The following is a 96,480-nucleotide window of genomic DNA, read 5'->3' on the forward strand; positions in this document are numbered from 1 at the left end:
CCCGAAGCTGACGACCAGATCGAAGGCGGGGCCTGCGGTCGCCGTGGCGGCGAAGGGCAGGGCGCGCGCGTCGCCCCGCACGAGGGAGACACGCGGGCCGGTCTGTCCGTCTCCCCCTCCCGTCCGCTGCCGGGCGACCTCCAGCATGCCCGCGCTGAGGTCGATCCCGGTGACGCTCCCCCGGCAGACCCGCTCCAGGACGTCGAGCCCGGCGCCGGTGCCGCAGCACAGGTCGAGGCCGTCGTCGAAGGGCCCGAGCCCGTCGAGCGCCGACGCCACCGCGTCGAGGATCGTGTCCGGCGTACGGAACGGGGTGTGGTCGAACTTCGGTGCGAGCAGGTCGTAGCCGTGCTCGACGGACGACAGCGCCTGCACGGCGAGTTCACGGAGGGTGGGGCCTTCGGGGCTGAACATCGGCTCAGCCTAGTCACCCTCTAGGGTGAGCGGATGCGTGAATTTCGTGAGGCAGTGGAGGCCGGTGACCTCGACGCGGTCGAGGCGTTGCTGGCGGAGAACGTCGTGTTCACCAGTCCGGTCGCGTTCCGGCCGTATCCCGGGAAGGCGATCACCGCGGCGATCCTGCGCGGGGTGACCCGGGTGTTCGAGGACTTCCGGTACGAGCGGGAGATCGGCGCGGCCGAGGGCCGTGACCACGCGCTGGTGTTCACGGCCCGGGTCGACGGACGCGAGCTTCAGGGCTGCGACTTCCTGCACCTCGACGAGAACGGCCTGATCGACGAGCTGACGGTCATGGTCCGCCCGCTGTCGGCAGCCCAGGCACTGTCTGCGGCCATGGGCGCCCAGTTCGAGCAGATCGCCCAGGAGGCTCAGGCAGCGCAGGCTGCCCAGGCCGCCGGGTCCGCCTGAACGGACCCTTATCCTCCGCACCCGCGGCCTCCTCAGGTACGCCCCCGTCTCACGCCACGGTCAGCGTGATCGCTCCGGCGTAGGTCTGCCCGGCCGCGAGGGTCGTCGCGGTGCCGTCGACGGTCGCGGTCAGCTTCTTGCCACGGGGTGCCGTGACGACCGCGTCGGCGGCGAGGGTGAGCTTCGTCAGGTACGAGGTGCCGGTGACCGTCCAGGCGGAGCCGGCGCCCAGCTGGACGATCACCCCGTTGTTGACGGCCGCCTGCTTGGTGTTGGTGACCTCGCCCAGCTCGTAGAAGGTGGACGCGTCGATCGTGGAGACGCGGTGCTGGGTCCTGGAGGCCGAGATGACGCCCTTCACGGTGCTGTCGTCGAAGGTGAGGACGAGGTTCTTGCCCTTGCGCATGCCGTTGTAGAAGTCGCCCTTCAGCGCGATGGACGTGAAGGTGGCGGCCCCGTCGGTGGTGTGGACGGCGGTGACGTCGAAGGTGCTGTCCTTGGCCGGGTCACCCGTGGGTTCGGTGTAGACGCCGACGTTCATCATCTTGCCGTTGACGGGGACCGGGCCCGGGTCGTCCAGCTCCATCATCTGCAGAACGATCCCGTTGCGCGGGTTGAGCCGGGCGCCCTGGGAGCCGTCGACGTTGATCGTGGTCTGCTGCCCCTTGTTGAGGAAGGTGGCCTTCTCGGAGTTGATGACGGTCCCGCCGTCGAGGGTCAGCGTGCCGGCGCCGAAGAACATGTAGCCGAAGTGCCCCGAGTTCACGACCGTGTTCCGGGCCGGTACGGCCTTCAACTCGGCTTTGGTCAGCCCGAGTTCGAGTTCGGTGTTGAGCGCGGCGACGGCGGCGGGCGTGCTGTCGCCGTAGTGCACGACCGCCGCTGGGCCCGCGATGATCGTCGCGTAGCTGCCGACGTCGAAGCGTGAGCCGAGGACGCGGACGGTCGCGTCGCCGATGGCGTAGGTGCCGTAGCCGTACGAACCGGTGTTGCCGATCTGGCTGTTCACCACCGTCAGCTTCAGCGCCCGGCCGCCCTCCACGGACAGCGCGCCCCAAGTCTCCGAGAACACGGTGGAGTTGACGTAGGTGGCCCGACTGTTGGCTCCGATGAGGTTGGTGGCACGGACGTTCCCGTCGAGGCCGAGCATCCAGGGCACGGACTGCATGTACGGCGTCTCTACGGTGGCCTGGTAGTCGGCGGGCAGGACGCCGTTGCGGGTGTGGATACGGGAGTTCTTGACGACGACGTTGGCTCCGGCGTCGGCGATGACACCGGTGCGGACGACGCCCTTGGTGGCGATCCGGGCGCCGTCGAGCACGAGCTTGGTCGCCGTTCCGGCGCCGACCACGGCCGCACCGTAACCGGCGAAGTCGGAACGCCCGTTCCCCGTGAAGGAGATGACGGGCCGCTCCAGCGTGTAGTCGGCGTCCTTCACGTACACGCCGTCGAAGCACTCGCCGGTCGAGGTGATCGACACGTTCCTCGCGAGGGTGTCGGTGAGCCGGCCGCCGATGACGCTGGTGAGCACGGACTTGGCGCGCACCACACCGTCCGCGTCCACGTACAGGGCCTGTCGGAAGGGGAAGGTGAGCGTCTCGTAGGTGACCGGGTTCGCCTCGGCGACCGTGAGGACGACATCGCCCCGGTAGGTGCCGACCTGGATCAGCGTCTCGGTGCCGCCGGTCTCGGTCAGGAGCTGACCCGTCTCGACGCCGTCGACGGTCAGGGTGACGCTGTGGCCGGTGGGGGCGACGATCTTTCCGCCCGTGGCAATGGACAGTTGGGAGACGCGGGTGGTCGTCGCGAGTTCGTACGTCTGCCCGGCGGCGACCGTGATCCGCGTGCCCCTGGCGGTTGCGGGCGTGGCGGTCGCGGAGGCCACCGGGAGCAGTACGGCGCCGGCGGTCGCGGTACCGGCGACGAGGATCGAGCGTCGGGTCATCAGCGTCATGGCTTGCCTTCCCAAGGATCGGATGCGCGGTGGGATCCGGCTGGATGCGCGGTCGCGCAGAGTTAGCGTCCGGCCGCCTCAACACGGCGGCCACGGCTCGGACTTGAGTCCCTAAGACGCACTCCTCGGAGTGAATCAGCCCAGTACAGCGGGGAGAAGGGACCCGGCGCACACATCCCGGAAGCCGATGCCTCGGATCGCGCCGCCCGGTTCATGGCGTTCACACAGCGTGGCCACAAGGGCCTGCGAATCACCGTACGGGGGTTGGCTAGGCCGGGGCGATCATGCCCGCCGACAGGTCGATGTCCGCCCCGCACAGGCCCGGCATCGCGAGCATCGCCAGCAGGGCCCGGGCGACCTCGTCCGCCTCGACCAGACGGCCCAGTGCGGCCCGGGAGGCGAAGTTCCGTTCCGCCTCCTGCGGTGTGCAGCCGGTCAGTTCGGCCGTCAGCCGGAAGTTGCGGTCCATACGCGGGCCGCGAACCGGGCCCGGGGAAAGGGAGTTGACCGCGACGCCCTGTGGGCCGACCTCGCCCGCGAGGGTGCGGGTGAGACCGAGGAGCGCCATCTTCGAGGCCGTGTACGGGGTGCGGTGCAGCAGCGGGCGTTTGCCGCTCACCGAGGCGATGTTGACGATGTCGCCCCGGCCGGCCGCGAGCATGTGCGGCAGGAAGGCCCGGCACATCAGGTAGACGCCCCGGACGTTGGCGGCGAACACGTCGTCCCACTCGTCCGGTTCGATGTCGACGAGGGGTTTCACGGGGCCTGCGACGCCCGCGTTGTTGACCAGCAACGACACGTCTTCGTCGGTGAGTTGAGCTGCCAGTGCGGCTACCGACTCGGGGGCGGAGACGTCGCACACCGCTGTACGTGCCTCGCCGCCCTCCTTGGTGATCAGGTCGGCCGCGTCCGCGAGGGCGCCCTCGTCGCGGCCGACCAGGATCACCCGGGCGCCCGCGTCCGACAGCGACGACGCGAACGCCCGGCCGAGCGGTCCGCCGCCGCCCGTGACGAGTGCCGTACGCCCGTGCAGGCTCATGCGGCGCCGTTCCAGGGCAGGTCGTCGCCCTCGGCCTTCGCGGCGCGTACGTCGCCGGAGCGGGCGTGACCCTCGAACAGCTCGACGCGGGAGGCACGCCCGCAGAGGCGGCCGAGGAGTGCCTGCGAGGCGGTGTCGGTGACCTCCTGGTAGGTCACCGTCTTGAGGTACTTGCCCACCCAGAGGCCGCCGGTGTAGCGGGCGGCGCCGCGCGTGGGCAGGACGTGGTTGGTGCCGATGACCTTGTCGCCGAAGGACACACAGGTGCCCTCGCCGAGGAACAGGGCGCCGTACTGGGTCATCTTCTCCAGCGCGAGGCGCGGTTCTGCGGTCAGGACTTCCACATGCTCGAAGGCGAAGTCGTCGGCCAGTGCGTACAACTCGTCGAGGGTGTCGACGACGTGGACCTGGCCGTGGTCGCGCCAGGCGGGGCCCGCGAAGTCGCGGGTCGGCATGCTGGGCAGAAGCCGTTCCACCTCGGCGATGGTCTTCTCCGCGACCTCGCGGGAGGTGGTGATGAGGACTGCCGGGGAGTCCGGGCCGTGCTCGGCCTGGGAGAGCAGGTCGACCGCGCAGACGAACGGGTCGGCGTTCTCGTCGGCGAGGACGAGGATCTCGGTCGGCCCGGCGAACAGGTCGATGCCGATCCCGCCGAACAACTGCCGCTTGGCCTCGGCGACATAGGCGTTGCCGGGTCCCGCGATGAGGTTCACGGGCCGCATCGAGTCCGTGCCGACCGCCATCGCGGCGACCGCCTGCACTCCCCCGAGAAGCCAGATCTCGTCCGCGCCCGCCAGATGCATCGCGACGACGGTCGCAGCCGGGATCTCGCCGCGGATCGGCGGCGTGCAGGCGACGACACGCGGGACGCCCGCGACCTTCGCCGTGACGATGGTCATGTGGGCGGAGGCGGTGAGCGGGTAGCGTCCGCCCGGGATGTAGGCACCGGCGGCCTGCACGGGGATGTGCTTCTGCCCGAGCCGGACGCCCGGCAGTGTCTCCACCTCGAACTCCCGCATGGAGTCGAGCTGTCGGCGGGCGAAGGAGCGCACCTGGTCCTGGACGAAGCGGATGTCGGCGATGACCTGCTCGGGCACCGACGCGACGATCTTCTCGACCTCCTCGTCGGAGAGGCGGAAGGAGTCCGGGCTCCAGTTGTCGAACTTCTCGGAGTACTCGCGCACGGCCGCGTCCCCGCGTTCGCGGATGTCCGCGATGACGCCGGTCACGGTCTCGCGCACCTGGGCGAGGGAGGCGGCCACCTCGGCCACGGGCACAGGGGACTTCAGGATCTCTGCCACAACTGCGGCCTTTCCATAGGTGAGTTCGGGTTAGACGGGCGGCGCGGTGAACAGCACGTCGGGGTCGTTGAACTGCTCCTTGGCGACCGACTCGCTCATCGGGTCGGCGGTCCCCCACTGGTCCTGGGTGATCGGGTCGTCGACGTCATGACGCCCGGGGTGCCACAAGTCCTCTTCGAGGACGGCGAGTTCGGTCGTGTACTCGACGGTGTTGCCGTGCGGGTCGTGGAAGTAGGAGAAGGTGTTGTCACCGGCCAGATGCCGGCCCGGACCCCAGGTGAGCCGGGTACCGGCGCGCAGCGCACGCCCGGTGCCGCGCATGTACTCCTCGACGCCCCGCATCTCGAACGAGGCGTGGTGCAGGGAGACATGGGGGCCGCGCGCGATGGCGAAGGAGTGGTGGAGTGGGCTGCACCGCAGGAAGTACATGAGGTCGCCCATGTGCGTCGAGTAGAGGGTGTCGGTGAGCCGGAACCCGAGGTGGCGGACGTAGAAGTCCCGGAGCCCTTCCGGGTCCTGGGAGTTCACGACGCAGTGCGAGAGCCGTACGGGGATGGCCTCCCGCTCCTCGATCTTCCGGTGTGCGCGGGTGGCGACGTCGGCCGACACCTCGACGACCCGGCCGTCCGGATCGAAGAAGCGGAGGCCGTAGCCGCCGCCGGGGGTGTCCAACGCCCGTGGTTCATGGACCAGTTGGACACCGGCGCTACCGAGCCGCACTGCCAGCTCGTCAACGGCGGCCGGTGACACTGCGCCGAAGGCGACCAGGTCCATCCGCTTCCGCTCGTCCTGGCGAATGCGCACGACGTACTGCTCGGGGCTGCCCTCGGCGGCGAAGAACGCGATGCCGCTGTCGTCGGCGACCTCGGTCAGGCCCCAGGTGGAGCCGTAGAAGGCGCGCTGGGTCGCGAAGTCCGGTACGGCCAGATCGACATGGCGCAGGTGGGTAATGGGCTGGAAGGGGGTGTCCGGGGTGCTCATGCTTCCCTCCTGACGGTGTTGCGCTGATGGCCCAGGCCGGTGATCTCCGAGTCGAGAACGTCCCCGGGCTGGAGGAAGACGCCCCAGTGCGCGCCGTTGCCGGCCGGGGAGCCGGTGAGGAGCAGGTCGCCGGGGCGCAGGGTGGTGGTCGTGGAGACGTACGCGATGAGCCGCGGGATGTCGAAGATCATGTCCTTGGTGGACTCGTCCTGGCGGACGACTCCGTTGTGCCGCAGGGTGATCCGCAGGTCGTTCGGGTCTCCGACGAAGGCGGCCGGGACGAGGAAGGGGCCGGTCGGCAGGAAGGTGTCGGCGTTCTTGGCGGTGAACCAGTCGGTGCCGATGGCCTTCAGGTCGGGCCGGTAGAGGCGGTCACGGGTGGTGAGGTCGTTGCAGATCGTGTAGGCGGCGACGTACTCCATCGCGTCCTCGGTGCGGATGTTCCGGCCCGACTTCCCGATGACCAGGGCGAGTTCGAGTTCCCAGTCGTGCTGCTCGCCGAGCGCGGGGAGCACGATGTCGTCGTACGGGCCGCACATCGCGCGCAGCGAGCCGAGGAAGACGTACGGGACGCCGTTGCGGGCCCGGACGTCCATCATCTTCTCGGCGTCGGCGCGGGCCTCCTCGGGGGTCGCGCCGTGCACGCTCTCCTTCTCGGCGGCGACCAGATCGACCACGTGCTTGCGGTAGTTGGCGCCGCTCTGCAGGATCTGGCCGGGCTCGATGGGGGCCAGGACGCGGAGCGCCGCCAGGTCGTGCCACGGGCCGTCGGCGGTCGTGGCGAGGCCGTGCAGGCGGGGCAGCCAGGTGTCCCAGTCCTCGACGATCGCGCGCACGGAGGGCGCCTGGCCGGACAGGTCACGGACGCGGGCGCCGGTGACCAGGCCGGGGAAGGCGCCGGAATCGCTCCCGAACGTGCCGAGCGCGAACGGTCCGGAATGAGTGGGCAGGGGATCAGGCACGGGCGGCTCTCCTCGGACGACTGGGGGCTCGCCCTTGACGCTAGGCAGTCGCGCGGGACGGCGGAAATGGTGATTGGCGATGCCTGCCATCGGCGGCCCCGACGGGCCCGTACGGCCCGTGATCAGCGGCCCATCGCCGTACGCAATGGATGACGTGCCCCTTGCCGATGCCTCGATCCGTTGACCCTGCATCCACCGCCCACGCACGCTCGGACCACCCACCGAGGCCGAGGAGCGAACCGTGATCGTCGAGCATGCCGAGCTGACCGTCGAGGCCGGTCGTGAGGAGGCCTTCGAGGAGGCCTACGGCAAGGGCCGCCTCGTTCTCGCCGAGGCGGACGGGTTCCGCTGGACCGAGCTGCTGCGCTGCGAGGAGCGGCCGGACACCTATCTGCTGCTGGTCGGCTGGGACACGCTGGCCCACCACACGGTGGGGTTCCGCGAGTCCGAACGCTTCGCCCGCTGGCGCGCGCTGGTCGGGCCCTTCTTCACCGCGCCGCCGGTGGTCGAGCACTACGGCGAGCGCACCGCCCGCTTCACCGGCTGACCACCGCCGGCACCCATACCTCCCCCCTCTACGTTCGCAAGGATCCCCATGCCCGTTGAAAAGGTGCTCGTCGTCGGCGGCGGCATCACCGGAAGCGTGCTGTGTCTCGCGCTGGCCCAGCGCGGCGCCGAGGCCGAGCTGGTGGAACTGTCGCCCCAGTGGTTCGGGGTGGGGCACGGCATCACCCTCCAGGGCAACGCCCTCAAGGCGCTGCGGTCCGTGGGCGTCCTGGACCGGGTGCTGGCCCGGGCGGTGCCGTTCGACATCATGCGGCTGCGCCGCGCCGACGGCGAGCTGATCACCGAGCTGCCGACACCACACACCGGCGGACCCGAACTGCCGTCCACGGCAGGCGCGTTGCGCACCGATCTGCAGAACGCGCTGTGCGACGCCGTGCACGCGCACGGGGTGCGGGTCCGGCTCGGACTGAGCGTCGAACGGCTCGACCAGTCGACCGACCACGTCGACGTGACCTTCACGGACGGTTCGACCGGACGATACGACCTCGTGGTCGGCGCCGACGGCATCAACTCCCGGATGCGCACGCACCTCGGCATCGGGACGCGGCCCCACCCGGTCGGCATGTCGATATTCAGGGTCGTCGCCGACCGCCCCGCCGAGATGGACTGCGCGGAGGTGTACTACGGCGGCCCCCGCTACAAGGCCGGCTACAGCCCGATCTCCCCCGACCAGTGCTACGCCTACCTCCTCGACGAGAACCTCGACACCTCCCTCGTCGGCCCGCGCGCACCGCTCGGACTGCTGCGCGAGCGCGGTGCCGGGTACGGCGGCACCTGGGGCAAGATCCTCGCCTCACTGCCCGACGACACGGCGGTCGACTACCGGTGGATCGAGGCGATCCTCGTCGACGAACCCTGGCACCGCGGCCGTACGGTGGTGATCGGCGACGCGGCGCACGCGTGCCCGCCGCTCATCGCACAGGGCGCGGCGATGTGCGCGGAGGACGCGGTACTGCTGGCCGAACTGGTGACCGGGGACGAGCCGGTGGACCGGGCGCTGGAGCATTTCATGGCGCGACGGCTGCCGAGAGTGCGGATGGTGCTGGAGAACTCGCTCCAGCTGGCCGCCTGGGAGATCGCCCCGGGCACGCCCGGCGCCGACCCGGCGGGCATCATGTCGCGGACGCTGAACTCCCTGACGGCGGCGGCGTGAGCGCCCCCGTCGTCGACTTCCACGGCCATCTCGCGGTACCGGCCGCCGACGCGCTGTGTGCGGGTACGCCCGGTCTGGCGGCGGAGTTCGCGGCCGAGCAGCGCGCCCACTCCCCCGCCTCCCTCGCCGTGAACCGGGCCCAACTCCAGCGACTGGGTCCGCAGTTGACGGACGTCGGCGCACGCCTCGCCGACCTCGACGCGATGGGTGTGGACGCCCAGGTCGTCGGCCCGATGCCGATGCACCACTACTGGGCCGACCTCGAACTCGCCGCACGCCTGGCCCGTACCGTCAACGAGGCGGTGGCCGCGCACTGCGCCGAGGCGCCGGAGCGGCTGTACGGGCTCGGCACGGTTCCGCTCCAGCACCCGGATCTCGCGGTCGCCCTGCTGGGCGAGGCGGTCGTCGACCACGGCCTGTACGGGATCAGCGTGTCGACGACCGTCGAGGGGCGGGAGCTGGCCGATCCTGTCCACGACTTGGTGTGGCAGCGGGCGGAGGAGCTGGGCGCGATCGTGTTCGTGCATCCGTGGGGCTGCTCGCTCGGCGCCCGGCTGGCCACCAACTACCTCGGCAACACGGTCGGACAGCCGGTCGAGACGACGGTCGCGCTCTCGCACCTCGTCTTCACCGGCGTCCTCGACCGGTTCCCGCGCCTGAAGCTGGTGGTCGCGCACGGCGGCGGCTATCTGCCGACGTACATCGGGCGCTCCGACCACGCCTGGCGGGTCCGCGAGGACGCACGCGGCTGCGCCGAGCCGCCGAGCACGTATCTGCGGCGCATGTGGTTCGACTCGCTCGTCTACACCCCGCGCGCGCTGCGCCACCTGGTCGAGGAGGTGGGCGCGGACCGGGTCGTCCTGGGCACCGACCACCCCTTCGACATGGGCGTGACCGACCCGGTCGAGCGACTGCGCGCCGCCGGACTCAGCGCCGCCGACCGGACCGCCGTCGCGGGCGGCAACGCATACGACCTGCTGCTGAAAGGACGCGTCCGATGAACTCCGGCCCCACTCTCGGTCCCATCGAGGAAGAGCTTGCCAAGGCCCGTTCCGCGTACCGCAATTGGGGACGCTGGGGTCCTGACGACGTCCTCGGCACCCTCAACCACATCGACGACGCGATACGTGCGCACGCGGTGGGCCTGGTGCGGCGCGGGCGGCCGTTCTCGCTCTCGCAGGAGTTCAACGAGCAGGGCCCGCAGCGCGGTTTTCGGGGCCGGATCAACCCGGTCCACTACATGAAGGACACCGGTTCGGACGCGGCGGCGGGCACCCAGGGCTTCCCGCACGGCTTCGGCGGCGCCGACGACCACGTCGTCATGCCGCTCCAGGCATCCACGCAGTGGGACGGCCTCGGCCACATCTTCGACAACAAGCAAGCCTGGAACGGCCGTTCGTGCACGATCGTCAACGGTGACGGCGACTCCGTCACAGGCATCGAGCACATGAAGGACGCCTTCACCGGCCGTGGCGTCCTCCTCGACGTCGGCCGCGCCATCGGCGACGAACACGGCGAACTCCCGGACGGCTTCCCCATCCTGGAGGAACACCTGCGCGCCACGATCGAGGTCCAGGGCGCCACCTCGACGGTCCGCCGAGGCGACCTGGTCCTCATCCGCACGGGCCAACTCGGCCGCGTACGACGGCTCGGCGACTGGGGCGGCTACGCGGCCGGCGACGCCCCCGGCCTCTCCTTCACCACCCTCGGCTGGCTGCACCGCACGGAGATCGCCGCGATCGCCTCCGACACCTGGGGCCTTGAGGTACGCCCGTACGAGTTCGCGGAGCGGGCGATGTCCCCGCTGCACCAGATCGCGATCCCCAACATGGGACTGCCGCTGGGCGAGATGTGGGACCTGGAGGAGCTGTCGGAGGACTGCGCGGCGGACGGCGTGTACGAATTCCTGCTGGTGGCCGCGCCGTTGCCGGTGACCGGCGCGGTGGGCGCCCCCGTCAACCCGATCGCGATCAAGTGAGCCGTCAAGTGAGTACGGAGCCCATGAACACCAACCGCTTCTCCGGCACCCTCCACCTCCCCGGTGACAAGGACTTCGACGAGGCCTGCTTCGGCCGGGTCTTCAACGCCCGCCGCCCGTCCGACCGTTCACCGGCCGCCGTACTGCGGGCGGCCACCGAGCAGGACGTCGTCGAGGGCGTACGGCTGGCCCTGGAGCGGGGCTGGCAGGTCGCCGTCCGGTCCGGCGGGCACAGCTGGGCCGCCTGGTCGGTGCGCACGGACGCGCTGCTGATCGACCTCGGGGATCTGCGCGAGATGACGTACGACGACACGACCGGCATCGTGACGGCCACGCCCAGCGTGAAGGGCGGCGACGAACTCAACCCGTTCCTGGGCCAGTTCGGGCGCTTCTTCAACGGCGGGCACTGCCCTTCGGTCGGCATCGGCGGCTTCCTCCTCCAGGGCGGCCAGGGCTGGAACGCGCGCGGCTGGGGCTGGGCGGCGGAGAACATCGTGGCGATCGATGTCGTCACCGCCGAGGGCGAGCTGGTGCGCGCGGACGAGACCACGAACTCCGACCTGTTCTGGGCCGCGCGGGGAGCGGGCCCCGGCTTCTTCGGCGTCGTCACCCGCTTCCACCTCCGCACGCGCGCCCTGCCGAAGCATCTGGCGCACACGATCCACGCGTACCCGGTCGCCCTCTTCGACGAGGTGATGACCTGGCTGCACGGTATGCACCACACGGTGTCGGACCTGGTCGAGATCGTCGCCCTCACCCAGACCCCGCCCGGCAGCACCGAGCCGTTGCTGCTGGTCACGGGCGTGTCGATGACCGACACGCCCGAGCAGGCCGCCGAGGCGCTGGCGCCGCTGCACGCGAATCCGTACGCCGACCGGGCCGTCTTCCGTGTCGAGGCGGAGCCGACCACGCTCGCCGAGCAGCTCCAGAACCAGCGGACGGCGAACCCCGAGGGGCATCGCTACCTCGTCGACAACGCCTGGCTGACCGGGCCCGCCGAAGACGTCGTACCGGCCATCCGGAAGGCGTTCACCGAGCAGCCCACTCCTCAGACGTTCACGATCTGGTTCTCGATGGCGCCTCTTCGCGAACTCCCCGACATGGCCTTCTCGTTGCAGTCGGAGATCTACTGCGCCACGTACGTCGTGCACGACGAACCCGAGCGGGACGGGGAGTTGCGGGTGTGGCTGGACGACGCGATGGCGGAGATGCGGCCGGTGACCGCCGGCCAGTACCTCGGGGACTCCGACTTCACCGTCCGGCAGGTCAGGTTCATGGGCGACGCCCAGTGGCGGCGACTGCGGGAGATCCGGGCCGTACGCGACCCGAAGGGCCTCTTCGCCGGGTATCTGAGCACCGGGGCCGTCACCAACACCAACCACTGGGAGCAGTGAGGCATGCGGTTCGCGACATATGAGCACGAGGGCGTGGAGCACGCCGGAGTCGTCCAGGGGCAGACCATCCACCCGCTGCCGGACGGGGTCACCGTCCTCTCCCTCGTCGAGACGGAGTCATTGCACGCGGCCGGGGCCGAAGCACTTGACCGGGCAAGCGAGTTGACGGTGGATCAGGTGCGGCTGCTGCCGCCGCTCAAGCCACCCTCCATCCGGGACTTCGTCGGCTTCGAGGCGCACATCGAGGGGGTCTCCAAGTCGCTCGACGGGCTGGAGCACGTGCCCGAGGAGTGGTACCGGGCGCCCAACTTCTACTTCACCAACCCGCACGCGGCCTACGGGGCGCACGACGAGGTTCCGATACCGGCGGGCTGCTCGGTGCTCGACTTCGAGCTGGAAGTGGGCGTGGTCATCGGGCGGGCGGGGCGTGACCTCACGCCCGAGCAGGCCCGGGAGCACATCGTCGGCTATCTCGTCTTCAACGACTGGTCGGCCCGTGACCTGCAGAAACCGGAGAAGAATCTGGGTCTCGGCTTCTCCAAGGGCAAGGACTTCGCCAACACGCTCGGCCCGTACCTCGTCACCGCGGACGAGGTGGAGGACCGCAGGGACGCGGACGGCTTCCTCGACCTGGAGATGACCGCGACCCTGAACGGCGAGCTGATCGGCCGGGACACCCTCGCCAACGTCTCCTGGACCTTCGAGGAGATGATCGCCTACGCGGCCCGGGACACCTGGGTGCGCCCCGGTGACATCCTCGGCTCGGGCACCTGCGGCTGGGGCGCCCTCGCCGAGTTCTGGGGCCGCGTCGGCGAGCGCACTCCCCCGCCGCTCGCCCCCGGCGACGAGGTGACGCTCACCGTGGAACGCCTCGGCAGTCTCTCCAACCGCATCGTCACCGGGCGTACGGACGCGTACCTTCCCCGCGCCCGGAAGCGGGGCCGCACGCCACGGCCGTAGCACGGAAACCTGTGCCTCCGCCGAGCCTGGCCTGTGCCCTTGCCATGGGGGCACAGGCCCGCCCACCTGCGCGTATTCCCGGGCGCGATGGCTCGCATCCGCGTTTGTGAGAATGCGCGCACGCACCTTCCTCACGCCGTCCTCCCGAAGTTACGCTCCGGTTTCACGGCCGTACGACGATGTGGCCGGCGCCTGCCGCCAGGCGTGACGGAAGGGGACATCCGTGGGTCTGGGAGCGATCGATCTCAATCTTCTGGTGGCGCTGGAGGCCCTGCTGGAGGAGAAGAACGTCACGCACGCCGGCGTCCGCCTCTCCACCAGCCAGTCCGCGATGAGCGGCTCGCTGGCCCGGCTGCGCCGGCACTTCAACGACGAGCTGCTGGTCCGGGTGGGCCGCGAGTACGAGCTGACCCCGCTGGCCGAGCGGCTGCTGCCCGTCGTACAGGCGTCCCTGTACAAGGCCGAGGAGGCCCTGTCGCTGACCCGGCGGTTCGATCCGGAGCGCAGCCGTCAGCGGTTCTCCGTGGTGATGTCGGACTACGTGATGACGGTGCTCGTCGAGCCGCTGCTGCGGGCCATCGCCGACGAGGCGCCCGGCGTACGCATCGACTTCCACCCCCTGGTGCACGGCCAGCCGGAGAACGAGACCCATCTGCGCTGCCATGACCTGATGGTCGTACCGCTCGGCTACCGGCTGCCCGGGATCAGCGAGGCCGTCATGCACGACCGGTTCGTGTGCATCGTGGACCCCGACAACCCGCGTCTCGTCGACGGCCGGCTCACGCTCCGCGATCTGGCGGAGATGCCGCATGCCGCGTCGGCGTTCGGCAAGAGCCAGACGCCCGCCGACCGGCAGCTGGAGACCCTCGGGATCGTGCCGAAGGTGCAGGTCAGCGCGCCGGGGTTCAGTGTGCTGCCGTTCCTGGTGGGCGGCACCGACCTGGTCGCCCTGGTGCCCGAGCGGCTCGCCCTGCGCTACGAGGGATTCGCGCGCTGTGTCGCCGTACCGACTCCGTTCCCGGACGTACCGCTGGTGGAGGCCATGTACTGGCACCACAACCGGCACTCCGACCCGGCGCACCGCTGGCTGCGCGAGACCATGCGCCGCGTGGGCGCCTCCCTGGACGAGGAGCCGGAGGCCGAGGGTACCGAGGCGATCGTGGACACGGATGCCAGCCATGAGGAACGCGCGTTTCCGGAGCTGGCCCCGGCTTCCTAGCGTGGCAGGGGAGAACCCCTAGCCAGCTGGAGGAACCGTGAGCCGTACGCGTCTGACCGGCCGTACCGTCGTCGTCACCGGAGCCGCGCAGGGTCAGGGAGCCGCCGAGGTGACGGCGGCGGCCCGCGAGGGCGCGACGGTGATCGCGACCGACGTCCTCGACGAGCCCGGCGAGAAGCTCGCCGCCGCCCTCCGCGCCGACGGCCTCGACGTCACCTATCGGCACCTGGACGTGTCGTCGGAGGACGACTGGACGGCCCTCGCGGCCTCACTGGACGTCGTGCACGGGCTGGTCAACAACGCGGGCATCGCCGTACGGGCCCGGCTCGGGCACGTCGAACTCGCCGACTGGAACCGGGCGTTCGCCGTGAATACGACAGGTGCGCTGCTCGGTATCCAGGCGCTGGCCCCGCTGATGCCGGCCGGTTCGTCGATCGTCAACGTCGGCTCGGTGGCGGGCCTGACCGCCCATCACGCGGTCGCGTACACGGCGAGCAAGTGGGCGCTGCGGGGCCTGTCGAAGGTGGCCGCGCTGGAGTTGGCGCCCCGTGGCATCCGTACGAACGTGATCCACCCCGGATACATCGAGACGCCCTTGATGGAGACCGCCAACCCGGTGTTCGTCGGCGCGCATCTCGCGATGACCCCGCAGGGCCGGCCCGGCACGACGGAGGAGGTGGCACCGCTGGTCGTGTACCTCCTCTCGGACGAGGCCTCGTACGTCAACGGCGCGGAGATCACGGTGGACGGCGGCTACTCGGCACACGGCGGCGTGAAGGCGATCACGAACGCCCTCGACGCGTCCTGACAAACCCGCGGGGTATGCAAGAGGAGGAGGCCGGGGCTTGAGCCCCGGCCTCCTCCTCTTGTGCGTACGCCGAGGGCGTACGCCAGGTCCCGCGGGCGCGGGCGTGCACCGCCGTCTCTCCGCTCGTGTCGACCTCCGACCGGGTGGTGTTCTTGCGGACCAGCAGCAGGGTGACGACCGCGCCGAGCAGTGAGGCGCAGCCGCAGATCACCACGCCCAGTGCCATGCCGTGGCCGAGGGCGTCCTGCGCGGCGGCCCGGGCGCTCTCGCTGCCCGCGTTGACGACGGCGAGCGGTCCGGCCGCCGCCTCCATCCCCGCGTCGGCGCCGCTGAGCTTGCCGACCAGCGCGGAGGACGCGGCGCTCATGGCGATGGTGCTGATGACGGCGGGGCCGAGGCCCTGTCCGAACTCGCGGACGAGGCTGGTGGCGCCGCTGGCCATGCCGGTCATGTGGATCGGTACGGCGTTGACGGCGGCGGAGGTCAGCGAGGAGACCACGCAGATGAAGCCGACGCCGAGCAGCAGTACCGGGCCGATGAAGGCCGCGAGGGAGGTGGTGGTGATGGGCAGGGCGGCGATCCAGAACTGGCCGGCGGCCATGGGCAGCAGACCGCCCATCAGCAGCCAGCGGGCGTCCACCCTGGTCAGCATTCTGCTCAGCACGGGGGCGAGGAGCAGCGGGATCAGCTGGAGGATGACGAAGGGCATGCTGGCCTTGAGGGCGCTCAGGTGCATGACCGCGCCGAGCCGGATCGACACGCAGTACGCGGTGCCGATGAAGCCGAACATCCCGGCGAGGGCTACGACGGCCGCCGCCGCGAAGGAGGGGATCTTCAGCAGTTCGAGGTTGAACATCGGTGAGGCGGCGCGCAGTTCGGCGACGACGAAGCCGACGAGGGCCACGGCGGCCAGGGAGAGGGAGCCGACGATCGCCGTGCTGCTCCAGCCGCGTTCACCACCCTCGATGATGCCCCAGAGCAGGGCGGTGAGGCCGATGGCGATGGTGATCTGACCGGGCCAGTCGAGGGTGCGGCCCTCGGGCGCCTTGGAGTCGGTGACCAGCTTCCAGCAGGTGACGGCGACGATCAGACCGAGGACGACCGGCGGGACGAACGCCCAGCGGAAGTCGGCGACCGTGGCGAGGATTCCGGAGGACAGCGGTCCGAGCGCCGAGGCGAGCGAGATGCTCAGTGCCCAGGTGGAGACGGCTTTCGCGCGGTCCTTCTGGTCCGGGGTGGCGGCGGCGATGACGGCGAGGGAGCTGGGGAAGAGCGCGGCGGCGCCGATACCGGCGAGGGCCTGGCCGGTCCAGAGCATGCCGATGCTCTGCGCGGTGGCGTTGAGGAGTTCGCCGAGGGCCAGGATGAGTCCGCCGAGGACCAGCAGGCGCTTACGGCCGAAGAGATCTCCGACCACACCGAAATTCAGTTCCAGAATGGCGGTGGGGAGAATGAAGGCGGAGGTCACCCAGGCCACTTGGGAACCCGAGGCACCGAATGCGGCCTGGATTTCCCCGTTGATGGGCGAGGGGACGGTAATGCACAATTGCGCCGCCGCGACCGCGAGGCAGCAGGCTATGAGCGTGCCCTTGTCGAGTCTGTTCAGGAAGATCGATTTCGTTGGTTGCGTCATCGCGGCTTCTTCTCTATGAGTTCGATGAGATTTCCCTCGGGGTCACTGACCCAGGCCATACGCACGCCCGGTTCGGGGGACGGCCCCGGTTTCATGACCTCGCCCGCCCCATGGGCGACCAGTGCGTCATGAACGGGGTCGAGTTCGGGGGTGGTGACCGCGAAGTGCCCGTATCCCTCGGTGAGGGCGGCGGTCAGGGGGTCCGCTGCGCGCAGGCCCGGGGCGGAGCCGGGGCGGGCGAGCAGTTCGAGGCGCCAGCCGTCGGGGTGTTCGAGGACGACGCCCTTCAGTCCGGGTCCTTCGAGGTGGAACTCGAAGACGGTCTTGAGGCCGAACGCGCCCTGGTACCAGGCGGTTTGGGCGGGCAGGTCGCGTACGTTGACGCCCACGTGGTCGAGTCGGGTGGTCATGTCCGTTCAGCCCGCCATCGCGCTGTCGCCGCCGTCGACCATGAGGTTGGCGCCGTTGACGAAGGCCGCCTCGTCGGAGCAGAGGAAGGCCGCGGCCCGGGCGATGTCCTCCGGTTCACCGACCCGTCCGACGGGGATACGGGCCTCCAACTGGGCCCGGGGGCCGTCCGGATCGTCGAGGAAGGGTGCGGTGGCCGAGGTGCGGGTCATGCCGGGGGCGATGGTGTTGACGCGGATGTGGTGCGGGGCGCCGGCCGCGCACAGGTGCTTGCTCATCGCCAACACCCCGCCCTTGGCGGCCCCGTGGGGCACCATCGGCATGAAGGGCGCCCCGCGTACGGCGGCCACGGAGGCGACGTTGAGGACGACTCCGCCGCCGCGCGCGATCAGGTGCGGCCAGGCCGCCCGCGTACAGAAGTAGGGGATGTCCAGCTCGTTGCGGATGGTGAAGTACCAGTCCTCGACGGGCTGGGTGTCGAAGGGGCCGTTCCGCAGCGCGGAGGCGTTGTTGTAGAGGATGTCGATCCCGCCGAAGGCCGCGAGGCCGGCGTCGATCCACTCGCGGGCGCCGCTTTCGGTGGAGAGGTCGACGGGGGCCAGGGACCGCATGATTCCACCGGCCTTCTCGACGAGTTCGACGGTTTCGGCGGCGCCCGTCTCGTCGAGGTCGCAGCCGAATACCGTGGCGCCTTCCGCGGCGAATACGAGGGCCGCGGCGCGACCTATTCCGGCCCCCGTTCCACTGATGAAAGCGATTTTCCCGGCCAGTCGACCCATGGTTGCCATGTCCCTTGTCCAGTGCCGCCGGAGTGCGGTGGTGGAAGCGTAGGTACGGCCATTGGGCAGAACAAGAAATGCGTCGCTCCAGGTCCATCGGGGGTTCGTATGGCAGGTATGCGGGGCGAGGAGCCGGGGCGCGTCCGCACCCCGACGGCGCCGGGCCGACGAGTCACAACTCACAGCGGGGACCGGCCGTCGTGTGGTACGGTGCCGACAGCACTTGTGTACGCCCCGTCTTGGGCGCCGGTGCTGGATCATTCTCTCTTCCGCTGACCCGCCCGTCGGTTTCCGATCGGCGCATCAGCTCTCTCGCCGCCCGTAGCGCGTTCGGCGCGCTCAGTTCCAGCGGCCCTCACCCTCCCTCTCTGTCTCCGCGTGCCTCATGCGGCATGCGTTCCCGTCCTTGAAAGGACCTCCACCTCATGACCACCACACTCGAACACCCCCCTGTGGAACAACTGCCCCCGACCCGGATCGCGACCGGTGTCCTCGACATCGACGGCAACGGGAAGGGCTACCTGCGGGCCGCCGACAGTTGCCTGCCCTCCCCCACCGACCTCCAGGTCTCCGCGACCCTGATCCGCCGGTACGGCCTGCGCAAGGGCGACCTCGTCGCCGGCGCCCGGGGCGCCCAGCGGGCCCTCACCGAGGTCGGGCTCGTCAACGGCCGTACGCCCGAAGAGCTGCGCGGCCGTCGCCACTTCCGCGACCTGACCCCGCTGCACCCGCGCGAGCGGCTCCGTCTCGAACACCCGGCGGCCGGGCTCGCCGGGCGCGTCACCGACCTCATCACACCCGTCGGCAAGGGCCAGCGCGGGCTGATCGTGGCCCCGCCCAAGACCGGCAAGACCGTCCTGCTCCAGCAGATCGCGGCGGCCGTCGCCGGCAACCACCCCGAGTGCCGCCTGATGGTGGTGCTGCTCGACGAGCGGCCCGAGGAGGTCACCGACATGCGGCGCTCCGTGCGCGGCGAGGTCTACGCCTCGACGTTCGACAAGGCACCCAAGCAGCACATCGCGCTCGCCGAACTCGTCGTCGAGCGGGCCAAACGGCTCGTCGAGGCGGGCGAGGACGTCGTCATCCTGCTGGACTCCCTCACCCGGCTGTGCCGGGCCCACAACAACGCGGCGGCCTCCGGTGGCCGCACCCTCAGCGGTGGCGTCGACGCCGCCGCGCTGCTCGGCCCGAAGCGGCTGTTCGGCACCGCGCGCCTCGCCGAGGAGGGCGGTTCGCTGACCATCCTCGCCACCGCCCTGGTGGAGACCGGCTCACGCGCCGACGAGTACTTCTTCGAGGAGCTGAAGAGCACCGGCAACATGGAGCTGCGGCTGAACCGCGAACTGGCGTCCCGGCGCGTGTTCCCGGCCGTCGACATCAACCCGTCCGGCACCCGCCGCGAGGAACTCCTGCTGCCCCCGGCCGAGTTGACAACCGTCCACGGTCTACGCCGGGCCCTGCAGACCCGCGACGGCCAGGCCAGCATGGAGACCCTGCTGGAACGCCTCCGCGACACCCCGGACAACGCGACCTTCCTACGCCGAATCCAGCCGACGCTCCCGACGACCGGCTGAGGGCGCGCGGAGCGCCCCGAAAGGGGCGCGGGGAACTGCGCGACCAGCCCCCGCGAACCCGCACCCGAAACCCCGCCAAACCCAGCGGAGCGCTAGCGCATACGGGTGTTAGGCCCCGCCCCTCGGCCCCGGCACCACCACGTACGGCACGTCCGTTCCTACGTTTGCGGTATGACGATCGGATTCTCATCCCGTATTGCCGCTTCCTGCTGTGCCCTGTGCGTGACGGGCGTGCTGGCCCTGGCCCCCGTCCAGGCCTCCGCCCGCACCACACCCGACGCCACCACACCGACGGCAAGGACAGCGGACCCCAAGCTCCTGTACCGCTCCGGTACACACGCCCGCATCCGCCCAGGCGCCCCCCGCGTCCCCCGAAACGTCTCCGCCCTCTCCTGGCTGGTCGCCGACGCCCGCACCGGCGACGTGCTCGCCGCCCACAACGCGCACCGCAAGCTGCCCCCGGCCAGCACGCTCAAGACGCTGTTCGCCCTCACCGTGCTGCCGACGCTGCCCGCGGGCCTGCGGCACAAGGTCACCGAGGCCGAGTTGGCGGGCATCGGGGCCGGGAGCAGTCTGGTCGGGGTGGCGGCGGGGCGGACGTACCGGGTCTCCGATCTGTGGCGTGGTGTGTTCCTCAACTCGGGGAACGACGCCGTGCACGTCCTGGCCACGATGAGCGGCGGCTGGCGCGACACCGCCGTACGGATGCAGGCCAAGGCCCGTTCCCTCGGCGCCCGCGACACGCATGTGCGCTCGCCCGACGGGTACGACGCCTCGGGCCAGGTGTCCTCGGCGTACGACCTCGCGGTGTTCGGGCGGGCGGGGCTGCACAACGCGGACTTCGCCGACTACTGCGGCACGGCCCGCGCGAAGTTCCCCGGCGGGGGCGGCTGGTCGTACGAGATCCAGAACACCAACCGGCTGCTGACCGGCGCCAACGGCGTCGGACGCTACCCGGGCGTGCTCGGCGTCAAGAACGGCTACACCAGCAAGGCTGGCAACACGCTGGTCGCCGCCGCGCGCCGGGGTGAGCGCACGCTCGTCGTCACGGTGATGAACCCTCAGGAGGGCGGCGGATACGCCGTCTACGAGGAGGCGCGCTCGCTGCTCGACTGGGGTTTCGGGGCCGCCGGGCGCGTCGAACCCGTGGGCTCGCTGGCCGTCTCGCGGCCCGTACCGCTGGCGGGTCCGCAGGCGGCCGTCCCGCGCGCGGTGCCGGTGGCCGCGACCGTGGCGTCCGGCGGCGGACCGGGCTGGCCGGAGACCTGGACGATCGTGGGCGCGGCCGTGCTCGGCGCGGGCGCGGTGTCACTGGCGCTGCGCATGGCGGGCGTACGCCGCGCCTGATCCGTACGGAGTCCCTGAGCCGTATCGCCCAGCGGCAGCCCCAGCAGCAGGCCGAGCGTGACCCAGACGTACGCGCTGCCGCCGATGAAGCCGTCGACGCCGGACGCGTCGTCGAACCACAGCCACACCACGCTCGTGCACAGGATCGCGTACAGAACGCCCGCCACGCGCGCGTGCCCGGTGCGCAGGAGGACGGCGAACGACGGGAGCAGCCAGACGAGATGGTGCACCCAGGTGATCGGGCTGACCAGACAGGCGGTCAGCCCGGTGAGGGCGAACGCGGCCCACCAGTCCCCCACCGCGACGGCCCGCCGGGCCCGCCACGCCCAGACCGCGAGGACGACCAGGACCACCACCAGCCATACGGCGCGGCTCGATTCGCCCGGTGCGGCCAGTCGTGCCAGGACTCCCTGGAGCGACTGGTTCGAGACGTACGCAAGCCTGCCGATGCGCTGGGTGTCCCACAGCGCCTCGCTCCAGTAGAAGCGGGATGGGTCGGGCGCGATCCACACCGCGAGCGCGGTGGCCGCGGCGGCGACGGCCGTCGCGACCCCGGCTGCGCGTCGTCGGCCGGCGAGCAGCAGCAGTCCGATGAAGAGGGCGGGCGTCAGCTTGATGGCGGCGGCGAGCCCGATCCCGATGCCCGCCCAGCGGGCCCTACCGGTCGTCAGCAGCCAGGCGTCGAGGAGGACGAGGGCCAGGAGCACGAGGTTGACCTGGCCGAAGCTGAAGGTGTCGCGTACGGGTTCGAACAGGGCCAGCGCGCACGCGGTAAGGGCCCAGCCGTACCAGCCGTACCGGCGCAGCACCGGTCCGGCGGTCATCCGGACCACGGCGACGAGGGCCGCCAGGTTGAGCAGCAGCGCGGCGGTGATCGCGGCGTGCAGGCCGAGCAGGGCCATCGGGAGCATGCTGACGGCGGCGAACGGCGGGTAGGTGAAGCCGTAGGTCGTGCCGGGCACCTGGTAGTCGTAGATCCGGCCGCCGTGGTGGACCCAGGTGTCGATGGTTCCGTAGTAGACGCGGAGGTCGAACCAGCCGCGCAGGAGCGGCACGGTGGCCGTGAAGACGGTCACGGCGGCGGCGAGGGCGAGCACCAGGAGCAGGCGGCCGGTGTCCGTACGGGGCAGTCTCACGCCGCTCATGCCGTGCTCTCCCGGAGGGGTGCCTGGGCGGCCTGGTGGGCCTGCCAGAGGACCACGACGGCCAGTGCGCCGCCGGAGACAGCCAGGATCAGTTCCTCGGTGCCCGCGGGCGCCCCGCTGGGCAGGGCGAGGAGCGCGACGACTCCGGTGACGGCCGCGAGCCGGCGGCGTACCGCGGAGCTGGTGCTGGGCGCCGCCGCCGCGATGAGGAACAGCGCCCACAGGGCGTACCAGGGGCGGATCGCCGGGCCGAGGACTACCACGACGGCCAGGCTGAGGCCGAGTGCGTAGACCGGGCTGAGACGGGGGCGGCGCAGCCATATGTATGCGATGGCGAGGACGGTGAGCGTGATGCCGAGCAGGTGCCAGGCGGGGACGGCGAGCGGCGCGAGATCGCTGCCGATCTCCGTGAGGACGGCGGCGGTCGCGCGGCCGAGGAGGCTGGTGAGAGCCCAGTTCTGAGGGGACACCGGGGTTCGCAGGGCGCCTATCCAGCCGTATCCGGTGCCGGTGAGCGTGGTGACGGCGACGGTGGTGGCGGCTGCGGCGCCCGCCGTGGTCAGTACCGCGCGCAGTGGGCTGCGGCCCGCGCGGATCTGCAGGGCGACGACCGCCGCGAGACCCAGGATCGCCGGTGCCTTGACGAGGGCGGCGAGGGTGACGAGTACGGCGCCCAGGACCGGCCGGCGACCCAGCGCCGCCACCAGGCCGACGCCGAGCAGCCCGAGCATGATCGCGTCGTTGTGGGCACCGGCCACCAGGTGCAGCAGGACCAGCGGGTTGAGGGCGCCGAGCCAGAGGGCGGCGGCCGGGTCGGCGCCGCTGTGCCGGGCGAGGCGGGGCAGGGCCGCCGCCATCAGCGCCACGCCGAGCAGCGCGACCAGCCGCATGCCGAACAGGCCTGCGGGGATCTCTCCCCGGGTCAGCGCGGAGAGCCCGGACGCGACGGCGAGGAACACCGGCCCGTACGGGGCGCCGGTCTGCTGCCACACCGGGGCGACCTCGGCGGCGAGCGGGCCGCCCAGCAGGGCCGGGCCGTGTGTGTACACGTCCATGTGCGCCTCGACCATCGCGCCCTGGGCGAGGTAGCTGTAGACGTCGCGGCTGAAGAGGGGCGGGGCGAGGAGCAGCGGGGTCGCCCAGACGACGAGGACGCCCATCAGGGACCGTACGGTGGGCGGCTCCGAGCCCCGGATCAGTTTGCCGAGCATGGCCCACGCGGCTATCAGCAGGACGACGCCGAAGTAGACGGCGACCAGGCCGAGCGCTGCGCGGCCGGTCGAGGGGGCGATGAGTTCCCGTACGGGGAGGGCACCGGCGGTCTCGCCTCCGAGGGCGAGACATGCGGTGCCTATCAGGCCGGTGGCCTGGCAGCGGGAGAGGGTTGTCGGGGGAACCTGCACGTTCGCAGCGTGGCAAGGGTGGGTGGACGGGGGGCTACGGGGGGTCTTCCTGGTGGGGGCCTGGGAGTTACTTGCGGGTGAGCGTTTGTGGGCGAGCGATGGGGGGGTGGGCGATGGGGGTGCGTCGTCGGCTGCGGGCCGGTGGGGCTTCTCGCGCCCCGCGGCGGAGCCGCAAATCGACACAGCCTCGCGCCCTGAAGGCAGGCTCGTCTCTCCTGGGGCTAGAAGACCGATACTCCCGTCAGTGTCGTGAAGCGGTCCAACGCCGCCACTCCCGCCACCGAGTTGCCCCGCTCGTCCAGCCCAGGGCTCCATACGCACAGCGTGCAGCGGCCGGGGACGACAGCGATGATGCCGCCGCCCACTCCGCTCTTGCCGGGGAGGCCCACCCGGTAGGCGAAGTCGCCCGCCGCGTCGTAGGTGCCGCAGGTCAGCATGATGGCGTTGATCTGCTTGGACTGGCTGAGCGTCAGGAGACGGGTGCCGTCGGCCCGTACGCCGTGGCGGGCCAGGAAGCCGGTCGCGAGGGCCAGGTCGGCGCAGGACGCCTCGACGGAGCACTGGCGGAAGTACTGCTCCAGCAGGTCCGGCACCGGGTTGCCGATGTTTCCGTACGAGGCCATGAAGTGGGCGAGGGCCGCGTTGCGGTGCCCGCGCCCGGCCTCGGAGGCGGCGACCTCCTTGTCGAAGGTGAGACCGGGGTTGCCCGACTCCGCCCGCAGGAAGTCGAGCAGCGCTCCGGCCGCGTCGCCGGTACGGGTGTGCAGGCGGTCGGTGACGACGAGGGCGCCCGCGTTGATGAACGGGTTGCGCGGGATGCCGTTCTCGTACTCCAGCTGGATCAGGGAGTTGAAGGGGTTGCCGGAGGGTTCGCGGCCCACGTGCTCCCAGAGTTCGTCGCCCTCGCGGGCCAGGTCCAGGGCGAGGGTGAAGACCTTGGTGACGGACTGCGTGGAGAACGGCTGCCGCCAGTCCCCCACTCCGTACACCGTGCCGTCGAGTTCGGCTACGGCCATGCCGAAGCTGCGGGGGTCGCGTGCTGCGAGTGCCGGGATGTAGTCGGCGGGGCGGCCACGGCCGGGGGTGCGGGCGATTTCCTCGGCGATGCGGTCGAGGACTGGTTGGAAGGTGGGGGGTGAGGGTGGGGGTGCGGGGGCGGGTTCCATGATCGCCATTGTCTCTCCGGGCCGGTTCTCGGTGCGAGTGCGCTCCGCTGGGAGGGCGGTCGTGCGGCTGCGGGCCGGTGCGGGCTTGTCGCGCCCGCACGGCGGAACCTCAAATCGACACAGCCTCGCACCCCTAAAGGCGGGGCGTGCCTGTGCCCGCGACGTTTTCCGGGCGCAGGAGTTCCGCCAGGCGTTCCGCCGGCAGCAAGCCCTTCTCCAGGACCAGTTCCGCTACGCCCCTGCCGCTGGCCAGAGCCTCCTTGGCGATGTCTGTCGCCGCTGTGTAGCCGATGTGCGGGTTGAGGGCGGTGACCAGGCCGATGGAGTTCTCGACGCTCGCGCGCAGTGCCTCGGTGTTGGCGGTGATGCCGTCGACGCAGCGTTCGGCGAGGGTGAGGCAGGCGGTGCGCAGGTGGGTGATGGACTCCGACAGGGAGTGCAGGATGATCGGCTCGAAGGCGTTGAGCTGGAGCTGGCCCGCCTCGGCCGCCATCGTGATGGTGACGTCGTTGCCGATCACCTCGAAGGCGACCTGGTTGACGACCTCGGGGATCACCGGGTTCACCTTGCCGGGCATGATCGACGAACCCGCCTGCACCGGCGGCAGGTTGATCTCGCCGAGGCCCGCGCGCGGGCCGGAGGAGAGCAGGCGCAGGTCGTTGCAGCTCTTGCTCAGCTTGACCGCGATCCGCTTCAGTACACCCGACATCTGGACGAACGCGCCGCAGTCCTGGGTGGCTTCGACCAGGTTGGCGGCCGTGACCAGCGGGAGGCCGGTGATCTCGGCCAGGTGGCGGCGGGCCGACTCGGCGTATCCGGCGGGGGCGTTGAGGCCTGTACCGATGGCTGTAGCACCGAGGTTGATCTCATGGATCAACTGGACTGCCTCGTCAAGACGGTTGCGGTCCTCGTCAATCATGACGGCGTATGCGGAGAACTCTTGACCGAGCGTCATGGGGACCGCGTCCTGCAACTGTGTACGGCCCATCTTGAGCACGTCATGGAACTCGACGGCCTTACGGGCGAACGAGTCCTGCAGTACAGCCATCGCGTCGAGCAGTCCACGCACCGCGAAGACCGTCGCTATCTTGACCGCGGTCGGATACACGTCATTGGTTGACTGGCCGAGGTTGACGTCCTCGTTGGGGTGCAGATGTTGATACTGCCCCTTCTCGTACCCCAGCAGTTCCAGCGCCCGGTTGGCGACGACCTCGTTGGCGTTCATGTTCGTCGAGGTGCCCGCCCCGCCCTGGATGACGTCCACCACGAACTGGTCGTGCAGCCCGCCCGCGCGGATCTCCCGGCAGGCCTCGGCTATCGCGGCGGCCTTCCTCGGCTCCAGGAGGCCGAGTTCCTCGTTGGCGAGGGCGGCGGCCTCCTTGACGGCGGCGAGGGCGTCGATGAGGTGCGGGTAGGCGGAGATGGTCATGCCGGTGATGGGGAAGTTCTCCGTGGCACGCAGGGTGTGGACACCCCAGTAGGCCTCCGCGGGAACATCACGGTCTCCGAGCAGGTCGTGTTCACTGCGATGGACTGCGGCGGCGCTGCGCTGGGCTGCTGCGGTCATGGTGGGGCGGGCCTCTTTCGGGTGGGTGGTCCTGATGGGCGTGCTGTGGACGCGCCCCAAAGGGGTGCGGGGAACTGCGCGACCAGCCCCCACCGTCCCGGGGGCGAGGCCGAAGAACTACGCGGGCCGTACCCGAGCCGGCAGCGGGTCCAGGGCACGGACGACGCGAACGACGCCGACCGGTGCACCGCCACCGAGCAGCGGTTCGCCCGCGAACCCGGTGAGCGCCGACGCGTCGACACCGGCCCGGACCAGCGCCGACGCCGTCACCGGCACCCGCGCCCGATTCGCCCCGTCGGAGATCTTCACCGCGACGGAACGCCCGTCCGGCAGCGCGGCCACCTGCACGCCCTCGAAACCGTCCTTGCTGAGCAGCCCGGGCACGGCCCGCATCAGCTCGGCCACGTCCCGCCCCGCGCCGGAGGCCATCTCGGCGTGCTCCCGCATCGCGTCGGCGACCAGGGCCTCCGGGGTGTCCGGAGCGGCGGCGGTGATCCTGGCGGCGGCGCGGGCCAGGCCGTGCAGGGAGATGGAGAAGAGGGGCGCTCCGCAGCCGTCGACGGTCACCTGGGCGATGTGCTGGCCGGTGAGGTCCTCGACGATCTCGGCGATCGCCTGCTGGAGAGGGTGGGCGGGGTCGAGGTAGGTGCCGAGGGGCCAGCCGTTGAGGACGCAGGTGTAGAGCATGGCGGCGTGCTTGCCCGAGCAGTTCTGGGCGAGCCGGGAGGGCGGCCGGTCCTCGCGTATCCAGGTGTCCCGCACTGCGGGGTCGTACGGCAGGTCGGGGACGTTGCGCAGGTCGCCCTCCGTCAGACCGGCCAGCTCCAGGATGCGGCGGGTGCCCGCCAGGTGGCGTTCCTCGCCGGAGTGGCTGGCGGCGGTCAGGGAGAGCAGCTCGCCGTCCAGGGGCAGGCCCGCGCGCAGCATCGCGACCGCCTGGACCGGCTTCAGCGCGGAGCGCGGGTAGAAGGCGGCCTCGATGTCGCCCACCTGCAGCTCCACCTGTCCTCCGGCGCCGAGGACGACGACAGACCCGTAGTGGATGCCCTCGATCACCCCGCCGCGCACGAGGTGCGCGACGGGTGAGTGGAGGGGTTCGCGGATCGCGGGAGCGTCCGCGAGAGAACTGCCGTACATGGCTGCCTTCGCTGCTTCCTGCATGACTGCATCCTGCATCACTGCGTGGTTCACGCGTCGGCTCCGGCCGACCCGCTGGATCCGGAGGAATCGGAGGAACCGGTGGACGATGTTGACGAGGTTGACCGGGTGCCCTCGGCGGCCTTGCGGGCGACCTGGGCGCGGACGCCGTACCAGCCCGCGACCAGTGCCCCGGCGATCAGCGGGAGACACAGCACGGTGGTGCGGCCGGCGCCGCCGTCGGCGTACATCAGGACGAGGACGGAGGCGAGGAAGGCCAGCGTCACGAGTTCGGTCCAGGGGGAGCCGGGGAGGCGGTAGCTCGGGCGGGTCAGTTCGCCGTTCTCGGTCTTCCGCCAGAAGACCAGGTGACAGACCATGATCATGCCCCAGGTGGCGAGGATGCCGATCGCGGCGAAGTTGAGCACGATCTCGAACGCGTCGGCGGGGACGACGAAGTTGAGGCCGACACCGAGCACGCAGACTCCGCTGGTGAGCAGGATGCCGCCGTACGGGACCTGGCTGCGGCTCATGTTGCCGGTGAACCTCGGCGCGGAACCGGCGATCGACATGGAGCGCAGGATGCGGCCGGTGGAGTAGAGGCCCGAGTTGAGGGACGACATGGCCGCCGTGAGAACGACCAGGTTCATCACGCCGCCGGCCGCCGGGATGCCGATGTTGGAGAGGACGGTCACGAAGGGGCTCTCGCCGGACGTGTACCTGTTCCACGGCAGCAGCATCGCGAGGAGCAGCACGGAGCCGACGTAGAAGATGCCGACGCGCCACATGATCGAGTTGATCGCCTTCGGCATGATCTTCTCGGGGTTCTCGGTCTCGCCCGCCGCCACGCCCACCAGTTCGACGGACGCGTAGGCGAAGACGACGCCCTGGATGATCAGCAGCATGGGCAGCAGCCCGTTGGGGAAGACGCCGCCGTTGTCGGTGATCAGGGACGGGCCGGGGGTGGTGCCGTCGACCTCGTGCTGGGTGACCAGCAGGAAGATGCCGATCAGCATGAAGATCACGAGGGCGCTGACCTTGATGATCGCGAACCAGAACTCCAGTTCGCCGAACATCTTCACCGAGATCAGGTTCACCGTGAGGACCACGGCCAGGGCGATCAGCGCGATCACCCACTGCGGGATGTCGGAGAACATGCCCCAGTAGTGGGTGTAGAGGGCCACCGCGGTGATGTCGGCGATGCCGGTGGTGGCCCAGTTCAGGAAGTACATCCAGCCCGCCGTGTACGCGCCCTTCTCGCCCAGGAACTCACGGGCGTACGACACGAAGGCGCCGGACGAGGGCCGGTAGAGGACGAGTTCGCCCAGGGCCCGCACGACGAGGAAGGCGAAGATCCCGCAGACCGCGTAGGCGATGAAGAGGGACGGTCCCGCGTCGGCGAGCCGGCCGCCCGCGCCGAGGAACAGGCCGGTGCCGATGGCACCGCCGATGGCGATCATGTTGACGTGCCGGGACTTCAGCGACTTGCTGTAGCCCGCGTCACCGGCGTCGACGTGCACGGCCTTTGCGAGCGCCGTACCGTTCTCCGTCCCGTCCTGGAGGGATTGCTCGCTCACGCGTCGGTTCCGCCTTCCGGGGATTTCTCGGATTTCTCGTGGGGGGTGTCCGTGTGCGCGGGGCGCACGATGTCGGTGAGGGTCCTGGAGACACGGTCGAGGTGGTGGGACATGGCCGCCACCGCGTCCTGCTCGCTGCGGTCGATCAGCGCCTCGACGATCGCCCGATGCTCGCGGTTGGACTGTTCGCGCCGGCCGCCCAGTTCGTTCAGGAAGGCCGACTGCCGGGCCAGCGCGTCCCGGATCTCCTCGATCACCCGGCGGAACACCGGGTTCTGGGCCGCCTGCGCGACGGCCAGATGGAAGAGGGTGTCCATCGCGACCCACGCCGTGGTGTCGGTCTCGTGCTCCATACGGTCGAGCAGGTGCGCGAGGTGGTCGAGGTCCTCCGGGGTGCGTCGTACGGCCGCGTAGCCCGCGACCGGGATCTCGACGTGCCGGCGGACTTCGAGCAGGTCGCTGGCCGCGTAGTCGCCGAAGGTGGGGTCCTCGACGGTGCTGGACACCACGAAGGTGCCCTTGCCGGTCTTGGAGACGGTCAGGCCCATGGTCTGCAGGGCCCGCAGGGCCTCCCGCAGCACGGGCCGGCTCACCTCCAGGCGTCGGCACAGCTCGGCCTCGGAGGGGAGCTTGTCCCCCACGGCGTAGTCTCCGCGCTCGATGGCGCTGCGCAGATGACCGAGGACCGCTTCCATCGCGCTGACGCGCCGCGGTACCGAGCCACCTGTCTGGCTGTCTGACAGGTTCACGGGGGTGATCCTGCGGGTGACGGGAGGGGGCTGTCAAGGGTGTGCGGCCGGGGACCGCCTCACACAGCGGGTACGGAGGCGGCTCCCGGCGGGAAATCCCGTGGAGGTCCCTGCCCGGAAACCCCGACCATGTGGGCATGTTGAGGGTCGAACGGGTGGGCGAGGAGAACTGGGCCGGGCTCAGGGCGCTGCGCCTGCGCGCGCTGGAGGCGGACCCCGACGCGTTCGGCGCCGCCTTGGCCGAAGAGGCGGCGCGGGACGAGGTGTTCTGGCGTCGGCGGGTCCTGATCGGCGACTGGTTCCTGGCCCGGGCCCCGGAGGAGGCAGTGGGCATGGTCGCGGAGGAGGCGGTGGGCGTCGTCGCGCTGGTGGCACCGCCCGCGTCGGCCGGATACGAGCGTCAGCTCGACGCGCTGTGGGTGGCTCCGGCGTGGCGCGGGCGAGGCGTGGGGGAAGCGTTGATCGACGCGGCCGTCGCTCACGCGGCGAGGCACGGGGCCGCTTCGGTCTCGCTGACGGTGGCGGACGGCAATGGGGCCGCGCTGGGGCTCTACCGGCGTACGGGATTCCGTGCCACGGGAGAGCGTTCGCCGCGCCCCCGTGACCCCGGCCGGACGCGCGAGCGGTTCCGGCTGTCCCTCGGCACTCAGTTCAGTACGCCCGCTCCCAGCAGGCCCAGCAGCAGTACGCCCACGACGATCCGGTAGATCACGAAGGCGTTGAAGGAGTGCTTGGCGACGAACTTGAGCAGCCAGGCGATGGACGCGTAGGCGACGACGAAGGAGACCACCGTGCCGACGGCCAGCGGCGCGACGCCCACGCCTGCGCCCAGGGCGTCCTTCAGCTCGTAGAGCCCGGCGCCGGTCAGGGCGGGGATGCCGAGGAAGAAGGAGAGGCGGGTGGCGGCGACCCGGTCGAGGTCGAGGATGAGGGCCGTCGACATGGTGGCGCCGGAGCGGGAGAAGCCGGGGAACAGGAGAGCCAGGATCTGTGAACTGCCCACCAGCATCGCGTCCTTGAACGTCGTGTCGTCCTCGCCGCGCTTGTGCCGGCCCATCTGGTCGGCGGCCCACATCACTCCGCTCCCGACGATCAGCGAGGCCGCGACCACCCACAGCGAGGCCAGCGGGCCCTCGATCAGCGGCTTGGCGGCGAGGCCGACGGCGACGATCGGGATGGTCGCGAAGATGACCCACCAGGCGAACTTGTAGTCGTGGTGGTGCCGCTCCTCGCGGTCGACGAGGCCCCTCCCCCAGGCGGAGACGATCCGGACGATGTCCTTGAAGAAGTACACGAACACGGCGGCGATCGCGCCGACCTGGATGACGGCCGAGAACCCGACGACCGCGTCGGCGTCGACGGGGATGCCCATCAGCCCCTCGGTGATCTTCAGATGGCCGGTGGAGGAGACCGGCAGGAACTCGGTCACCCCCTCGACGGCTCCGAGAACGACGGCCTGACCGACGGAGATGGTGCTCATGGAATCCAGTTCTGCTGGGGAGGGGCGGGCTGCGGCGCCCAGTCCTACTACACGCCGGCAAGACCCGGACGCCCCACGGCACGCCCTACAGCGCCCCGCCCAGCCAGACGCCCGTGAAAGCGGCCCCGAGCCCGGCCACCACGCTCGCCGTCACATAGGCGGCAGCGAGGAGACCGGCTTTGCCCTCGGCCAGCCGCAGGGTCTCGTGGGAGAAGGTGGAGTACGTGGTCAGCGCGCCGCAGAAGCCCGTACCCAGCAGCAACTGGAGGTGCGGGTCCGGGGCGGCGCCGGTGAGCAGGCCGAGGACGAGGCAGCCGGTGATGTTGACGGCGAAGGTGCCCCAGGGGAAGGTGCTGTCGTGCCGGGATCTGACCACGCGGTCGGTGAGGTAGCGGAGGGGTGCGCCGACCGCTCCGCCCGCGATGACGAGCAGCCAGTTCACAATGACTTCTTACCCTTCAGGGCCCGGCGGGTGGCGGTCGCCGCGAGTGTCACGGCGGTGAGCGCCGCGAGGAGGGTCGCGGCAAGATAGGCGATCCCGGTGCCGGGGTGGCCGTCCTCGACCAGCTTCTGGATGTCGACGGTGTAGGTCGAGAAGGTCGTGAAGCCGCCGAGCACCCCGGTTCCGAAGAAGGGCCGTACGAGGGGATGCCCGGCCCGGAACTCCGTGACGACGACCATGAACACACCGATCACGGCACAGCCGACGACGTTGACCCAGAAGGTGGTCCAGGGAAAACCGCCGGTCCTCGCGGGCCAGAGCAGGGCGGCCCCGTACCGGGCGCAGGCACCGATCGCGCCGCCGGCGGCGACCACCGCGACGACGGGTCCTTGGCCGCGCAGGACGGCGGTGTCGGGGGCGGTCATGGTCGTACGTCTCCTACTCACCGCCGCGAACGAGAATCACGGCCGGTCAGCAGGGTAGCGCGCCCCGACAAGGGCGCGGAGCTGTACTTGTGTGCGACTCCGCCGCGTGGGCACGCCGAGTCCCCACTCACCCGCAGCCGATGTCAACCCACCCGTTCACCACCCCTTCTCGAACATCCGAGCCACCTCAGCGATCCGCACCTCGTCGGGCCGGTAGAACGTCCGCCACCGGATCCGCTTCGTACGCACCACACCGATCCCCGCCAGCAACCCCAGATGGCTGTGGGCCACAGCCCGCGGAACCCCGAGTTTCGCGGCCACCGCCGCCGCCGTGACGCCGTCCTCGACCGGATCGCCGTGCCGCTGGGGCGGAAAGTGCGCGCGGGGGTCCTTCAGCCACTCCAGGATCTCCAGGCGTCGCCCACCCGCGGGTCTCTTCAGCATCGCGCCTCCTCGTCCCGGTCACCCCGTCCGCACTTCCCAATGTCCCGCAGTTCGGGTCGCCACGTCCGGGGCTTCGCACCTCTTGGCCGAGGTCGAACCCTCCCCACCACGTACGTGAGTTCGAGCAAGCCCTTGCTCACCAACGCGCAGGGGCCCGGCCACCCCCCTCGGGCGGCCGGACCCCCTGTCACTTCCGGCTCAGCGGTGGCTGAACCACGTCATCGCGGGCAGCGCCTTCTCGTCGTAGCCGAACAGGGCCTGGTTCTCCCAGCCGTTGCCCGAGGACGCGTCCGTGGGGTCCCAGCCGTTGCCGGTGACCGCGGTCCAGGTCGCCTCCCAGTAGAAGACGCCGAGGCCGCGGCCGTTCGGAACGGCCTCCACGATGTTCAGGATGTCCCGGAACCAGGCCGACTGCCCGGCCGTGGACGCCGGGTACCCGGAGACCAGTTCACTGCTCAGGTCGATGATGTTCTCGTGCGAGTCCTCGCTGTCGAGCCGGAAGGGGTAGGCCGTCTCGGCGACGTACACCGGCTTGCCGTAGCGGGAGGCCGCGTCGTCCAGGGTGGTCTGGAAGTCGTAGAGCGAGCCGTGCCAGTAGCCGTAGTACGACAGGCCGATCACGTCGAACTTCACGCCGTTGGAGACCGCGCTGTCGAACCACCAGCGGGTGCCCGACAGGTCGCCGCCCTTGGCCAGGTGCAGCGCGACGGTCGTCCCGGAGTTGACCGCCTTGACCGCGTCGTAGCCGGAGTTGAGCAGCCCGGCGAGCTGCGACCAGTTGTCGGTCGAGCCCTCGGACCACAGCATGCCGCCGTTGATCTCGTTGCCGACCTGGACCATGTCGGCGGTGGTGCCCTGGGCCTTGAGGGCGTTGAGGACGTCGTACGTGTGGTTGTAGACGTCCGTCTTCAGCTGGCTGTACGAGTGTCCGGCCCAGGCGGCGGGCTTGGACTGGGCGCCCGGGTCGGCCCAGGTGTCCGAGTAGTGGAAGTCGACCAGGAGCTTCATGCCCTGCGCCTTGATGCGCTTGGCGATGGCCAGGACACGTGCCTTGTTGCTGTAGCCGTCGGCCGGGTTGACCCAGACCTTGACGCGCGCGTAGTTCATGCCGGAGTTCTTCAGGATGGTGAGCGCGTCGCTCGTCGTCCCTGAACTGGTCTTGTAGACACCGCCCTTGGCCTCGCTCTTGACGAGGGAGGAGATGTCGGCGCCCTTGACGGGCACCCCGCCTGTGCCTGAGGCGAACGTCAGGTCGTCGACGTTGATCCAGTTGCCCGCGTTGGCATCGGAGTTGATGCTGATCGTGCACTGGTTGTTCGTCACCGCGATCGGTACGACGATCCGGATCCACCCGCTGGCGGAGACGGGCAGGTCGGTGCGCTGTTCCGAACTGCCGCAGTTCTTCAGGGCTATGTAGGCGGAGTTCTGGCCGCCGCCCGAGCGCACCCACGCGGTGAGCTTGTAGTTGCCGTTGGTCAGCCCGGACAGGTACTGGTAGGTCTCCACCTTGTAGGCGGAGGCGGAGTAGTGGGACAGGCGGTAACTGCCGCCGTGGCCACCGGCCTCCACGTACGAGGCGGCCGTACTGCCGTACTCCGACCAGCCGTTGGGTACGGCGGCGCCCGAACCGTCGGCCTCGAAGCCGCCGTTGGTGAGGGTGCTGGCCGCCTGTGCGGAGGTGGCGGGCAGGGCGGTGAGGGCGAGGCCCGCGGCGAGCGGGAGCAGCAGGGCCTTGATGGTGCGCCTGGTGGCGAGTCGGGGCGTGCGCCCGGGTGTACGTCGGGGTGTGCGTCTGGGATGGAACATCGTCGTCCGTCGTCCCTTCGACGTGATGGGTTGGGGGTGGTCCCTCCCGAGGGGAAGGAGGGAGCCCCTCCGCCCGCGGCTCTCGTGGCACTCACGGACGGAGGGGAACTTGCGGCTCGGCCGTCGCCAACTCGGGCGTCGACCACGGTCGTCGACCTCGGCTGCCGAACTCAGTTGTCGAGCCGGACGACCCTGACGGCTCCGGCGGGCAACTCAAGGCGGCCGGCGGCTCGTTCGCCGGTCAGCAGTTCGGTGCCGGGTGCCTCCAGCGGCACCTTGGCGTCCGACACGGTGTGGTTGACGGCGAACAGGTAGGTGCCCGACTCGCCCGTGCGGCGCACGAGTTCGACGTCGTGCGGGAGGTCGGCTCGGGGGGCGAGGTCGGCGTCCTCGGTGGCCCAGCCGAGGAGGGCGTCCAGGCCGTGTGCGTCGAGGCGGGTCGACACGTACCAGGCGGTGCCCTCGCCCAGGCGGTGGCGGGTGACGGCGGGGTGGTCGGCGGTGAGGCCGTCGGCGTAGGTCCAAACGGTCTCGGCGCCGCGCGGGACGACGAACTCGGTCCACACGTCGCCGGTCAGCTCGGAGCCGTCGGGGCCGGTGATCCGTACGGCGTCGCCCTGGAGCAGCGGGGAGAACTCCTCGACGGTCAGGCCGAGTACGTCGCGCAGGGCGCCCGGGTAGGGGCCGTCGTGCACGGCGTCGTGCTCGTCGACGATGCCGGAGAAGTAGGAGACGACAAGGGTGCCGCCGTTCTCGACGTACTCCTTGAGGTTGTTCCCGGCGGCCTCAGTCATCAGGTAGAGGGCGGGTACGACGACAAGGGGATAGGCCGACAAGTCGGCTTCCGGGTGGGCGAAGTCGACCGTGAGGTGGCGGTCGTACAGGGCCTCGTAGAAGGCGTCGGCGCGCTCGCGCGGGTCGTGGTCCTCACTGGGGCGCCACTGGAGGTTCTGCGCCCACCAGGAGTGCCAGTCCCAGAGGACGGCGACGTCGGCGACGGTGCGCGTGCCTCGGATGGACGCCAACGAGTCGAGGGAGGCGCCGAGTTCGACGACCTCGCGCCAGACACGGGTCTCCGTACCGCCGTGCGGGAGCATCGCCGAGTGGAACTTCTCGGCGCCGCGCCGGGACTGGCGCCACTGGAAGAACATCGCGCCCTCTGAGCCGCGTGCCACATGGGCGAGGGAGTTGCGGGCCATCTGGCCCGGTGCCTTCGCGGGGTTGCGGGGCTGCCAGTTGATGCCCGAGGTGGAGTGTTCGAGGAGAATCCAGGGGGCGCCGCCGCCGACGGAACGGGTGAGGTCGGCGGCCATCGCCAGGTTGACGTGGGTGCGGCGGCCGTCGGTGATCAGGTAGTGGTCGTTGGTGACGATGTCGACCTCGCGGCCCCAGGCCCAGTAGTCGACGGAGTCGCACTGGCTGAGCGCGGTCATGAAGTTCGTGGTGACGGGGATGCCGGGCGCGAGGCGGTGCAGGATGTCCCGCTCCATACAGAAGTTCTCGCGCATCGTGGCGTCGGCGAACCGCTTGTAGTCCAGCGCCTGGCCCGGGTTGCCGACCGTGGGTGCGGCGCGCGGCGGGTTGATCTGCTCGAAGGCCGCGTAGTGCTGGCCCCAGAAGGCCGTCCCCCAGGCCTCGTTGACGCCGTCGACCGTCTCGTACGTCGACTGCAGCCAGCGCCGGAAGTGGGCCGCGCAGGAGTCGCAGTAGCAGGCGGAGACCGGGACGCCGTACTCGTTGTGGACGTGCCACATCGCGAGCGCCGGGTGGGCGCCGTAGCGCTCGGCGAGCCGCGTGGTGATGTTCGCGGCGGCGGCGCGGTAGTCGGCGTTGCTGTGACAGATCGCGGCGCGGGAACCGAACTCGTAGCGCACGCCCTCGGGGGTGACCGGCAGCGCGTCCGGGTGCTCGCGGTAGAACCAGGCGGGCGGCGCCACCGTGGGCGTGCCGAGGTCGGCGCGGATGCCGTTCTCGTGCAGGAGGTCCAGGAGGCGGTCGAGCCAGCCGAAGTCGTACACGCCGGGTGCCGTCTCCAGCAGGGCCCAGGAGAAGATCCCGACGCTGACCATCGTGACGCCGGCCTCGCGCATCAGCCGGACGTCCTCCTGCCAGACGCTTTCCGGCCACTGCTCGGGGTTGTAGTCCCCGCCGAAGGCCAGCCTGGTGAGGCCCGTGGGGGTGGTCTCCGGCATGGATTGTCTCCCGATCGGTCTGTCGCTCTGGAACATATCTGGAACTAATCTTGGGAACGTGCACACACAGCTTCAGCGGCGCGGGGCCTAGATAACCTCATGGCAACAACCATTGACAAGTGTCGAGGATGTTTCTCTACTGTGAACGCTCACAGAAGCATGGCGGGCTTTCGCAGCAGGCGGGAGCCCCATGGTCAGGGGAGAACGTTCCATGCCGAACACGAAGCAGTGGCGCCTCGTGGCAACCGCGGTCGCCGTCACGCTCGGTGCCACCACACTCGCCGCCTGCGGGTCCGACGACGACAGCGACGCCCAGTCCGGCCCGGTGTCCCTGACGTACTGGACCTGGACGCCCGGCATGGACAAGGTCGTCGACCTGTGGAACAAGGGGCCGGGCAAGGAGCAGCAGATCACCGTCACGGTGAAGAAGCAGGCGTCCGGCGACACCCTGGTCACGAAGATCCTCACCGCGCACAAGGCCAAGAAGGCGCCGGACCTGGTGCAGGCCGAGTACCAGGCACTGCCGACGCTGGTCAGCAACGACGCGCTCGCGGACATCTCGGGCGAGGTCGGCGACGCGAAGAAGGACTTCGCCGAGGGGGTCTGGCAGCAGACGACGCTGGGCACGGACGCGGTGTACGCGGTGCCGCAGGACATCGGGCCGATGATGTTCTACTACCGCGAGGACCTCTTCAAGCAGTACGGCCTCAAGGTCCCGACGACCTGGGAGGAGTTCGCCCAGACCGCCCGTGACCTGAAGAAGAAGGCCCCGGACAAGGATCTCACCACCTTCTCCGCCAACGACTCCGGTCTCTTCGCGGGCCTCGCCCAGCAGGCCGGCGCCAAGTGGTGGACGACCTCCGGCGAGAAGTGGCAGGTCGGCATCGACGACGCGGCGACCCAGAAGGTCGCCAAGTTCTGGGGCGACCTCGTCAAGGAGGACGCCATCGACAACCAGCCGATGTACACCCCGGCCTGGAACAAGGCGCTCGACACCGGCAAGCAGATCGCGTGGGTCAGCGCGGTGTGGGCGCCGGGCACGCTGACGACGGCCGCGCCGGACACCAAGGGCAAGTGGGCCATGGCCCCGCTCCCCCAGTGGTCGGCCGGTGAGGAGGTGACGGGCAGCTGGGGCGGCTCCTCGACCGCCGTCACCACCGACTCCGCCCACAAGTCGGCCGCCGCGAAGTTCGCCGCCTGGCTGAACACCGACGGCGACGCGCTGGCCGCGCTCGCGAAGGAGGGCGGGATCTACCCGGCCGCCACGGGCGCCCAGCTCAGCGGCGCGTTCGCCAAGTCGCCCGAGTTCTTCTCCAACCAGGCGGACTTCTACACCGAGGCCGCCGAGATCGCGAAGACGACGGCGCCCTCCGCGTGGGGCCCGAACGTGAACGTGGCGTACACCTCCTTCAAGGACGCGTTCGCCTCGGCCGCGAAGAACAAGTCGGACTTCGGTGCCGCCCTGAAGACGATGCAGGACGACACGGTCGCCGACCTGAAGAAGCAGGGCTTCGGAGTCGCGGAGTGACCAGCGCACGCCGACGGTCGTACGGGGTCAAGTCGGCCCCGTACGCCTTCCTGCTCCCCGCGGTGATCCTCTTCGCCCTCTTCTTCGCGCTGCCGATCGGCTACGCGCTCTGGCTGAGCCTGCACAAGGTGAAGGTGTCGGGGCTGGGGCTCGGCTCGGGGGCGCGGAAAGAGGTCTGGGCGGGTATCGAGAACTACACCGCCGCCCTCACCGACAGCGAGCTGCTGCACGGCGCGCTGCGCGTGGTCGGCTACGGCGCGATCGTGATCCCGGTGATGCTGGGGCTCGCCCTGGTCTTCGCACTGATGCTCGACGCGGACAAGGTGCGGTTCACGCCCTTCACCCGGCTCGCGATCTTCCTGCCGTACGCCATTCCGGGCGTGGTCGCCGCACTGCTCTGGGGCTTCCTCTACCTCCCCGACGTCAGCCCGTTCTACTTCGTCCTCGACAAGCTCGGGCTGCCGCAGCCGGACCTGCTGGACGGCGGTCCGCTGTATCTCGCCCTCTCCAACATCGCGGTGTGGGGCGGTACGGGCTTCAACATGATCGTCATCTACACCTCGCTGCGGTCGATCCCGGCCGAGGTGTACGAGGCGGCGAAGCTGGACGGCGCCACCCCGCTGCAGATCGCGCTCCGGATCAAGATCCCGATGGTGGCGCCCTCGCTGGTGCTGACCTTCTTCTTCTCGATCATCGCGACGCTGCAGGTGTTCAGCGAGCCGACCACCCTCAAACCGCTCACCAACTCCGTTCCCACGACGTGGAGTCCGCTGATGAAGGTGTACCAGGACGCCTTCGGCAAGGGTGACATCTACTCGGCCGCCGCCGAGGCGACGATCATCGCGATCGTCACGCTGGTCCTGTCGTTCGGCTTCCTGCGGGCCGCGAACTCCCGTAACAAGCAGGAGGCAGCACGATGAGTTCCCTCGCCGTGGGCAAGGCGGAGGCGACGACGGGCACCAGGCCCGGCACCGTCCAACGCCCGCCGCTGCGCGGCCGTATCGCCCTGGTCCCGACGATCACCCTCCTCCTGGGCGCGCTGTACTGCCTGCTGCCGGTCGCATGGGTGGTGATCGCGGCGACGAAGTCGGGCAGCGAGCTGTTCTCCACCTTCACCTTCCTGCCCGGCAGCGGATTCACCGACAACGTCAAGGAGTTGAGCGCCTACCGAGACGGCGTCTACTGGAAGTGGATGGGCAACTCCGCCCTCTACGCCGGTCTCGGCGCCCTCCTGTCGACGGCGGTGAGCGCCGTCAGCGGCTACGCCCTCGCGATCTACCGTTTCCGGGGCCGCGAGGCGGTGTTCAGCGTCCTGATGGCGGGCGTGCTGATGCCCCCGGTGATCCTCGCGATCCCGCAGTACCTGCTGCTGGCGAAGGCCGACATCACGGACTCGTACGCGTCCGTGCTGCTACCGCTGGTCCTCTCCCCGTACGGCATCTACCTCGCGCGGATCTATGCCGCCGCGGCCGTGCCCGCCGATGTCGTCGAGGCCGGGCGGATGGACGGCGCGGGCGAGTGGCGGATCTTCACCAGGGTCGCGCTGCCGATGATGATCCCGGGCCTGGTGACGGTGTTCCTGTTCCAGTTCGTGGCCGTGTGGAACAACTTCCTGCTCCCCTACATCATGCTCAGCGACGACGAGAAGTTCCCGATCACGCTCGGCCTGTTCACGCTTCTCGAACAGGGCGCGAACACTCCGGCGCTCTACACGCTGGTGATCACGGGCGCCTTCCTGGCGGTCGTCCCGCTCATCGCGCTCTTCCTGGTCATCCAGCGGTTCTGGAGCCTCGACCTGCTGTCCGGAGCCGTAAAGTCATGACCATGAGCAATACCGGGGGCCGGCGCAAACCGCCGACGATCCACGACGTGGCGCGCGAGGCGGGGGTCTCACGGGGCACCGTCTCGCGCGTGCTCAACGGCGGTCACTATGTGAGCCCCACCGCCGCCGAGGCGGTGAACGCCGCGATCCGCAAGACCGGGTACGTGGTCAACCGGCACGCCCGTTCGCTCATCACCGGCCGCTCCGACTCGATCGGCTTTCTGCTGACGGAGCCTCAGGAGCGGTTCTTCGAGGACCCCAACTTCAATGTCCTGCTGCGGGGTTGCACCCAGGCACTGGCGGCGCACGACATCCCGCTCCTGCTGATGCTGGCGGGCACCGAGGACGAACGGCGGCGCATCACGCGGTACATCACCGCCGGTCATGTCGACGGGGTGCTGCTGGTCTCCAGCCACTCCGGCGACCCGGTCGCGCAGGAGCTGTGCGAGGCGGGCGTCCCGCTGGTCGCGTGCGGCAAGCCGATCGGCCTCGGCTCCAAGGTGAGTTACGTGGCGGCGGCCGACCGCGACGGCGCCCGGGACATGGTCCGGTATCTGTTGTCGCTGGGCCGCCGCCGTATCGCCGTGGTGACCGGTCCGCTCGACACCCCGGGCGGTGTGGAGCGCCTCGCCGGGTACCGGGAGGTGCTGGCCGAGGAGGGCATCGAGTACGACGACCGGCTCGTCGTCTCCGGCGACTACAGCCGGGCCAGTGGTGAGGCGGGGGCGGAACGGTTGCTGGCGCAGTGCCCGGACCTGGACGCCGTGTTCGTCGCGTCCGACCTGATGGCACAGGGGGTGCTCACGGCGCTGGAGCGGGCGGGGCGGTCCGTTCCCCAGGACGTGTCGGTGGGCGGCTTCGACGACTCCTCGGCCGCGCTGGCCGCCCGGCCGCAGCTGACGACGATCCGACAGCCGTACGACCGGATCAGCGCCGAGATGGTACGGGTGCTGCTCGCGCAGATCGGCGGGGAGGACCCGTCGGCGGTGATCCTGCCGACCGAACTGATCAAGCGCGGGTCCGCCTGAGCATGCCCGTTTTTATGCATACGCATTAACATGGGGTGCATGGCAGTGAACAGGGCCGGTGCGGGGCTGGCGGACCAGTGGCGGGACATCCTGGCGGCGCACGCCCGCACGATGTGCGAGATCGACCGTGTGCTGCATCCGCACGGGCTGGGCGCGAGCGACTTCGAGGTGCTCGACGTCCTCGTCGCGGAGGCGGATGCCACGGCGGACGAGTGCAGGGTGCAGGACATCGCCGGCCGGATTCATCTCAGCCAGAGCGCGTTGTCCCGGCTCATCGGGCGGCTGGAGAAGGACGGGCTGGTCGAGCGGAGCATGTGCGTGGAGGATCGGCGGGGGGTGCGGGTCGCTTTGACGGCGCGTGGTCGTGCGCTGCACGGGGAGGTTCTGCCGCTTCAACGGGCTGCTCTGGAGAGGTCGTTGGGGGCTGAGGAGTGTAGGTAGTTCGTTTGCCGCGCGCTCGTGGGGCTTCTCGCGCAGTTCCCCGCGCCCCTAAAGGGGCGCTCCTCCTCAGCTCAGTAGTTGTCTTACCGCCTCGAACGCCGCCTCTACCGTTGCCGGGTCCGCTCCCGGGCGGGCCAGGGCGCTCATCGGGATCGAGGGGACCGGGGGGAGGCCCTCGTACGGGGTGAGGCCGTCGGGGGCCGGGCCCACCGCCGCCAGGAGGGCCACTCCCCTGCCTGTGCGGGCCAGGTCCAGGACGCCCGCCAGGTAGCCCGCGTCACCCACCACCGATGCCGGGACGCCCTGTTCGGCGAGGGTCGCGATGGCCCGGCGGCGGATGGCGCAGGGGTCCTCGATCGCGACCAACGGGACGGGCGCGGGGGCCGCCGGGGGCACCCAGCCGGGGGGAGCGTGCCAGGTCAGGGGCAGGCCGCCGACCGAGGTGCCCTCCGTCGCGGCGGCCTCCGTCACGTACACCGCGACATCCACGCTGCCGCGCTCCACCGCCTCCACCAGCCGCGCCGACCGGTCGATACGGAACCGCACCCGACAACCCGGGCGCACCGCCTCGACGGCCGCGGTCAGCCTCGGCAGGAACTGGTCGGCGGCGTGCTCGGTGGAGCCGAGGGTGATGGTGTCGCCGTCGACGTCCAGCAGGGTGCGTACGGCCTCGTCGTGGACGGCGAGGACCCGACGGGCCTGCTCCAGCAGGAGGCGGCCCTCCGGGGTGAACCGGGTGCCCCGGCCCTCGCGTTCGACGACGGGCCTGCCCAGGGTCTTCTCCAGCCGGCGGACGTGCTGGCTCACCGCGGACTGGCTGAGGGCGAGCGCCTGGGCCGCGCGGTGGAAGCCGCCGTGGTCGGCGATCGCGGTCAGACTGCGCAGCGCCACGATGTCGAGGACTGGTTGGGGCATACGGTGACCGTAGCCCGCCCGCGCCGCCGATCGCCATTTTCGATCGATTACGGATCGCGATCGATTTCGATGCGGAATCGTCGTTGGACGTCGTACGCAGGTGCCGGTCACGATGAACGCATGGCGTATCCGACCGCATCCGCTGCCCTGCTCACGCAGCGCCGAGTCATCGACTTCGGCGTCGCGTGCACCGCGCGCTGTCGTTGATCCCACGCCGCCTCCCGGCGTTTCCGTACGGCCTCCACTGATCGGCTCCGCGCTGCCCGCGTGCCGCTAGGCCGTTCCTCGCCCCCACTCCGCTCTCACTCACGCTCTCCGCCCGCCCTTTTCCCCTCACCCCGCAACGGGAGTTGCTTCCTCATGCCCTCTTCCCTGCCCTCCCCCGCCTCCTGGGACGAACCCGAGGGCCTCGCCGCGCGCGGCACGCTGATCGTGCTGCCCGGACGGGGCGAACACGGCGGTCTGTACGAGCGGTTCGGCCGCCGTCTGGCCTTCGACGCCTACCGCGTACGGGCGTTGGGCGACCCGTCCGCCGATCCGGCGGTGCTCGACGAGGCGGCCAAGCTGCTCGCCGACGAGTCGCTCGCGGGTCCGAAGGTGCTCGTCGGTTCGGACACGGGTGCCCGGTACGCCGTCCAGCTCGCCGCCGAGCATCCGGCGGGCGTCGACGCGCTGATCCTCGTCGGCCTGCCCATCGACCCCTGGGAGTCGAAGAGTTGGGAGGACGAGCTGGCGGCACGCACCGCCTGCCCGACCCACCAGGGGCGCCTGGCCGGGGACTCCGCCTTCCGGCGCGGGGCGATCGACACGGCCGTCGACCTGCCGGAGCTGCGCCTCGACCAGGTCCAGGTGCCGGTCCTTGCACTGCATGGCAAGGACGACCAGGTCAGCCCGCTCGACCGGGCACTGAGCGCCTACGAGGGGCACGCGAACGTCCGGACGGTGACCTTCGACGGCGGCCGGCACGACGTGCTCAACGACGCCCTGCACCGCACTGCCGCCGCCACGGTCGTCCTCTTCCTGGAGCGCCTGCGCCTCTCCCCCGAGCTGCCCGTGATCGCGGAGGAGCTGGCATGAGCAACACGCGTGTGACGACCACTGTCCCCGAACTCCGCGACGCCCTCGCCTCCGAGCAGCCGCCCCTGGTCCTCGACGTCCGCTGGGCGCTCGGCGACCCGTACGGCCGCGACCACTACGCGGACGCGCACATCCCGGGTGCGGTGTACGTCGACCTGGACACGGAGCTGGCCGCGCCGCCGAGCCCGGAGGGCGGACGCCATCCGCTGCCGGAGATCGGCGCGTTGCAGTCGGCGGCCCGCGGCTGGGGTCTCCGACAGGGGCAAGCGGTAGTCGTCCACGACGACTTGGGCAACACCGCCGCCGCACGGGCCTGGTGGCTGCTCCGGTACGCCGGGGTCGCCGACGTGACCTTCCTGGACGGGGCGTTGGGTGCCTGGCGGGCGGCGGGACTACCGCTGGAGTCCGGCGTCCCGGCCGATCCGGAGCCCGGCGATGTCGTCCTCGGCACAGGCGGGCTACCGCTGACCGACGCCGACGGCGCCGCCGAACTCGCCCGCGAGGGGCTGCTGTTGGACGCCCGGGCAGGCGAGCGGTACCGGGGTGAGGTGGAGCCGGTGGACCCGCGCGCCGGGCACATCCCGGGTGCGGTGTCCGCGCCGACCGGGGAGAACCTCGCGGCAGACGGGACCTTCCTCTCACCCGAGCTGCTGCGCAAACGGTTCGCGGACCGGGGCGCCGACGACGCGTCACGCATCGGCGTGTACTGCGGCTCCGGTGTCACCGCCGCCCACCAGATCGCCGCGCTCACCCTCGCCGGTTACGAGGCGACCCTCTTCGCCGGTTCCTGGTCCGCCTGGTCCGCCGATCCCACCCGCCCGGCCGCGACCGGCCCGCACCCGTCCTGACCCTCCCGGGCCCCGCGAGAGGAACCCCGCCATGACCACCACCAAACCGCTCGACGCAGCACCCCAGGCCCCGCCGCCCACCGACACTCCCCCGGCACCCGCACCCCGGATCACCATCCGAGGCGCCGCCCGCACCACCCGACGGTTCCAGCTGCCCCGCTCGGTACGCCGGGCCGCCGGACCCGTGGGCCTCGTACTCCTCTGGTTCCTGACCTCGGCCACCGGCGTGCTACCCGAGTCGGTGCTCGCCTCCCCCGTGGACGTCCTGAAGCAGGCCGTCGACCTGACGAAGAACGGTGAACTGCCGGGCGCCATCGCCGCGTCGGGCCGCCGAGCCGCCATCGGATTCCTCATCGGAGCGACGGTCGCCCTCGTACTCTCCCTGCTCGCCGGGCTGTTCCGGCTCGGCGAGGACGTCATCGACTCCTCGATGGGCATGTTCCGGGCGATCCCCTGGGTGGGTCTGATCCCGCTGTTCATCGTCTGGTTCGGCATCGAGGAGACCCCGAAGATCGCCCTGGTCGCCCTCGGTGTCACCTACCCGCTGTACTTCAACATCTACGGCGGGATCAGGTCCACCGACGCCCAACTCGTCGAGGCCGCCCGGATGATGGGCCTCGGCCGGTTCGGGCTGATCAAGTACGTCATCCTGCCGAGCGCGCTGCCCGGCGCCCTCGTGGGGCTCCGGTACGCGCTCTCCACCGCCTGGCTCGCGCTCGTCTTCGCCGAGCAGATCAACGCGGACGCGGGGCTCGGCTACCTGATGAGCAACGCCCAGCAGTACTTCCGCACCGACATCATCGTGCTCTGCCTCGCCGTGTACGCGCTGCTCGGCCTGGCCTGCGACTTCGCCGTACGGGTCCTGTCGCGCCGGCTGCTGACCTGGCGGGCCAACTTCGAGGGCGAGGCGTGATCCCCATGGCCAACAGCGTGGAAATCAGAGGGCTTTCGCGGGCCTTCGACGGCAACACCGTGCTGCACGAGCTGGATCTCGACATCCGGGAGGGCGAGTTCGTCGCCCTGCTCGGGCACAGCGGCTGCGGCAAGTCGACACTGCTGCGCATCCTCGCGGGGCTCGACGACGAGATCGGCGGCGAGGTGACCGTGCCCGCGCGGCGCAGCGCGGCCTTCCAGTCGCCCCGGCTGCTGCCCTGGCTGAAGGTCTGGCGCAATGTGGTGCTCGGCCTGCCCGGACGGCCCGACCGGGCCCTGGCCGACAAGGCCCTCGCCGAGGTCGGCATCGCCGAGCGCGCGACCGTCTGGCCCAAGACCCTCTCCGGCGGCCAGGCCCAGCGGGTCTCGCTGGCCCGTGCTCTGGTCCGCGAGCCCGAACTCCTGCTCCTGGACGAGCCGTTCGGCGCGCTCGACGCGCTGACCCGGGGCAAGGTGCAGCAGCTGGTCGGCGAGCTGTGGCAGCGGCACGGCTGCGCGATCCTCCTGGTCACCCATGACGTGGAGGAGGCGCTGCTGCTCGCCGACCGCGTCCTGGTCATGGACGAGGGGCGCATCGCCCACGACCTCACCGTCGATCTTCCCCGCCCCCGTGATCTCACCTCACCCGAGTTCGTCACCCTCCGCGCCCGCCTCCTCGGCTGGCTCGGTGTCACCGCACACACCCTCGAAGGGACCCCCTCGTGATACGCAGACTCGCCACCGCCGCGCTGAGCGTCACCGCCCTGCTGGCGTTGACCGCCTGCGGCGCGGACTCCTCGGCGGACGCCGCCGGGAGCGGCTCCAAAGTGACCCTCACCATCGGCGACCAGGCCAAGACCCTCCAGACCATCGTCGCCGCCTCCGGCGCGCTCAAGGGCGCCAAGTACAACGTGAAGTGGGCCGAGTTCGAGGGCGCGGCCCCGCTCTACCAGGCCGTGCAGGCGGGCGCCGCCGACACCGGCTTCTCCGCCGACCTGCCGGCGCTCCAGGCCCTCAGCGGCGGCGTGAAGATCAAGAACGTCGCCGCGCTGCAGAACGACGGCAGTCATGTCGGGATCGTCGTCCGCAAGGACTCCGGCATCGACAGCGTCAAGGATCTCAAGGGCCAGAAGGTCGTGGTGTCCTCGGCGAAGGGCAGCATCTCGGAGTACCTGCTGGCCAATATCCTCAAGCAGAACGGCCTGGACTACAAGGACGTCAAGGTGCAGTACCTGCTGCCGACCGACGCGCAGGCCGCGTTCTCCTCCGGCAAGATCAAGGTCTGGGCGATCTTCGGTGTCTACCAGGCCGTCGCCCTGGAGCAGGGCGGCAAGCTGCTGATCGACGGCGCCGACGGCCGGGTCAGCGGCTACGGCTTCGTCAACGCCTCCGAGAAGGCCCTCGGCGACCCGGCGAAGAAGGCCGCACTCTCCGACTTCCTGAAGCGCCTCGGTACGGCTCTCAAGTGGACCAGCACGCACAAGGACGCCTACGCGAAGGCCATCGTGGAGCGCAACGGCGCCGACCCGTCGGTCGCGAAGACGCTGGCCTCGGCGGCGTACGGCCAGGTCCTGCCGATCACCGACGACGTGAACAAGACGGTCCAGGACGTGGCCGACCTCATGCACAGCATCGGTGTCCTGGACCCGAGCGTCGACGTGGCCGAGTCGGCGGACACGTCCCTCCTCAAGTAGCGGACACGTCCCTTCTCAAGCAACCCTCACGACAAGGGAGTTCCCCATGCCTGTCGAGTTCATCAGCGCCGTCCACACCGACTCCGGCTCCAACGGCCCCGCCTCCAGCAACCGCACCGGCGGCTTCGACCCCGACTTCGTCCGCAAGTACGCCCGCACCCTGGACGACGGCGGCTTCGACCACACCCTGGTCGCCTACCACTCGGCGTCACCGGACGCGCTCCAGCTGGCCCAGTTCGTCGCCACCAACACCGAGCGGATCCGCCCGATCCTGGCCCACCGACCGGGCGTGATCTTCCCGACCCACGCGGCTCGCGCACTGGCCACCCTGGACCAGATCAGCAGGGGGCGGCTGTCGGTCCACATCATCTCCGGGGGCAGCGACGAGGAGCAGCACCGGGAGGGCGACTACCTCAACAAGGCGGAGCGGTACGAGCGTTCGGACGAATACATCCAGATCCTGCGGAAGGTCTGGCAGGCCGACGGTCCTGTCTCGCACGAGGGCAAGTACTTCAAGTTCGAGGGATACGCCTCGGACGTGAAGCCCTACAACGGGCTGGTCCCGGTCTCGGTCGGCGGTTCCTCGCAGGACGCCTACCGGGTGGGCGGCCAGCAGGGCGACATCTTCGGCCTGTGGGGCGAACCGCTGAAGGAGACGGCGGAGCAGATCGCGGCCGTCAACGCGGTCGCACGGGCCGCCGGACGCCCCGACCCCCGTATCTGGGTTTCGTTCCGTCCGATCATCGCGCCCACCGAGGAGCTGGCCTGGGAAAAGGCGCACCGCACGCTGGGCGCGCTCAAGGACCAGGCCGCCAACACCGAGCTGCTGCGCCACTACCGGACCAACGGCCGCCCCGCGAACGTCGGTTCGCAGCGGCTGCTGGACATCGCCGACCGGGGCGAGGTCCACGACCGCTGCCTGTGGACCGCCCCCGCGGTCGCGACCAACGCCGCCGGTGCCTCGACCGCGCTGGTCGGCACCCCGGAGACGGTCGCGAAGGCGCTCCTCGACTACGTCGACATCGGCTGCGACCTGCTGTCGATCCGCGGCTACGACCCGCTCAACGACGCGATCGACTACGCCCGTTACGTCCTCCCGCTGGTCCGCCAGGAACTCGCCCACCGCGCGGCGACGACCACCCAGGCCGCCTGACACCCCGTCAACTCCTGTCCACCCATCCCTGTCCGACCACCCCTGTCTGCGAATCCCCTTATGGAGACTCCGTGTTCCGCCGCTCACGCCCATTGCGCACGTCCGCCGCCGTCCTGCTGCTCGCCCTCACGGCGGCCTGCGGGAGTCAGGCCGAGGCCGAGTCGTCGTCCGACCAGTCCGCCGTCACCCTGCGGGTCGGCGCGACCGGCTGGAAGGTCGAGGAGGCCGTCCTGAAGTTCGCCGGCCTCGACGACACCCCCTACAAGGTGAAGTGGAACGTCTTCCAGGGCGGTGACCTGCAACTCCAGGCGATCCGCGCCGGCGCCCTCGACGTCGCCGCCTCCAGCGAGATCCCGCCGATCTTCGCCGCCGCCGACGGCGAACCGAACTTCAAGGTCGTCGCCGTACAGCGCGGCTCCACGCTCAACCAGGAAGTCGTCGTCCCCAAGGGCTCGAAGGTGACCGACATCGCCGGCCTGAAGGGCAAGAAGGTCGGCTACGTCCAGAACACCACCGCCCACTACTTCCTCTACCAACTCCTGAAGCAGGCGGGCCTGAAGTGGTCCGACGTCGACGCCAAGCCGCTCCTGCCCAACGACGGCCTCGCGGCCCTGAACGGCGGCGGCATCGACGCCTTCGCCTCCTACGGCACGTCGATCATCACCGCCCACCAGCAGGGCGCCACGACGATCGGCTCCGGCGCGGACATCCTCTCCGGCAACTTCCTCTGGACGGCCCGCGACAGCGTCCTCAAGAACCCCGCCCAGCAGGCGGCGACGGCCGACCTGATCGCCCGGATCACCCAGGCTTACGCGTACGTCAGAGACGGCCGCGAGGCCGAGTTCGCGAAGGTCGTGTCGGACAACACCCACCAGCCGGTCGCCCAGGCGGAAAAGGACCTGGTCGACGCACAGAACCAGCGCCCGACCCAGGCCCGCACGGTCGGCGACGACACCATCGCCTCGCAGCAGAAGGTGGCCGACGTGTTCACCGAACTCGGCGCCCTCAAGGAGAAGTTGGACGTGAAGTCGTTCTGGACGACGAAGCTCAACACCGAACTGGCCGCCGACCTGAAGAAGAAGCTGTGAGCACCCAGAACGCGGTGACCGCCCGTATCGCCGAACTGGCCCCCGAGTACGACCGTTCGGGCGCGTTCCCCGCCGAGTCCCTGAAGGCCGCCCACGAGGCCGGCCTGCTCACCGCCACCATCGGCGAGCGGTACGGCGGCCGGGGCGCGGGCGTCGAGGAGACCGCCCGCGTCCTGCACGCCCTCGGCCAGGGCGACCCGTCCGTCGCCCTGATCGCCGCGATGACCCTCGCGACCCACAACCGCCAGGCCGTACAGCCGCACTGGCCCGAGGAGTTGTACGCCCGGGTCGTCAAGGAGTCGTTCGTACGTCCCGTGCTCGTCAACCACGCCCGCGTGGAACCGGAGTTGGGCTCCCCCGCACGCGGCGGACTGCCCGCGACCCGGGCCGGCCGCACCGGGGACGGCTGGGCGATCAGCGGCACGAAGCGCTTCGTCACGGGCGCCGAGGGCCTGGACTGGTTCCTGGTGTGGGCGACCACCGACGAGCCGGAGCCCCGCGTGGGCACCTTTCTGGTCCCCGGCGACTCCCCTGGCATCGAAGTCACCGGCCACTGGGACCAGTTGGGGCTGCGGGCGAGCGGCAGCCACGACGTGACCTTCCGGGACGTGGAGGTGCCGTACGAGCAGGTCATCGGGCTGGCGCCGTACGGCCCAGCGTCCGAGCAGGACAACCGGGCGGGCGCTTCCCTCCATCTGCCGCTGGCCGCCCTGTACTTGGGGGTGGCGCGGGCAGCGCAGGCGTTCTTCCACACGTTCGCGCAGACCCGGGTGCCCGCCAACCTCGGTCATCCGGTGGCCCGTACGGAACGCTTCCGCCGGGCGGCCGGGGAGATCGAGGTGCTGCTGACCGGCGCCGAGCAGTTGGTGTTCGGCGGCGCGGCCCGGGTCGACGCCGCAGACCCCTCGTACACCCCCGAACAGGCCCTCGGGGCCAGGGTGTTGGCGGACCGGCACGGCGTGCAGGCGGTCGGACTGGCCATACGCCTGCTCGGCAACCCAGGACTCGCCCGGGGCAACCCCCTGGAACGCCATTTCCGTGACATCCAGTGCGCGCCCGTGCACGCACCCCAGGAGGACATCTCCGTGCTCGCGATCGGCACGAAGGCCCTGGAGGCCAATGCTGCGGACGGAGAGGAGCAGTGACCGCCCCCACCACGACCGCCTCCGCCCAGCTCCTCGGCCTCCTCGCCCGCGATCTGCCGCCCGACCGGCTGGCCACCGACCCGGCGACCCTGGCCGCGCACACCACCGACCGTTCCGGCACCCGGCCGTACGGCGGACCGCTCGCCGTGGTCCACGCCCGACGCACCGAGGACGTCACCGTCACCCTCCGGCACGCGCACGCCCTGCGCGTGCCGGTGGTACCGCGCGGTGCGGGCACCGGGCTGTCGGGCGGCGCGACGGCAGGCGAGGGCACCCTCGTCCTCGACCTCTCCGGCATGAACCGCATCCTCGAACTGTCGGCGGACGACCAGCTCGCCGTCGTCGAACCCGGCGTGATCACCGCCGAGTTGGACCGGGCGGCGGGCGAGCACGGCCTCCGCTACGCGCCCGATCCGGCGAGCGCCGCCCTGTCGACGATCGGCGGGAACATCGCCACCAACGCGGGCGGGCTGCGCTGCGCCAAGTACGGCGTGACGCGGGACAGCGTGCTCGGGCTGGAAGCGGTGCTCGCGGACGGCACGGTGGTGCGCACGGGCCGCCGTACCGTCAAGGGCGTCACCGGCTACGACCTGACCGCGCTGCTCACCGGCTCGGAGGGCACCCTCGCGGTGATCACCTCGGCGACCCTGCGACTGCGCCCGCTGCCGGTCGCCACGGCCACCGTCGCCGCGTACTTCCCGTCCTTCGAGCAGGCAGCCGAGGCCTCGTACGCGATCGGCCGGGCCGGGGTCGTACCGGCGTTGGCGGAGTTGGTCGACGGGCCGGTGCTGGAGGCCGTGGACCCGGCGCTGCGGGAGCGGGGCGCGGCGCTGCTGCTGGTGCAGTGCGACGGGGCGGGGGCCGGGGCGGAGGCGGCGACGGTCGCCCGCGTACTCGCCGAGACCGGGGCGACGCTGGTCGAGACGACCGACGACCCGGCCGAGGCGGAGTCACTGCTCGCCGCCCGTCGGGGCGCCCTGCCAGCGCTGGAACGGCTGGGCCGCCCGCTGATCGAGGACATCGCCGTACCCCGCTCGCGGCTGGCGGAGGCGGCCCGGGAGATCCGGGAGATCTCGCGGCGCCACGACGTCCCGGTGTTCACCATCGCGCACGCGGCGGACGGGAATCTGCACCCGATCATCGTGGTCGACCCGGCCCTGGACGGGCTGCCGGACGCGGCCTGGGAGGCGGCGGGCGAGATCTTCGCGCTGGCGCTGCGGCTCGGCGGGACGATCACCGGCGAGCACGGGGTGGGGGTGCTGAAGCGGCAGTGGGTCGCCGACGAACTGGGCCCCGCCGCACATGCGCTCCAGCGGCGGATCAAGGACGCGTTCGATCCCCGGGGCATCCTCAACCCGGGTAAGTCCCTTTAGCCGGGCGGGGGTTCAGTACTCGTACGGCCGGGCCAGCAGAGTCCGTACGCCGTCCGAAGTGATCGTCAGGCCGTGCGGGGAGGCCGCGTCTATGGTGAGCGAGAGGTCGCCTGCGGGCCACTGGTCGGCGAGGGCGCCCAGCGGGACGAGACGGTAGCGGGAGACGGCCGGCAGGAGTCCGGCCAGTTCGGGTTCCGAGGTGAAGACGGGCACGGCCTCCCGGCCGTCCGGCTGCTCCAGTACGGGCAGCGCCACTGTCGAGGGGTCCCCGGCCTCCAGGTCACTGACGTCGTCCGGTACAGGGACGAGCACCTCGCTCCTGGCGAGGACGTCCAGCGCGGCCGGGTCCTCGTTGTCGCCGCCAGCCAGCGCTTCGAGCGCCCGCCGGGCCGGCGTGTCGGTGTGGTGGCGCGTGGGTGTCTCCATGGCGGGTCCTCTGGTGGCGACGGGTCGTACGGGCCGCCCGGGACACGACGGTCCCGGGCGTGTTAGGGGGTCGCCTACCCGACCGGGTCCCGGGCAACCCTGACGGCCCGGGACCCGACCGTGTTACTTCAGATACGGCCCGGCGGTCCCGATCTTCCCGGGCCCGTTGAGGACGTACACCCGCAGGTTGCCCTTCCCCGGCGCCGCCACGGTCAGCGTGCCGTTCGAGACGGTCCGTACGTCACCGGTGACGGCGTCGGTGTACGTGCCGTTCGGGATGCCGGTGTAGGTGGCGTCGCCGGTGACCGTGACCAGCGCGAAGCTGTCCGTCGAGCCGCTGGTGTACCGGCGTTTGAAGGCCATCTGGCCGCTGATGCCGTCGGTGGAGTACTGGCCCATCTGGAGGGCCGGGACCGCCCGCCGGATCTGGTTGAGCCGCTGGAGGTGCTTGACCAGGGGCTGGGCGAGCGTGTTCGCCACCTCACCGCTCGCCGAGCCGACCGTACCGAAGTCGGTCGCGGTGACCGATCCGGCGAGATGGTCGCCGTAGTACGCCCGTCCCGTGTTGGCCAGCGGGCAGGTCGGGCCGCAGTCGATCTGCTTGCCCTTCTGGAACTCGATCTCGGAGCCGTAGTACAGCGTCGGGATACCCCGGAAGGTCCACATCAACGCCATGTTCTCGGCCCAGGCGTCGGTGCCGCCGCTGTAGCGGTTGCTCGACTTGTTGGGGCCGTAGTCGTGGCTGTCGACGTAGACGACGTTGTACGTGGCGTCGTTGACGGAGTCGTCGGAGTCCTTGCCGTTGTAGTAGGCGTTGGGCGCGTCACCGAAGTTCATGTGCATGCGCATGTCGATGATGTTCATGCCGGAGAACTGGCTGCGGTCGGGCGTGTGGTAACTGTTGCCGCTCAGGAAGGCGTTGGCCGATGTCGGCTGGTTTCCGGTGCCCAGGTTGTTCTCGTAGGTGAACTGCTCGATGGCGGCCGCCTCGTCGTCGGCGCTGTACTCCTTGCGTTCCTTCCACGTGTAGAACTGCGCCGAGTGGTTGACCGAGCCGCGGTTCCACTTGTCGTTGACGAAGGCCGCGACCTCGCCGAAGACGAAGAAGTTCTTCGCCGCCTCCGTGCCGAACTTCTGGGTCACCCGGTCGTAAATGGCGGGCAGGAAACGGCGGTTCCAGGTCACGCGCGGGATGTGGACGGCCGTATCGATACGGAAGCCGTCGACGCCCATGTCGATGTACTTGTCGTACGCGCCGATCAAGTAGTTCTGGACGGTGGTGTTCTCGGTGTTGAAGTCGGCCAGGTCCTCGTGCAGCCAGCACGAACGGGCGTCCTCGCCCTCCCAGTTGCCGATCCAGCACTGGTGGTAGTACGCCTTGGGGAACATGCCCGAAGTGGGGCTCGGCCACTGGCAGTTGTAGAGCGTGTAGCCTTCGGCGCTCTTGCCGCCGGTCGCCTTGCCCCAGTTGAGGCAGGTGTTGCCGGTCGGTTCGGCCGTCGACCAGAGGTCGCCGTTGTAGTAGGACTTCCCGGACTTGGGCTCGACGGTGAGGCCGTCGTACTCGAAGCCCTCGGCCTTCTCGTCGTAGTACCAGCTCCACTGGGTGTCCCGGACGCCGTACACCGTGGGCGTGAACAGGCCCTTGGCGCCCCACCGGGAGCTGTGGTTGTAGACGACGTCCTGGTAGATCTTCATGCCCTTGGCGTGGGCCGCGTTGATGAGGTCCTGGTAGGAGGCGCCGGCCGACTCCAGGCGTGGGTCGACCTTGTAGAAGTCGTAGCCGTGATAGCCGTGGTAGTCGTAGTCCGAGCGGTTGAGGACGACCGGGGTGATCCAGAGCGCCGAGAAGCCGAGCGCCTTGACGTAGTCGAGTTTTTCGACCAGTCCCTTGAAGTCGCCGCGGAACATGGGGTCGTTGTTCGCCGCGTTGCCCGACTTGGTGTGCTGGCTGCCGCCGCGGTCGTTGCTCGTGTCGCCGTCGTAGAAGCGGGCGGTGAGGACGAAGTAGATGGGGTCCTTGCGCGGGTCGGTGCCGAGCGGGGTGCCGGAGGCCGGTGCGGGGGCCTGGTCACCGGTCGTGGCGCTCGCGGCGGCGGAGGCGGACGAGGTGTTGCCGGCGGCGTCGACGGCCTTGACCGTGTAGGTGTAGGTGGTCCGCACCTCAAGTCCCGTGTCGGAGAACACCGTCGATCCGATGTCCGTGACGACCGTGCCCTTCGTGCCGCCGGTGCGGGTCACCTGGTACTTGGTCACGCCCTTGTTGTCGGTCGAGGCGTCCCAACTCACCACGACCGAGGTGTTGGTGGCGCTGGCCGTGACCTTGGCGGGCACTGTCGGAGCCTCGGTGTCCGGTGCCTCGGTGGCGCAGGGGTCGGTGGCATTCGCGGTGACCGTGCGGTCCTTCACGGTCGTGGTGCCGGTCCCGATGGTGTAGTCGGCGCTGTTGTTGTTGTCCCAGACGCCGTTGCCGTTGTTGAAGGCCGCCTTGAGCGAGGTCGCGGTGCCGATGTCTAGGGTCTTTCTCCACCAGCCGGTGCAAGCTGCGGTCATGCCGACGCCGGGGACTGTCGTCCAGGAGCCGCCGGTGGGCGCGTAGTGGATGTTGGCGGTGGTCCATCCGGAGGTGGCGGTGGAGTAGTAGACGGTGGCCTGGTTGCCGGTGCCCGTCCCGGTGTCGGCGCACGGGTCGCTGTGGGCGATCACGCCGTCCTTGACGGTGATGGTGCCGGTGCCGAGCGCGTAGTTGCTGCCGCCGTTGTTGTCCCAGGTCCCGCTGCCGTTGTTGAAGGTGGCCTGGAGTCCGGCGGCCGTACCCAGGTCGACGGTCTTCTTGACCCAGTCCGTGCAGGCCGACTCCATCTGGGTGCCGGGGACGGTGGTCCAGGAGCCGCCGTCGGGGGCGTAGTGGAGGTAGGTGGTGGGCCAGCTCTTGGTCTTCGTGTAGTAGAAGACGGTCGCGGTGTTGGACGCGGCGGCGGCCGTCTCCCGCATGGGCGCGGGGCCCGTGTCCGGCGGGAACGCTCCCACCAGCACGGCAGCCGCCACGAGCGCCACCAGGGGTTGCCTCATGAGTGACTCCAATACGGCCTGGAATGCGGGATTCTGGACTGCAAGAGGAACCGGAAAGTTCCTGAAACTCCTTGCAGCGCGGAAGCTACAGGTACATGACAGTCACGTAAAGGGATGTCACAGCGTTCGCCGCCGATGGTGAAAACGGACCAGTAGTGGTGACCCGCGCCCACGCGCGCGCCGGGAGCCCGTGCTTAGCGTGTCGGTATGCCGATGCAACCCTGGTTCCCCGATGCCAAGCTGGGCATCTTCATCCACTACGGCATCTACGCCGTGGACGGCTGGGCCGAGTCCTGGTCCTTCTACACGGGCGAGGTCTCGCACGAGGAGTACATGAAACAGCTCGACCGTTTCACGGCTTCGCGTTACGACCCGCAGGCCTGGGCGGAGCTGTTCGCCCGCGTCGGCGCCCAGTACGCGGTCCTCACCACCAAGCACCACGACGGCGTGGCCCTGTGGGACACCGACCACCGCAATCTGGACGTCGTCCGGGACACCCCGGCGGGCCGCGACCTGGTCACCGGCTTCGTGGACGCCCTGCGCGAGAAGAACCTGAAGGTCGGCCTCTACTACTCGCACTCCGACTGGAACCACCCGGACTACGCGACCGAGCGGCACCCCGGCCCGCACATCGTCGAGGCCAACGACTACTCCCACGCCCGCCCCGGCGAGGCGGACCCGGAAGCCTGGGCGCGCTATCTGGCGTACCGCGACGGCCAGGTGGGCGAGCTGGTCGAGCGGTTCCGCCCCGACATCCTCTGGTTCGACGGTGAGTGGGAGCGCACCGAGGAGCAGTGGCGGATGCGGGAGCTGTCCGAGCTGATCCTCGCGGGCAATCCGGACACCATCCTCAACGCCCGCATGCTCAGTTACGGCGACTACGCCACCCCCGAGCAGGGCGTGCCGCTGGTCGCCCCGGACGGCCCGTGGGAGCTGTGCCTGACGATCAACGACTCGTGGAGCTACCGGGCGAAGGACCGCGACTTCAAGTCGGTGCGCCAGCTGGTGCGTTACTTCACGGAGACGATCGGCATGGGCGGCAATCTGCTGCTCGCCGCCGGCCCGATGGAGGACGGCACGATCCCCGAGGAGCAGGTGGAACGTCTGGAGGGGCTGGGCGCCTGGGTCGCCAAGCACGCGGACGCCGTGTACGGCACGGTCGCGGGCCTGCCCGCCGGGCACCACTACGGCCCGAGCACCCTCTCGGCCGACCGGCGCACCCTGTACCTGGTGTGCTTCGACGCTCCGCGCGAGGCCGTGTCGATCCGGGGCCTGCGCAACGCCGTACGACGCGTCTCCGTCGTCGGCACGGGCACCGAGCTGGGTCATCACGTCACCGGCGGCCTGGACCAGGTGCCCGGCGTGACCTGGATCGACGCGCCCGGGGCGGCCGACCTCGACGAGTACGCGACCGTCCTGGCCGTGGAGCTGGACGGCGAGCTGGACCTCTACCGGGGCACCGGCCGCGACTGACACCCGATGTCACCCAGGACATGACATCCAAAACAGGAGTTCGAACGAAAGCTCCTGGGCGGACACCCCGCCGGTGGTGCCATGCGGAGGGTGACATGGGGAATCTCTTCACGAAACTGCTCGACCGGCTCGACAGCAACGCAAGGCACGCGACCGAGGTCTACCGGCGGGAGGTCCCCGAGTACCGGTTGCTCTCGCGGGACCCCCGCTCACGCCGGGAGGCCCTGGAGTTCTCGGTGTGGTTACGCCGCCGGACCGTCGAACTCGCGTCGGCGGAAGAGCCGTTGGGCGCGGACGATCTCGCGCTGCTGGCCTCTGTGGGCGAACAGCGGGCCGGGCAGGGACTGTCTCTGCCCGGCCATCGCCAACTGGTCGTCGCGCACACCCGGTTGACGCTGCACGAGGTCAACGAGTCGACCGGACCCGACGACGGCGACGACCTGATGCGTGTGATGCGCTGGTTCGGCCCGCAGGCCACACGCGCCGGCGAGGCCCACCTGTCGGGGTTCCTGGCGGGGCAGCGGCGCCGGATGTCCCTCGTCGGCCGGGTCCGCCAGCTGACCGAGGCCCTGCTCGCCGACGACCCGGCCGCGCCGGCCCTGGCGTCCGCCGTCGGCATGCGCGTCCACCCGCGCTACCGGGTGACCGTCGTCCGCGTACCCGACCGACCGCGTCCCACGACCGCCCGGCGCGAGGAGATCACCGAGACCCTCCTGCGCCGCAGACAGCTGCCGATCACCTGGCACGAACCCGGGGAACTCGTGGCCCTGACACCGGAGTACGCCGACGAGCCGACCGGCGCCGGCACAGCGCCCGACCGCGCGTCGGCCGTCGTACGCGACATCACGGAGGCGCTGAGCGGCAGTTGCGCGATCGGGACGAGCGCTGGTGCGACCGGCGCGCTGGCCGAGGCCTTCGCCCGGGCACGGCGGATCAGCCGGGTCGCGCCGCTGCGGTCCGGGCAGCGGCACCCGCACACCATGGACGACGTGTTCGTCGAACTGGGCGTGACCAGGCTGCCGGAGGTCGACGACTGGCTGCGCGACCTCGCAGAGCACCTCTCGCGCGGGCCCGACCTCATCACCACGCTGGAGATGTACTACCGGCACGACATGGACCGGACGCGCACGGCGGCGGCCCTCAGCGTCCACTCCCGCACGCTCGACTACCGCATCCAGCGCGCCCACGAACTCACCGGCATCCACCCGGGCTCCACCCAGGGTGTACGGGTCCTCAGCGTCGCCGTGACGCGCTCGCTGGCCCGGGGCTGAACCCGCCGCGCCACGGGGTCCCGCCGGAGCGCCCGGCGGGACCGCTCACCTCGCTGCGACGGCTCCGGTCACCCGAAGCTGCCGAGGCCCGTGCTGTCGAACCAGGTGGGCGCGTCGGCGTCGGACATCGCCTGCTTGATCCGGAACAGCGCGAACTCGTTCAGCTCCGGCAGCGCGTCCACCGTGAACCAGGCGACGTCCAGCGACTCGTCGTCGTTGACCCGCGCCTCCCCGCCGACGGCCCGGCAGCGGAAGGTGATGTCCATGTACTGGCAGACGTCGCCGTTCTCGTATGTCACCGGGTCCAAAGCCTGTACGAGCACGACCCGTTCGGGCACGCACCGGACCGCCGTCTCCTCGTAGACCTCACGCACCGCGCACGCCGCGGGCTGCTCCCCCGGGTCCGGGATGCCGCCGACCACCGACCACTTGCGGGTGTCGGAGCGCCGACCCAGGAGCACTCTGCCCTCGTCGTCGAAGACGAGGGCGGTGACACCGGGGAGCCAGAGCAACTGGTGTCCGGCGGAGGCACGCAGGGTGCTGATGAAGTCAGGAGTAGCCATGCCACGACCCTAACCGGGCCGTCCGGTCAGCCCTGTTGATCACAGGGGCGTGCCACGGGCGTACGGCTACACGCCACCGGCGCGCCGCCCGCGCACACCGGCGCCGATCGCCCAGCCGAGTCCGCCGACGGCGACCAGGACGAGGAGCATCTCGGGCAGGATGCCGAGCTTGGTGGCGGGGGTCTCGGAGGAGCGCAGCGGGACCTTCTGGACGAGCGAGTCGGCCACGAACATGCCGGTCTTCTGGGTGATCCGCCCGTCCGGCATGATGATCGCGCTCACGCCGCTGGTCACCGGGACGGTGACGGTCCGGCTGTGTTCGACGGCGCGGATCCGGGACATGGCGAGCTGCTGGTAGGTCATCTCGCTGCGGTCGAAGGTGGCGTTGTTGCTCGGTACGGAGATCATCTGGGCGCCGTGGGTGACGGTGTCGCGCACGGCCCAGTCGAAGGCGGCCTCGTAGCAGGTGGCGAGGCCGACCTTGGCGCCGTCCATGGTGAACACCCCGGGCTTGGTGCCCCGGCTGAAGTCCTGGTGGACCATGGTGGTCCAGTTCTTGTTGATGTGTTCGAGCAGCGAGCGCAGCGGGAGGTACTCGCCGAAGGGCTGGACCTGCCGCTTGTCGTAGGTGTCGGTCGGGCCCTTCTCGGGGTCCCAGAGGATCTGCTCGTTGTAGAGCTTGCCGTCCCGTTCGACGACGCCGCCGACCGAGATGGGCGCACCGATCGCCTTGGCCGCGTTCTCGATGACGGCGGCGGCGTCGGGGTTGGCGAAGGGGTCGATGTCGGAGGAGTTCTCCGGCCACAGCACGAAGTCGGGCTGGGCGACCTTGCCCGCCTTGACCTCGGCGGCCAGCCGCACGGTCTCGCGCGCGTGGTAGTCGAGGACGGCACGCCGCTGGGAGTTGAAGTCGAGTCCCGCGCGCGGGACGTTGCCCTGGATGACGGCGACGGTCGCGGTGCCGACCTCGGCCTTGTCGCTGACCAGAGCCCGCGCGGCCAGGGTGCCGAGCACGGGGACGACGACGCTCAGCACGGCGACGACGGCCGCGATGTGCGGTACGGCGCCGGTGCGGCGCCACTCGATCACCTGGCGCACGCTCTCGTACAGCCCGAAGCCGCACAGGACGACGGCGAAGCCGAGCACCGGGGTGCCGCCGAGCGCTGCGAGGGGCAGGAAGACGCCGTCCGCCTGGCCGAAGGCGATCTTGCCCCAGGGGAAGCCGCGGAAGGGCACACGCGCGCGTGCCGCCTCGCCCGCGATCCACACGGCCGCCGCCCACAGCGGCCACCCGGGCAGTCTGGACACAGCGGCGATGCCCGCGCCGACCAGCGCGACGAAGACGGCCTCGATGACGACCAGGGCCAGCCAGGGCCCCGGGCCCACCTCCACGCCGGTCCACACGAGCAGCGGCAGCAGGAAGCCGAGGCCGAAGAGGTAGCCGAGGCCGAGGCCGGCCTTCCAGGACCGGCCGCGCAGCACCCAGCCGAAGATGCCGAAGGCGGGCAGGGCGAGCCACCACAGGGTGCGCGGGGGGAAGCTGACGTACAGCAGCACTCCGGCGAGCGCGGCGGTGGCGGCCGGCCAGAGGCGCAGCAGCCGGGCGCGGCGCGAAGCGGGCGCGAGCTGCGGTTCCAGCTGGTCGGGCTCGGCTGTGGAAGGAGCGGTGGCGGTCACTCCGGGAGTGTACGGCGCCTGTGTAAGAGGCCGACAGCATGGTCCGGACCGTGGGAGGGGGCCCGCCCCGGCCCGGCTGCCGCATCGTTCCTGCGCAACTCGTCCACAAATGACGCACCAGCCGTTACGGTGTGCCGGAGCCTCTGACGTGCGCGCCGGTGACGGCCCGTGCGGTCGGGGCCCGTCACAGGTCGGGGGGCGGCGGGTTGGGGTCCACGGGGATGGCGTCTGCGGCCGGCGGGGCGCCGGACGGTGAGAGACGGAACGTTTCCGACGCTGCGGGCGTCGTCGTGCTGGGCGCGTGTGCCACCTGGTCGCTGATCACGGCGACCACCCATGACGGCCGCCCCGAGGGCGTGCTCCTGGCGGTGCTGGCGGTGGCCGCCGGTTACGCGTCGGGCCGGATCTGCGGGGCGCTGGTGCCGGTCGCCGCCCCCTGTGCGGCGGCGCTGGCCGGGCTGGGTCTTGCGGTGGCCGCCCCGCACTCGCTGCCGGGGCCGCAGACCGCCACCCCGCCCGGGCATCTCGGGGCCGTGGCCGCGCTGCTGGTGCTGGCCACGGGCGCCGCCTGCTGTGCCGCCTGGACGGCCCGTCCGCCGCTGCTGCGGCTGGCGCTGCGGGCCCTGGCGGCCGGGATCACGGCGGCGTCGCTGGTGCTGGGCCCGGTCGCCGGTTCGGTCCTCTGTGCGGCCGTCCTGCTCTGTTCCCTGGCAGCCGACCACATGCGGCGCCGGGGCGTGGGCCTCGCCGGGCTGGCGCTGGCGACGGCCCTGGTCACCGGGATGTCCTGGGCGGTCGCCGAGGACGTACTGCCGGACGGCCTCGCCGACTCGCTGGAGGGCCAGCTGGGCGGCCACCGGGTCGACCTGTGGCACGACGCCCTGTTCCTCGCCCACCGGGACCCGGCGCTGGGCGTGGGCCCCGGCCGGTTCGCGGAACTCAGCCTCACGGCGTCCCAGTCACTGCCCGCCGAGGCCAGACCGCACTCCGCGCCCTTCCAGCAGGCGGCCGAGCAGGGGGTGGCCGGCGTGGCCCTGCTGGCGGCGGTCTTCTGCTGGGTCCTGTTCGCCCTGTGGCGCACCGCGCGCCCCACGCCCGTGGCCCTGACCGCAGGGGCGGCTCTGACGGGTCTGGCCGTCCTGGCGACGGTCGGCAACGTGCTGAGCTTCACCACGGTGACGGCGGGCGCGGGCCTTCTGGCGGGCCTGGCGACGGCCCGCCCGCTGGTCTACGAGACCCCGGACCCGGCGACGACCCGCGCGCGGGAGCACCGATAGGCCGCAGAGAGAGCGCCGGGACGGGTCAGAGCGCGGGCTTGCCCACCGCGGCGGACCGCAGCCGGTCGGTGATGACGCGGACGGCCGCCTCCGCGTTGTCCACCGTGATCGTGAACGTGTGCCCGTCCCCGAGGCGCAGCACCACGCCCTCGCCCCGGCGTACGACGACCGCGGTGCCCTGCTCGGGCCGCCAGCGGTAGCCCCAGCCGCCCCACTGGCGCGGGGTGACCCTGGCGACGAACTCGGCGCCGACGATCTGGGACAGCGGAATGCGGCGGCGGGGCAGGCCGATGTGGCCGCAGCGCACTTCGAGGGAGTCCGTGTCGACCTTCACGGCGACATGCACGAAGGCGATGGTGCCGAACAGGACGAGCAGTCCGGCGGCGATGCAGCCCACGACGGACATGGCGAGCGGCGCGACGCCCGACGTCCATGCCGAGTCGACGGCCAGTTCGATGCCGAGGGCCATGAAGGCGCAGCCGCCGAGCGCAAGGAGCCACTGGGCGCGGTTGGTCGCCCGGCCGCTCCAGACCTCGGGCGGCGCGGTTTCCTCGCGTGGGTGGTCGCTCATGCGTATGAGACTACTCAGGTTCCGCTGTGCGGGCACCGGCTTGCGGAGCGTGACTGCTCCGGTCAGCGGACGGGGGTGGCCGTCTGCAGCAGCCGGCCTTCCGCGTAGGCCAGCGCGGGGGCGGGCAGCGGGCCCGCGGTGCCGTTGAGCAGGGCGGTGAGGGTGCCGTCGGCCGGGGCCTCGGGGGCCGGGTTTGCGCCGAGTCTGCGGAGCGTCTGGGCGGCCACCGCACCGGCCGAGCCGTGCAGGACGAGCGGCGGGCGGTCGTCCTGCTGGACGGCGGCACGGATGCGCTCGGCGACGAGTTCGTAATGGGTGCAGCCCAGGACGACGGTCGTTACCTCGGCCGGGGTGAGGGCGGCTGCGGCGGCGATGGCCGCGTCGATCGCCGTCTCGTCCGCGTGTTCGACGGCCTCGGCGAGGCCCCAGCAGGGCACCTCGGTGACCGCGACGCCCTCGGCGAAGTCCCGGATGAGGCCTCGCTGGTAGGGGCTGCCGGTGGTGGCGGGGGTCGCCCAGATCGCGAAGGGCCCGCCCCCCGAGGCGGCGGGCTTGATCGCCGGAACGGTGCCGATGACCGGCAGCTCCGGTTCGAGGCGGGCGCGCAGGGCGGTCAGGGCGTGCACGGTCGCGGTGTTGCAGCCGACGATCAGGGCGTCGGGCCGCTGCGCTGCGGCGGCCTCGGCGACGGCCAGGGCGCGCTCGGTGAGGTCCTCCGGGGTGCGCGGGCCCCAGGGCATGCCCGCGGGGTCCAGGGAGAGCACGAGATCCGCGTCGGGCCGCAGCCGCCGTACCGCCGCCGCCGCGGGCAGCAGTCCGATTCCGGAGTCCATGAGCGCGATCTTCACCCGGTCACTATAAACGGCGTGCCCTTACGGCCCGCCGGGGTGGGGCAGACTGCGGCGGGTGAGCGCCGTTGTGTGTATCGCCGCCGGATCACTCGCCGCCTGGCTGTGGCTGCTGCTGTGTCAGGGCTTCTTCTGGCGTACGGATGTCAGGCTGCCGTCGTACGAGCGGGAGCCGGAGTCCTGGCCGTCCGTCTGCGTCGTCGTACCGGCCCGTGACGAGGCCGCCGTGCTGCCCGCGAGCCTGCCGTCGCTGCTCGCGCAGGACTATCCGGGTCGGGCCGAGGTCTTCCTGGTCGACGACGGAAGTTCGGACGGCACCGGTGAGCTGGCCCGGGAGCTGTCCCGGCTCCACGGCGGGCTGCCGCTGACCGTGGACTCGCCCGGTGAGCCGCCTTCGGGCTGGACGGGCAAGCTGTGGGCCGTACGGCATGGGATCGGCCTTGCACGCGCGCGTGGACCCGAGTTCCTGTTGCTGACGGACGCGGACATCGCCCACGCGCCCGACAGTCTGCGGGAGTTGGTGGCGGCGGCGCGGGGCGGCGGCTTCGACGCCGTGTCGCTGATGGCCAGGCTGCGGGTGGAGAGCGTCTGGGAGCGGTTCGTCGTCCCGGCGTTCGTGTACTTCTTCGCTCAGCTCTATCCCTTCCGCCGGATCGGCCGGAAGGGATCGCGGACTGCGGCTGCGGCGGGCGGCTGCGTGCTGCTGCGCAAGGAGGCCGCCGAGAAGGCCCGCATCCCGGACGCCATCCGCCAGGCCGTCATCGACGACGTGGCGCTCGCGCGGGCCGTCAAGGGCGGCGGAGGCCACATCTGGCTGGGGCTCGCGGAGCGGGTGGACAGCGTGCGGCCCTACCCGCGACTGCACGACCTGTGGCGGATGGTCTCGCGCAGCGCCTACGCGCAGTTGCGGCACAGCCCGCTCCTGCTGCTCGGTACGGTCCTCGGCCTCGCCCTGGTGTACCTGGTGCCGCCGTTCGCCCTGGCCGCCGGGCTGGTCACCGGGACGACGGCCGCCGCGGTGTGCGGCGGCCTCGCGTGGCTCGTGATGGCGGGGACGTACGCCCCGATGCTGCGCTACTACGGGCAGCCGCTGTGGCTGGCTCCCCTGCTGCCGTTCACGGCGTTCCTGTACCTCCTGATGACGGTCGACTCGGCGGTGCAGCACTACCGCGGGCGTGGCGCCGCCTGGAAGGGCCGGACGTACGCGCGTCCGGACACCGTCGCCGACGAGGGCTGACCGTCGGTCACTTGCGGCCCGGGGTCCAGTTCATGCCCCAGTTGTAGGCCTGGTCTACGGTGCGCTGCGGGCTCACCCCGCGCGCGGGGACGAGATAGCGGGCCTCGCGCTGGACGATCAGGTCGCCGCCGTTGTTGGTGATCAGGGCGAGCGCGCACACCGTGGAGGGCACCGTGCACTCGTCGAGCGAGAAGTCGACCGGCGCCCCGTTCGCCGGGGTCAGGGTGACCGTGGCGTGCAGGTCGGCGAAGGAACGGGCGCCCGCGTAGATGGTCACGAAGATGAGGATGCGCCGGAAGGCCTGCTTGTGGTCCAGGTTGACGGTGAGGTTCTCACCACTGGACAGGGCCCCGGTGCGGTCGTCGCCGTCGAGGTGGATGAACGGCGGCTGGTGCAGCGCCCCGAAGGCGTTGCCGAGGGACTGCACGACGCCCTTGCTGCCGTCGGAGAGTTCGAAGAGGGCGCACAGGTCGAGGTCGAGGTCGGAGTGCTGGGCGACGGCCCGGCCGAGTTTGCTGGCCCACCCCGAGAACTGCTTGTGCACCTGCCAGTTGAGGTTGACGCGCAGGGCGCCCGAGGTGCCGCCCTGCTTGGTGAGCGAGACGGACGGCGCTTCCTTGGTGAGCGTCACCTTGGTAAGCCGTACCGGCGTGGCGGAAGGCGCCGGCGGGGGCGGGGTCACCGGAGGCGCGACGGGCGGAGCGGGCGGCGGGGTGGTTCGTGGGGCGGGCCGCGCGGCGGGCGCCTGCTGGGGCTCGTCCACCGTGATGCCGAAGTCCGTGGCCAGACCGGCCAGGCCGCTGCTGTAGCCCTGCCCGACCGCGCGGAACTTCCAGGCGCCCTGTCTGCGGTAGAACTCGCCGAGCACGAAGGCGGTTTCGACACTGGCGCCCGCGTTGTCGAAGCGGGCCACCACCGTCCCCCGGGCCGCGTCCCGGACCTCGATGTAGAGGTCGGGGACCTGTCCGAACGTGCCGCCGTCGGCGGAGGCAACGAGGACCACGGTCTCGACGGCGGGCTCCACGCGCGCGAGGTCGACGAGCAGGGTGTCGGTCACCCGGCCGCCGGCGTCCCGCTTGCCCTCGTGCCGTACCGCCTCGGAGGAGTGCACGGGCTGGTTGTAGAAGACGAAGTCGCCGTCGGAGCGCACCCTGCCGGCCACCAGCAGCAGCGCGGAGGCGTCCGCGTCCGGGACACCCGGCCCGGAGCGCCACCCCAGCTCCACACGGAGCTGTGCCGTGGGCACCGGGGTGTTCGATCCCTTGGACATTGACATGGCTGCCCCCATCTCTGATCGCCTCGCGGCCCAACCTATTCTCCCGGGCCCGTGAACTCCTGTCGGACACCTCCACGGGACCGCCCGGACGCCCCTGTCGAACAGGGGAAGAACGCGGGGCGACCCGTCGGTAACCCGCCCGGAACCTGGCCTTTACGCAATCTCAGCACAACTCGATGCCCCTTTTTGACAAGTTCGCTCGCATTGGGGGTCCCACGGCACTGCCGACACGGAAATCAACCCTCTTATCGGTCTCCCCAACCAGCTCATCGTGGGCTTAACTTGTGTGCCATGACCTCCCCCCGCTCCACCTACGGCGGCGGCTACTACTCCGCCTTCCCGGACACCCCGATCTACGACTCGCTCGTCGCCGAGCGGGGGACTCCGCAGATCGCCCCGATCCGGGTCCCCGCCGCGTACGACACGGGCAGCAGCTTCAACCTGCCCGCCCTGCCGTCGGCGCTCCCCGCGCTCCCGGCCGGCCCGTCCCAGCAGAACCCGTCCTACGGCGGCGGCTACCCGCAGGCGCAGCAGCCCTCGCCGCTGCAGCAGGCGCCGGCCGCGTACATCCCGCAGCAGGCGCCGCCGCGCGGCTACCCCGCGGGTGCGGGCCAGCCGATGCAGCAGCAGCGTCCGGCGGCGGCCTCCGGCTACGAGGCGATGCGCCCGGCGGCGCCCCGTCCCACCCCCGCGCCGTACCAGGAGCCGTACAACAACCAGCAGTACCGCGGGTACTGATTCCGGCCCCCGGAGGGTCCGTGCCTGCTGGCACGATGGCGGCATGGGGAACGCGGAGCTGCATTCGATTCACGTCCATCCGGTCAAGGCGTTCCGGGGCCAGTCGCCCCGGCAGGCCTCGGTGGAGCCCTGGGGGCTGGCCGGAGACCGACGCTGGGTCCTGATTGACGCCGGGGGAAAGGTCGTCACACAGCGCCAGCAACCGCGCCTCGCGCAGGCCGCCGCCGAGTTGCTGCCCGGCGGCGGGATCCGGCTGTCCGCGCCCGGCCGCGCGCCCCTGACCGTGCCCGTCCCGGAGGTGACGGGCACGACGACGGTGGACATCTTCGGCACCAAGGTGGAGGCGGTGCTCGCGGACGAGGACGCGCGGGCCTGGTGCAGCGCCTATCTGGGCGAGGACGTACGTCTGCTGCACATGGACGACCCGGCCACGCGCCGCGCGGTCGACCCCCTGTTCGCGCGGCCCGGCGAGACCGTGAGCTTCGCCGACGGCTACCCCCTGCTGCTCGCCTCGCTCGCGTCGCTGGACGCCCTCAACGCCCTCATCGCGCAGGGGGAGCACGCGCAGGAGGGTCCGCTGCCCATGAACCGCTTCCGGCCCAACGTGGTGGTGTCGGGGACCGCCGCCTGGGCCGAGGACGACTGGTCCCGGATCGCCGTCGGCGAGGTGACCCTCCGGGTCGCCAAGATGTGCGGACGGTGCGTGGTGACCACCACCGACCAGGAGACCTCCGTACGCGGCCGGGAACCGCTGCGCACCCTCGGCCGCCATCGCCGCTTCGGCAACCAGCTGGTCTTCGGGCAGAACCTGGTTCCGGAGACTCCCGGCACGATCCGGGTGGGCGATCCGGTCAGGATCCTCGAATAGCCCGAATAGCCCGAACGGCCGGGAACACCGGCACGGGGTCCGGCCGTTGGCTTTTGTGAGAAGTTCATGAGACGGCCGGTGAGAGCCGGTGAGAGGTGATTTCGATCTCTCTTCGACCGGCTTTGTGCGTGAACTGCTCCGAGCGGGGTTATCACGGAGCGGGAAGGGGGTTCGGCTGTGCGGGCGATCGGTGGACTCTGGCGTTGGCGGCACAATCCGCTGCGCCGCGCGACCGACCTGGCCGAGGCCTGGGTGGCACTGGCGGCGCTGCTGCTGATCGTGCTGGCAGCCCCCCTGATCGGCCTCCTGATCGGCGGTGTCGCCCAGGACGCGCTGCAACAGGCCGTACGGGACCAGCGTGAGGCCCGCCATCTCGTGACGGCCACCGTGGTCAAGAAGCTCGCCCGTTCCCCGCTGGAGCCCGACCCCGAGACATCCACCGCGCGGGAGGCGCGCAGCCGCGTGGAGGCCGACTGGACGGGGCCCGACGGCACCGCGCAGCACGGCAAGGTCATGGCGGCCCTCAAGTCCCCGCATCCGGGCGACCACTTCACGCTGTGGACGGACGAACAGGGGCGAATAACCGCCCGCCCACTGGACAACGCCACCGCGACGACGCACGCGGTCCTCGCCGGCTTCGGCGCGACCCTGCTGGCGGGCGGGTTCGTCGAGGGCGGCCGGCGGCTGATCGTCTGGCGCATGGTCCGTCGCCGGTACGCCCGTTGGGACCAGGCGTGGGACCGGGCCGGACCCGACTGGGGCCGGACCGGTACCGGCAGTTGACGGCCTTGCGGCTCTGGTCAACCCACCGTGCCCGCGCACGCTACGGTGGACCGGCCGACATCGTTCGGCACCTTCCGCGACATCCCGCGTTCCACGAGGTGGGGGCACAGCAGCGCCATGGCACAGGGCACGGTCCAGGTGACGCACACCGGTACATCGAGGTGGCGGCGCCGCACGGGTGAGTACGCGTCGCTCGCCGCAGCCCTGGAGGCCGCGGCGGACGGCGACGTCCTCACCGTCGCCCCCGGCACCTATCGGGAGAACCTCGTCGTCCAGCGGGCGGTGACGCTGCGCGGCCCCGAGGGCTCCCCCGGCTCCGTGCGCATCGCGCCGGTGGACGGCGTGCCGCTCACGGTGCGCGCCTCGGCGGTGGTCCAGGACCTGCATGTGGAGGGCCAGGACTCGACCGCGCCCGCGCTGCTCGTCGAGGAGGGCACGCCGGAGCTGCTGGACATGCGGATCGTCACGCGGTCCGCCGCCGGTATCGAGGTGCGCGGCGGCGCGCGTCCGACGGTGCGGCGCTGCACGGTCGACAACCCGGCGGGCGCCGGGATCGCCGTACTGGACGGCGCGGGCGGGGTGTTCGAGGAGTGCGAGGTCGTCGCGGCCGGGCAGGCGGGCGTGACCGTGCGCGACGGCGGGCATCCGCGCCTTGAGCGCTGCCGGGTGCACCACGCCTCGGGCGTCGGGCTGTCGGTCTCGGGCGAGAACTCGGCGCTGGAGGCGGTCGGTTGTGAGGTGTACGAGGTCAAGGGCAGCGGTGTCCAGGTCACCGGCCGGGCCTCGGCCTTCCTGACCGACTGCGATGTGCACCGGACGTCCGGGGACGGCGTGACACTCGACACCGATGCCGTGCTGACGCTGGCCGACTGCCGCATCCACGACATCCCGGAGAACGCGATCGATCTGCGGTCGCGCTCGGTCCTCACCCTGACCCGGACGACGGTGCGTCAGTTCGGGCGCAACGGCCTGTCGGTGTGGGACCCGGGCACGCGCGTGGACGCCAACCAGTGCGAGATCTTCGACAGCACCGGCGACTACCCGGCGGTGTGGATCAGCGACGGCGCCACGGCGGTCCTGGAGTCCTGCCGGGTGCACGACGTGCCGGACGCGCTGTTCGTCCTCGACCGGGGCTCCCGCGCGGACGTCGTCGACAGCGACCTCACCCAGGTCCGCAACACGGCCGTGTCGGTCAGCGACGGCGCGACCGCGCAGCTCGACGACTGCCGGATCAAGGACGCGGCGACGGGCGCCTGGTTCCGCGACCACGGCAGCGGCGGCACGCTCAACGGCTGCACGGTGGTCGGTACACAGACCGGCGTGATCGTCACCAAGGGCGCGGACCCCACCGTCGAGCGCTGCACGGTCGACTCCCCCGCCGAGGCGGGCTTCTACGTGTCGGCGGGCGGCCGGGGCAGCTTCCTGAACTGCCGGGTGACGGGCAGCGAGGGGTACGGCTTCCATGTCATAGACGGCTGCCGTACGACACTGACGAAGTGCCGTACGGAGCGGTGCGCGCGCGGTGGCTACGAGTTCGCGGAGGGCGGGCCCGGCACGGTCCCCGGTGGCGGACCGGTCGTCGAGGACTGCACCAGCGACGAGAGTGCGGCCCTGCGGGCGCCCTCGGTGCCGGAGACGGCCGTACAGACCATCACGCATTCGCCGGGGCTGTTGGGCTCGATCCCGGGCCAGCGTGCCACCGAGCCGGAGCAGGCGGTCGCCGCCCCGGAGCCGGAGAAGGCCGCGCGGTCCTCGGTGGACGTGCTGGGCGAACTCGACGCGCTGGTGGGCCTGGACAGCGTCAAGCGCGAGGTGCGGGCCCTCACCGACATGATCGAGGTCGGCCGGCGCCGCCAGCTGGCCGGGCTCAAGGCGGCCTCCGCCCGCCGCCATCTGGTCTTCACCGGCTCCCCCGGTACGGGCAAGACGACGGTCGCCCGGCTCTACGGCGAGATCCTGGCCGCGCTCGGTGTCCTGGAGAAGGGGCATCTCGTCGAGGTGTCCCGCGTGGACCTGGTCGGCGAGCACATCGGTTCGACGGCAATCCGCACCCAGGAGGCCTTCGACCGCGCGCGTGGCGGTGTCCTGTTCATCGACGAGGCGTACGCGCTGTCCCCGGAGGACTCCGGCCGTGACTTCGGCAAGGAGGCCATCGACACGCTGGTGAAGCTGATGGAGGACCACCGGGAGGCGGTCGTCGTGATCGTCGCGGGCTACACGGCCGAGATGGAGCGCTTCCTGTCGGTCAACCCCGGTGTGGCGTCCCGTTTCTCACGGACCATCACCTTCGGTGACTACGGCCCCGAGGAGCTGCTGCGGATCGTGGAGCAGCAGGCGGAGGAGCACGAGTACCGGCTGGCGCCCGGCTCCCCCGACTCCCTGCTGAAGTACTTCACCGAGATCCCCAAGGGCGCGACGTTCGGCAACGGCCGCACCGCGCGGCAGACCTTCGAGGCGATGGTCGAGCGGCACGCGGGCCGGGTCGCCCAGCACGCCGAGCCGAGCACCGACGACCTGACCCTGCTCTACCCGGAGGACCTGCCCGAGCTGCCCTGAGCCCCGGGCCGCGGCCCGGGCAGCCCCTCGCGCGGCCGCAGCCGCGTCAGCAGCTCCTCGCGCTCCTCCGCGAAGGCCGGATCGGCCTGGTAGTCGGAGTGGCCGAGGATGGGCGCGGGCAGCGGATGCTCCTTGGTGCGGCCGTAGGCGAGCGGGTCCTTGAGCGGTGGCCGGTCCACCTCCGGACCGCAGTCGCCGGGCAGGTGCACGGGGCCGCCGATCGGGTCGGTGAGCCGGTACAGGTTGCGCCAGCAGGCCACGTCGTGGTGCAGCGAGGCGAGCGCGGCGGGGCCGAAGTGGGCCGGGAACCAGCGCCCGTAGAGGCGCTCCAGCGGTGAGCCGTACGTCAGCAGCGCGACGCGCTTGCGCACGGACGGCTTGAGCTGCCAGGCGGCGGCTGCCGCGAGGACGCTGCCCTGGGAGTGCCCGGAGATGACGAGACGGCCGCCGGTGGCCTCGGTCCAGGTGGCCATGCGCCAGGTCAGGTCGGGCACGGCGCGCTCGGCGTAGCAGGGCGGGGCGAAGGGGTGGGCGGCGCGCGGCCAGAAGGTGCCGACGTCCCAGAGGATGCCTATGGTGCGCCGAGCGGCCGGGTCCTTGTACGCGCGTCGCCCCCAGGTGACGAACAGCAGGAAGCCGAACCCGATCAGCCAGGACCCGAGCGCCTGGGCGGTCCCGGCGGCGCCCTCGACGATCGCGTACGCGCCGTGCGAGGCGCCCGAGGGCGTGTCGCCGGTGCCCTGGGCCCCGGCGAGGGCGGCGGCGCCCAGCAGCAGGGTCACGGCGGAGGTGATGCCGAGGATGCGGGGTCCCCGGTCGGTGAGGGCGGCCATCGCGCGCGTGCTCGCGATCCGGCGGGTGCGGGCGTCGTCCAGGGGCTCCCCCGAACCGTCGGCGTAGTCCCGTTCGACGGCGTCCAGCTCGCCGCGCCGCAGTTGCAGGGTGCGCCGGGCCAGCCAGCCGACCAGGCCGAGGACGACCAGGAGGACGGCCGGGATCACGGACGCCTGCCAGGTCAGCAGGACGGGCGGGCCCGCGATGGTGCCGCCGGTGCCGTCCAGCCAGTCGGCGACGCGCTGCGAGACGCCGCCGGACATCACCCCGCCCAGCGCGCAGGCGAGCGTGGCGACGGCGGGTCCGGCGAGGCCGCGCATGGCGGCACGCGGGTCGGGGTGGGCGCGGTACAGGAAGTGGGCGACGACCGCCAGGCCGAGCACCAGGAGGCCCTGGAGCAGCGCGATCGTGCCGAACACGGTGTCGCCCGGCAGCCGGCCCGTCGCCCGCCACCCCGGGCGCGACCAGCCCGCGTACACGGCCGTCAGGAGCAGCAGGACGAGCGCGGCGCCCGGGAGGACGCGGACGAGCCGGGCGTCGAGTTCCTGGTCGAGGCGTCTCTCGCTGCGGCCCCGGCGGCACACCACCCACACCACGGCGGCGGCCCCGGCGATCAGCGCGACGTCGAGGAGCCGGGCCAGGGCAGCCAGGGTCTCCGGGCCGCCGGGTGCGCGGTCGTGGCGGGCGGCGGCGGAGCCCAGAGCGGCGGTGACCGTCAGCAGACCGGCCGCGGTGTGCGCGGCGCGCAGCCGGGCGACCAGCCGGCGTCCGTACCAGAACCCGGGCCGCCCAAGGGCCGTACGGATGTTCTCGTCGGCGGGATCGGGGGCGTGGGTCAGCGGCTTCTGGGACTCGTACGCGCTCCAGGTGCGGCGGGACAGGAACCAGAGCAGGCCGGTGAGGGCTGCGGGCACCACGGCGGCCAGGGCGAGGCGGCGGCCGGGCTCGCTCCACCAGCCGCCGTCCGACTCGGTCGGGGAGATGAAGCCGAGCCAGGAGTGCGCCTCGGCGCACGCGCGCGTGCCCGCGCACTGCCACGCCGTGAGGTCGAGGGCGACCTCGCAGGCGGCGGCGACCAGCAGGACGGTGAGGGTCAGACCGGCGAGACGCACCAGGAGGCCGTACAGCCGGACCTTGCCCGGCCGGTCGCGGGCGGCGGGGCGCATCCAGTGGGCGAGGTTGACGACCATGAACGGCAGGAGCAGCAGCCACAGGGCGCGCGTGCCGTTGCCGGAGGTGAGGTTGCACCAGACGTACGCCTCGCGCACCGGTGCGCCGTCCGGGTCGACGGGCCGGTCCTCGGCGTCGGCGTCGGCCACGCGCCGGAAGACGGCGGCCGTGTCGTCGCCGGTGACGCGGACGGTCCGCGGATCGTTGAGCATCTTCTCCGGCGAGGCGCCGCCCACGCCGTGGACCAGCAGTTCCAGGGCGATGCCGCTGGTCGTCCCCGTCCGGTCGGGCGGCCGTGCCGCGCCGTTCACCCCGGACTTCGGGGCTCGTTCCTGTGCCTGTTCCATTGTTCGCACTTCCCCCGTTGCTCGTACTTCCCCCGTGTCACACCGACGGCCGCCGTCCGGTCGGGAACGATGCCGTGCGGGACTGGAGGATCTCCGCCGGACGGGCCGCGTACACCTCTCGGCACGGAATCTCCCCGATCCGTGTGACCGGCGGGGACCCGGTGTTGCCAGAGTGACATGTTCGCGTCGTGACGGGCAGTGGCGCGACGAGTACCGGTGCATGCGAGTATGGGACGTCCGCCGGGCCGGTAGCAGGAGGAATGTCCTTGTCGGAGCGGGTGCGCAGCAGGTTCGCAGCGAGTGTGCGGGACGTGTCGGAGATGGTGGGGGCGAGTGGACCGACAGGCCCGAGCGGACCCCGGAAGGACGTGGAGCGGTCGTGAATGACAACCAGAACCTTCTCGCGGAGCAGCGCCGCGCCCTGATCCTCGACGAGGTGCGGCGACGCGGGGGCGTCCGCGTCAACGAACTCACCCGCAAACTCGGCGTGTCGGACATGACGGTCCGCCGCGACCTCGACGCGCTGGCCCGCCAGGGCGTCCTGGAGAAGGTGCACGGCGGCGCGGTGCCGGTGGTCGAGGCGAGCACCCATGAGCCCGGGTTCGAGGCCAAGTCGGGACTGGAGCTGACGGCCAAGGAGGACATCGCGCGAGCCGCGGCGGAGCTGGTCGCGCCGGGGTCGGCGATCGCCCTGTCGGGCGGTACGACGACGTACGCGCTGGCGCATCAGCTGCTGGACGTGGCTGATCTGACCGTGGTGACCAACTCGGTGCGGGTCGCCGATGTGTTCCATGCCGCTCAGCGGGTTTCGGGGCAGCGGCAGGGGGCGGCGACGGTCGTGCTGACGGGTGGGGTGCGGACGCCGTCCGACTCGCTGGTGGGGCCCGTCGCCGATCAGGCGATCGCCTCGCTGCACTTCGATGTGCTGTTTCTCGGGGTGCACGGGATATCTGTCGAGGCGGGGTTGTCCACGCCGAACCTCGCGGAGGCCGAGACCAATCGGCGGCTGGTGCAGTCCGCTCGGCGGGTTGTCGTGGTCGCCGACCACACCAAGTGGGGGACGGTGGGGCTGAGTTCGTTCGCGGCGTTGGAGCAGGTGGATACGTTGGTCACGGACTCGGGGTTGGTTCCCGAGGCGCGGGATGAGGTTTCTGAGCACTTGCGGAGGCTTGTTGTGGCGGGTGAGGGCGCCTAGAGGGGTGCCTTGGTAGGTGCGTGGGCGGGTGCGGCGCCCGTCGTGGCTTGTCGCGCGGTTCCCCGCGCCCCTGGGTGGGTCTTACCACGCGCCTGTTTTCAGGAACCCTTCGATTCTCGTCCTGTAAGGCGCGATGTCGAGGTTCTGGTTTTTCAGCCAGGTGTCCGAGTAGTACTTGTCCAGGTAGCGGTCGCCGTGGTCGCAGAGCAGGGTTACGACGCTGCCCTGCTGTCCCTCTGTCACCATCTCGGCGATGATCTTCAGGGCGCTCCACAGGCCCGTTCCCGTGGAACCGCCCGCCTTGCGGCCTATCTTCTGTTCCAGGGCTCTCACCGCGGCGATGCTGGCCGCGTCCGGCACCTTCATCATGCGGTCCACCGCGCCGGGGACGAAGCTCGGTTCCATGCGGGGGCGGCCGATGCCCTCGATGCGGGAGCCGCAGTCACAGGTGACGTCCGGATCGCCGGTGGTCCAGCCCTCGAAGAAGCAGGAGTTCTCCGGGTCGGCCACGCAGATCAGGGTGTCGCGCTGGGTGTAGTGGACGTAGCGGGCCAGGGTCGCCGAGGTGCCGCCCGTACCGGCCGTGGCGACGATCCATGCGGGCTCCGGGAAACGCTCCAACTCCAGTTGGCGGAAAATGGATTCGGCGATGTTGTTGTTTCCGCGCCAGTCCGTGGCCCGTTCCGCGTAGGTGAACTGGTCCATGTAGTGGCCGCCCGTCTCCGCCGCGAGGGCCGCCGAGGCCTCGTACATCCTGCGTGAGTCGTCCACGAAGTGGCACCGGCCGCCGTGGGACTCGATGAGGCGGCACTTCTCGGCGCTGGTGGTGCGGGGCATCACCGCGATGAAGGGCACGCCGATCAGTTGCGCGAAGTACGCCTCGGAGACGGCCGTGGAGCCGCTGGACGCCTCGATCACCGGGCGGCCGGGGCGGATCCAGCCATTGCAGAGTCCGTAGAGGAAGAGCGAGCGGGCGAGGCGGTGCTTGAGGCTGCCGGTGGGGTGGGTCGACTCGTCCTTCAGATACAGGTCGATACCCCACTTCTCGGGCAGCGGGAAGCGCAGCAGATGCGTGTCGGCCGAGCGGTTGGCGTCGGCCTGGACCTTGCGGACGGCCTCTTTGAGCCAGGCTCGGTAGTCGGCGTCGCTGCGGTCGACGTCGAGCGTGTCGAGGGTTTCGGCGGTCCCGGTGGGGTCGGGGATGCTCACGTCGGGCTCCTTGTGATGCGCATGCCGACGGCGTCCTTGCGCAGCCGTACATTCTGATCATAGTCACCTTCCGCACGCCTCTCACCTGCATAAACATCCCTTTGGGCGGATCAAAGGCAGGCCTGTGGGGCGGGGGCGGCCAGGGGGTCGGCGGGAGCCTGGTCGCCCCGGGGCGCATCCCGGTGAGTGCTTCCGCCGGTTGCCGGAGAGTGCCGTACGCACTGGTGCTCGACGCCGGGGGCAGGCAGACTGCACCGCACGGGGGCGCACAATGGATCACGTTCCAGGCGGGATCACCACGCATCTCGGCGGAAGCCGACAAGGGGGCGGAGCATCATGGCGGAGCCGGAGTTCACGGCCACGGGCGTGCGGATCGGGAAGAGGCTGCGTTCCCTCACCCGGGCCGGACAGGTCCGGATCAGCGGCGGCAGGCTGGAGCTGCTGACCAGCTACGGCAGCGAGATCGACAGCGCTCCCGTGCAGGCGGTGCGGGCCTCGAAACCGTGGTTCGCGGCCGACGACCGAGCGCTCGCGGACCTCAACGGCCAGCGCTATCTGCTGACCCTGGGGGATCACGACCCCGCGCCGGGCGAGACCGGGCCGCCCGCCGCACGCCGGTTCATCGAAGCCGTGCGCAAGGCGGCCGGGCGCGGGCACTGAGCAGGCCGGGGAGCGCGAAGCCGTCTTCGGCGCGGACACCGGGAGTGCCGTCGGCCGTGCCGCGAGTTGCGGGTTTCCGTCCCCTGAGCCACGCTTGTCACACGTCACTCTGGGTTTACCGGCGATAACGCTGCGAACCAGCCCGCCGGCCTCGACAGCAGGCGGCCATTGCACACAGGCACTCTGCTGGATCCGATCTCGTGTCTTCTTCCGGACCTCAATTCGGGGAGTCGCAAGCCGTGATCAGCCACCCAAGCAGGCATTGCACGGTGGAGCTGCAAGCTCTTCCGTCGCGGATCGGCCAGGTCCGCAGAATCGTCTCTGCACAATTGCGCTACTGGCATCTGGATCCCTTGATAGACCGGGCCTCGCTCGGTGTGACCGAACTGCTTACCAACGTCCACCGGCATGCCCAGCCCGACAAGCTGTGCACCGTGGAGATCGAGGTCCTGCTCGACCGGCTCACGGTCTCGGTGCACGACCACGACCCGCGCATTCCCGAGCTGCGGGACGCGGATCCCACCGCCACCTGCGGACGCGGTCTCGCGATGGTCGCGGCGGTGAGCGAGAGCTGGGGTGTGCGGCCGGACGGCGAGTCCGGGAAGGTCGTGTGGTTCACGCTGCCGACCGTCGCCCCTGTCGTGGCCGCTCCCGAGACCCGGCTCGTGACGGCGGCGCCCACGCGTCAGCCGTTCGAGGAGCCGTTGTGCGACGACAAGGGGTACAAGCCGGGGGTGCACCGGCGCAGGCCGGAACACGCTCCCGCCCGGTCGGCCGTTGCCGGCTGACCGGGCGGTGACCTCCGGTACTCCCCCGCCTCCTCCCTGTCTTCCGGTTCCTCCGCCTCTTTCTCGTTCTCCGTACGTCATTCGGTGGCGATGGCGCGCAGTACGTCCAGGCGTGCCGCCCGCCGGGCCGGGCGCAGGCCCGCGAGCGCTCCCGCCGTGACGCCCACCAGGGCCACGATCACGAGCTGGGTGGGCGGCAGCGCGAAGGCGAAGGTGCTGTCGCTCGCGCCGTCCGAGGCCTTCACCAGTACCCAGCCGAGGAACCCGCCGAGGGCGAGCCCGCCGATCGTGCCGAAGGCCGCGACGAGGATGGACTCCCAGCGGACCATGGCGCGCAGTTGGGCGCGGGTCTGGCCGACGGCCCTCAACAGGCCCAGTTCGCGGGTGCGTTCGTGGATCGCGAGGGTCAGGGTGTTGGCGATGCCGAGGAGCGCGATGAGGACGGCCAGGGCGAGGAGTGCGTAGACGAGGGTGAGCATCATGTCGATGCCTCCGGCCGACGACTCGGCGAACTCGTCGCGGGTCTGGACCTCGGGGTCGCCGTAGCGTGCCGCGACCTGCGCCACGGCCGCCTTGCCCGCGCTCGTGCTCACCCCGTCCTTGAAGGAGACGGCGATCAGGGTGTCGGAGTCCTGGGTGCGGTGCGGGGCCCAGGCCTCGCGGGTGATGACGTACTCACCGGCGAGTTCCGAACGGCCGTAGACCGCGCGGACCTTGAAGGTCTGCTGCCGGCCGTCGGTGAAGGTGAGCCGGGTGGTGTCTCCGGGTTCGAGGCCGCGCCGGTCGGCCTCCGGCTCGGTGATGGCGATGCCGTCGGTGCCCAGGTCGGATAGCGAGCCGCGTACGTCGCCCAGGTCGAAGACCTTGCCGAGGGTGACGGGGTCGGTCACGGTCAACGCCCTCCCCTTGCCGTCGACTTCGGCAACTCCCCGCCCGAGTCCGACCGCGTACGCGACCTCGGGCAGCCGGGCGACGGCGGGTGCGAGGGCGGGGCTGAGTCCGCTGCCGCCCGCGCCGAAGGACGGGGTGCTCACGGCGACGTCGCCCGCGAAGGACCGGGACACGGTCTGGTCCATGGTGGCCTTCAGTGAGGCCCCGAACACCGTGAACAGGGAGACGACGGCCACGCCGATCATCAGGGCGCTCGCGGTGGCGGCGGTCCGCTTCGGGCTGCGCAGGGCGTTGCGTCCGGCGAGGTCGCCGGTGACTCCGCGCAGCCTGCCGAGGGGGCCGCCGAGGACGCGTACGACGGTGGTCGACGCGATGGGGCCGAGGACCACGAAGGCGGCGAGGGCCAGTACGGCGCCAAGTCCCGCCAGCCACAGGGACGGTGAGACCAGGACGCCGGTCAGCGTCATGGCCAGCGCGAGGGCGCCGAGGCCCGCGCCGGTGACCGCGCGGAGGGGCGAGGTGCCCGACCGGTCGACGGCCGTCTCGCGGAGTGCGGCCAGGGGTGCGGTGCGGCCAGCGCGTACGGCGGGCAGCAGGGCGGAGCCCAGGCAGACCACGATGCCGACCGCGAGCGGCAGCAGCATGGACAGCAAGCTGATCACCAAGTCGCCCTCGGGGAACGGGAATCCGATGGCCGGGAACAGTGCCTGGAGGCCTGCCGCGATGGCGATGCCTCCGGCGAGGCCCACGGCGGACGCCGTCACGGCGACTGCGGTCGCCTCGACGAGGGTGGCCGAGGTGACCTGGCGGCGGGATGCCCCCAGCGCCCGCAACAGGGCGTTCTCGCGGGTGCGTTGGGCGACGACGATCGCGAAGGTGTTGTGGATGGAGAAGGTCGCGACCAGGATCGCCACGCCAGAGAAGACCAGGAGGAAGAGGGTGAAGACGGTGAGGAACTGGCTGGAGATCATCTCCGTGTTCTCCTCGGCCGACTCCTGACCGGTGACGGCCTCAACTCCCTTGGGCAGTACGGCCGCCAGGCGATCCACCAGCTCCCGCTGACCGACCCCGGGACCGGCCCGCACCAGGATGCTCGCCGCCTCTCCGGGCCTCGCGGGGAGGTATTTTTCGGCGTCGGCCCGCATCATCCCGGTGAACGTCACCTGTGCCATGCCGTCCTCCCCCGCGAAGGTCGCGAGGCCGACGATCGTCACCTTGACCGGGTCGGGCGTACGCAGGATCGTCGTGTCGCCGATACCCAGGCCGCCCTTCTTCGCCGTACCCCGGTTGACGACGACCTCGCCCGACCTCAACGGGGCTCGTCCTTCGGCGAGTTGGTACGGGTTCAGCCTCGGGTCGGTGATCCAGTTGCCGGCGAGGGTGGGCGGGCCCTGGCCGCCGATGGGGTCACCGTCGGCGGCGATGAGCTGGCCCGCGCCCTGGATGTCGGGGGCGGCTGCGGCGACTCCGGGGACCCGCTCGACGGTTTTGACGAGGTCGGTGGGGACCGGCCGGCGTACGCCCTGGCTCTCCCCCGGGGTGGTGATGGCGTCCGCGCTGCGGACGACGGCGTCGGTGCCGCTGGTCGCCTCGCCGAACATGGTGTCGAAGCTGTTCCGCAGGGTGTCGCCCATGACCAGGGTTCCGGCGAGGAAGGCGACGCCGAGGAAGACCGCCAGGAACGTACCGGCGAAGCGGCGCTTGTGGGCGCGGAGGGAGGAGAGGCTGATGCGGACGGCGGGAGGGAGGGTGCGCGTGGGGGTGGTCATGACGGCACCTCGAAGGCCTTCAGGCGGTCCAGGACCTTGTCGGCGGTCGGGGACTCCATCCGGTCGACCAGGCGGCCGTCGGCCAGGAAGAGGACCTGGTCCGCGTGGGCGGCGGCGACCGGGTCGTGGGTGACCATGACGACCGTGCGGTCCATGTGGCGTACCGCGCGGCCGAGCAGGCCGAGTACCTCGCCGCCGGAGCGTGAGTCGAGGTTGCCGGTCGGTTCGTCGGCGAAGACGACGTCGGGTCGGCCTGCGAACGCCCTTGCCACGGCGACGCGTTGCTGCTGGCCACCGGAGAGTTCGGCAGGACGGTGGTGGAGCCGGTCGCGCAGGCCGACGACGTCGACGAGGGCGTCGATCCAGTCCTTGTCCCCGCGCGCGCCCGCCAGGTCGATCGGGAGGGTGATGTTCTCGTCGACGGTCAGGGTCGGGACCAGGTTGAACGCCTGGAAGACGAAGCCGATCCGGTCCCGGCGCAGGAGCGTAAGGCGACGGTCGTCGAGCGAGCCCAGTTCGGTGTCGCCGATGAAGGCGGCGCCGGAGGTCAGGCTGTCCAGGCCCGCCGCGCAGTGCATCAGGGTGGACTTTCCGGAGCCGGACGGTCCCATGATCGCGGTGAAGCGCCCGGCCGGGAAGTCGACGCTCACGCCGTCCAGGGCCCGTACGGCGGTGTCGCCACCGCCGTACACCTTCACCGCGTCGACGACACGGGCTGCCGCCGCCGTACGGGTCGTGGTGGTGGCGGTGGTCATACCGCACCGCCCTTGCCCGTACGGCCGCCCGCCGCGCCGAACTGCTCGTCCAGGACGGAGAGCCGCCGCCAGTACTCGTCCTCGTCGATCTCACCGGAGGCGAAACGCCGGCCGAGAACAGCGAGCGGCGCGTCGCCGGAGAGGCGGTCCTGGGCGTCGTAGCGGCCGTCCATGGCACGCCACGGGCCACGGCGCCCGCGCCGCCAGACCGTGCGGCGCAGGACGGTGACGACGCCGAGCACGACGGCCGCCCAGATCAGCGGGAAGAAGAAGATCCAGGGGCCGGGGCCGCCGTCCCAGTTCGCGAGGGTGTTCATGTGGAGTCAGCTCCCAGGAAGGGGTTGTGTGCGATGACTCCACGTTCGCGCCGGGAGGGGGTCCGGGTCGTCGTACGGCCGGCGGGAGTGCGGGTACCTCCCCGGGAGTACGTGGGGCTCCCGCGGCTGCTTCCCCGGGGGCCTGTGTCAGGCGACGGAGATGTCGACCGACGGGCGTAGCTTCGCCGCCGCTGCCAGAGCCTCGTGTGCCGGGTGGGTGTCGAAGGCCGTCAACAGGGCTGCGGAGGCGGGGAGTTCGGCCGCCGGGTACGCGATCTGCTCGTACGCCGACTGGAAGCGCGGGCCCCAGCGGCGGGCGCCGAGGCGGGCCGTGCGGGAGCAGTTGTCGACCATGTACGCCACGTCACGGGCGTGCATGTACGGCAGCAGGGAGTCGACGGCCTCGATGACGGACTCGTTGACGATCTCCGACCAGGGGTGGCCGCGTTCGGCGAACTCGTCGATCTGGGCGGTCATCGTGGCCACGAACACACCTGCGGTGAACGGTTCGACGGGCAGCTCGCGCTCCGCCCGCCGGGCGCGCACCCGCTCCCCAGCCGCCCACATCGGCGAACCGCCGATGCCGCTCATCGGGCGGGCGCCGAGGCGCTGTTCGGCGAGGATGACGCTGCGCAGTTCGGTGCCGTCGGCGACCTCGTCGTAGATCTCGGCGACGAGGTCGCGGGCGGGGCGGTAGGTGGCCGTGTACGCGCGGTCGAAGGTGTCCCGGTCCGCCGGGGCGAGGTTCTCGCGCACGGCGCGGATGCCCTCGTGGGAGATCGTGCGGGCGATCGGGCCGGTGACGTTCTCGCAGGATCGCTCGTACGCGGTCGGCTCGTCGTCGCCTTCCAGGCGGAAGCGGGCGTACAGACTCTCGACGATGCCGTGGACGGCGCCGAGCAGGATGGCGCGTTCGCCGACGATGTCGGAGAGGTACTCGCTGTCGAGGGTCGTGCGGAAGGTGTACGGCGAGCCCAGCGCAACCGACCAGCCGAGGGCGAGGTCGGTGGCCCGGCCGTCGGGGTCGGCGTGGACGGCGAAACTGCTGTTGATGCCCGCGCCGTTGATCTCCGCGCCCTGTTCGTAGAGGCGCCGCACCGAGTCGCCCATACCCTTGGGGCAGACGGCGATCACCCCGTGTCCGGGCGGGAACTCGCCACCGTACGACCGGAGATGGCCGAGCAGGAAGCCGTGCGAGAGGCCGATGACCGCGCCCGGCTTGAGAGTCGCGAAGATCTCCTGGTGGTGGGTGGCGAGGGCCGCGTCCGCGATCAGCAGGATCACGAGGTCGCTGTCGGCGGTGACGGCGAGCCAGTCGCCGAGGGTGCCGTCCGCCTCCGTGAAGCCGTGGGCGCGGGCGTCGGCGGCGGAGGTGGAGCCCGGGCGGAGCCCGACGGCCACCCGGATGTCCGTACCGGCGAGGGAGTCGCGGAGGTTGAGGGCCTGAGCGCGGCCCTGGGGGCCCCAGCCGATGACGCCGATGTTGCGGATGCCTTCGAATGCCTGCGGCAGGAGCGGGAAGAGGTGGCGTCCGCCGCGCAGGATGGTCTCCGTTCCGCCGGGGACGTCCATCGATTCCAGGGCGAAGACGCGGGAGGTGTGGGTAGCGCTGTGCGTGGTCGAGGTCATGGTCGAGTTGTAGGGTCGCGGCAAGTGTTGCGGCAAGCGCAACTTGTGCAGCGCGGTGTTGCGGCTGATGAAAGGGCCAGGTCACGTTATGCGTGATGATCATCGGGAGCTGCGTCTTTTCGTTCATCTGGCGCAGACGCTGAACTTCGGGCGGACCAGTCTGGACTGCCATGTCAGTCCGGCGACGCTCACCCGGACCGTGCAGCGGCTGGAGGCCGGTCTCGGGCATCGGCTGTTCGACCGGGGGCCGCGCGGGGTGTCGCTGACGGCTGAGGGGCATCGGTTCCGTGAATACGCCGTCCAGGCGCTGGAGTTGTGGCGCGCGTACCGGGAGGAGCATCCCGACCCGGCTCAACTCACCGGCAGGCTGGCCGTGTTCGCGACGGTGACCGCCTGCCAGGTGCTGCTGCCCGACCTGTTGGCGCCTTTTCGGGCCGCGCATCCGCAGGTACGGATCGATCTGCGCACCGGGGATGCTGCGGCGGCGCTGGCCCGGCTGGACGAGGGGGAGGTCGATGTGGCCGTCGCGGGGATTCCGGCGCGTTTGCCGGAGCCGTTGGTGAGTCGGACGGTCGCTGTCACCGAGTTGGTGTTCGTGACCGCGCGGGATCGGCCGGATCCGGGGCTCGTGGGGCCGTTCGTGCTGCCGTACCGGGGGTTGGTTCGGGAGGCCGCCGATCGGTGGTTCCGGGGGCGGGGGGCCGGGTTCTCGTTCGAGGTGGCCGCCGAACCGGACGGTCACGAAGGGTTGTTGACATTGGTCGCGTTGGGGTGTGGGACGGGGGTGGCGCCTCGGCTTGTGCTGGATCACAGTGCGGTGCGGGAGCGGTTGGTTGTTGTGCCGACTTCTCCGGAACCTGAGCCGTTTTCGATTGGGTTGTGTGTGCGGCGAGTTGATCTGCGGAGGCCTCAGGTGGCGGCGTTGTGGAGCCTGATGGGGTGAGGGGTTCGCTGGTGGTGCGGCTGCGGGTGCGTTGTGGCTGGTCGCGCCCGCGCGGCGGTAGCCGCAAATTCAGCACAGCCCCGCGCCCCTTAAGGGCGCTGCCCCTTAAGCCAGTGCCGCCAGGGGGTCGTCGAGTACCGGTTGCCATGCCAACTCCGCTGCCCCTACCAGGCTGTTGAAGTCCAGGGTGCAGGCGAAGATGGGGACACCGCCGCTGCGGCCCCAGAGGCTGCGGTCGGCCACCACCGCTCGCAGGCGGGTCGGGTCCGCTTCGAGGAGGGTGCCGTGGAGGCCGCCGAGGATGATGCGGTCCGGGTTGAGGATGTTCACCAGGCCCGCCAGGCCCAGGCCCAGGCGGTCGATCAGGGTCTCGGTGGCCGTGCGGACCGCCGGGTCCGGGTACCGGTCGCGGATCAGGTCGTTCGCCTGTTGCAGGAGGGAGACCTCGGGGCCAGGGTCGCGGCCCGCCGCCGTGAGGAAGGCTAGGGGGTCGGCCTCGACGTCCAGGCAGCCCCGGCTGCCGCAGTGGCAGGGGCGGCCCTCGGGATTGACGGTGAGGTGGCCGACTTCGAGCGCGAGGCCCGAACTCCCCGTGTGCAGACGGCCGTCGAGGACCAGTGCGCCGCCGACTCCCCGGTGCCCGGTGGCCACGCACAGCAGGTCGCGGGCGCCGCGTCCGGCGCCGTGCCGGTGTTCGGCGAGGGCGGCGAGGTTGACGTCGTTGCCCGCGAAGGCCGGTCCGGCGATGCCCGCCGCCCGTACCCGTTCGGCGAAGATCTCCCGTACCGGCGCTCCGGCCGGCCAGGCGAGGTGCAGCGGGTTCAGGGCGAGGCCCTCGGGTTCGGCGACGGCCGACGGGACCGCGAGACCCGCGCCGACGCAGCGGCGGCCGGTGTCGCGCAGCAGTTCGGTGCCCGCCTCGACGACCGAGCCGAGCACCTTCGCCGGGTCGGCGTCGACGGTTTCGCAGCCGGGCGCGGTGGCGACGATCCGGCCGCCGAGCCCGACCAGCGCGGCCCGGAACCCGTCGGCGTGCACCTGCGCGGCCAGCACGACCGGCCCGTCCTCGGCGACGTCGAGCCGGTGCGAGGGGCGCCCCTGCGAACCGGCCGCCGCACCGGGCCGGGCGTCCACGCTGATCAGCCCGAGCGCCTCCAGCTCGGCGGCCACGGCACCGGCGGTCGCCCGGGTGACCCCCAGTTCGGCGGTGAGCACGGCCCGGGTGGGCGCTCGGCCGGTGTGCACCAGCTCCAAGGCGGGCCCGAGGGCGCCGCGCCCCCGGTCCAACCGCGTTTTTGAAGTGGTCCCCTCAACCTTGCCGCTCATGAGGGCGAGTCTCCCATGATCCGTACGACGAATGACCGCACCGCGAGCCTAGAAGCCACTGACCCGCAGCGTGATGTTCAACCGGCCCGTCAGCCCCAACTCGGGCGGTGCCGTGCCCTCGTACACCCGTGGCACCCCGTGGTACGCCAGCCGGGACGCGCCGCCGAACACGAACAGGTCGCCGCTGCGCAGCTCGACGTCCGTGTACGGCTTGCTCCGCGTCGCCGTGTTCCCGAAGCGGAAGACGCAGGTGTCGCCGAGGCTCAGGGAGACCACGGGCGCGTCCGACTTCTCGTCGCTGTCGCGGTGCATGCCCATGCGGGCGTCGGCGTCGTAGAAATTGATCAGCGCGATGTCGTAGTCGGGGTCGTTGTCGTACGCCGCCGCCGTGGCCGCTTCTCTGCCGAGCCGGCCCAGCCACTCGGGGAGCGGTTTCACCGGTGCGCCGTCGCCGTCGACGGCCGTGCGGGCGTAGGCGTACGGGTACCAGTGCCAGCCGAGGCAGACCTGCCGGGCGGTCATCGTGCCGCCGCCGGGGGTCCGGACCGTGCGCAGGCCGGCGGGTGGTCGGGCCCAGTCGCGGCAGGCGTCCAGCAGTTCGCGCTGACGCTCCGCGTCCAGCCAGTCCGGTATGTGCACCGCGCCCGGCGCGATCTCCGAACGGGCTCTGGGGAACAGTTCGGTGTCCATGGTTCCCATCCTGCCGGACGGGGTCGATGGGGGTGTGAGCTGCGGCTCTCCCGACAGGCCCTAGGCTGGGGCCACGATGAGCGACCGGATGACGACACCCTGGGCCGAACTGACGCTGACCCGTTTCCCCGCCGATCCGCGTGAGCGGCTGCGCGCCTGGGACGCCGCGGACGAGTACCTCCTCGGGCATCTCGCGCAGGACGGGACCGATCTGTCCGGCACGGTCGTGGTCGTCGGCGACCGCTGGGGTGCGCTCACCACGGCGCTCGCCGCGCACCGTCCGACGCAGATCACCGACTCGTTCCTGGCCCAGGAGGCGACCCGGGCCAACCTGCGGCGGGCCGACGTGGACGAGGACTCCGTACGGCTGCTCACCACCCAGGACGCTCCGCCCGAGCGGGTCGACGTGCTGCTCCTGCGGGTGCCGAAGAGCCTGGCGCTGCTTGAGGACCAGCTGCTGCGGCTGGCGCCCGCGCTGCACGAGGGCACGGTCGTCGTCGGCACCGGCATGGTGAAGGAGATCCACACCTCGACGCTGAAGCTGTTCGAGCGGATCGTCGGCCCGACCCGGACCTCCCTCGCGGAGAGGAAGGCCCGGCTGATCTTCAGCACCGTCGGGCCGATGATGAGCCGGGGGGCCAGTCCCTGGCCGTACCGCTACACGCTGCCCGACGGCATCGGCTCCGCCTCGGGGCACCCGGTCGTCAACCACGCGGGCGTCTTCTGCGCCGAGCGCCTCGACATCGGCACCCGCTTCTTCCTCCAGCACCTGCCCGAGCCGTCGGGTGCCGCCCGGGTGGTGGACCTGGGCTGCGGGAACGGTGTGGTCGGTACGGCGGTGGCGCTGGCCGCGCCGGAGGCCGAGCTGCTCTTCGTCGACGAGTCGTTCCAGGCGGTCGCCTCGGCGGAGGCCACGTACGAGGCCAACGGACTGCTCGCCGGGCGGGCCGGGTTCCGGGTCGGGGACGGGCTGGCCGGGACCGAGGACGAGAGTGTCGACCTCGTGCTGACCAATCCGCCCTTCCACACCCACCAGGCGACGTCCGACGCCACGGCCTGGCGGATGTTCACCGGCGCGCGGCGGGCGCTGCGGCCGGGCGGTGAGCTGTGGGTGATCGGGAACCGGCATCTCGGCTATCACCTCAAGCTGCGGAAGCTGTTCGGGAACAGTCGGCTCGTCGCGAGCGACGCGAAGTTCGTGGTGCTGAAGGCCGTCAAGCAGTAGCCGGGTGATGCGCTCGTCCTGTGGTGCGGTGAATTCTTACCACCTCAGGCGGCGGTGACGGCTGGCTCTCCGCGCAGGGCCCGTGGTGACGCGCCGAGTTCGCGGCGGCAGGCCTTGTTGAAGGCCTGGAGGTCGGGGATGCCTACGGAGGCCGCCACCGCCGGGATGGAGAGGGTCGAGGCGCGCAGCAGGTGGCGGGCTCGGTCGAGTCTGCGGCGGCGGATGTAGCCGACCACGGTGTCGCCGGTCGCCGCCTTGAAGAGCCTGGCCAGGTGGTTGTGCGAGACGCCTGCCGCCTGGGCGACGACCGGCACGGTGAGCGGGGCGGCCAGCTGGCCCTCGATGTAGGCGATGGCGGCGCTGACCGCCGGGTGCGGGCCGGGGCCGGGACGTTCGGTGTCGGGGGTGAGGTGGGCGATGCGCCACAGCGCGGTCCAGATCTCGGCGCGTGTGTGCTCGGGGGCGCGGGGTACGGCGGCGATCGCGGCGAGCAACAGGCCGGTGAGGGTGGGGAGTTCGGGTCCCGCGTCCTGGACGACGGGGACTGTGCGCGAGGGTCCGGCGGCGGGGATGCGCAGGTGTGCGTAGAGGTGTTCGGAGCGGCCCTGGTAGCGGAAGCGGACCGTGGTGTCGGGCGGTACGAGGCTGACGCGGCCGGGGCGGACGACGTGCGGGGTGCCGTCGACGACCAGCTCGGCCTCGTACTGGTAGAGGTGCAGCTGCCACAGCTCCGGCAGCCGGAAGACGTCGGTGCGGCTCGCGACGCCGTGTACACCGACGCCCGCGTTCGCCACGTACGGCGGCTCCCCGAGGTACAGCTCCGTCTCACGCATGGTGAAAAAATACCAGCGATGGTCACGGTCAGCTCAGTACGCCAATGATCCGTGTCACCGTCCGCGCCATCGCCTCCCGGCCCACGCCCAGATACTTTCGCGGGTCGACGGCCTCGGGGTGGGCGGCGAGGAAGTCCCTGATGGCGCCGGTCATGGCGATGTTGAGGGCCGTACCGATGTTGACCTTGGTGATCCCGCCCGCGACGGCGGCCACGAGTTCGCCGTCCGGTACGCCGGACGAGCCGTGCAGGACGAGGGGGACGTCCAGGGTGGCGGAGAGCCGCTTCAGGAGGTCGTGGTCGAGGGCCGCCGTACGGGTGGTCATGGCGTGCGTGCTGCCGACGGCCACCGCGAGGGCGTCCACTCCCGACTCGGCGACGAAGGCACGGGCCTCGGCGGGGTCGGTACGGGCGCCGGGTGCGTGGGCGTCCAGCGGGGGCCGGCCGTCCTTGCCGCCCACCTGTCCCAACTCGGCCTCGATCCAGAGCCCTTGGGCGTGTGCCCAGTCGGCGGCGGCGCGAGTGGCGGCGAGGTTCTCGGCGTACGGCAGCCGGGCCGCGTCGTACATCACGGAGCTGAATCCGGCGCCGGGTGCCTGGCGCAGCAGGTCGTCGCTCTGGACGTGGTCGAGGTGCAACGCGACGGGTACGGCGGCGCGTTCGGCGGCGGTGGCGGCTGCTCGGGCCAACGGGAGGAGCTGTCCGTGGCGGAACCTGGCCGCGTTCTCGCTGACTTGGAGGACCACGGGCGAACCTGCTCGCTCGGCACCGGCAATGACGGCCTCGACATGCTCCAGGGTGATGATGTTGAACGCGGCCACCGCCGAGTGGGCGGCAGCGGCCCGCGTGATGAGTTCACCGGTGGTCACCAGGGGCATGTCTCCTCCTTTCGGCCTCTCATGTGAGGATCACCGAGCGGGTGAGGTGGCGTGGGCGGTCGGGGTCGAGGCCCCGGGTCGCCGCCACCGCGACCGCCAGGCGCTGCGCGCGGACGAGTTCGGCCAGCGGGTCGAGGTCGCCGGCCACCCACAACGCCCCGGTGTCCCGCACCTGTTGGGCCAGTCCGTCCGGCGCCTCGCCGAACATCCAGGTCGCTGTCCCCCGGGTGCTGACGCTGATGGGGCCGTGCCGGTACTCCATCGCCGGGTACGCCTCGGTCCAGGACAGGGACGCCTCGCGCATCTTGAGGCCGGCCTCGTTGGCGAGACCCACCGTCCAGCCCCGGCCGAGGAAGGTGAACTGCGCGCACTCGACGAGCCCTTCGGGCAACGGGGTGGCGAGCGCCGTACGGCAGTCGTCGACGACCGACTCGGTGTGCAGGCCGAGGTGGGTGCGGAGGAGGGTGAGGGCGGTGGTGGCGAACCTCGTCTGGACGACGGACCGTTCGTCCGCATAGTCGAGCACGACCAGGTCATCGGCTCTTTCCCTGACGGGAGTCCGGGGGTCGGCGGTGATCGCGGTCGTCCGCGTCCGCCGGTTTCGCGTACCCGTGGGCGGGTTCTCCCGTAGCCGTCCGAGCAGTTCGAGCACCTCGGTGGTGGTGCCGGACCGGGTGAGGGCGACGACGCGGTCGTACCAGCGGCCGTAGGGGTACTCGGAGGCGGCGAAGGCGTCCGTCTCGCCCTGGCCCGCGCTCTCGCGGAGGGCCGCCACGGCCTGGGCCATGAAGTACGAGGTGCCGCAGCCGACGATCGCTACCCGCTCCCCTGTGGCGGGCAGCGCGTCGGCGTGCTCGGCCGCCTCCGCGGCGGCACGGGTCCAGCACTCGGGCTGGCTGTTCAGTTCGTCCTCGACATGGGTCATGCCGTGCCTCTCTGCCAGCCGACGGATGCTCGTTCTTGCAAGATATAGCTATGCTTTGAGCATAATCAAGCATTCCGTTCGCGGAGGGTGTGAGGATTCGGTGCGCTAGGGTCGCGGAAGATCGCCAAGATCGAGGAACGGAGAGTCCGGATGTCCCGGGACGCCCGCTGGAAGTCCCTGCTGGAACTGCTGGTCGAGCGGGGCCGGCTGGAGGTCGAGGAGGTGGCGGCCGAGCTGGCGGTGTCGACCGCGACGATCCGCCGTGACTTCGACCAGCTCGCCGAGCAGCAGATGCTCGTGCGCACCAGGGGCGGCGCGGTCGTGCACGGGGTGTCGTACGAGCTGCCGCTGCGCTACAAGACCGCCCGGCGTGCCTCCGAGAAGCAGCGCATCGCGCGGGCGGTCGCGGGCCTGGTCGCACCCGGTGAGGCGGTGGGTCTGACGGGCGGTACGACCACGACGGAGGTGGCGCGCGCGTTGGCCGAGCGCGGCGATCTGGCCGTCGGTTCGCCCGCGCTGACGATCGTCACGAACGCGCTGAACATCGCCAACGAGCTTGCCGTTCGGCCCCAGTTCAAGATCGTGGTGACGGGCGGGGTCGCGCGCCCGCAGTCGTACGAACTCATCGGGCCGCTGGCGGACGGGGTGCTGGGCCAGATCACCATCGACCTGGCCGTGCTGGGTGTGGTCGCCCTCGACGTCACGCACGGGGCCGCGGCGAACGACGAGGCGGAGGCCGCGATCAACCGCCTGCTGTGCGAGCGCGCCGGGCGGGTGGTGGTGGCCGCCGACTCCAGCAAGCTGGGACAGCGGGCGTTCGCCCGGATCTGCGCGGTCGAGGCCGTGGACACACTGGTCACGGACACGGCGGCGGACGAGGAGATGGTGGGGCGGTTCGAGGAGGCCGGGGTCAGGGTCATCACGGTCTGAACGGGTACGGCACTCCCCCGACCGCCCCCTCCCCCAACCGCCTTGGCTCATTGGGCGATCCGCACAGGGGGGACGGTCCGCTGAGGGGGGCGATCCGCTCAGGGGGCGGTTCTGCTCCCGTCGAGCCGTTCGACGCGTGCCACGTTCTCCCGGTCCTCGGTATCCTCGCTCGCCTCGGCGGCGAACCAGGCGTCCAGGATCTCCTTGAGCAGCGGTTCCGAGGTAAGGCGCAGGCTGAGCGCGAGGACGTTGGCGTCGTTCCAGCGGCGCGCGCCGTCCGCCGCGTAGGCGTCCGTGCACAGGGCCGCGCGTACTCCGGGCACCTTGTTCGCGGCGATCGACGCGCCCGTACCGGTCCAGCAGCAGACGACGGCCTGGTCGGCGTTCCCGGCGGCGACCTCGCGGGCCGCAGCCTCCGAGCAGGCGGCCCACTGCGGATCGTCGCCGGGGCGCAGTGCCCCGTACGCCACCACTTCGTGGCCACGGTCGCGCAGTTGCCCGAGGAGGGCGCGCGCGACGGGTTCGTCCATGTCGGAGGAGACAGAGATCCGCATGCCCCGAGACTAACCGGCCGTGGAACGAGCGGTCACCGCGAGTCGCGGGAAGAGCTTCTCGGCGTTGCCGCGGTTGACCGCGTGCAGCTGGCCGGGTCCCCAACCGGCGTACGTGTCAAGGCCGTTGTCGAAGCCGGTGCTCCACTCCTCGGGGAGCATCGGGAAGTCGCTGCCGAACAGGATGCGTTCGGGGTCGGCGAAGGCCAGCAGTGAGGGCAGGGTCGCGGGGCTGCCCGCGAGGGCGGTGTCGAAGTAGAAGCGGCGCAGGTCGGCGAGGATGTCCTCGGGGGTGGTGTCGGGGGCGAGGTGACCGGCGAGGGCCAGCCGGTGGGCGGCGTACGGCAGGAAGCCGCCCGCGTGCGGCAGGATCATCCGCATCCGGGGGTAGCGGCGGGGCACCCCGCGCATCGCCAGATGCAGGGCGGTACGGCTGGTGTCGTAGGGAAAATCGACCAGCGGGGCGGGCGGCAGTTCCGGGTCGGGGCGGCCCGGCGGGGCGGTGGGGTGGACGAACACGACGGCGGACCGGTGGTCCAGCTCGGCCCACAGGGGCTCGAAGGCCGGGTCGCCGAGGTAGTGGCCCTGGGCGTTGGACAGGACCATCACGCCGTCGGCGTTCAGCTCGTCCAGGGCGTGGGCGGCCTCGGCGAGCGCGCCGGCGACGTCCGGGAGGGGCAGTACGGCGAACATGCCGAAGCGGTCGGACCGTTTTCCGACCAGTTGGGCCGTGTACTCGTTGACGCTGCGCGCCCCCGTTCGGGCGCCGGCCGGGTCGTCGGGGGCGGCGAGGGGTGCGGCGTACGACAGCATGCCGGTGGCGATGGACCGGCGGTCCATCATCGCGAGCGCGCTCTCCTCGTCCCACACGGGAGCGGGCCAGCCGAGGCCGGACGCGCGCCCGGCCATCGCCCGGGCGCGCTCCGGCGGGATCAGGTGCTGATGGACGTCGATGCGGGTGGGGCCGGTCCGGATAAGATCGTCCGCCATAGGTCCGAGCCTCCTCGGATTCGGCCGATGTGGTGCGTGTGTGATGCGTGATACCTGATGCGTGATGTTTGTTATCAGCAGATATCAGCCGACAAATGACGATACGCGACCTGCCACCCGCGTCACATCTCGGGAAGCTCCCGCCCTCCGCCGCTCAGCCGCCGCTGCCGGGGTCGCAGCAGCCTTCCCTTCGCATCTGGTGGCTGACCTCCAGCCAGTACTCGGGTGAGGCCGAAGCACCCTGCGGGTCGTGCTGCCGCGTGGCGGCGGCGCCGAAAGCTTCGACGAGGTCCGCCTGCTCGAAGGGGATGCCGCCGCGCAGGACCGCGACGGTACGGACGAGACTGGCGAAGTCGGTGAACGGGTCGCCGTCGACGACGGTGAGGTCGGCGAGCTTGCCCTCCTCCAGGGTGCCCAGATCGGCGTCGGCGCCGAAGACGCGTGCGGGCAGCAGGGTGGCGGTGCGCAGTGCCTCCGCCGGGGACAGGCCCGCGCGGTGGAGTGCGCGCAGGGAGAGGTGGAGGTGCAGGCCCACCGGGACGAGCGGCTGGTCCGTGCCGAGGGCGACCAGGCCGCCCGCCGCGAGGATCCGCCGATAGATGTCCAACTCTCGCTCCAGTGTGGCCAGTTGTGCTTCGGTCGGCGCGACTCCGGCCTGTTGCCGGACGAGTGCGGTGTCCCAGGGCGGCATGAGCGTCGTGACGCGCGGGTCGTCCGCGAGGGCGGGGTCGGCGCCGAGCAGGGGCAGGGCCGTGAACGGGGTGGCGATGAGGTGGAAGTCGGTACGGGTGTAGATCTCCTCCAGGTCCTGGTAGGCGCGGCCGGTCGCCGTGGTCGCGTGCCCGAACTCCAGTCGCTGGGTGGCCTGCAGATGGGTCGTCAGATCCTGGCCGAGCTGAACTCCCGGACTGCACAGGTGACTTCCACTGCGCACCCCGAGCCGGTCGTGGGCGAAGTCGGCGGCCTCCTTCATCACCCAGCCCGGCGCCCGTACGTACGTCTTCACGAAGTCCCAGTCCAGCGCCCGCGCCCGGGCCAGCGAGCGGCGCAGGCCCTCGGGGGTGCGGTGGGCGCGGGCCATGCTGTAGGCGACGCGGCCTCCGTCCAGGAGTTCGCCGGTGGACAGGAGCCGGGGTCCGGCGAGGACACCGGCGGCGACCGCCTCCCGGAGGCGGGCCTGTTCGTAGGCGAAGCCGCCGAGCGAGACGGCCGTCGTGATGCCGTACGCGAGTTGCAGTGCGGTCTGGCGACCGCCGTAGGTGGACTGCCAGGGGTGGGTGTGCGCGTCCCAGAGGCCCGGGAGCACCGTGCGCCCGCTCGCGTCGATCCGGCGTTCGGCGGGGCGGCCGGCCCGGTGCGGGGCGACCTCGGCGATCCGGCCGTCGCGGATCACGACATCGATGTCCTCGCGTACGTCCGGCCCGGTGCCGTCCCAGAAGCGGCCCGCGTGGACGACCGTGTCGGCCGGGCGGGGGCGCCGGTAGTCCAGCGGGACACGGACGGTACGGGTGCTGCCGTCGGCGATGTCGGTGAGGCGCAGGGTGCCGGCGGAGAGGTGGAGGAGGGTGCGGGCGTCGGCGGACCAGGACGGGTGGTCGGCGGGCTCGGTGGTGAGCCGGCGTGGCTCCCCGTCGGGGGTGCCGTCGGCGCGGACGGGCAGCAGCCACAGCGCGGACTCGGCGACGACGGCCATCCAGCGGCCGTCCGGGGACCAGACGGGCCCGGAGTCATAGCGGTCGGCGAGCGAGGTGTGCGGGGCGAGGGCGTGCAGGACGGCGGTGCCGGTGGTGGTGTCGACGACCCGGATGAGGTTGAAGCCCTCACGGAAGCGCTGGTTGATCCGGTTCCGGTCGCAGAAGGCGACGTACCGGCCGTCGGGCGACCAGCTGGGGCGGCCGGGCAGACCGCCCGCGCCGAGGGGCGCGGCGAGGATCCGTTCGGTGCCGTCGGGCAGTTCGCGTACGACGAGGTTGCCCGACATGTCCAGGCAGGCCAGCCGGGTGCCGTCGGGCGAGAGGGCGGGGAAGACGCGTCCGCCCCCGGCCAGCACGGTCTCCGTGCCCGAGTCGAGGTCGCGGCGCCGCACGGTGAACAGGCCGTCGCGGTCGTCGGCGTACACCAACGCTGTGCCGTCGGGTGTCCAGGTGGGCGCCAACACATAGCGGGTGGCGGGGACTTGGAGCACCTTGCGCGGTGGCCGCCCGCCCGTCGTGCCGACGGTCCACAGCGCGTTCAGCGCGGCGAAGGCGACGGAACGGCCGTCCGGGGAGAGGGCGGGGAGGTGGAGTGCGCGCACGGGGCGGGTGCCGGTGCCCTCGAAGTCGTATGACTTTACTCGGTACTTGGGGCGGGTCACGGGGAGGGTGGCCGTGAACGGGATCTGTTCGCCGGCAGCCGGAACGTCCGGATCAGTCAATCGGAAACGGCCGTCGATGTTCAGCAGCAGGCGTTCGCCGTCCGTCCAGCGGGGTGGTGCCGGGAGCAGGTCGCCCTCGACGGAGATCGGTGTGCCGTCCACGACGAGGGTGCAGGAGGCGGCGGGGGCGGCCGTGGTGCGCAGGAGGGCCAGGCGTCCGGTGGGTGAGACGGCAGGGGTCATCAGCTGGGCGCCGGAGGCGTCGGTGTACTCCGTGACGACCGGGCCCGAGCCGTCGGCGGCCACGGACGCGACGGTGGACGCGCGCAGGGTGCCCGGGGCCGGGACGGTCGCGCGCACGAACAGCACCCGCTCGCCGTCGGGCGACCAGGTCGGATCGAAGTCCTCCCAGGCCGTGTCCTGCCCGGGCCCCTGCTGGCCGGGGCGCCCGGTGAGCCGGGTCAGCACGCCGGTGCGCACGTTCACCACCCAGACGCGGTACGGGGCGCCGGTCACGGTGTCGCCACCGCGCTCGGAGGCGAACGCGACGCGGGTGCCGTCCGGCGACCAGGCCGGACCCCGGTCGTCCCAGGGACCGTCGGTGAGCTGCCGCAGGCCTGTGCCGTCGGAGCGGAGCGTCCAGAGGTGGAAGGCGCCACCGCGGTAGGCGCATACGACGAGACGGGTGCCGTCGGGCGAGAACTGGGGGCGGGTGGGTTCGAGGCCGGGCGCGGTCAGCGGGACGGCGGTGCCGCCGGCGCGCGGCACGGACCACAGGACGTTCTGGATCTCGGCGACCAGTCGGTCACCGGCGGGGGCGAGGGTCGCGGAGCCGCCGGTGGCGGCGGTGAAGGTGAGGGTCGTCGCGGCTGCAGGGGGTGCGGCGAGGGCGTCAGGTGCGCCGATGCCTACGCCTACGCCTGCCCCTGCGCCGACGCCGATACCGGCTCCGGCGAATGCCGTGGCCGTGGCGGTCGTCTGGAGGAATCTGCGGCGGGAGAGCGGGCCGAGCCGGGTGTCGTCCGTGGTGCTGGGGGTGTCTTCGGCGTCCAAGGTGGCTCCCGGTGAGCGGAGTTGGCGTGTCGGACAGGAGAGATCGGTGAGGCGAAGGTAAACGGCACTGCCCCCTTCGAGGCACCCCACCCGGTGTTTCTCGGCCGAACTTCACTCTGACGTGAGCCTTGCCCCCGCTGTGCCGCAAATCTAGACTCGCAGTAAATGAAGCGAGTTCAGTTCAGGATGTGCATCGCGTACTCGGGAGCAGACTCATGCTGGGTTCCCTCAGTGGCAGGACCGTGCTCGTCACCGGCGCGGGGCAGGGCATCGGGCGGGCGGTGGCGGTGCAGATGGCCCGGCAGGGCGCGTCCGCCGTGGCCGTCGCCGACCGGAACAAGGAGACCGCTGCGGAGACCGCGGAGCTGGTCCGCGCCGAGGGGGCGCGGGCCGAGGCGATCGTCTGCGACCTCCGGGTGCGGGACAGCGTCCACGAGATGGTGGAGCGTACGGCGGAGTGCTTCGACGGGCTCGATGTCCTGGTCAACAACGCGGGGGTGATCGAGACCGCGTTCACGGCGGAGCCGGAGCGTGGGGTGGACTCGCTGTCCGAGGAGGTCTGGGACGCGGTCTACGAGGTCAACCTCAAGGCGGTGTGGCTGACCACCAAGTTCGCCGCACCGCATCTGCGCCGCTCGCGGCGGGGCCCCGCCATCGTGAACGCCGCCTCCGTCTCCGGCCTCACCGGCTTTCCCAACGCGCCCGCCTACGGCGTCACCAAGGCCGGTGTCATCCATCTGACCAAGGTGACCGCGGTCGATCTGGCCCCTGTGCGCTGCAACTGCTTCTGCCCCGGGGTCATCGACACTCCGCTCGCCCAGGGGTACTTCGCCGCGGCGGCGGACCGTGACGCCATGGAACGGGAGTTGACCGCGCCGCAGTTGGTGGAGCGGCTCGGGCGGGTGGAGGAGGTGGCGAAGCTGGCGTGCTTCCTGGCGTCGGACGACGCGGCGTTCATCACGGGGGCGTCTTATGTGATCGACGGGGGTGCGTTGGCTTGGCTGGGGGTGCGGGACTGAGGGGTTGGGCTGGGGTGGGCGGGGCTGGGGTGGGCGGGGTTGAGGGGCGGGGCTGAGTGTTTGTCGGTGATCGTCGAGAAGTGAGGGAAGCGGATGCAGTCGAGGCTCGCTGGAAGGACCGCGCTGGTGACCGGCGCCACGGGGGGTATCGGGGATGCCGTCGTACGGCGGCTCGCGGCTGAGGGTGCGGCCGTCGTGGTGACCGATCTCGACGGGGACCGTTGCGCGAAGCTCGCCGAGGAGGTCGGGGGCGATGCCCTGGGGTTCGCCCTGGACGTGTCCGACGAGTCCGCGTGGCGTGAGGTCGTCGCCGCCGCGACCAGTGAGCTGGGTGGGCTGTCCGTGCTGGTCAACAACGCCGGTATCGCCGCCATGAACACCGTCGAGACCGAGACCATGGAGTCCTGGGAGCGGGTGCTCGGGGTGACTCAGACCGGGGTCTGGCTCGGGATGAAGCATGGGGGTGCGGCGATCGAGCAGTCCGGGGGCGGCTCGATCGTCAATGTCGCGTCGATCTTCGGGACTGTGGGGGGATTCGGTTCGCAGTTCTCGTATCACGCGGCGAAGGGGGCTGTGCGGTTGATGACAAAGAACGCCGCGCTGCACTGGGGGACGCGTGGGGTTCGGGTGAACTCCTTGCATCCCGGGTTCATCGAGACGCCTCGGTCGCGGGAGTTGTGGCGGGGTACGCCTCGGTTGGCGGCGATGGTGGAGGGGACTCCGCTTGGGCGGTTGGGAATGCCTGAGGAGGTTGCGGGGTGTGTGGCGTTTCTTGCGTCTGATGACGCGAGCTTTGTGACTGGGTCGGAGTTGTATGTGGATGGGGGGTGGACTGCGCGTTGAGGGGGCCGGGTGGGTTTTTCCTCGCCCCCGCCGCCCCTACCCGTCCCATCCCTGGGGGCTGCCGCCCCCGGACCCCCGCTTTGTCCTCAAGCGCCGGACGGGCGGGGGGGGGGGGGGGGTGGGCGGGGGGGGGGGGGGGGCCGCGGGGGGGGGGGGGGGGGGTTGATCGGCCTTGACGGCCTCGACCTCAAACGCCGGACGGGCTGGGTGGTGCCGGCCGTGGCTTGGGGGTGCGGGC

The 96,480-nt window shown here is 71.1% G+C and carries 85 protein-coding genes and 1 pseudogene (1 of these 86 cut by a window edge); 42 read left to right on the top strand and 44 right to left on the bottom strand.

The annotated features are described in order from the left end of the window. Positions 1-414: the 5' portion of a class I SAM-dependent methyltransferase gene (locus CW359_RS25935; protein ID WP_105972536.1), read on the bottom strand. It extends 366 nt beyond the left edge of the window; the window shows 414 of its 780 coding nt (coding positions 1-414); its start codon is at positions 412-414; the stop codon falls past the left edge of the window. Between the two features lie 33 nt (positions 415-447). Here CW359_RS25935 and CW359_RS25940 point away from each other — a divergent pair, with 33 nt between their 5' ends. Next, positions 448-867 (top strand): nuclear transport factor 2 family protein, encoded by a 420-nt coding sequence (locus CW359_RS25940; protein ID WP_105972537.1) that lies wholly within the window; start codon positions 448-450, stop codon positions 865-867. Between the two features lie 49 nt (positions 868-916). On the opposite strand, the gene CW359_RS25945 is transcribed toward CW359_RS25940, so the two are convergent. The 5 genes from CW359_RS25945 to CW359_RS25965 form a co-directional block, all read right to left on the bottom strand. After that, entirely contained in the window at positions 917-2,821 is a 1,905-nt protein-coding gene (locus CW359_RS25945; RefSeq protein WP_105972538.1) for a hypothetical protein, read from the bottom strand. Positions 2,822-3,089: 268 nt separating this feature from the next. Then, positions 3,090-3,860 carry an SDR family NAD(P)-dependent oxidoreductase gene (locus tag CW359_RS25950; protein ID WP_105972539.1) on the bottom strand — a complete coding sequence of 257 codons (771 nt, stop codon included), beginning with the start codon at positions 3,858-3,860 and terminating at the stop codon, positions 3,090-3,092. Then, entirely contained in the window at positions 3,857-5,161 is a 1,305-nt protein-coding gene (hisD, locus tag CW359_RS25955; RefSeq protein ID WP_105972540.1) for a histidinol dehydrogenase, read from the bottom strand. Before hisD ends, CW359_RS25950 begins: the two co-directional genes overlap by 4 nt. Positions 5,162-5,191: 30 nt before the next feature. After that, positions 5,192-6,142 (bottom strand): VOC family protein, encoded by a 951-nt coding sequence (locus tag CW359_RS25960; protein ID WP_105972541.1) that lies wholly within the window; start codon positions 6,140-6,142, stop codon positions 5,192-5,194. Then, complete coding sequence (locus CW359_RS25965) at positions 6,139-7,104, bottom strand: fumarylacetoacetate hydrolase family protein (protein ID WP_105972542.1); 966 nt, start codon at positions 7,102-7,104, stop codon at positions 6,139-6,141. The genes CW359_RS25960 and CW359_RS25965 overlap by 4 nt, the downstream gene beginning before the upstream one ends. A gap of 241 nt (positions 7,105-7,345) precedes the next feature. Between CW359_RS25965 and CW359_RS25970 the strand changes: the two genes are divergently transcribed. The 8 genes from CW359_RS25970 to CW359_RS26005 all read left to right on the top strand — a co-directional run bounded on the left by CW359_RS25970 (position 7,346) and on the right by CW359_RS26005 (position 15,183). Beyond that, on the top strand, positions 7,346-7,651 hold the full coding sequence (locus CW359_RS25970) for an antibiotic biosynthesis monooxygenase family protein (protein ID WP_105972543.1): 306 nt from the start codon (positions 7,346-7,348) through the stop codon (positions 7,649-7,651). A 48-nt stretch (positions 7,652-7,699) separates the two neighbouring features. Then, a complete protein-coding gene (locus CW359_RS25975) occupies positions 7,700-8,824 on the top strand; it encodes an FAD-dependent monooxygenase (protein WP_105972544.1) in 1,125 nt (374 codons plus the stop codon). Continuing rightward, positions 8,821-9,825 (top strand): amidohydrolase family protein, encoded by a 1,005-nt coding sequence (locus CW359_RS25980; RefSeq protein ID WP_105972545.1) that lies wholly within the window; start codon positions 8,821-8,823, stop codon positions 9,823-9,825. Before CW359_RS25975 ends, CW359_RS25980 begins: the two co-directional genes overlap by 4 nt. After that, positions 9,822-10,802: a cyclase family protein gene (locus CW359_RS25985; RefSeq protein ID WP_105972546.1), complete on the top strand. Its 981-nt coding sequence runs from the start codon at positions 9,822-9,824 to the stop codon at positions 10,800-10,802. The genes CW359_RS25980 and CW359_RS25985 overlap by 4 nt, the downstream gene beginning before the upstream one ends. 8 nt (positions 10,803-10,810) lie before the next feature. After that, positions 10,811-12,196, top strand: a complete 1,386-nt coding sequence (locus tag CW359_RS25990) for an FAD-binding oxidoreductase (protein WP_232838598.1) — start codon at positions 10,811-10,813, stop codon at positions 12,194-12,196. A 3-nt stretch (positions 12,197-12,199) separates the two neighbouring features. Continuing rightward, positions 12,200-13,156 (top strand): fumarylacetoacetate hydrolase family protein, encoded by a 957-nt coding sequence (locus CW359_RS25995; protein ID WP_105972548.1) that lies wholly within the window; start codon positions 12,200-12,202, stop codon positions 13,154-13,156. Positions 13,157-13,379: 223 nt separating this feature from the next. Beyond that, positions 13,380-14,375 (top strand): LysR family transcriptional regulator, encoded by a 996-nt coding sequence (locus tag CW359_RS26000; protein ID WP_105972549.1) that lies wholly within the window; start codon positions 13,380-13,382, stop codon positions 14,373-14,375. 37 nt (positions 14,376-14,412) lie between these two features. Next, positions 14,413-15,183, top strand: a complete 771-nt coding sequence (locus CW359_RS26005; protein ID WP_105972550.1) for an SDR family NAD(P)-dependent oxidoreductase — start codon at positions 14,413-14,415, stop codon at positions 15,181-15,183. Here the strand turns inward: CW359_RS26005 and CW359_RS26010 are convergent. From CW359_RS26010 to CW359_RS26020, 3 genes are read right to left on the bottom strand one after another with little or no spacing between them, the layout of a single operon-like run. Then, positions 15,158-16,816 carry an MFS transporter gene (locus tag CW359_RS26010; protein WP_232838599.1) on the bottom strand — a complete coding sequence of 553 codons (1,659 nt, stop codon included), beginning with the start codon at positions 16,814-16,816 and terminating at the stop codon, positions 15,158-15,160. The two genes, CW359_RS26005 and CW359_RS26010, sit on opposite strands and share 26 nt — an antisense overlap. Beyond that, complete coding sequence (locus tag CW359_RS26015; protein WP_105972551.1) at positions 16,813-17,226, bottom strand: VOC family protein; 414 nt, start codon at positions 17,224-17,226, stop codon at positions 16,813-16,815. The genes CW359_RS26010 and CW359_RS26015 overlap by 4 nt, the downstream gene beginning before the upstream one ends. Before the next feature lie 6 nt (positions 17,227-17,232). Continuing rightward, positions 17,233-18,012, bottom strand: a complete 780-nt coding sequence (locus CW359_RS26020; RefSeq protein ID WP_232838600.1) for an SDR family NAD(P)-dependent oxidoreductase — start codon at positions 18,010-18,012, stop codon at positions 17,233-17,235. A 416-nt stretch (positions 18,013-18,428) separates the two neighbouring features. On the opposite strand from CW359_RS26020, the gene rho reads away from it, so the two are divergent. Both rho and CW359_RS26030 read left to right on the top strand, forming a co-directional pair. Then, positions 18,429-19,577, top strand: coding sequence for a transcription termination factor Rho (gene rho / locus CW359_RS26025; RefSeq protein ID WP_105972553.1), 1,149 nt, complete (start codon positions 18,429-18,431; stop codon positions 19,575-19,577). A 171-nt stretch (positions 19,578-19,748) separates the two neighbouring features. Continuing rightward, a pseudogene (locus CW359_RS26030) lies at positions 19,749-20,579 on the top strand (D-alanyl-D-alanine carboxypeptidase family protein); the annotation flags it as partial. A gap of 83 nt (positions 20,580-20,662) precedes the next feature. On the opposite strand, the gene CW359_RS46695 reads toward CW359_RS26030, so the two are convergent. The 7 genes from CW359_RS46695 to CW359_RS26065 all read right to left on the bottom strand — a co-directional run bounded on the left by CW359_RS46695 (position 20,663) and on the right by CW359_RS26065 (position 29,614). Then, positions 20,663-22,060 (bottom strand): glycosyltransferase 87 family protein, encoded by a 1,398-nt coding sequence (locus tag CW359_RS46695; protein WP_105972619.1) that lies wholly within the window; start codon positions 22,058-22,060, stop codon positions 20,663-20,665. 5 nt (positions 22,061-22,065) lie between these two features. Then, positions 22,066-23,472: a polyprenol phosphomannose-dependent alpha 1,6 mannosyltransferase MptB gene (mptB, locus tag CW359_RS45935; protein ID WP_105972554.1), complete on the bottom strand. Its 1,407-nt coding sequence runs from the start codon at positions 23,470-23,472 to the stop codon at positions 22,066-22,068. 221 nt (positions 23,473-23,693) lie between these two features. Continuing rightward, the gene (locus CW359_RS26045; protein WP_105972620.1) at positions 23,694-24,638 is read right to left on the bottom strand and encodes a glutaminase; all 945 of its coding nucleotides are present in this window, start codon (positions 24,636-24,638) and stop codon (positions 23,694-23,696) included. Positions 24,639-24,771: 133 nt separating this feature from the next. Then, entirely contained in the window at positions 24,772-26,205 is a 1,434-nt protein-coding gene (gene aspA, locus CW359_RS26050) for an aspartate ammonia-lyase (RefSeq protein ID WP_105972555.1), read from the bottom strand. A gap of 117 nt (positions 26,206-26,322) precedes the next feature. Beyond that, on the bottom strand, positions 26,323-27,342 hold the full coding sequence (locus tag CW359_RS26055) for an asparaginase (protein ID WP_198655394.1): 1,020 nt from the start codon (positions 27,340-27,342) through the stop codon (positions 26,323-26,325). A 50-nt stretch (positions 27,343-27,392) separates the two neighbouring features. Continuing rightward, positions 27,393-28,919, bottom strand: coding sequence for an amino acid permease (locus tag CW359_RS26060; protein WP_105972557.1), 1,527 nt, complete (start codon positions 28,917-28,919; stop codon positions 27,393-27,395). Beyond that, a complete protein-coding gene (locus CW359_RS26065) occupies positions 28,916-29,614 on the bottom strand; it encodes a FadR/GntR family transcriptional regulator (protein WP_105972558.1) in 699 nt (232 codons plus the stop codon). Before CW359_RS26065 ends, CW359_RS26060 begins: the two co-directional genes overlap by 4 nt. 191 nt (positions 29,615-29,805) lie before the next feature. On the opposite strand from CW359_RS26065, the gene CW359_RS26070 reads away from it, so the two are divergent. After that, positions 29,806-30,375 carry a GNAT family N-acetyltransferase gene (locus CW359_RS26070; RefSeq protein WP_157968640.1) on the top strand — a complete coding sequence of 190 codons (570 nt, stop codon included), beginning with the start codon at positions 29,806-29,808 and terminating at the stop codon, positions 30,373-30,375. Here CW359_RS26070 and CW359_RS26075 read toward each other — a convergent pair. The 6 genes from CW359_RS26075 to CW359_RS26100 all read right to left on the bottom strand — a co-directional run bounded on the left by CW359_RS26075 (position 30,315) and on the right by CW359_RS26100 (position 36,457). Beyond that, complete coding sequence (locus tag CW359_RS26075; RefSeq protein ID WP_105972560.1) at positions 30,315-31,148, bottom strand: undecaprenyl-diphosphate phosphatase; 834 nt, start codon at positions 31,146-31,148, stop codon at positions 30,315-30,317. The two genes, CW359_RS26070 and CW359_RS26075, sit on opposite strands and share 61 nt — an antisense overlap. An 85-nt stretch (positions 31,149-31,233) precedes the next feature. After that, positions 31,234-31,590 carry a fluoride efflux transporter CrcB gene (crcB, locus tag CW359_RS26080; RefSeq protein WP_105972561.1) on the bottom strand — a complete coding sequence of 119 codons (357 nt, stop codon included), beginning with the start codon at positions 31,588-31,590 and terminating at the stop codon, positions 31,234-31,236. Beyond that, positions 31,587-32,015: a fluoride efflux transporter CrcB gene (crcB, locus tag CW359_RS26085; RefSeq protein WP_105972562.1), complete on the bottom strand. Its 429-nt coding sequence runs from the start codon at positions 32,013-32,015 to the stop codon at positions 31,587-31,589. Before crcB (CW359_RS26085) ends, crcB (CW359_RS26080) begins: the two co-directional genes overlap by 4 nt. Positions 32,016-32,171: 156 nt before the next feature. Continuing rightward, the gene (locus tag CW359_RS26090) at positions 32,172-32,459 is read right to left on the bottom strand and encodes a helix-turn-helix domain-containing protein (RefSeq protein WP_105972563.1); all 288 of its coding nucleotides are present in this window, start codon (positions 32,457-32,459) and stop codon (positions 32,172-32,174) included. A gap of 198 nt (positions 32,460-32,657) precedes the next feature. Next, positions 32,658-34,265, bottom strand: coding sequence for a glycoside hydrolase family 53 protein (locus CW359_RS26095; RefSeq protein WP_105972564.1), 1,608 nt, complete (start codon positions 34,263-34,265; stop codon positions 32,658-32,660). 170 nt (positions 34,266-34,435) lie between these two features. Continuing rightward, positions 34,436-36,457, bottom strand: a complete 2,022-nt coding sequence (locus CW359_RS26100) for a beta-galactosidase (RefSeq protein WP_105972565.1) — start codon at positions 36,455-36,457, stop codon at positions 34,436-34,438. A gap of 211 nt (positions 36,458-36,668) precedes the next feature. Here CW359_RS26100 and CW359_RS26105 point away from each other — a divergent pair, with 211 nt between their 5' ends. The 5 genes from CW359_RS26105 to CW359_RS26125 are packed head-to-tail and all read left to right on the top strand — an operon-like array spanning position 36,669 to position 41,276. Continuing rightward, on the top strand, positions 36,669-37,985 hold the full coding sequence (locus CW359_RS26105; RefSeq protein WP_105972566.1) for an ABC transporter substrate-binding protein: 1,317 nt from the start codon (positions 36,669-36,671) through the stop codon (positions 37,983-37,985). Further along, on the top strand, positions 37,982-38,905 hold the full coding sequence (locus CW359_RS26110) for a carbohydrate ABC transporter permease (RefSeq protein WP_105972567.1): 924 nt from the start codon (positions 37,982-37,984) through the stop codon (positions 38,903-38,905). Before CW359_RS26105 ends, CW359_RS26110 begins: the two co-directional genes overlap by 4 nt. Further along, positions 38,902-39,807 carry a carbohydrate ABC transporter permease gene (locus CW359_RS26115; protein WP_105972568.1) on the top strand — a complete coding sequence of 302 codons (906 nt, stop codon included), beginning with the start codon at positions 38,902-38,904 and terminating at the stop codon, positions 39,805-39,807. The genes CW359_RS26110 and CW359_RS26115 overlap by 4 nt, the downstream gene beginning before the upstream one ends. Beyond that, positions 39,804-40,835: a LacI family DNA-binding transcriptional regulator gene (locus CW359_RS26120; protein ID WP_105972569.1), complete on the top strand. Its 1,032-nt coding sequence runs from the start codon at positions 39,804-39,806 to the stop codon at positions 40,833-40,835. Before CW359_RS26115 ends, CW359_RS26120 begins: the two co-directional genes overlap by 4 nt. A 39-nt stretch (positions 40,836-40,874) precedes the next feature. Continuing rightward, positions 40,875-41,276, top strand: coding sequence for a MarR family winged helix-turn-helix transcriptional regulator (locus CW359_RS26125; RefSeq protein ID WP_105972621.1), 402 nt, complete (start codon positions 40,875-40,877; stop codon positions 41,274-41,276). A 66-nt stretch (positions 41,277-41,342) separates the two neighbouring features. Here the strand turns inward: CW359_RS26125 and CW359_RS26130 are convergent, their stop codons facing one another. Next, positions 41,343-42,191 carry a LysR family transcriptional regulator gene (locus CW359_RS26130; protein ID WP_105972570.1) on the bottom strand — a complete coding sequence of 283 codons (849 nt, stop codon included), beginning with the start codon at positions 42,189-42,191 and terminating at the stop codon, positions 41,343-41,345. Positions 42,192-42,551: 360 nt separating this feature from the next. Here CW359_RS26130 and CW359_RS26135 point away from each other — a divergent pair, with 360 nt between their 5' ends. From CW359_RS26135 to CW359_RS26175, 9 genes are all read left to right on the top strand, one after another. Continuing rightward, positions 42,552-43,268, top strand: coding sequence for an alpha/beta hydrolase (locus CW359_RS26135; RefSeq protein WP_105972571.1), 717 nt, complete (start codon positions 42,552-42,554; stop codon positions 43,266-43,268). Further along, the gene (locus tag CW359_RS26140; RefSeq protein WP_105972572.1) at positions 43,265-44,116 is read left to right on the top strand and encodes a sulfurtransferase; all 852 of its coding nucleotides are present in this window, start codon (positions 43,265-43,267) and stop codon (positions 44,114-44,116) included. The genes CW359_RS26135 and CW359_RS26140 overlap by 4 nt, the downstream gene beginning before the upstream one ends. A 31-nt stretch (positions 44,117-44,147) precedes the next feature. Then, the gene (locus tag CW359_RS26145; RefSeq protein ID WP_105972573.1) at positions 44,148-45,029 is read left to right on the top strand and encodes an ABC transporter permease; all 882 of its coding nucleotides are present in this window, start codon (positions 44,148-44,150) and stop codon (positions 45,027-45,029) included. A 5-nt stretch (positions 45,030-45,034) separates the two neighbouring features. Then, positions 45,035-45,754 carry an ABC transporter ATP-binding protein gene (locus tag CW359_RS26150; RefSeq protein WP_105972574.1) on the top strand — a complete coding sequence of 240 codons (720 nt, stop codon included), beginning with the start codon at positions 45,035-45,037 and terminating at the stop codon, positions 45,752-45,754. Continuing rightward, positions 45,751-46,722 carry an ABC transporter substrate-binding protein gene (locus tag CW359_RS26155; protein ID WP_105972575.1) on the top strand — a complete coding sequence of 324 codons (972 nt, stop codon included), beginning with the start codon at positions 45,751-45,753 and terminating at the stop codon, positions 46,720-46,722. The genes CW359_RS26150 and CW359_RS26155 overlap by 4 nt, the downstream gene beginning before the upstream one ends. Before the next feature lie 46 nt (positions 46,723-46,768). Then, entirely contained in the window at positions 46,769-47,875 is a 1,107-nt protein-coding gene (locus CW359_RS26160; RefSeq protein WP_105972576.1) for an LLM class flavin-dependent oxidoreductase, read from the top strand. A gap of 71 nt (positions 47,876-47,946) precedes the next feature. Beyond that, the gene (locus CW359_RS26165; protein WP_105972577.1) at positions 47,947-48,963 is read left to right on the top strand and encodes an ABC transporter substrate-binding protein; all 1,017 of its coding nucleotides are present in this window, start codon (positions 47,947-47,949) and stop codon (positions 48,961-48,963) included. Next, positions 48,960-50,108: an acyl-CoA dehydrogenase family protein gene (locus CW359_RS26170; protein ID WP_232838601.1), complete on the top strand. Its 1,149-nt coding sequence runs from the start codon at positions 48,960-48,962 to the stop codon at positions 50,106-50,108. The genes CW359_RS26165 and CW359_RS26170 overlap by 4 nt, the downstream gene beginning before the upstream one ends. Then, positions 50,105-51,481: an FAD-binding oxidoreductase gene (locus CW359_RS26175; RefSeq protein WP_105972578.1), complete on the top strand. Its 1,377-nt coding sequence runs from the start codon at positions 50,105-50,107 to the stop codon at positions 51,479-51,481. Before CW359_RS26170 ends, CW359_RS26175 begins: the two co-directional genes overlap by 4 nt. 12 nt (positions 51,482-51,493) lie before the next feature. Here CW359_RS26175 and CW359_RS26180 read toward each other — a convergent pair whose 3' ends face one another. Further along, positions 51,494-51,907, bottom strand: coding sequence for an SseB family protein (locus tag CW359_RS26180; RefSeq protein WP_105972579.1), 414 nt, complete (start codon positions 51,905-51,907; stop codon positions 51,494-51,496). 123 nt (positions 51,908-52,030) lie between these two features. Next, on the bottom strand, positions 52,031-54,979 hold the full coding sequence (locus CW359_RS26185) for a carbohydrate binding domain-containing protein (RefSeq protein WP_105972580.1): 2,949 nt from the start codon (positions 54,977-54,979) through the stop codon (positions 52,031-52,033). A 207-nt stretch (positions 54,980-55,186) separates the two neighbouring features. Here CW359_RS26185 and CW359_RS26190 point away from each other — a divergent pair, with 207 nt between their 5' ends. Then, entirely contained in the window at positions 55,187-56,452 is a 1,266-nt protein-coding gene (locus CW359_RS26190) for an alpha-L-fucosidase (RefSeq protein WP_105972581.1), read from the top strand. Between the two features lie 95 nt (positions 56,453-56,547). Then, on the top strand, positions 56,548-57,723 hold the full coding sequence (locus tag CW359_RS26195) for a PucR family transcriptional regulator (protein WP_105972582.1): 1,176 nt from the start codon (positions 56,548-56,550) through the stop codon (positions 57,721-57,723). A 68-nt stretch (positions 57,724-57,791) separates the two neighbouring features. Here CW359_RS26195 and CW359_RS26200 read toward each other — a convergent pair whose 3' ends face one another. Together CW359_RS26200 and lnt are read right to left on the bottom strand one after the other, a co-directional pair. Next, positions 57,792-58,286 carry an NUDIX hydrolase gene (locus tag CW359_RS26200; RefSeq protein WP_105972583.1) on the bottom strand — a complete coding sequence of 165 codons (495 nt, stop codon included), beginning with the start codon at positions 58,284-58,286 and terminating at the stop codon, positions 57,792-57,794. Positions 58,287-58,352: 66 nt separating this feature from the next. After that, a complete protein-coding gene (lnt, locus tag CW359_RS26205) occupies positions 58,353-59,963 on the bottom strand; it encodes an apolipoprotein N-acyltransferase (protein WP_105972584.1) in 1,611 nt (536 codons plus the stop codon). A gap of 221 nt (positions 59,964-60,184) precedes the next feature. Between lnt and CW359_RS26210 the strand changes: the two genes are divergently transcribed. After that, the gene (locus CW359_RS26210; protein WP_198655389.1) at positions 60,185-61,240 is read left to right on the top strand and encodes an O-antigen ligase family protein; all 1,056 of its coding nucleotides are present in this window, start codon (positions 60,185-60,187) and stop codon (positions 61,238-61,240) included. A 25-nt stretch (positions 61,241-61,265) separates the two neighbouring features. Here CW359_RS26210 and CW359_RS26215 read toward each other — a convergent pair whose 3' ends face one another. Continuing rightward, positions 61,266-61,811 carry a hypothetical protein gene (locus CW359_RS26215; RefSeq protein WP_105972586.1) on the bottom strand — a complete coding sequence of 182 codons (546 nt, stop codon included), beginning with the start codon at positions 61,809-61,811 and terminating at the stop codon, positions 61,266-61,268. 62 nt (positions 61,812-61,873) lie between these two features. Next, entirely contained in the window at positions 61,874-62,659 is a 786-nt protein-coding gene (locus CW359_RS26220; RefSeq protein ID WP_105972587.1) for a glutamate racemase, read from the bottom strand. A 70-nt stretch (positions 62,660-62,729) separates the two neighbouring features. Here CW359_RS26220 and CW359_RS26225 point away from each other — a divergent pair, with 70 nt between their 5' ends. Next, positions 62,730-63,896, top strand: a complete 1,167-nt coding sequence (locus tag CW359_RS26225; RefSeq protein ID WP_105972588.1) for a glycosyltransferase — start codon at positions 62,730-62,732, stop codon at positions 63,894-63,896. A 7-nt stretch (positions 63,897-63,903) separates the two neighbouring features. Here CW359_RS26225 and CW359_RS26230 read toward each other — a convergent pair whose 3' ends face one another. Then, the gene (locus tag CW359_RS26230; protein WP_105972589.1) at positions 63,904-65,166 is read right to left on the bottom strand and encodes a TerD family protein; all 1,263 of its coding nucleotides are present in this window, start codon (positions 65,164-65,166) and stop codon (positions 63,904-63,906) included. Positions 65,167-65,463: 297 nt separating this feature from the next. On the opposite strand from CW359_RS26230, the gene CW359_RS26235 reads away from it, so the two are divergent. The 4 genes from CW359_RS26235 (at position 65,464) to CW359_RS26250 (ending at position 70,117) form a co-directional block, all read left to right on the top strand. Beyond that, positions 65,464-65,910: a DUF6643 family protein gene (locus tag CW359_RS26235; RefSeq protein ID WP_105972590.1), complete on the top strand. Its 447-nt coding sequence runs from the start codon at positions 65,464-65,466 to the stop codon at positions 65,908-65,910. A 43-nt stretch (positions 65,911-65,953) separates the two neighbouring features. Then, positions 65,954-66,778, top strand: a complete 825-nt coding sequence (locus tag CW359_RS26240) for an MOSC domain-containing protein (protein WP_105972591.1) — start codon at positions 65,954-65,956, stop codon at positions 66,776-66,778. A gap of 177 nt (positions 66,779-66,955) precedes the next feature. Further along, positions 66,956-67,561, top strand: coding sequence for an Rv1733c family protein (locus CW359_RS26245; RefSeq protein ID WP_105972592.1), 606 nt, complete (start codon positions 66,956-66,958; stop codon positions 67,559-67,561). 117 nt (positions 67,562-67,678) lie between these two features. Next, positions 67,679-70,117, top strand: coding sequence for a right-handed parallel beta-helix repeat-containing protein (locus tag CW359_RS26250; protein WP_198655390.1), 2,439 nt, complete (start codon positions 67,679-67,681; stop codon positions 70,115-70,117). Here CW359_RS26250 and CW359_RS26255 read toward each other — a convergent pair. Continuing rightward, on the bottom strand, positions 70,087-72,468 hold the full coding sequence (locus CW359_RS26255) for a hypothetical protein (RefSeq protein ID WP_105972593.1): 2,382 nt from the start codon (positions 72,466-72,468) through the stop codon (positions 70,087-70,089). The genes CW359_RS26250 and CW359_RS26255 overlap by 31 nt on opposite strands. A 379-nt stretch (positions 72,469-72,847) precedes the next feature. Between CW359_RS26255 and CW359_RS26260 the strand changes: the two genes are divergently transcribed. Then, positions 72,848-73,663 carry a DeoR/GlpR family DNA-binding transcription regulator gene (locus CW359_RS26260; RefSeq protein WP_105972594.1) on the top strand — a complete coding sequence of 272 codons (816 nt, stop codon included), beginning with the start codon at positions 72,848-72,850 and terminating at the stop codon, positions 73,661-73,663. 81 nt (positions 73,664-73,744) lie between these two features. Here CW359_RS26260 and CW359_RS26265 read toward each other — a convergent pair whose 3' ends face one another. Beyond that, positions 73,745-74,872, bottom strand: coding sequence for a PLP-dependent cysteine synthase family protein (locus CW359_RS26265; RefSeq protein ID WP_408647519.1), 1,128 nt, complete (start codon positions 74,870-74,872; stop codon positions 73,745-73,747). 336 nt (positions 74,873-75,208) lie between these two features. Here CW359_RS26265 and CW359_RS26270 point away from each other — a divergent pair, with 336 nt between their 5' ends. Beyond that, positions 75,209-75,532, top strand: a complete 324-nt coding sequence (locus CW359_RS26270; protein ID WP_105972595.1) for a hypothetical protein — start codon at positions 75,209-75,211, stop codon at positions 75,530-75,532. Positions 75,533-75,771: 239 nt separating this feature from the next. Then, positions 75,772-76,320 carry an ATP-binding protein gene (locus CW359_RS26275; protein ID WP_105972596.1) on the top strand — a complete coding sequence of 183 codons (549 nt, stop codon included), beginning with the start codon at positions 75,772-75,774 and terminating at the stop codon, positions 76,318-76,320. Between the two features lie 77 nt (positions 76,321-76,397). Here the strand turns inward: CW359_RS26275 and CW359_RS26280 are convergent, their stop codons facing one another. The 4 genes from CW359_RS26280 to CW359_RS26295 form a co-directional block, all read right to left on the bottom strand. Beyond that, entirely contained in the window at positions 76,398-78,980 is a 2,583-nt protein-coding gene (locus tag CW359_RS26280; RefSeq protein WP_105972597.1) for an ABC transporter permease, read from the bottom strand. Then, on the bottom strand, positions 78,977-79,735 hold the full coding sequence (locus CW359_RS26285) for an ABC transporter ATP-binding protein (RefSeq protein WP_105972598.1): 759 nt from the start codon (positions 79,733-79,735) through the stop codon (positions 78,977-78,979). Before CW359_RS26285 ends, CW359_RS26280 begins: the two co-directional genes overlap by 4 nt. Next, positions 79,732-80,052 carry an SHOCT domain-containing protein gene (locus CW359_RS26290; RefSeq protein WP_105972599.1) on the bottom strand — a complete coding sequence of 107 codons (321 nt, stop codon included), beginning with the start codon at positions 80,050-80,052 and terminating at the stop codon, positions 79,732-79,734. Before CW359_RS26290 ends, CW359_RS26285 begins: the two co-directional genes overlap by 4 nt. 147 nt (positions 80,053-80,199) lie before the next feature. Continuing rightward, on the bottom strand, positions 80,200-81,681 hold the full coding sequence (locus CW359_RS26295) for a ketol-acid reductoisomerase (RefSeq protein ID WP_105972600.1): 1,482 nt from the start codon (positions 81,679-81,681) through the stop codon (positions 80,200-80,202). 88 nt (positions 81,682-81,769) lie between these two features. Here CW359_RS26295 and ilvY point away from each other — a divergent pair, with 88 nt between their 5' ends. Further along, positions 81,770-82,624: an HTH-type transcriptional activator IlvY gene (gene ilvY / locus CW359_RS26300; protein ID WP_105972601.1), complete on the top strand. Its 855-nt coding sequence runs from the start codon at positions 81,770-81,772 to the stop codon at positions 82,622-82,624. Between the two features lie 105 nt (positions 82,625-82,729). Here ilvY and CW359_RS26305 read toward each other — a convergent pair whose 3' ends face one another. After that, on the bottom strand, positions 82,730-83,950 hold the full coding sequence (locus CW359_RS26305) for an ROK family protein (protein ID WP_105972602.1): 1,221 nt from the start codon (positions 83,948-83,950) through the stop codon (positions 82,730-82,732). Positions 83,951-83,998: 48 nt separating this feature from the next. Further along, entirely contained in the window at positions 83,999-84,640 is a 642-nt protein-coding gene (locus CW359_RS26310) for an alpha-ketoglutarate-dependent dioxygenase AlkB family protein (protein WP_105972603.1), read from the bottom strand. An 88-nt stretch (positions 84,641-84,728) separates the two neighbouring features. Here CW359_RS26310 and CW359_RS26315 point away from each other — a divergent pair, with 88 nt between their 5' ends. Next, positions 84,729-85,865 carry a methyltransferase gene (locus tag CW359_RS26315; RefSeq protein ID WP_105972604.1) on the top strand — a complete coding sequence of 379 codons (1,137 nt, stop codon included), beginning with the start codon at positions 84,729-84,731 and terminating at the stop codon, positions 85,863-85,865. Positions 85,866-85,909: 44 nt separating this feature from the next. On the opposite strand, the gene CW359_RS26320 is transcribed toward CW359_RS26315, so the two are convergent. The 3 genes from CW359_RS26320 to CW359_RS26330 are packed head-to-tail and all read right to left on the bottom strand — an operon-like array spanning position 85,910 to position 88,500. After that, positions 85,910-86,698: a helix-turn-helix domain-containing protein gene (locus tag CW359_RS26320; protein ID WP_105972605.1), complete on the bottom strand. Its 789-nt coding sequence runs from the start codon at positions 86,696-86,698 to the stop codon at positions 85,910-85,912. Positions 86,699-86,726: 28 nt separating this feature from the next. Then, positions 86,727-87,575: a class II fructose-bisphosphate aldolase gene (locus CW359_RS26325; protein ID WP_105972606.1), complete on the bottom strand. Its 849-nt coding sequence runs from the start codon at positions 87,573-87,575 to the stop codon at positions 86,727-86,729. Between the two features lie 19 nt (positions 87,576-87,594). Next, entirely contained in the window at positions 87,595-88,500 is a 906-nt protein-coding gene (locus CW359_RS26330) for an SIS domain-containing protein (protein WP_105972607.1), read from the bottom strand. Positions 88,501-88,650: 150 nt separating this feature from the next. Here CW359_RS26330 and CW359_RS26335 point away from each other — a divergent pair, with 150 nt between their 5' ends. After that, entirely contained in the window at positions 88,651-89,430 is a 780-nt protein-coding gene (locus tag CW359_RS26335; RefSeq protein ID WP_105972608.1) for a DeoR/GlpR family DNA-binding transcription regulator, read from the top strand. 98 nt (positions 89,431-89,528) lie between these two features. On the opposite strand, the gene CW359_RS26340 is transcribed toward CW359_RS26335, so the two are convergent. From CW359_RS26340 to CW359_RS26350, 3 genes are all read right to left on the bottom strand, one after another. Next, the gene (locus CW359_RS26340; protein WP_105972609.1) at positions 89,529-89,984 is read right to left on the bottom strand and encodes an RpiB/LacA/LacB family sugar-phosphate isomerase; all 456 of its coding nucleotides are present in this window, start codon (positions 89,982-89,984) and stop codon (positions 89,529-89,531) included. A 9-nt stretch (positions 89,985-89,993) separates the two neighbouring features. Further along, on the bottom strand, positions 89,994-90,971 hold the full coding sequence (locus CW359_RS26345; protein ID WP_105972610.1) for an amidohydrolase family protein: 978 nt from the start codon (positions 90,969-90,971) through the stop codon (positions 89,994-89,996). Positions 90,972-91,125: 154 nt separating this feature from the next. Next, positions 91,126-94,380 carry an amidohydrolase family protein gene (locus tag CW359_RS26350; RefSeq protein ID WP_105972611.1) on the bottom strand — a complete coding sequence of 1,085 codons (3,255 nt, stop codon included), beginning with the start codon at positions 94,378-94,380 and terminating at the stop codon, positions 91,126-91,128. A gap of 215 nt (positions 94,381-94,595) precedes the next feature. Between CW359_RS26350 and CW359_RS26355 the strand changes: the two genes are divergently transcribed. Further along, positions 94,596-95,399, top strand: a complete 804-nt coding sequence (locus tag CW359_RS26355; RefSeq protein ID WP_105972612.1) for an SDR family NAD(P)-dependent oxidoreductase — start codon at positions 94,596-94,598, stop codon at positions 95,397-95,399. Positions 95,400-95,492: 93 nt separating this feature from the next. Next, the gene (locus CW359_RS26360; RefSeq protein WP_105972613.1) at positions 95,493-96,242 is read left to right on the top strand and encodes an SDR family NAD(P)-dependent oxidoreductase; all 750 of its coding nucleotides are present in this window, start codon (positions 95,493-95,495) and stop codon (positions 96,240-96,242) included. The last annotated feature ends 238 nt before the right edge of the window (positions 96,243-96,480 follow it).

This window comes from Streptomyces geranii, from assembly GCF_002954775.1.
In the GTDB taxonomy this organism is placed as follows: domain Bacteria; phylum Actinomycetota; class Actinomycetes; order Streptomycetales; family Streptomycetaceae; genus Streptomyces; species Streptomyces geranii.

Excerpts from the sequence above, each read along its gene's own strand:
- CW359_RS26150 (WP_105972574.1), top strand. The coding sequence starts at position 45,035 with ATGGCCAACAGCGTGGAAATCAGAGGGCTTTCGCGGGCCTTCGACGGC.
- CW359_RS26310 (WP_105972603.1), bottom strand. The coding sequence starts at position 84,640 with ATGGACACCGAACTGTTCCCCAGAGCCCGTTCGGAGATCGCGCCGGGC.
- CW359_RS26090 (WP_105972563.1), bottom strand. The coding sequence starts at position 32,459 with ATGCTGAAGAGACCCGCGGGTGGGCGACGCCTGGAGATCCTGGAGTGG.
- CW359_RS26345 (WP_105972610.1), bottom strand. The coding sequence starts at position 90,971 with ATGGCGGACGATCTTATCCGGACCGGCCCCACCCGCATCGACGTCCAT.
- CW359_RS26280 (WP_105972597.1), bottom strand. The coding sequence starts at position 78,980 with ATGACCACCCCCACGCGCACCCTCCCTCCCGCCGTCCGCATCAGCCTC.
- CW359_RS26340 (WP_105972609.1), bottom strand. The coding sequence starts at position 89,984 with ATGCGGATCTCTGTCTCCTCCGACATGGACGAACCCGTCGCGCGCGCC.
- CW359_RS26100 (WP_105972565.1), bottom strand. The coding sequence starts at position 36,457 with ATGCCGGAGACCACCCCCACGGGCCTCACCAGGCTGGCCTTCGGCGGG.
- CW359_RS26250 (WP_198655390.1), top strand. The coding sequence starts at position 67,679 with ATGGCACAGGGCACGGTCCAGGTGACGCACACCGGTACATCGAGGTGG.
- CW359_RS26335 (WP_105972608.1), top strand. The coding sequence starts at position 88,651 with ATGTCCCGGGACGCCCGCTGGAAGTCCCTGCTGGAACTGCTGGTCGAG.
- CW359_RS26185 (WP_105972580.1), bottom strand. The coding sequence starts at position 54,979 with ATGAGGCAACCCCTGGTGGCGCTCGTGGCGGCTGCCGTGCTGGTGGGA.
- CW359_RS26240 (WP_105972591.1), top strand. The coding sequence starts at position 65,954 with ATGGGGAACGCGGAGCTGCATTCGATTCACGTCCATCCGGTCAAGGCG.
- CW359_RS26190 (WP_105972581.1), top strand. The coding sequence starts at position 55,187 with ATGCCGATGCAACCCTGGTTCCCCGATGCCAAGCTGGGCATCTTCATC.
- CW359_RS26065 (WP_105972558.1), bottom strand. The coding sequence starts at position 29,614 with ATGGAAGCGGTCCTCGGTCATCTGCGCAGCGCCATCGAGCGCGGAGAC.
- CW359_RS26075 (WP_105972560.1), bottom strand. The coding sequence starts at position 31,148 with ATGAGCACCATCTCCGTCGGTCAGGCCGTCGTTCTCGGAGCCGTCGAG.
- CW359_RS26255 (WP_105972593.1), bottom strand. The coding sequence starts at position 72,468 with ATGGAACAGGCACAGGAACGAGCCCCGAAGTCCGGGGTGAACGGCGCG.
- CW359_RS26120 (WP_105972569.1), top strand. The coding sequence starts at position 39,804 with ATGACCATGAGCAATACCGGGGGCCGGCGCAAACCGCCGACGATCCAC.
- CW359_RS25950 (WP_105972539.1), bottom strand. The coding sequence starts at position 3,860 with ATGAGCCTGCACGGGCGTACGGCACTCGTCACGGGCGGCGGCGGACCG.
- CW359_RS25940 (WP_105972537.1), top strand. The coding sequence starts at position 448 with ATGCGTGAATTTCGTGAGGCAGTGGAGGCCGGTGACCTCGACGCGGTC.
- CW359_RS26015 (WP_105972551.1), bottom strand. The coding sequence starts at position 17,226 with ATGACCACCCGACTCGACCACGTGGGCGTCAACGTACGCGACCTGCCC.
- CW359_RS26145 (WP_105972573.1), top strand. The coding sequence starts at position 44,148 with ATGACCACCACCAAACCGCTCGACGCAGCACCCCAGGCCCCGCCGCCC.
- CW359_RS26070 (WP_157968640.1), top strand. The coding sequence starts at position 29,806 with ATGTTGAGGGTCGAACGGGTGGGCGAGGAGAACTGGGCCGGGCTCAGG.
- CW359_RS26195 (WP_105972582.1), top strand. The coding sequence starts at position 56,548 with ATGGGGAATCTCTTCACGAAACTGCTCGACCGGCTCGACAGCAACGCA.
- CW359_RS26305 (WP_105972602.1), bottom strand. The coding sequence starts at position 83,950 with ATGAGCGGCAAGGTTGAGGGGACCACTTCAAAAACGCGGTTGGACCGG.
- CW359_RS26045 (WP_105972620.1), bottom strand. The coding sequence starts at position 24,638 with ATGGAACCCGCCCCCGCACCCCCACCCTCACCCCCCACCTTCCAACCA.
- CW359_RS25960 (WP_105972541.1), bottom strand. The coding sequence starts at position 6,142 with ATGAGCACCCCGGACACCCCCTTCCAGCCCATTACCCACCTGCGCCAT.
- CW359_RS26140 (WP_105972572.1), top strand. The coding sequence starts at position 43,265 with ATGAGCAACACGCGTGTGACGACCACTGTCCCCGAACTCCGCGACGCC.
- CW359_RS26160 (WP_105972576.1), top strand. The coding sequence starts at position 46,769 with ATGCCTGTCGAGTTCATCAGCGCCGTCCACACCGACTCCGGCTCCAAC.
- CW359_RS26055 (WP_198655394.1), bottom strand. The coding sequence starts at position 27,342 with ATGTACGGCAGTTCTCTCGCGGACGCTCCCGCGATCCGCGAACCCCTC.
- CW359_RS25945 (WP_105972538.1), bottom strand. The coding sequence starts at position 2,821 with ATGACGCTGATGACCCGACGCTCGATCCTCGTCGCCGGTACCGCGACC.
- crcB (WP_105972562.1), bottom strand. The coding sequence starts at position 32,015 with ATGACCGCCCCCGACACCGCCGTCCTGCGCGGCCAAGGACCCGTCGTC.
- CW359_RS26115 (WP_105972568.1), top strand. The coding sequence starts at position 38,902 with ATGAGTTCCCTCGCCGTGGGCAAGGCGGAGGCGACGACGGGCACCAGG.
- CW359_RS26295 (WP_105972600.1), bottom strand. The coding sequence starts at position 81,681 with ATGACCTCGACCACGCACAGCGCTACCCACACCTCCCGCGTCTTCGCC.
- CW359_RS26095 (WP_105972564.1), bottom strand. The coding sequence starts at position 34,265 with ATGTTCCATCCCAGACGCACACCCCGACGTACACCCGGGCGCACGCCC.
- CW359_RS26270 (WP_105972595.1), top strand. The coding sequence starts at position 75,209 with ATGGCGGAGCCGGAGTTCACGGCCACGGGCGTGCGGATCGGGAAGAGG.
- CW359_RS26020 (WP_232838600.1), bottom strand. The coding sequence starts at position 18,012 with ATGGCAACCATGGGTCGACTGGCCGGGAAAATCGCTTTCATCAGTGGA.
- CW359_RS26135 (WP_105972571.1), top strand. The coding sequence starts at position 42,552 with ATGCCCTCTTCCCTGCCCTCCCCCGCCTCCTGGGACGAACCCGAGGGC.
- CW359_RS26285 (WP_105972598.1), bottom strand. The coding sequence starts at position 79,735 with ATGACCACCGCCACCACCACGACCCGTACGGCGGCGGCAGCCCGTGTC.
- CW359_RS26230 (WP_105972589.1), bottom strand. The coding sequence starts at position 65,166 with ATGTCCAAGGGATCGAACACCCCGGTGCCCACGGCACAGCTCCGTGTG.
- CW359_RS26235 (WP_105972590.1), top strand. The coding sequence starts at position 65,464 with ATGACCTCCCCCCGCTCCACCTACGGCGGCGGCTACTACTCCGCCTTC.
- CW359_RS26325 (WP_105972606.1), bottom strand. The coding sequence starts at position 87,575 with ATGCCCCTGGTGACCACCGGTGAACTCATCACGCGGGCCGCTGCCGCC.
- CW359_RS25995 (WP_105972548.1), top strand. The coding sequence starts at position 12,200 with ATGCGGTTCGCGACATATGAGCACGAGGGCGTGGAGCACGCCGGAGTC.
- CW359_RS26290 (WP_105972599.1), bottom strand. The coding sequence starts at position 80,052 with ATGAACACCCTCGCGAACTGGGACGGCGGCCCCGGCCCCTGGATCTTC.
- CW359_RS26130 (WP_105972570.1), bottom strand. The coding sequence starts at position 42,191 with ATGCCCCAACCAGTCCTCGACATCGTGGCGCTGCGCAGTCTGACCGCG.
- CW359_RS26105 (WP_105972566.1), top strand. The coding sequence starts at position 36,669 with ATGCCGAACACGAAGCAGTGGCGCCTCGTGGCAACCGCGGTCGCCGTC.
- CW359_RS26355 (WP_105972612.1), top strand. The coding sequence starts at position 94,596 with ATGCTGGGTTCCCTCAGTGGCAGGACCGTGCTCGTCACCGGCGCGGGG.
- CW359_RS25985 (WP_105972546.1), top strand. The coding sequence starts at position 9,822 with ATGAACTCCGGCCCCACTCTCGGTCCCATCGAGGAAGAGCTTGCCAAG.
- CW359_RS26315 (WP_105972604.1), top strand. The coding sequence starts at position 84,729 with ATGACGACACCCTGGGCCGAACTGACGCTGACCCGTTTCCCCGCCGAT.
- CW359_RS26210 (WP_198655389.1), top strand. The coding sequence starts at position 60,185 with ATGGCGTCTGCGGCCGGCGGGGCGCCGGACGGTGAGAGACGGAACGTT.
- CW359_RS25975 (WP_105972544.1), top strand. The coding sequence starts at position 7,700 with ATGCCCGTTGAAAAGGTGCTCGTCGTCGGCGGCGGCATCACCGGAAGC.
- rho (WP_105972553.1), top strand. The coding sequence starts at position 18,429 with ATGACCACCACACTCGAACACCCCCCTGTGGAACAACTGCCCCCGACC.
- CW359_RS26200 (WP_105972583.1), bottom strand. The coding sequence starts at position 58,286 with ATGGCTACTCCTGACTTCATCAGCACCCTGCGTGCCTCCGCCGGACAC.
- CW359_RS26010 (WP_232838599.1), bottom strand. The coding sequence starts at position 16,816 with ATGACGCAACCAACGAAATCGATCTTCCTGAACAGACTCGACAAGGGC.
- CW359_RS26125 (WP_105972621.1), top strand. The coding sequence starts at position 40,875 with ATGGCAGTGAACAGGGCCGGTGCGGGGCTGGCGGACCAGTGGCGGGAC.
- CW359_RS26330 (WP_105972607.1), bottom strand. The coding sequence starts at position 88,500 with ATGACCCATGTCGAGGACGAACTGAACAGCCAGCCCGAGTGCTGGACC.
- CW359_RS26180 (WP_105972579.1), bottom strand. The coding sequence starts at position 51,907 with ATGGAGACACCCACGCGCCACCACACCGACACGCCGGCCCGGCGGGCG.
- ilvY (WP_105972601.1), top strand. The coding sequence starts at position 81,770 with ATGCGTGATGATCATCGGGAGCTGCGTCTTTTCGTTCATCTGGCGCAG.
- CW359_RS26320 (WP_105972605.1), bottom strand. The coding sequence starts at position 86,698 with ATGCGTGAGACGGAGCTGTACCTCGGGGAGCCGCCGTACGTGGCGAAC.
- CW359_RS26360 (WP_105972613.1), top strand. The coding sequence starts at position 95,493 with ATGCAGTCGAGGCTCGCTGGAAGGACCGCGCTGGTGACCGGCGCCACG.
- aspA (WP_105972555.1), bottom strand. The coding sequence starts at position 26,205 with ATGACCGCAGCAGCCCAGCGCAGCGCCGCCGCAGTCCATCGCAGTGAA.
- CW359_RS26215 (WP_105972586.1), bottom strand. The coding sequence starts at position 61,811 with ATGAGCGACCACCCACGCGAGGAAACCGCGCCGCCCGAGGTCTGGAGC.